Annotated in this window: 101 protein-coding genes and 1 pseudogene; 40 read left to right on the top strand and 62 right to left on the bottom strand. The window is 55.5% G+C overall.

Annotated features, from left to right (window positions below):
- Positions 1-449: 449 nt before the first annotated feature.
- From MWU60_RS17075 to MWU60_RS17055, 5 genes and pseudogenes are all read left to right on the top strand, one after another.
- A pseudogene (locus tag MWU60_RS17075) lies at positions 450-611 on the top strand (glutaredoxin); the annotation flags it as partial.
- Positions 612-684: 73 nt separating this feature from the next.
- Positions 685-1,119 (top strand): cytochrome c, encoded by a 435-nt coding sequence (locus tag MWU60_RS17070; protein ID WP_247228588.1) that lies wholly within the window; start codon positions 685-687, stop codon positions 1,117-1,119.
- 27 nt (positions 1,120-1,146) lie between these two features.
- Positions 1,147-1,488 (top strand): copper resistance CopC family protein, encoded by a 342-nt coding sequence (locus tag MWU60_RS17065; protein WP_247228587.1) that lies wholly within the window; start codon positions 1,147-1,149, stop codon positions 1,486-1,488.
- Between the two features lie 2 nt (positions 1,489-1,490).
- The gene (locus MWU60_RS17060; RefSeq protein ID WP_247228586.1) at positions 1,491-2,339 is read left to right on the top strand and encodes a CopD family protein; all 849 of its coding nucleotides are present in this window, start codon (positions 1,491-1,493) and stop codon (positions 2,337-2,339) included.
- A gap of 81 nt (positions 2,340-2,420) precedes the next feature.
- Entirely contained in the window at positions 2,421-2,846 is a 426-nt protein-coding gene (locus MWU60_RS17055; RefSeq protein ID WP_247228585.1) for a cytochrome c, read from the top strand.
- 27 nt (positions 2,847-2,873) lie between these two features.
- Here the strand turns inward: MWU60_RS17055 and MWU60_RS17050 are convergent, their stop codons facing one another.
- Positions 2,874-3,389 (bottom strand): Crp/Fnr family transcriptional regulator, encoded by a 516-nt coding sequence (locus tag MWU60_RS17050; RefSeq protein WP_247228584.1) that lies wholly within the window; start codon positions 3,387-3,389, stop codon positions 2,874-2,876.
- A 118-nt stretch (positions 3,390-3,507) separates the two neighbouring features.
- On the opposite strand from MWU60_RS17050, the gene MWU60_RS17045 reads away from it, so the two are divergent.
- Positions 3,508-4,029, top strand: a complete 522-nt coding sequence (locus MWU60_RS17045; protein WP_247228583.1) for a hypothetical protein — start codon at positions 3,508-3,510, stop codon at positions 4,027-4,029.
- Between the two features lie 350 nt (positions 4,030-4,379).
- Here MWU60_RS17045 and MWU60_RS17040 read toward each other — a convergent pair whose 3' ends face one another.
- On the bottom strand, positions 4,380-5,402 hold the full coding sequence (locus MWU60_RS17040; protein ID WP_247228582.1) for a permease: 1,023 nt from the start codon (positions 5,400-5,402) through the stop codon (positions 4,380-4,382).
- Positions 5,403-5,487: 85 nt separating this feature from the next.
- Here MWU60_RS17040 and MWU60_RS17035 point away from each other — a divergent pair, with 85 nt between their 5' ends.
- Both MWU60_RS17035 and MWU60_RS17030 read left to right on the top strand, forming a co-directional pair.
- Positions 5,488-6,345: a LysR substrate-binding domain-containing protein gene (locus MWU60_RS17035; protein ID WP_247228581.1), complete on the top strand. Its 858-nt coding sequence runs from the start codon at positions 5,488-5,490 to the stop codon at positions 6,343-6,345.
- A gap of 377 nt (positions 6,346-6,722) precedes the next feature.
- Positions 6,723-7,619, top strand: coding sequence for a helix-turn-helix domain-containing GNAT family N-acetyltransferase (locus tag MWU60_RS17030; protein ID WP_247228580.1), 897 nt, complete (start codon positions 6,723-6,725; stop codon positions 7,617-7,619).
- Positions 7,620-7,757: 138 nt separating this feature from the next.
- Here MWU60_RS17030 and MWU60_RS17025 read toward each other — a convergent pair whose 3' ends face one another.
- The 11 genes from MWU60_RS17025 to pip all read right to left on the bottom strand — a co-directional run bounded on the left by MWU60_RS17025 (position 7,758) and on the right by pip (position 21,651).
- Positions 7,758-8,519: a histidine phosphatase family protein gene (locus tag MWU60_RS17025; protein WP_247228579.1), complete on the bottom strand. Its 762-nt coding sequence runs from the start codon at positions 8,517-8,519 to the stop codon at positions 7,758-7,760.
- Between the two features lie 34 nt (positions 8,520-8,553).
- Positions 8,554-11,034, bottom strand: coding sequence for a translation initiation factor IF-2 (gene infB, locus MWU60_RS17020; RefSeq protein ID WP_247228578.1), 2,481 nt, complete (start codon positions 11,032-11,034; stop codon positions 8,554-8,556).
- A complete protein-coding gene (locus MWU60_RS17015; RefSeq protein WP_247228577.1) occupies positions 11,031-11,663 on the bottom strand; it encodes an RNA-binding protein in 633 nt (210 codons plus the stop codon). Before MWU60_RS17015 ends, infB begins: the two co-directional genes overlap by 4 nt.
- 25 nt (positions 11,664-11,688) lie before the next feature.
- Positions 11,689-13,305 (bottom strand): transcription termination factor NusA, encoded by a 1,617-nt coding sequence (gene nusA / locus MWU60_RS17010; protein WP_247228576.1) that lies wholly within the window; start codon positions 13,303-13,305, stop codon positions 11,689-11,691.
- A 1-nt stretch (position 13,306) separates the two neighbouring features.
- Complete coding sequence (gene rimP, locus MWU60_RS17005; protein ID WP_247228575.1) at positions 13,307-13,882, bottom strand: ribosome maturation factor RimP; 576 nt, start codon at positions 13,880-13,882, stop codon at positions 13,307-13,309.
- Positions 13,883-14,037: 155 nt separating this feature from the next.
- Complete coding sequence (locus MWU60_RS17000; RefSeq protein WP_247228574.1) at positions 14,038-15,009, bottom strand: glycosyltransferase family 8 protein; 972 nt, start codon at positions 15,007-15,009, stop codon at positions 14,038-14,040.
- Between the two features lie 115 nt (positions 15,010-15,124).
- Positions 15,125-16,675, bottom strand: coding sequence for an ABC transporter substrate-binding protein (locus MWU60_RS16995; RefSeq protein ID WP_247228573.1), 1,551 nt, complete (start codon positions 16,673-16,675; stop codon positions 15,125-15,127).
- 75 nt (positions 16,676-16,750) lie between these two features.
- Positions 16,751-18,400: an ABC transporter ATP-binding protein gene (locus MWU60_RS16990; RefSeq protein WP_247228572.1), complete on the bottom strand. Its 1,650-nt coding sequence runs from the start codon at positions 18,398-18,400 to the stop codon at positions 16,751-16,753.
- Positions 18,397-19,602, bottom strand: coding sequence for an ABC transporter permease (locus MWU60_RS16985; RefSeq protein ID WP_247228604.1), 1,206 nt, complete (start codon positions 19,600-19,602; stop codon positions 18,397-18,399). Before MWU60_RS16985 ends, MWU60_RS16990 begins: the two co-directional genes overlap by 4 nt.
- Positions 19,602-20,594: an ABC transporter permease gene (locus MWU60_RS16980; RefSeq protein WP_247228571.1), complete on the bottom strand. Its 993-nt coding sequence runs from the start codon at positions 20,592-20,594 to the stop codon at positions 19,602-19,604. Before MWU60_RS16980 ends, MWU60_RS16985 begins: the two co-directional genes overlap by 1 nt.
- A gap of 61 nt (positions 20,595-20,655) precedes the next feature.
- The gene (gene pip / locus MWU60_RS16975) at positions 20,656-21,651 is read right to left on the bottom strand and encodes a prolyl aminopeptidase (protein ID WP_247228570.1); all 996 of its coding nucleotides are present in this window, start codon (positions 21,649-21,651) and stop codon (positions 20,656-20,658) included.
- Positions 21,652-21,698: 47 nt separating this feature from the next.
- Between pip and ubiG the strand changes: the two genes are divergently transcribed.
- Positions 21,699-22,448 carry a bifunctional 2-polyprenyl-6-hydroxyphenol methylase/3-demethylubiquinol 3-O-methyltransferase UbiG gene (ubiG, locus tag MWU60_RS16970; RefSeq protein WP_247228569.1) on the top strand — a complete coding sequence of 250 codons (750 nt, stop codon included), beginning with the start codon at positions 21,699-21,701 and terminating at the stop codon, positions 22,446-22,448.
- On the opposite strand, the gene MWU60_RS16965 is transcribed toward ubiG, so the two are convergent.
- The 4 genes from MWU60_RS16965 to MWU60_RS16950 are packed head-to-tail and all read right to left on the bottom strand — an operon-like array spanning position 22,445 to position 24,728.
- The gene (locus MWU60_RS16965; protein ID WP_247228568.1) at positions 22,445-22,888 is read right to left on the bottom strand and encodes a MarR family transcriptional regulator; all 444 of its coding nucleotides are present in this window, start codon (positions 22,886-22,888) and stop codon (positions 22,445-22,447) included. The genes ubiG and MWU60_RS16965 overlap by 4 nt on opposite strands.
- Positions 22,888-23,718 (bottom strand): carbon-nitrogen hydrolase family protein, encoded by an 831-nt coding sequence (locus MWU60_RS16960; protein WP_247228567.1) that lies wholly within the window; start codon positions 23,716-23,718, stop codon positions 22,888-22,890. The genes MWU60_RS16965 and MWU60_RS16960 overlap by 1 nt, the downstream gene beginning before the upstream one ends.
- Complete coding sequence (gene grxC / locus MWU60_RS16955) at positions 23,715-23,972, bottom strand: glutaredoxin 3 (RefSeq protein WP_247228566.1); 258 nt, start codon at positions 23,970-23,972, stop codon at positions 23,715-23,717. The genes MWU60_RS16960 and grxC overlap by 4 nt, the downstream gene beginning before the upstream one ends.
- Positions 23,973-24,005: 33 nt before the next feature.
- Positions 24,006-24,728 (bottom strand): double zinc ribbon domain-containing protein, encoded by a 723-nt coding sequence (locus MWU60_RS16950; RefSeq protein ID WP_247228565.1) that lies wholly within the window; start codon positions 24,726-24,728, stop codon positions 24,006-24,008.
- A 23-nt stretch (positions 24,729-24,751) separates the two neighbouring features.
- On the opposite strand from MWU60_RS16950, the gene MWU60_RS16945 reads away from it, so the two are divergent.
- From MWU60_RS16945 to MWU60_RS16930, 4 genes are all read left to right on the top strand, one after another.
- On the top strand, positions 24,752-25,576 hold the full coding sequence (locus tag MWU60_RS16945) for a methyltransferase domain-containing protein (RefSeq protein ID WP_247228564.1): 825 nt from the start codon (positions 24,752-24,754) through the stop codon (positions 25,574-25,576).
- Positions 25,577-25,634: 58 nt separating this feature from the next.
- The gene (hemH, locus tag MWU60_RS16940) at positions 25,635-26,714 is read left to right on the top strand and encodes a ferrochelatase (RefSeq protein WP_247228563.1); all 1,080 of its coding nucleotides are present in this window, start codon (positions 25,635-25,637) and stop codon (positions 26,712-26,714) included.
- Between the two features lie 36 nt (positions 26,715-26,750).
- Complete coding sequence (locus MWU60_RS16935; protein WP_247228562.1) at positions 26,751-27,011, top strand: DUF6522 family protein; 261 nt, start codon at positions 26,751-26,753, stop codon at positions 27,009-27,011.
- 221 nt (positions 27,012-27,232) lie between these two features.
- Positions 27,233-28,504: a serine/threonine-protein kinase gene (locus MWU60_RS16930; protein ID WP_247228561.1), complete on the top strand. Its 1,272-nt coding sequence runs from the start codon at positions 27,233-27,235 to the stop codon at positions 28,502-28,504.
- Positions 28,505-28,580: 76 nt separating this feature from the next.
- Here the strand turns inward: MWU60_RS16930 and MWU60_RS16925 are convergent, their stop codons facing one another.
- Positions 28,581-29,162: a L,D-transpeptidase gene (locus tag MWU60_RS16925; protein ID WP_247228560.1), complete on the bottom strand. Its 582-nt coding sequence runs from the start codon at positions 29,160-29,162 to the stop codon at positions 28,581-28,583.
- A gap of 168 nt (positions 29,163-29,330) precedes the next feature.
- On the opposite strand from MWU60_RS16925, the gene MWU60_RS16920 reads away from it, so the two are divergent.
- A complete protein-coding gene (locus MWU60_RS16920; protein WP_247228559.1) occupies positions 29,331-29,882 on the top strand; it encodes a CAP domain-containing protein in 552 nt (183 codons plus the stop codon).
- Here the strand turns inward: MWU60_RS16920 and MWU60_RS16915 are convergent.
- From MWU60_RS16915 to MWU60_RS16885, 7 genes are all read right to left on the bottom strand, one after another.
- Complete coding sequence (locus MWU60_RS16915; RefSeq protein WP_247228558.1) at positions 29,879-30,352, bottom strand: L,D-transpeptidase family protein; 474 nt, start codon at positions 30,350-30,352, stop codon at positions 29,879-29,881. The genes MWU60_RS16920 and MWU60_RS16915 overlap by 4 nt on opposite strands.
- A 105-nt stretch (positions 30,353-30,457) precedes the next feature.
- Complete coding sequence (locus tag MWU60_RS16910; RefSeq protein WP_247228557.1) at positions 30,458-31,660, bottom strand: class I SAM-dependent RNA methyltransferase; 1,203 nt, start codon at positions 31,658-31,660, stop codon at positions 30,458-30,460.
- Positions 31,661-33,493: an ABC transporter ATP-binding protein gene (locus tag MWU60_RS16905; RefSeq protein ID WP_247228556.1), complete on the bottom strand. Its 1,833-nt coding sequence runs from the start codon at positions 33,491-33,493 to the stop codon at positions 31,661-31,663. It lies immediately after the preceding gene.
- Between the two features lie 102 nt (positions 33,494-33,595).
- Positions 33,596-34,177: a LysE family translocator gene (locus tag MWU60_RS16900; RefSeq protein ID WP_247228555.1), complete on the bottom strand. Its 582-nt coding sequence runs from the start codon at positions 34,175-34,177 to the stop codon at positions 33,596-33,598.
- Positions 34,170-35,306 carry a CCA tRNA nucleotidyltransferase gene (locus MWU60_RS16895; RefSeq protein WP_247228554.1) on the bottom strand — a complete coding sequence of 379 codons (1,137 nt, stop codon included), beginning with the start codon at positions 35,304-35,306 and terminating at the stop codon, positions 34,170-34,172. Before MWU60_RS16895 ends, MWU60_RS16900 begins: the two co-directional genes overlap by 8 nt.
- Complete coding sequence (locus tag MWU60_RS16890; RefSeq protein ID WP_247228553.1) at positions 35,303-35,887, bottom strand: CoA pyrophosphatase; 585 nt, start codon at positions 35,885-35,887, stop codon at positions 35,303-35,305. The genes MWU60_RS16895 and MWU60_RS16890 overlap by 4 nt, the downstream gene beginning before the upstream one ends.
- Complete coding sequence (locus MWU60_RS16885) at positions 35,880-36,872, bottom strand: Hsp33 family molecular chaperone HslO (RefSeq protein WP_247228552.1); 993 nt, start codon at positions 36,870-36,872, stop codon at positions 35,880-35,882. Before MWU60_RS16885 ends, MWU60_RS16890 begins: the two co-directional genes overlap by 8 nt.
- 77 nt (positions 36,873-36,949) lie before the next feature.
- Between MWU60_RS16885 and MWU60_RS16880 the strand changes: the two genes are divergently transcribed.
- The gene (locus MWU60_RS16880) at positions 36,950-37,387 is read left to right on the top strand and encodes an NUDIX hydrolase (RefSeq protein ID WP_247228551.1); all 438 of its coding nucleotides are present in this window, start codon (positions 36,950-36,952) and stop codon (positions 37,385-37,387) included.
- A gap of 47 nt (positions 37,388-37,434) precedes the next feature.
- Here MWU60_RS16880 and MWU60_RS16875 read toward each other — a convergent pair whose 3' ends face one another.
- A complete protein-coding gene (locus MWU60_RS16875) occupies positions 37,435-38,385 on the bottom strand; it encodes a hypothetical protein (RefSeq protein WP_247228550.1) in 951 nt (316 codons plus the stop codon).
- Positions 38,386-38,638: 253 nt separating this feature from the next.
- On the opposite strand from MWU60_RS16875, the gene MWU60_RS16870 reads away from it, so the two are divergent.
- Positions 38,639-39,874 (top strand): argininosuccinate synthase, encoded by a 1,236-nt coding sequence (locus tag MWU60_RS16870; protein ID WP_348644704.1) that lies wholly within the window; start codon positions 38,639-38,641, stop codon positions 39,872-39,874.
- On the opposite strand, the gene MWU60_RS16865 is transcribed toward MWU60_RS16870, so the two are convergent.
- Positions 39,871-40,569, bottom strand: a complete 699-nt coding sequence (locus MWU60_RS16865) for an HAD family hydrolase (RefSeq protein WP_247228548.1) — start codon at positions 40,567-40,569, stop codon at positions 39,871-39,873. The two genes, MWU60_RS16870 and MWU60_RS16865, sit on opposite strands and share 4 nt — an antisense overlap.
- A complete protein-coding gene (locus MWU60_RS16860) occupies positions 40,566-41,465 on the bottom strand; it encodes a D-amino acid aminotransferase (protein WP_247228547.1) in 900 nt (299 codons plus the stop codon). The genes MWU60_RS16865 and MWU60_RS16860 overlap by 4 nt, the downstream gene beginning before the upstream one ends.
- Positions 41,466-41,598: 133 nt before the next feature.
- Between MWU60_RS16860 and msrA the strand changes: the two genes are divergently transcribed.
- Entirely contained in the window at positions 41,599-42,231 is a 633-nt protein-coding gene (msrA, locus tag MWU60_RS16855; RefSeq protein ID WP_247228546.1) for a peptide-methionine (S)-S-oxide reductase MsrA, read from the top strand.
- On the opposite strand, the gene MWU60_RS16850 is transcribed toward msrA, so the two are convergent.
- On the bottom strand, positions 42,222-43,088 hold the full coding sequence (locus MWU60_RS16850; RefSeq protein ID WP_247228545.1) for a ribokinase: 867 nt from the start codon (positions 43,086-43,088) through the stop codon (positions 42,222-42,224). The two genes, msrA and MWU60_RS16850, sit on opposite strands and share 10 nt — an antisense overlap.
- The gene (locus MWU60_RS16845; protein ID WP_247228544.1) at positions 43,088-45,343 is read right to left on the bottom strand and encodes an NADP-dependent malic enzyme; all 2,256 of its coding nucleotides are present in this window, start codon (positions 45,341-45,343) and stop codon (positions 43,088-43,090) included. Before MWU60_RS16845 ends, MWU60_RS16850 begins: the two co-directional genes overlap by 1 nt.
- Positions 45,344-45,464: 121 nt before the next feature.
- Here MWU60_RS16845 and mutS point away from each other — a divergent pair, with 121 nt between their 5' ends.
- Positions 45,465-48,092, top strand: a complete 2,628-nt coding sequence (gene mutS / locus MWU60_RS16840) for a DNA mismatch repair protein MutS (protein WP_247228543.1) — start codon at positions 45,465-45,467, stop codon at positions 48,090-48,092.
- Position 48,093: 1 nt separating this feature from the next.
- Here mutS and MWU60_RS16835 read toward each other — a convergent pair whose 3' ends face one another.
- From MWU60_RS16835 to hrcA, 3 genes are read right to left on the bottom strand one after another with little or no spacing between them, the layout of a single operon-like run.
- Positions 48,094-49,146 (bottom strand): TPM domain-containing protein, encoded by a 1,053-nt coding sequence (locus MWU60_RS16835; protein ID WP_247228542.1) that lies wholly within the window; start codon positions 49,144-49,146, stop codon positions 48,094-48,096.
- A complete protein-coding gene (locus MWU60_RS16830; protein ID WP_247228541.1) occupies positions 49,143-49,700 on the bottom strand; it encodes a nucleotide exchange factor GrpE in 558 nt (185 codons plus the stop codon). Before MWU60_RS16830 ends, MWU60_RS16835 begins: the two co-directional genes overlap by 4 nt.
- A gap of 11 nt (positions 49,701-49,711) precedes the next feature.
- Positions 49,712-50,776 carry a heat-inducible transcriptional repressor HrcA gene (hrcA, locus tag MWU60_RS16825; RefSeq protein ID WP_247228540.1) on the bottom strand — a complete coding sequence of 355 codons (1,065 nt, stop codon included), beginning with the start codon at positions 50,774-50,776 and terminating at the stop codon, positions 49,712-49,714.
- 115 nt (positions 50,777-50,891) lie between these two features.
- On the opposite strand from hrcA, the gene rph reads away from it, so the two are divergent.
- From rph to hemW, 3 genes are read left to right on the top strand one after another with little or no spacing between them, the layout of a single operon-like run.
- Positions 50,892-51,599 (top strand): ribonuclease PH, encoded by a 708-nt coding sequence (gene rph, locus MWU60_RS16820; protein WP_247228539.1) that lies wholly within the window; start codon positions 50,892-50,894, stop codon positions 51,597-51,599.
- A complete protein-coding gene (gene rdgB, locus MWU60_RS16815; RefSeq protein ID WP_247228538.1) occupies positions 51,599-52,207 on the top strand; it encodes an RdgB/HAM1 family non-canonical purine NTP pyrophosphatase in 609 nt (202 codons plus the stop codon). Before rph ends, rdgB begins: the two co-directional genes overlap by 1 nt.
- A complete protein-coding gene (gene hemW / locus MWU60_RS16810) occupies positions 52,200-53,357 on the top strand; it encodes a radical SAM family heme chaperone HemW (RefSeq protein WP_247228603.1) in 1,158 nt (385 codons plus the stop codon). The genes rdgB and hemW overlap by 8 nt, the downstream gene beginning before the upstream one ends.
- On the opposite strand, the gene MWU60_RS16805 is transcribed toward hemW, so the two are convergent.
- The 7 genes from MWU60_RS16805 to hemJ form a co-directional block, all read right to left on the bottom strand.
- Positions 53,354-54,241, bottom strand: coding sequence for a ParB/RepB/Spo0J family partition protein (locus MWU60_RS16805; protein WP_247228537.1), 888 nt, complete (start codon positions 54,239-54,241; stop codon positions 53,354-53,356). The two genes, hemW and MWU60_RS16805, sit on opposite strands and share 4 nt — an antisense overlap.
- The gene (locus MWU60_RS16800) at positions 54,242-55,051 is read right to left on the bottom strand and encodes an AAA family ATPase (RefSeq protein ID WP_247228536.1); all 810 of its coding nucleotides are present in this window, start codon (positions 55,049-55,051) and stop codon (positions 54,242-54,244) included.
- Positions 55,041-55,661 carry a 16S rRNA (guanine(527)-N(7))-methyltransferase RsmG gene (gene rsmG / locus MWU60_RS16795; protein ID WP_247228535.1) on the bottom strand — a complete coding sequence of 207 codons (621 nt, stop codon included), beginning with the start codon at positions 55,659-55,661 and terminating at the stop codon, positions 55,041-55,043. The genes MWU60_RS16800 and rsmG overlap by 11 nt, the downstream gene beginning before the upstream one ends.
- A 4-nt stretch (positions 55,662-55,665) precedes the next feature.
- Positions 55,666-57,534, bottom strand: a complete 1,869-nt coding sequence (gene mnmG / locus MWU60_RS16790) for a tRNA uridine-5-carboxymethylaminomethyl(34) synthesis enzyme MnmG (RefSeq protein WP_247228534.1) — start codon at positions 57,532-57,534, stop codon at positions 55,666-55,668.
- 12 nt (positions 57,535-57,546) lie between these two features.
- On the bottom strand, positions 57,547-58,827 hold the full coding sequence (mnmE, locus tag MWU60_RS16785) for a tRNA uridine-5-carboxymethylaminomethyl(34) synthesis GTPase MnmE (protein ID WP_247228533.1): 1,281 nt from the start codon (positions 58,825-58,827) through the stop codon (positions 57,547-57,549).
- A gap of 29 nt (positions 58,828-58,856) precedes the next feature.
- Positions 58,857-60,128 carry a transcription termination factor Rho gene (gene rho, locus MWU60_RS16780; protein WP_247228532.1) on the bottom strand — a complete coding sequence of 424 codons (1,272 nt, stop codon included), beginning with the start codon at positions 60,126-60,128 and terminating at the stop codon, positions 58,857-58,859.
- A 120-nt stretch (positions 60,129-60,248) separates the two neighbouring features.
- Positions 60,249-60,698: a protoporphyrinogen oxidase HemJ gene (gene hemJ, locus MWU60_RS16775; RefSeq protein ID WP_247228531.1), complete on the bottom strand. Its 450-nt coding sequence runs from the start codon at positions 60,696-60,698 to the stop codon at positions 60,249-60,251.
- Between the two features lie 404 nt (positions 60,699-61,102).
- Between hemJ and MWU60_RS16770 the strand changes: the two genes are divergently transcribed.
- The 4 genes from MWU60_RS16770 to dnaQ are packed head-to-tail and all read left to right on the top strand — an operon-like array spanning position 61,103 to position 63,837.
- Positions 61,103-61,702: a Maf family nucleotide pyrophosphatase gene (locus MWU60_RS16770; RefSeq protein ID WP_247228530.1), complete on the top strand. Its 600-nt coding sequence runs from the start codon at positions 61,103-61,105 to the stop codon at positions 61,700-61,702.
- Positions 61,699-62,526: a shikimate dehydrogenase gene (locus MWU60_RS16765; protein ID WP_247228529.1), complete on the top strand. Its 828-nt coding sequence runs from the start codon at positions 61,699-61,701 to the stop codon at positions 62,524-62,526. Before MWU60_RS16770 ends, MWU60_RS16765 begins: the two co-directional genes overlap by 4 nt.
- A complete protein-coding gene (coaE, locus tag MWU60_RS16760; RefSeq protein WP_247228528.1) occupies positions 62,523-63,113 on the top strand; it encodes a dephospho-CoA kinase in 591 nt (196 codons plus the stop codon). Before MWU60_RS16765 ends, coaE begins: the two co-directional genes overlap by 4 nt.
- Positions 63,106-63,837, top strand: coding sequence for a DNA polymerase III subunit epsilon (dnaQ, locus tag MWU60_RS16755; RefSeq protein WP_247228527.1), 732 nt, complete (start codon positions 63,106-63,108; stop codon positions 63,835-63,837). The genes coaE and dnaQ overlap by 8 nt, the downstream gene beginning before the upstream one ends.
- Before the next feature lie 2 nt (positions 63,838-63,839).
- Here dnaQ and secB read toward each other — a convergent pair whose 3' ends face one another.
- The gene (gene secB, locus MWU60_RS16750; RefSeq protein WP_247228526.1) at positions 63,840-64,343 is read right to left on the bottom strand and encodes a protein-export chaperone SecB; all 504 of its coding nucleotides are present in this window, start codon (positions 64,341-64,343) and stop codon (positions 63,840-63,842) included.
- A gap of 58 nt (positions 64,344-64,401) precedes the next feature.
- Entirely contained in the window at positions 64,402-64,884 is a 483-nt protein-coding gene (locus tag MWU60_RS16745) for an FxsA family protein (RefSeq protein ID WP_247228525.1), read from the bottom strand.
- A 111-nt stretch (positions 64,885-64,995) separates the two neighbouring features.
- Between MWU60_RS16745 and MWU60_RS16740 the strand changes: the two genes are divergently transcribed.
- The 3 genes from MWU60_RS16740 to MWU60_RS16730 are packed head-to-tail and all read left to right on the top strand — an operon-like array spanning position 64,996 to position 67,276.
- A complete protein-coding gene (locus MWU60_RS16740; RefSeq protein ID WP_247228524.1) occupies positions 64,996-65,658 on the top strand; it encodes a Tim44/TimA family putative adaptor protein in 663 nt (220 codons plus the stop codon).
- Positions 65,659-65,711: 53 nt separating this feature from the next.
- Positions 65,712-66,686 carry an MltA domain-containing protein gene (locus MWU60_RS16735; protein ID WP_247228602.1) on the top strand — a complete coding sequence of 325 codons (975 nt, stop codon included), beginning with the start codon at positions 65,712-65,714 and terminating at the stop codon, positions 66,684-66,686.
- Positions 66,686-67,276: a Smr/MutS family protein gene (locus tag MWU60_RS16730; protein WP_247228523.1), complete on the top strand. Its 591-nt coding sequence runs from the start codon at positions 66,686-66,688 to the stop codon at positions 67,274-67,276. The genes MWU60_RS16735 and MWU60_RS16730 overlap by 1 nt, the downstream gene beginning before the upstream one ends.
- Here the strand turns inward: MWU60_RS16730 and MWU60_RS16725 are convergent.
- Genes MWU60_RS16725 through hslV form a run of 5 tightly spaced genes read right to left on the bottom strand, consistent with a single transcriptional unit; the run spans position 67,259 to position 71,745 of the window.
- Complete coding sequence (locus MWU60_RS16725; RefSeq protein WP_247228522.1) at positions 67,259-68,494, bottom strand: MFS transporter; 1,236 nt, start codon at positions 68,492-68,494, stop codon at positions 67,259-67,261. The two genes, MWU60_RS16730 and MWU60_RS16725, sit on opposite strands and share 18 nt — an antisense overlap.
- 43 nt (positions 68,495-68,537) lie before the next feature.
- Positions 68,538-68,813 (bottom strand): hypothetical protein, encoded by a 276-nt coding sequence (locus MWU60_RS16720; protein WP_247228521.1) that lies wholly within the window; start codon positions 68,811-68,813, stop codon positions 68,538-68,540.
- Positions 68,814-68,816: 3 nt separating this feature from the next.
- Positions 68,817-70,124, bottom strand: a complete 1,308-nt coding sequence (hslU, locus tag MWU60_RS16715; protein WP_247228520.1) for an ATP-dependent protease ATPase subunit HslU — start codon at positions 70,122-70,124, stop codon at positions 68,817-68,819.
- Positions 70,125-70,132: 8 nt separating this feature from the next.
- Positions 70,133-71,191, bottom strand: a complete 1,059-nt coding sequence (locus tag MWU60_RS16710) for a hypothetical protein (protein ID WP_247228519.1) — start codon at positions 71,189-71,191, stop codon at positions 70,133-70,135.
- Entirely contained in the window at positions 71,188-71,745 is a 558-nt protein-coding gene (hslV, locus tag MWU60_RS16705; protein WP_247228518.1) for an ATP-dependent protease subunit HslV, read from the bottom strand. Before hslV ends, MWU60_RS16710 begins: the two co-directional genes overlap by 4 nt.
- Positions 71,746-71,844: 99 nt before the next feature.
- Between hslV and MWU60_RS16700 the strand changes: the two genes are divergently transcribed.
- Positions 71,845-72,762: a hypothetical protein gene (locus MWU60_RS16700; RefSeq protein WP_247228517.1), complete on the top strand. Its 918-nt coding sequence runs from the start codon at positions 71,845-71,847 to the stop codon at positions 72,760-72,762.
- A gap of 50 nt (positions 72,763-72,812) precedes the next feature.
- Here the strand turns inward: MWU60_RS16700 and trxA are convergent, their stop codons facing one another.
- The 8 genes from trxA to MWU60_RS16660 form a co-directional block, all read right to left on the bottom strand.
- Positions 72,813-73,133 (bottom strand): thioredoxin, encoded by a 321-nt coding sequence (gene trxA / locus MWU60_RS16695; RefSeq protein ID WP_247228516.1) that lies wholly within the window; start codon positions 73,131-73,133, stop codon positions 72,813-72,815.
- A gap of 60 nt (positions 73,134-73,193) precedes the next feature.
- Positions 73,194-76,535 (bottom strand): double-strand break repair helicase AddA, encoded by a 3,342-nt coding sequence (addA, locus tag MWU60_RS16690; RefSeq protein WP_247228515.1) that lies wholly within the window; start codon positions 76,533-76,535, stop codon positions 73,194-73,196.
- Positions 76,532-79,459: a double-strand break repair protein AddB gene (gene addB / locus MWU60_RS16685; RefSeq protein ID WP_247228514.1), complete on the bottom strand. Its 2,928-nt coding sequence runs from the start codon at positions 79,457-79,459 to the stop codon at positions 76,532-76,534. The genes addA and addB overlap by 4 nt, the downstream gene beginning before the upstream one ends.
- Positions 79,452-80,123: a nucleotidyltransferase family protein gene (locus MWU60_RS16680; protein WP_247228513.1), complete on the bottom strand. Its 672-nt coding sequence runs from the start codon at positions 80,121-80,123 to the stop codon at positions 79,452-79,454. The genes addB and MWU60_RS16680 overlap by 8 nt, the downstream gene beginning before the upstream one ends.
- A complete protein-coding gene (locus MWU60_RS16675) occupies positions 80,120-81,091 on the bottom strand; it encodes a phosphotransferase (RefSeq protein ID WP_247228512.1) in 972 nt (323 codons plus the stop codon). Before MWU60_RS16675 ends, MWU60_RS16680 begins: the two co-directional genes overlap by 4 nt.
- Positions 81,084-81,548: a tRNA (adenosine(37)-N6)-threonylcarbamoyltransferase complex ATPase subunit type 1 TsaE gene (gene tsaE, locus MWU60_RS16670; RefSeq protein ID WP_247228511.1), complete on the bottom strand. Its 465-nt coding sequence runs from the start codon at positions 81,546-81,548 to the stop codon at positions 81,084-81,086. The genes MWU60_RS16675 and tsaE overlap by 8 nt, the downstream gene beginning before the upstream one ends.
- Positions 81,549-81,589: 41 nt before the next feature.
- A complete protein-coding gene (locus MWU60_RS16665; protein WP_247228510.1) occupies positions 81,590-83,152 on the bottom strand; it encodes a PAS-domain containing protein in 1,563 nt (520 codons plus the stop codon).
- A 78-nt stretch (positions 83,153-83,230) separates the two neighbouring features.
- On the bottom strand, positions 83,231-84,634 hold the full coding sequence (locus MWU60_RS16660) for a sensor histidine kinase RegB (RefSeq protein WP_247228509.1): 1,404 nt from the start codon (positions 84,632-84,634) through the stop codon (positions 83,231-83,233).
- A gap of 167 nt (positions 84,635-84,801) precedes the next feature.
- On the opposite strand from MWU60_RS16660, the gene MWU60_RS16655 reads away from it, so the two are divergent.
- A complete protein-coding gene (locus MWU60_RS16655) occupies positions 84,802-85,353 on the top strand; it encodes an ActR/PrrA/RegA family redox response regulator transcription factor (RefSeq protein ID WP_247228508.1) in 552 nt (183 codons plus the stop codon).
- On the opposite strand, the gene MWU60_RS16650 is transcribed toward MWU60_RS16655, so the two are convergent.
- The gene (locus MWU60_RS16650; protein ID WP_247228507.1) at positions 85,350-86,219 is read right to left on the bottom strand and encodes a LysR family transcriptional regulator; all 870 of its coding nucleotides are present in this window, start codon (positions 86,217-86,219) and stop codon (positions 85,350-85,352) included. The genes MWU60_RS16655 and MWU60_RS16650 overlap by 4 nt on opposite strands.
- Positions 86,220-86,315: 96 nt before the next feature.
- Here MWU60_RS16650 and MWU60_RS16645 point away from each other — a divergent pair, with 96 nt between their 5' ends.
- Entirely contained in the window at positions 86,316-86,480 is a 165-nt protein-coding gene (locus MWU60_RS16645) for a hypothetical protein (protein WP_247228506.1), read from the top strand.
- Here MWU60_RS16645 and MWU60_RS16640 read toward each other — a convergent pair whose 3' ends face one another.
- From MWU60_RS16640 to MWU60_RS16620, 5 genes are all read right to left on the bottom strand, one after another.
- Positions 86,481-86,948 carry a hypothetical protein gene (locus tag MWU60_RS16640; RefSeq protein ID WP_247228505.1) on the bottom strand — a complete coding sequence of 156 codons (468 nt, stop codon included), beginning with the start codon at positions 86,946-86,948 and terminating at the stop codon, positions 86,481-86,483.
- Between the two features lie 2 nt (positions 86,949-86,950).
- The gene (locus tag MWU60_RS16635) at positions 86,951-87,481 is read right to left on the bottom strand and encodes a GspMb/PilO family protein (protein ID WP_247228504.1); all 531 of its coding nucleotides are present in this window, start codon (positions 87,479-87,481) and stop codon (positions 86,951-86,953) included.
- The gene (locus tag MWU60_RS16630) at positions 87,481-88,446 is read right to left on the bottom strand and encodes a PilN domain-containing protein (protein WP_247228503.1); all 966 of its coding nucleotides are present in this window, start codon (positions 88,444-88,446) and stop codon (positions 87,481-87,483) included. The genes MWU60_RS16635 and MWU60_RS16630 overlap by 1 nt, the downstream gene beginning before the upstream one ends.
- Before the next feature lie 179 nt (positions 88,447-88,625).
- Positions 88,626-89,903: a DUF1501 domain-containing protein gene (locus MWU60_RS16625; RefSeq protein WP_247228502.1), complete on the bottom strand. Its 1,278-nt coding sequence runs from the start codon at positions 89,901-89,903 to the stop codon at positions 88,626-88,628.
- A gap of 72 nt (positions 89,904-89,975) precedes the next feature.
- Positions 89,976-92,576 (bottom strand): DUF1800 domain-containing protein, encoded by a 2,601-nt coding sequence (locus tag MWU60_RS16620; RefSeq protein WP_247228501.1) that lies wholly within the window; start codon positions 92,574-92,576, stop codon positions 89,976-89,978.
- Between the two features lie 413 nt (positions 92,577-92,989).
- Between MWU60_RS16620 and MWU60_RS16615 the strand changes: the two genes are divergently transcribed.
- From MWU60_RS16615 to gspD, 9 genes are all read left to right on the top strand, one after another.
- The gene (locus MWU60_RS16615) at positions 92,990-94,639 is read left to right on the top strand and encodes a GspE/PulE family protein (RefSeq protein ID WP_247228500.1); all 1,650 of its coding nucleotides are present in this window, start codon (positions 92,990-92,992) and stop codon (positions 94,637-94,639) included.
- A gap of 12 nt (positions 94,640-94,651) precedes the next feature.
- The gene (locus tag MWU60_RS16610; RefSeq protein ID WP_247228499.1) at positions 94,652-95,881 is read left to right on the top strand and encodes a type II secretion system F family protein; all 1,230 of its coding nucleotides are present in this window, start codon (positions 94,652-94,654) and stop codon (positions 95,879-95,881) included.
- The gene (gene gspG, locus MWU60_RS16605) at positions 95,865-96,302 is read left to right on the top strand and encodes a type II secretion system major pseudopilin GspG (protein WP_247228498.1); all 438 of its coding nucleotides are present in this window, start codon (positions 95,865-95,867) and stop codon (positions 96,300-96,302) included. The genes MWU60_RS16610 and gspG overlap by 17 nt, the downstream gene beginning before the upstream one ends.
- Before the next feature lie 37 nt (positions 96,303-96,339).
- Positions 96,340-96,708: a hypothetical protein gene (locus tag MWU60_RS16600; protein ID WP_247228497.1), complete on the top strand. Its 369-nt coding sequence runs from the start codon at positions 96,340-96,342 to the stop codon at positions 96,706-96,708.
- Positions 96,705-97,103 carry a prepilin-type N-terminal cleavage/methylation domain-containing protein gene (locus MWU60_RS16595; protein ID WP_247228496.1) on the top strand — a complete coding sequence of 133 codons (399 nt, stop codon included), beginning with the start codon at positions 96,705-96,707 and terminating at the stop codon, positions 97,101-97,103. Before MWU60_RS16600 ends, MWU60_RS16595 begins: the two co-directional genes overlap by 4 nt.
- Positions 97,100-97,768 carry a hypothetical protein gene (locus MWU60_RS16590; RefSeq protein ID WP_247228495.1) on the top strand — a complete coding sequence of 223 codons (669 nt, stop codon included), beginning with the start codon at positions 97,100-97,102 and terminating at the stop codon, positions 97,766-97,768. The genes MWU60_RS16595 and MWU60_RS16590 overlap by 4 nt, the downstream gene beginning before the upstream one ends.
- Positions 97,753-98,601, top strand: a complete 849-nt coding sequence (locus tag MWU60_RS16585; RefSeq protein WP_247228494.1) for a type II secretion system protein GspK — start codon at positions 97,753-97,755, stop codon at positions 98,599-98,601. Before MWU60_RS16590 ends, MWU60_RS16585 begins: the two co-directional genes overlap by 16 nt.
- On the top strand, positions 98,598-99,257 hold the full coding sequence (locus MWU60_RS16580; RefSeq protein WP_247228493.1) for an A24 family peptidase: 660 nt from the start codon (positions 98,598-98,600) through the stop codon (positions 99,255-99,257). Before MWU60_RS16585 ends, MWU60_RS16580 begins: the two co-directional genes overlap by 4 nt.
- 76 nt (positions 99,258-99,333) lie before the next feature.
- Positions 99,334-101,706, top strand: coding sequence for a type II secretion system secretin GspD (gspD, locus tag MWU60_RS16575; RefSeq protein WP_247228492.1), 2,373 nt, complete (start codon positions 99,334-99,336; stop codon positions 101,704-101,706).
- A gap of 89 nt (positions 101,707-101,795) precedes the next feature.
- Here the strand turns inward: gspD and MWU60_RS16570 are convergent, their stop codons facing one another.
- On the bottom strand, positions 101,796-102,779 hold the full coding sequence (locus tag MWU60_RS16570) for a class I SAM-dependent methyltransferase (RefSeq protein WP_247228491.1): 984 nt from the start codon (positions 102,777-102,779) through the stop codon (positions 101,796-101,798).
- Positions 102,780-102,826: the final 47 nt, after the last annotated feature.

The following is a 102,826-nucleotide window of genomic DNA, read 5'->3' as shown; positions in this document are numbered from 1 at the left end:
ATTGGTTCAACAACCGGCGCTTGCTGGAACCCATCGGGAATATCCCGCCTGCAGAAGCCGAGGCAAACTTCTACGCGGCTCTGGAAAGATCAGACATGGCCGCGTAACTAAGACAAATCAGCCTCCGGCAAACCCGGCGCGGTTCAAGGTAACAATTTCATTGGGTGCGCCGAAATGCGCACCTAAATTCTTAGAGATCTCGCTGTGAAGGGTGGAGTAGTATTGGGGTCAATTCCGGTAGGGGGCAGGATAGTATCTTAAGCAGCCATTGGCTGTGCACGCGGCGAAATCTTACTGCGAGCCCACACTCCCGTTTTTCTGTAGCGCAGCGAATGTCAGCTACGCAGAAATTTGAACTTCAAGCAAGATAATCGATGATCGGACAGTCAGGCATGTGGTCACCACGGCAAGATGTCACCAGATGCGCCAACTCATCATTTAGGAACTGAAGCATCGGCGCGATCAGTGTGTTCAAGGCGGTCTACATCGACATCCGGGAATTCAAATGCGCCTGTGTCGGCGGCGACAGCAAAGTCCCATTGGGGTTCGTGTCTCTTACCGAAAACCTGATGATGGTCGGCATGGCGATCTGGATGCTCTCAAAGCTGTGAAAACAAATCGTTTGACCCTCCACCAACAGGAAGGATTATCGGTGTTAGAAAGAAGTAAGGGTCAGTGCAGTTTATGAAATCGACTATCGCAATTGCCGCTATTCTGGTTGCGGGTGGCGTGGGCTACGCGATGTGGCCCGCACCACCACAGACAACCACGACTGACACCGCTATCAATACGGAGAACGGGGTCCTCGCCAATGTGCTATTGCCCGAAACGTTGTCGCAGAATGCCCAGATCGGGCAACTTGCATTTGAAGCCAAATGCGCGGCTTGCCACGGACTGAATGCGGCGGGCCAAGATGGTGTCGCACCGCCACTGGTCCACGTCATTTATGAACCGAGCCACCACGGTGACGAAGCGTTTCAACGGGCTGCTGCTATGGGCGTTCGGGGACATCACTGGCCGTTTGGTGATATGCCTCCCGTTGAGGGCATAACACGGGGCGATGTCACGATGATCATCGCCTACATTCGGGAACTGCAACGTGCCAACGGGATCAACTGATCCCCAACAACAATACTGGAAACAACAATGAAGACTTTTCTACTCGCAGGCATGATAGGAATTTGGGCAACAGGTGCGATGGCACACTCACCCCTAGACGCAACGACACCAGCCAATGAGGCGACAGTAGCTGAGATGCCGACCGAAGTTTTGATGGACTTCAAAGGTGACATTCGTCTGACGCGGGTCTCTATCACACATGCCGACACGCACAGCATGGACATGGACCTCGGCGAACAAACAGCATTCACGCAGGAGTTTGCATTGCCGATGCACGACATGGGTGCAGGTGTCTACGTGGTTGAATGGCGCGGACTTGGGGATGATGGCCATGCTCTGAACGGTACTTTTAGCTTCACCGTTGAATAACGATGCCTGATGCATTCGGTCTTGCTGCAATCATCACGAAATTTGCGCTTTATCTTGGTGTGATGTCTGCGGCTGGCACGGTCATGGCCACATGCATGTTTCGGCTGGATCGCACTCGTGGTTTGGCCGTGGCATTCGCAGTTTTGGGGTTGATGGCAACGATCCTCGCCTTTTCACTGCGCGGTGCCAATCTGACGGGCGATGTCAGCGGCATGACCGATCCTGAGATGCTGGGCCTGTTGTGGACCACACCTGTAGGCACGGCTTTGCTGTTACGTTTGGTGGGACTTGGACAGTTGATCGGTGGCCTGTTCATAGGCCGTGTTGGGATTTGGGTCTCGGTGGTGGGTGGTGTCATCGCGGTTTGGTCATTTGATCACGTCGGACATGTCTCTGGCCGTGAGACCACTCTGCTCGACATTGCTTTGGTGTTGCATTTGCTGGCCGTTGCCCTCTGGATCGGGGTTCTCATGCCATTGAAACGACTGGCATCATCGTCAGCCACCTATGCGTCGGCTGCGGAGATGGGGCATCGGTTTGGCGTTGTCGCTTCGGTCACTGTCCCTGTGTTGATCATCGCTGGTGGCTACATGGCTTATGAACTGGTGGGCTCGTTCTCTGCGCTCATTGGCACAAGATACGGGCAGGCATTGATCGTCAAAGTGCTGCTGGTTGGTTTGCTTTTGGGTCTGGCCGCTGCCAACAAACTTCGGTTCATACCTGCGCTACGTGCTGGCGATCCAGCCGCCGCAGGCCACCTCTCCAAATCCATATCAGTCGAATGGTTGGTCATCCTTGCCGTTCTGGGTACGACTGCTGTTTTGACAACAAATCTGACTTTACCGACATGAGGCACCACATGGACAAACGACACGTCTGGGCTGTCATCTCAGCCGCGCTGTTTGCGGGATGCGCACATGGGTAAATGTAGCATGAGGTGGTTCATCCCAATCCTGCTGTCGTTGGCCTCCACAGCCGCTGCTGATCACAACTGGGAACACCGCGACATCGTTGCGGGTCAAAGCCTGTATGCGGACAACTGCGCTTCGTGCCATGGAGCAAAACTTGAGGGACAGCCGAACTGGCAATCCCCTAATGCTGATGGTGTGCTACCAGCCCCGCCTCATGACGGGACGGGCCATACATGGCACCACTACGACGAACTGCTGTTCGAATATACTAGGCTCGGTGGCGCTGCTGCTTTGGAGGTCAGGGGAGTAACGGGGTTCAACAGCGGGATGCCAGCATTTAACGAAACACTCACCGATGAGGAGATTTGGGATATCCTCGCTTACATCAGGTCAACTTGGTCTGAGCGGGAACGCGAAGTCCAAGCAAGTAGGAACCCACCGCACTGAGCGCACAACTACACGATGAACATGTTGTCACCTTGGCAGCGCATATTTCCCACGACCAACGCGGACCATAAACTCATCATCACACAGCCCCCGAAGTGCGCGATAACAGGCTTCATGGCTTAGATTGATGCGGGTTGCCAATTCGGTCACAGTTGAATCGAGATAACCCGCTTGAACCGCAGCTAAGATGCGTTCCTTGGCTGATGGAATTGCCAGCAACTCGATATGTGCGCGGTACTGTTGGACCTGAACGGCAAGTAACCTTGTGAAGCCCTCAGAGAACGTTGGATTGGATTGCATCGTTGCAACGATATCTGCCTTTGCGATCTTGATGACGCTCCCAGCCTCGCTGCAAATCGCATCGCAGTGGTAGGTCGCTGAGAAGACTGATGCCTCGGCAAACAGCCCGCCTGACACTGCCCTGTGTAGGGTCAAGGTGTCACCATCCAGCCCAGTGCGTTGCAGCGTCACGCATCCAGAGTCGACACGGTAAAGCCCTGATGTCGTCTGGTCCTGGCGGAACAGTACGTCACCCTTTTGCATGTCTATTGTGCGACAAGCAGTAGCGGATAGATGGGAAAAAGGATCAAGAGGCATATGATCCAAATCATAAAGGATCAGAGCGAAGTTGGATAGGTTAATCAAGAAATAGGAGTGTTCAATGAAACTAGGTCTTTTATCCGCAGCGATGATGTTCGTCGCAACCAATGCGATGGCCCAACATATGCATACGTTGGGGTCACCAAGCGAAACGGGGCAATCCCAGTTCGCAGTGATTGCCGAGATCGTAACGCTGTTGCGTGACGATCCCGAAACGGATTGGGCGCAGGTCGATATCAAAGCCTTGCGTGATCACCTTGTGGATATGGACAACGTGACAACAAGGGCGTCGGTTGAGCGGACGGTCGATGAGACGAGTGTGACGTTCATGGTCACGGGCGATGATGTAGTTGGAGCTTCAATCAGACGCATGGTGTTGGCACACAGCCCGATGTTGCAGGGAACATCAGATTGGACCGTGACCGCTGCGCAAATAGAAGGCGGTGCATCGATGCTGGTTCAAGTCGGGTCAGACGAAGAGTTGAGCCAGGTGTTGGGATTAGGTTTCTTTGGGCTGATGACAATCGGTGCGCACCACCAACAGCACCATCTTATGATCGCGAAAGGGCGATCACCTCACTGAACGTCAGTCAAAAGCCGACCTCCAGAAATCAATGTGGAAAGGTCGCTTTGTCCCGCATCTTACCAGTTCGCGCGCCGCGCAGCGAACCGCGCTGTTTCTCGAACCGGTCACTCGTGTTTTGTGCGGCGAATGCTACTGAAGAGCCCATTGTGTGAATTCGGTTTTCCTGCTGCATGCGCTCGCAGCGTGGAAAATGCTGCGTCAGCGTAAAATTCGGTGCTGCCGCGCAGCGGGGAAACCAGCCATTCATGCAGAGCGCAGCAAAGATCAGAGGTCGAACTCACACTGTGCGGACATTTTTACCATTCGTTGCGAGTGCGGCAATAACCGCTCTTGGTAGGTACAGCTCTCTAAACCACCCACTCAAAAACATATCCCGCTGCCAGCGAGCCCAGAACAGCCAAGGCGAGATATAGCAAAAAAGGTTTCAGTTTCAGGACCGGGGCAATTGCCAAGGCTCCCCAGATGCTGACAACACCACCTGAGATCAAAAAGGCCATGGCAGCACCCTCTGACATGCCGTTTTCAATCAGACCGCGGGTCAAAGGAAGCGCGGCGTAGCCATCGATATAGGCCGGTGCTCCGACAAAGACGGCTGCAGGTATGGCCCACCACTGATCCTCCCCGACATATGCGGCGAGCGATCCCGGCGTTAGCGCGGCATTCAGCGCATACTCGGCTGTGAATGCAGGGATCAGGCAAATCAGGATGAGCCGCGTTGTTGCCCAAAATTGTGTGCTGAACGACCGCCGACGCGCCTCATTTCTCCAAACCCAAGGGTCGAAGGTCTGATCCGCTCCACAACGCGCAGCGCTCAGTTGGCGGGCCAACCCGTTGTCACGAAGCGCGTTCAACGCCCAACGTGTCTTGGCAAACAGTCCGGTGATCGCACCGCCAAAGATACCCAAACCAAAGGCTGCGAGCGTTTTGCCAATCGCAAAGCTCAGACCAAGGGTCGCGGCCGTCGTAGCAAGCATCGCTGGGTCTGTGATCGGGGATGACAACCAGAACGCCATAATTGGGGCCAGCGGAACACCCGCTGCCAACAGTCCAGCCATCAATGGCAATACCGTTACGCCACAGACTGGAGTAATCGCGCCAATCAAAGAGGCGGCCACCACCGTTCGCAGCGTCCTGCCCTCGAATGCGCCAGCAATGTGCGCATCTGCTCCGCTGGCGATGATCCACGCCGCAAGAAGAATGCCCGGAATGACGATAGGGGCAACGACAACCAAACCCCACAGGACGAACTTGGCAGCATTCCATGAGTGTTCCGGCCAAGCAAAACCTATACCTATCAACAGGAAAAGGCATATGCTCCACAGTATAGATTTCTTGTTGGATTGTCGGCGGGCAACTGTCTGATTGGACATTGGATACTCCTCTGACCTTGAAAACTAGCAGTCAGCATGGCATGTGTGAAACGAATAGTTTAAATTTCAGATATTGGAAAAACAGATGGATAATCTTGACAGCGATTTGCTGCGCACCTTCGTCGCCGTAACTGAAGCAGGCAGCGTTACGGATGGTGCTGCCCGCATCCATCGATCACAATCCGCCACCAGTCTTCAGATCAAGCGCCTCGAAGCTATCCTCGGGCAACCCGTCTTTGAACGGCATGGGCGCGGCGTTGTCCTAAGCGACACGGGCCGCCAGTTGCTGCCTGTGGCACTGGAAGTCACCGCACGCCTGGATACCGTGCTGCGGGACATCTCCCAAAATACTGTGACAGGCAAATTACGCGTGGGTATTCCTGATGATCACGGCCGGGCCAAGCTGGCGGAGATCATCGCGTCCTTTACCCGTCACAACCCCAAAGTCGAGTTGGATGTGACCTGCGCGTTGAGCACACATTTCCCTGATGCGCTGGACAAAGGAGCACTCGACCTTGCAATTTATGAGGTGGAATGTCCCAAAGAACATGAAGAAGTGCTGATGGAAGATCCGACGTGCTGGGTGTCGTCTGCGCATCGGGAATTCCCTGCTGATGATGACCTGCCAGTGGCCTTGTTCGATCACGCATGCTGGTGGCGCGACGCCGCAATCAATTCCCTGAAAGCCCGTGGAAAGCCATACCGCATCGTCTATTCCAGCCAAAGCGTCTCTGGCGTGATCGCAGCAGTTGAAGCCGGGATCGCAGTCGGCCTGCTGGGCCGCTCATCGTTGCACTCTGGCCTGTCAGTCAAGAGCAAAATTCTTGGCTTCGGAAATACGCCTGCCTCGAAGCTGGTGATGGCAGCAAACGGGTCACGGGAGGCCGGACCGCAGGATGCGATGAAAGCAGCTATCCGTGCCGCATATTTGACCACGGTCTAGACCAGCGGCCGTTCGTGCACCTTGCAGCATACGTTAAAATGGGCTCTTTGCGGTCATGCAGTGTCGCAGCGATACCTGATTTTTGGCCGTCCCGAGAACAACCATTGAGCCATGCAGGCGCGTCCTGCGCCAAGGCGTTCAAAATATTGGGGTTTCTAAGTTGATTCCTGCATTGCGCGTCATTCCCCCTCTGACAGCCGTCGTTCGGAATTTTCCGACGAGCGTCGGGTCCGAGCCCAAAGTTCTAGTTTGTCGCGTTGCGGCGAATGTCCAGTGTGTACTAGACAGGTTTAAGATATTAGTTGTAATATACAACCATGAATCAAACACTCACAACATCCCGTATCGACGAAATGCGCGCAGCTTCACGACATATCGTGCGCGAGCTTGGCTTTATGCAGAAGGGATTGGCTGGCACAGAGCTGTCTCCATCGGCCGTGCATACGATTATTGAGCTTGGATATGGCACAGTAGCCAATGCGAGTGACCTTGGCTCGCTTTTGCATCTGGAAAAGTCTAGTGTCAGCCGCCTTGTTCAAAAGCTGGAAAATGACGGTCTGATTGAGGTGAGGCCTGACCCAATTGATAAGCGCTCCCGCGTTCTTTCGTTGACGCAGAATGGGCAAAACCTACTCGACGAAGTCGAAGGGTTCGCGCGGCGGCAACTTCATTCCGCCTTGGATGTACTATCGGCAACCGACGTCTCTCAAATTGAATCGGGTCTCATCCTGTTTGCAAAGTCTCTGAGCACAAGAGGCGAGCGAGTGACGGACGCAGTGCCGGGCGTCGAGGTACAGGAAGGTTACCGTTCGGGCGTCATCGGTTCAGTCGCGCAGCTGCACGCCACCTTTTACTCAAAACACTACGAATTTGGCGCTATTTTCGAGCGTAAAGTTGCCTCTGAAATGTCGGAATTTATGGGTCGCATCGACAATCCTTTGAACACGACATTTTCTGCCTACGTCGGCGATGAGCTGCTGGGGTCTGTCTCTCTTGATGGCGAGGATTTGGGCGACCGCGTTAGCCATCTGCGGTGGTTCATTGTCAACCCAAGAGCGCAGGGTATGGGCATTGGAAACCTTCTGATCGACAAAGCTACCGCCTTTGCGGATGACAACGCTTTTGATAGCACGCGCCTGTGGACGTTCAAAGGGTTGGATGCCGCACGGCATCTATATGAGAAGCACAGCTTCACGCTGGCCAATGAGACACCTGGAATGCAGTGGGGAACAGAAGTGATCGAGCAGGAATTTGTGCGTCAACGCGGTGCCTAATGCGGCGTGTTCTTCCCTATGTTGCTGCATCCTTCACGGGCATACAGGTTGGCGTCTACCAAAAAAGTCAGATGACTGCATTGCGCCCAAAATACCGGTTGCTGCATTTTGCGCAAACGACCACCTTTTGCTGCGTCGTTATTCGACGAACACTTCGGTCCGGTTGCGCAGCTCGAAAAAACCATCTTGAGGCTCGTTCAGTTGGAATACCTGTTGCTGGGACAGGTCAGCATAAATGCCGCGAAAAACTCGGGAGGTCAGGCCGTGACAAACAACCAGGTTTGTTGCAGCCAGTGATACCTCTTCATACCATTTAGATACGCGCGCATTCACATCGGCGTACGACTCCCCCGACGGGGCTGGGACATTCCATTTGTCTTCCGAGCGCGCCTGCCATTCTTCGGGGTAACGCGCTTTAATCTCGGAGGTGGTCAATCCCTCCCATTTACCGAAGCTACATTCCATCAATCGAGGCTCATAGATTATCGCCTCCTCGGATAGCCCAAGCTCCTGGACCATTATCAAAGCTGTATGCCGTGCGCGCCCAAGTGGGCTAACGAAAACGGCAACTTCTCCGTCCAGAGAAAGATGAAGCCGCAGTCTACTTGCATTCTCTTCGGCCTGAAGCTGGCCTCGTTCGGTCAAGGGCGAGTCCAGGTGCCCCTGTCGCCTGCTTTGTGCGTTCCACTCGGTTTGGCCGTGGCGAAACAAGTAAATGTCGGCGTTCGCATTCATGTTTTGACAAACCTGTGTGTGTTTTGCCCAAACGCGGTGTTCTGGGGATAGAAGAATGTTATTCGTTTGCTTGCTCAATGCAAAGCTGCCGTTGGCGCATTCGCAGCGAAATGGCGCTTTGTCCGCAAAGCAGGCATTCCCAATTGATAAAAAAAGGCGGTCCAACAGGACCGCCTTTTTTTGACTTTCTAAAACCCAATCAAAGGTTCCGTTCGACCTCTTCGCGCTCGAAAATCTCGATCACGTCGTCGGGGCGGATGTCTTCGTAGTTTTCAAACGCCATGCCGCACTCCTGGCCGGATTGTACCTCTGGCACCTCGTCCTTGAAGCGTTTCAGCGTCTTCAGCGTGCCTTCGTGGATCACCACGTTGTCGCGCAGCAGACGGACGCCCGCGGAACGGCGCGCCACACCTTCGGTGACCAGACAACCGGCAACTTTACCCACGTTCGAGACCTTAAAGACCTCTTTAATGTTGGCATAACCGATGAATTTCTCGCGAATTTCAGCAGACAGAAGACCAGATGCCGCCGCCTTCACATCATCCACAAGGTCGTAGATGACCGAATAATAGCGGATCTCAACGCCCTTTTGGTTGGCCGTGTTCCGCGCGGATGCATTCGCACGCACGTTAAAGCCAAACACAGGCGCGCCGGATGCTTCGGCAAGACCGATATCCGTTTCAGTGATCGCACCCACACCGGAATGCAGTACGCGCACGCGCACCTCATCGTTGCCGATTTTCTCCATCGCCTGAACAATCGCTTCGGCAGAACCCTGCACGTCAGCTTTTACCAAGATTGGCAATTCGCTGACATTTTCGTCTGCCTTGGCATTCGCCATCAGCTGTTCGAGTGTTGTCGCAGCACCAGCAGCGGCGCGCTTTTCTTTGGCCGCGCTCTCGCGGTACGCAGCAATTTCACGGGCCTGCGCATCCGTTTCAACAACGTTCAACACATCGCCTGCCTCGGGTGTGCCGTTCAGGCCAAGCACCTCAACCGGCACCGCAGGACCCGCTTCTTGAACGCGCTCGCCTTTGTCGTTGATCAGCGCACGAACCTTACCGTACTGCTCGCCTACAACAAAGATGTCGCCTTGGCGCAGCGTACCGTTCTGGATCAGAACAGTCGCAACAGGACCACGGCCCACATCAAGTTGCGCCTCGATCACGGCACCTTCGGCGGCGCGATCAGGGTTGGCTTTCAGTTCAAGGATTTCGGCCTGCAACGCGATGGCTTCCAGCAGTGCATCAAGGCCCTGACCAGAGATCGCCGAAACCTCAACGTCCTGCACATCGCCAGACATCTTTTCAACGATCACTTCGTGTTGCAGCAGATCGGTACGGACCTTATCAGGGTTCGCTTCCGGCTTGTCGATCTTGTTGATCGCCACGATCATCGGCACTTGCGCCGCTTTCGCATGGTTGATCGCTTCAATCGTCTGCGGCATGACTGCGTCATCAGCAGCCACAACAAGTACTACGATATCAGTCACTTGCGCACCGCGTGATCGCATAGAAGTAAATGCAGCGTGACCCGGTGTATCAAGGAACGACAGCACAGCGCCGCTGTCGGTTGTCACCTGATAGGCACCAATGTGCTGTGTGATACCACCCGCTTCGCCAGCCACAACTTTCGCGTTGCGGATCGCGTCGAGCAGCGATGTTTTACCGTGGTCAACGTGGCCCATGATCGTAATGATCGGCGGACGACCTTGGAGGTCTTCGGCTTTATCTTCGATCGCTGTCAGCACGTCTTCGACATCGGCATCGGACACGCGGACAACAGTGTGGCCGAACTCTTCGATGATCAGTTCTGCGGTATCCGCATCAATCGTCTGGTTTTGTGTCGCCATGATCCCGTTGGTCATCAACGCCTTCACGACGTCAGCAACCCGTTCAGTCATACGGTTGGCCAATTCAGAAACAGTGATCGCCTCTGGCAAAGCCACTTCACGGAAAATCTTTTCACGCTCAGCCGACACACCCATTGCTTTCGCGCGGGCGCGGTCTTGCTTGCGTTTCATTGCAGCCATGGACCGCTGGCGGCCACCATGACGGCCGGCCATTGCATCGTTGACCGTCAGCTTACCTGAACGGCGGCCATCATCACTACGGCCCGGCTTTGCCTTGGTCTTGTTATCCCGGTTCTCTGCGGGACGATCCGTTTTGCGGGGGGCCGCAGATGGGCGCGAAATCTCGGTTTCGCCGGGAACAGCAGCCGCAGCAGGAGGAGCAGCAGCGACAGCGGCCGCTTTTGCAGCGTCAGCTTTCTTGCGCTCTTCTTCATCGGCCTTTGCTTTGGCACGTTCTTCGCGGGCTTTGTCTTCTGCTTCCTTTGCCTCGATCTCAGCGCGGCGCGCATCGCGTTCAGCGGCGCGGGCCTTTTCGTCGGCAGCACGCGCTTCAGCTTCTTCTGCTTCGCGGGCTTTCGCCAGCTTCAGCGCTTTCATGCGACGCTCAAGTTCCACATCAGAAATACCTGCGGGACGCTTGGAAGGATCACCACCAACCGGGCCGCCAGAGGCCGCAGGTTTGGCCGCACCGGGCTTGGGCACCACAACGCGTTTGCGTTTGGTTTCCACCACGACGTTTTTGGTCCGCCCATGGCTAAAGCTTTGCTTCACGTTTGAAGGACGTGAACCACCAAGGCCGAGTGTCTTTTTACCGTCGTTATCGCTCATTTAGCTTCTGTATCCTTCTCGGAGGCCGTATCGCCACCGTTCCCAATCCGCAGTCCGCGTAGCTTTGTGGCTTCCTCTACAACACGATTGCTGAGTCTGCCAGTCGCAAGCGCGCCATGTATCACACTTTGCCGCCCAAATGCCAAACCCAATTCGGTTGACGTCAAACAGCCAAAATATCGGGCACCTTCTGGCGTCCATAATTTCGTTTTGCCCCGCTCAGACCCATCGCTGGCCTGCATCAGAACACGGACCCGCTCGCCACCGGCAAGCCAACCCTTCACTTTCTCAAATCCGCAGACCGCGCGTCCCGATTTCCGGGTCAACGCGATCAGGTCAACGGTGCGGCGGGCCAATTGACGCTCCACCTCATCGACCAAACCATCCGGCACAGTCACCGCCTGCTTGGCAGAGCGTGAAAACTGACCCTTCTTCGCTTCTTCAAGCGCTTTGCGGTCGGCCGTCACATACATGCCCCGGCCCGGCAGTTTGCCCAGAACATCAGGCACAACCTGATTATCCGGCCCCACAACAAAGCGTATCAGCCCAGCCTTTGGCTGCACCTCACCAGTGACGATGCACTTTCGTTCGGCATCGTCCCGGTCTTTGTTATGGCCACCACGCGCCATTTGCGATCCTATCAGAGGCCTGAAATCAGGCCTCCTCCTCCGCGGCTTCCGCTTCTTCAGCGGCGGCTGCTTCGGCAGCAAGTTCATCCGGGTCAACCCAGCCCAGCATCACGCGGGCGGTCATAACCATATCTTGCGCTTCTTCCAGCGAAATCTCAAATGGCTCCAATACACCATCGTCTTTCACACGCTCGCCATCGACTGTTGTCCAGCCACCAGCCAATTCCCAGTCCGCGCAGGTCGCAAAGTCTTCGAGCGTTTTGACGCCATCTTTGCCCAGCGCCTCTAGCATAGCAGGTGTCAAACCTTCGAAATTGACAAGACTGTCTTCGACACCCAATGCGCGGGCTGCATCCATGGCTTCTTTGGCTTTCGCTTCAAGATAATCACGCGCGCGCGCCTGCAATTCGCCGGCAGTGTCTTCGTCAACGCCTTCGATCACCAGCAGTTCGTCAATTTCGACGTAGGCGACCTCTTCTAGGTTCGTGAACCCTTCTGATACAAGTAGTTGGGCAAAGAACTCGTCCAGATCAAGGGTATCCATGAACAATTTCGTGCGCAGTTCGAACTCGGCCTGACGGCGCTTGCTCTCTTCTTCCTCGGTCATGATGTCGATGTCCAGACCAGTCAGTTGCGACGCAAGGCGCACGTTCTGGCCGCGACGGCCAATGGCCAGCGACAACTGTTCCTCGGGAACGACAACTTCGATTTTGCCAGCTTCTTCGTCCAGAACAACTTTGGAAACCTCGGCTGGCTGCAACGCGTTCACAAGGAAGGTCGGCATATCTTCATTCCAAGGAATGATGTCGATCTTTTCACCCTGCAATTCGTTCACAACCGCCTGCACACGCGAACCGCGCATACCGACACAGGCACCAACCGGGTCGATAGAGTTGTCATACGAAATCACGGCAATCTTCGCACGCGAACCGGGGTCACGGGCGACCGCTTTGATCTCGATGATGCCTTCATAAATCTCAGGCACTTCCATCTTGAACAGCTCAGCCATGAACTCAGGCGCGGTGCGGCTTAGGAAAATCTGAGGGCCACGCTGTTCGCGGCGCACTTCTTTGATGAAACAACGGATGCGGTCATTGGGGCGATATGCCTCACGACCGATCTTTTCGTTGCGGCGCAGAACAGCTTCGCCAGCGCCCACATCGACGATGACATTGCCGTACTCTTCGCGCTTGACCAGTGCGTTGATGATCGTACCAGCGCGATCCTTGAATTCTTCGTACTGCTTGTCACGCTCGGCTTCGCGGACCTTTTGCAAGATCACCTGCTTGGCAGATTGCGCAGCAATCCGGCCCAGTTCAACCGGTGGCACTTCTTCGATGAACTGCTGGCCCACTTCGGGCGCGTCCATGTATTCTTTGGCCTGCTCGACGGTGAACTCAGCCTGATAATTCTCAAGCTCTTCTTCCTCAACCACAGTCCGCACGCGGGTGAACGTCGCTTTACCAGTCTTGCGGTCGATGGCGACACGAATGTCCATTTCCGCGCCGTAGCGGGACTTTGCCGCACGGGCGAGCGATTCTTCCATCGCTTCCACAACAAGCCCCGGCTCGATGTTCTTTTCGCGGGCCACGGCCTCGGCCGTTTGCAGCAATTCCAACTGGTTCGCGGAAGTATATGCCATCTTAAGTGTTCTCCTCGCCATCTATGATGGTTTCGATTTCATCAAATTGGGTCTCGTCGATTTGACCCGCATCTTTACGTCCGCGCAAAACATCGCGGATCAACTCATCTGTCAGAACCAGTTTGGCGTCTGACAGCCATTCAAATTTCAAACCGATGGTGCCTTCGGTGATGGTAATCAGCACCTCGTCACCCTCAGTACCGGCCAACACGCCTTTAAAGCGGCGGCGGCCATCAATCAGTTCGTCTGTCTCGATCTTGGCTTCAAAGCCTTCCCACTGGGCAAAATCCTTCATCCGCGTCAAAGGACGGTCGATGCCGGGGCTTGAGACTTCAAGGTTATAAACATCAAGAATCGGGTCTTCGACATCCAGCGTCGCACTTAGCGCCGTTGAAATCTGCCCACATTCATCAACTTCAATCTGGCCATCCGGGCGCTGCACCATAATCTGCAGGATGCTTTCCTTGCCGGTCATCAGACGGACGCGCACAACTTCGAACCCCATGTCCTCAACGACAGGAGTGATGATTTCAGCGATACGGCGGTCAATGGCCGCTTTGGCAATCAGATCGTTCATCATATTCTTCCGACTTATCATTCGGATAGCTATTGGGCACAAAAAAACGGGCGCGCGGCCCGTGAAGATTTCCGGTGGAGCCTTGGGGGTGGAAGCCAAGTCGCCGCTGTTGAACACGATATACGGAAGGTTTACCGCAACTGCAAGGGGCACCCTCAACTTCGCGGGTCAATGGCCACATAAGGATCATCAAATCGGCTGATGTAGCGGGCCAACCCGTTAAAATCCCACCATTGTTTCAGCAAGGATTTCTTGTGAAACTTCTGCGCTTCAAAGATCGACGCGGCAGGCGGCATCTTTTCTGCCTCCTCTGGATAGTGCTTGGCGAAAAACGCGCGATAGACCTCGGGGTACTTCGGCGGGAACTCTCCGTTCAAACGGTTCCACGGTTTGATGCGGCCCGCGAAATGCAGGATGAATGGATCACAGGATTCAAGCAGATAGCTGAAGCGGCCGGAATACATCCAGTTCCACGCGACCGACAATTCGGACCAGTTATCACGCAGCACGATATTGAGGACTGACTGGTCATGCATGTTCAGAACATCAGGCTGTGTCTTCATCAAGTCGAGCGCCTTTGGCAGGATATCAGAAGCATCCCAACGCGGCACGTCAATCAGCAAAATGCCTGCATTGAAGTAAGGCGCGGGCGGCTGGCCCAGCGCTTTAAACTCCGGCATCTGCTTGAGTTGGTTATCGCGCTGGTGGCTGGTGCGCACTGCGGCAACCGGATGATCGTCTCGCAATTCTGTGTCGAGCAGTTTGGAAAAATCGCCACCTCGCAGGAAGATATCACTGTCGAGGTAAAGGATACGGTCATAGTCAGTGGCAAAGGCTTGCGGCACAAAAAGACGCAAATAGCTGGACAGGTTGATCCGATAACTCTGCGGCGCATCTTCCAACACAGTAGGCAACGGAAGATGACAGAGACGAACAGGCAATTGTCCCAGCGTTTCAGGCAAGGCGAGCGTTTCATGACTACAGATGCAGACATCGAAGTCTGGATCGGGGTGCAACTCAAAGATTTGTGTCGCAACAAACGCAGCGAACTTTAGAAAACCCTGATCACAACACAGCACGATCGCCTTGCGATACTGTGCGGGTCTTGCTGCCTGATAGTCCGTCATTCACTCAGTTCCTTCAGCGGGTTCTTGCAATGCCACCTATATGCGGCACGTCCTACTGCCAAACAAAAAACGCCCCGCCTTTCGGCAGGGCGTTCTCATTCTAAAGCGGCTTAGCTTACGCCACAGACCAACGCTCGGCCATGCGTGCGTTGTCCATCTGCCAGAGGTTACCCACCGTGTCGGGCGACGAAATCCGGTTGTTCACGGCCTGCACGTAGTTTGCAAACATCGGCACCAAAACGCCGCCATCGTCACGCAGGATTTGCTGCATTTCGAAGTACTGTTCCTGACGTTTCGCGCTATCCAGCTCGGCACGCGCTGTGATCAGCAGCTCTTGGAAGCGGGCGCTGTCATTTTCGTCCCACTGGCTGTCGTTCCAAGGAACACCCGCCTCGTAAGCGGTTGAGAACATCCAGTCCTCGGTCGCGCGACCCGACCAGTACACAGCCGAGAACGGCTTTTTCAGCCAGACGTTCGACCAGTAACCATCGGCAGGTTCCTGCACGACGTTCAGGTTAATGCCACCAGCGGCAGCAGATGCTTGGAACAATTGGGCTGCATCAACGGCACCTTCAAAAGCAGCGTTTGATGCGCTGATGTCGATGTTCAAGCTATCAAGGCCAGCTTCCTGCAGATAAAACTTGGATTTGTCTGGATCATACTCCAGCTGTTCCATTTCAGCATGATAGTACTGGCTTGCGGGACCGATTGGCGTATCGTTACCAACCTGACCGTGACCCAGCAGGATCTTGTCGACCATTTCTTGACGGTTGATACCGTACTTGAGTGCGCGACGCACATTCACATCATCGAATGGCGCGTTGTCTGTCAGCATCGCGAAAGTGTAGTGCTGGTTGCCCGTCACTTCCTGAATGCGCAGCGCAGGGTTAGCGCGCAGCAAGGCTTCCGTCTTAAAGTCGATCCGGTTAATCGCATCAACCTGACCGGTCATCAGTGCGTTCATCCGGGCCGTGTTATCGTTGATCGCAATGTACTCAACCTCATCAAACAGGCCGACGGAATCGCCTTTGTAGTGATCGGGGAAACGTGTCGCGACCATGCGAACACCGGGGTCGAAGGACTGCACCTGATAAAGGCCCGTGCCAATCCCTTGGGCGATACCTTCTTCGATCTGGCCCGCTGGGAACATCAGCAGGTGATAGTCTGACATCAGATACGGGAAATCAGCGTTGCCATTTTCCAGTGTGAACTGAACTTGGAAATCGGTGACCTTCTTCATCTCGGAAATCGCGGCAACGATTGGCTGGGCTGCGGATTTCGCGCCTTCGGCCACGTGCATTTGCAGCGACTCGATCACATCGTCAGCACCAAAGGCTTTGCCGTTGTGGAACGTCACACCCTGACGCAGGTTGAAGGTCCAGGTTTTTGCGTCGGCTGAGGCTTCCCAGCTTTCAGCCAATTCGCCCTTAAGCGATCCGTCTGCCGCAACTTCTGTCAAACAGTCAAAGACCGTACCGTGCGCCGAAGCGATCATGAAAAGGTCAGAGTGCGTCCGGCCATCCCAGCTATCAGAGGTGTTCGCACCCGACAGGCCTGCTGTCAGTTTTCCGCCCCGCGTCTGCGCGCGCAGTGGCATACCTGTCAGGCCCAGCACACCTGCTGCAGCACCTGTTTTCAATAGACCGCGTCTACTAATTCCGTGCATATTTTCGTTCTCCCTAGTTGTTGGTTCAGGCGTCCATGCGCCCGATTGCGTCATCACTTGCGTGAATGATTCGTGTTACATCTTATCAACAGCGGCATCGCCGATGTTATCAACTCCGCGTTCCGTCAGTAGATTTGTCAGCCAATCCGGGTCCATTTCCGGGACTGAAGACAGCAAAAGGTCGGTGTAGGCGTGATGGGGCGGGGTAAACATTTCCTGTTTTGGTCCCTGTTCCACAACCCGTCCGTCCTTCATCACCACCACCTCATCTGCGATGGCTTTGACCGTCGCAAGATCGTGGGTAATGAACATATAGGTAAGCGACAGCTCGTCCTGCAAGCGCGCCAAAAGTCGCAGAATCCCTTCGGCCACCAATTGATCAAGAGCCGATGTGACCTCATCACAAATGATAAACTTTGGCTCCGCCGCCAAAGCGCGTGCTATACCAATGCGTTGCTTCTGCCCGCCTGACAACTCGGATGGCAGGCGATGATAATACTGCGATGGCTCAAGCTCGATCTGTTCAAGCAAGGCATCTACGCGTCTGCGCTTTTCAGCACCTTTCAGGCCCAGATAAAACTCAACCGGGCGCGCAATGATCTGACCGATCGACATACGCGGGTTCAGCGCGGTATCGGCCATCTGATAGATCATCTGCACCTGTCGCAGCTGGTCTTTGCTGCGTTTGCGATAGTCAGCAGGCAAAGCCTGGCCATCCAGCATGATTTGTCCTGCTTTGGGCGGCAACAAACCGGTAATGCAGCGCGCGGTCGTGGATTTGCCCGATCCGCTTTCGCCCACAACGGCGACGGTACGGCCGGCGTGAAGGTCAAAGCTGACGTCATACAAAACAGGCACCGTGCCGTAAGACGCATCAACATTCTGCACGCTAATCACCGGGGTCGAGCCGGTCTGCACTGCGGGTTTCAACGGTCGTTCAAAGCTGCGCACAGCCCAAAGCGATTTGGTATATTCCTGTGTCGGGGCGGACAGCATCGTGCGGGTATCGGCCGTTTCAACCTCATCCCCCTTCAGCAGCACTTTGATGCGGTCAGCCATCTGCGCCACAACGGCCAGATCATGCGTGATGTAAATCGCGGCCGTATTGAACTGTTCAACGATGTCACGGATTGAGGCGAGCACTTCGATCTGTGTGGTCACATCCAATGCAGTTGTGGGTTCGTCAAAGATAATCAGGTCAGGACGGCAGGACATCGCCATCGCGGTCATGCAACGTTGCAACTGACCACCAGAGACCTGATGCGGATACCGAAAACCGATCTCATCGGGATTAGGCAGGCGCAGCTTGCGATAAAGCTCCATCCCGTCTTCTTCGCTTTCACCACGCCCCATCACACCATGCTGCACCGGGCCTTCAACATGCTGATCCATCAACTGATGTGCAGGATTGAAACTGGCCGCCGCAGATTGCGCGACATAGGCGATCCGCTTGCCCAACAGCTCGCGCTTTACGGCTGCCGAAGCAGTCAGCAGGTCAATCCCGTCGAATTCAACGGACCCCTTGCTGATGCGCACACCATCACGGGTGTATCCCATCGCCGCCAGACCAAGTGTGGATTTGCCTGCGCCGGATTCACCAATCAGGCCAAGCACCTCACCTTTCGCCAATGTTAGATCAACACCATTGATAATCGGATTCCATGTCTCATCACTGCGGCCCTCAAGCCAGACATCACGCATTTTGACGAGTGGTTCTTCGCTCATTCTTTCAGCCCTGATGATTTTTGCAGCATCCAGTCGACGACGAAATTCACAGCGACAGTCAGCAATGCGATAGCGCCAGCAGCCAACAATGGTGCTGTCGCAGCCATCGGCGCAAATTGCGCAAAGTTTACAAAACCGCCAAGGTCGCGGACCATCGTACCCCAATCAGCCAAGGGCGGCTGGATACCCACGCCCAGGAACGACAAGGCTGCAATTGTCAGGAAGACAAAGCAAAAGCGCAGACCGAACTCGGCCAGCAAAGGCGCCGTCGCGTTGGGTAGGATTTCTTTGAAAACGAGGTAGCCAAGACCTTCACCGCGCAGCTTGGCTGCTTCGATGTAATCCATCACAACGATATTCTGACCGACGGCACGGGCCAGACGATAAACGCGTGTGCTGTCGATCACGGCGATGATCACGACCATGAAGACAGTCAGCGGAATACCAAGCTGCGGCGCCCAAACGCTTGCGATGGTCATCAAGAGCAACGCAAAAATAAGGGACGGAATGGCCATCAGCACATCAACGGCGCGCGACAACAACTGGTCCAGCCAACCACCCAATGTCGCAGCCAAGAAGCCAAATGTACCGCCCAACAGGAAGGCCAAGACAGTCGTCGCAAAAGCAATGCCCACAGTGTTCTGCGCACCGTAAATCAGGCGGCTCAGGATATCGCGACCGATCTGGTCGGTCCCAAGAGGAAAATCAGGGTTCCCGCCCAGCTCCGGGTCACCACCGGGAATAATGTTCGCCGCAACACCGGGGATAATAGACTCTTGCCCATAAGGAGCGATGGCACCCGCGAAAATCGCAAAGATCGCGTAGATCAGGATCGTCAGGATGCCAAATGATGCCGTCAGCGGCATGGAACGGAACAGTTTCTTGGTCCCTGCGGTGCCGACGTTTCGTCCAAACAGGCGAAACACCCACGCAGCTATGGCGAAGATGATGAAGCCCTCAATCGCGATGCGCAGAAAGAAGAACTTGTTGGCTGTCTCCTGATGAAGACTGTGACCTTGAAAGTAAGCCCAATAAAGCCACAAGAGTATTGCTAAGCCCAATACATACCCGAAAGCCACGCTATACGGCATATCGCGAAACTTATTGTTGAACTCCGACCAGTCCATTTGCTGACCCTTCCATCGGAAAAGCCATGCCAGCCCACACATTCCGACGAGAACAGCTAAGTACCAATACCACATCATTTCGGATGCCTCAGACGTGGGTTGGACAGGATCGACATGATGTCGGCTGTCAGGTTCAAAAGGATAAAGGCTGTCGCAAAGATCAGGCAGCAGGCCTGCACAACCGGGATGTCGCGGATCTTCACACTATCGACGAAGAGCTGACCAATGCCCGGGTAAACGAACACCACCTCAACCACGACAACGCCGGTGATCAGGTATGCTAGGTTCAATGCAATCACGTTGATGATCGGGGCCAGCGCGTTGGGCAGCGCATGCTTGACGATGACGCGCATGGGCGACAAACCCTTCAGGCGCGCCATCTCGATATAAGGTGAGGCCAGCAAGTTAATGATGGCGGCGCGGGTCATGCGCATCATATGGGCTGTCACGACCAAGGTCAGCGTCAGCGCAGGCAACATTGATTTCTCCACCCGTTCGCTGAAAGGCATCCCCTCAAAGATATTCGACAAGGACGGAAAGATCGGGTTCAGAACCGCAAGGAACAGGATCAGGATGTAGGCCAGAAAGAACTCTGGGCTGGAAATTGATGTCAGCGTGAAGATGTTCGTCGCACGGTCAAACACTGTATTGCGGTAAAGTGCGGCCAGAATGCCAAGGATGATTGAGAAGGGAACAGCGATCGCCGCGGTGATCATCGCCAGAAACATCGTGTTGCCAAATCGGGGTGCAATTTGTTCGGCAATGGTTGTGGCGCCGGATGTCGTCCCACTAAAGCTGGCAAAGTTGGCTTGGGCAAAGCTGGTGCCCAAGTCACCGCGCAAAACGCCCCCCAGCCATTGGAAATAGCGGGTGACCAGCGGCTGATCGAGGCCAAGGTCACGCTCAATAGATGCAATCGCGTCTGGAGTTGCGCCTTGACCCAAAATCGCTTCAGCAAAATTACCGGGTAACAGGTTGACCGCAACGAAGATTACAATCGACACAATCAGCAATGTCAGCAGGCCAAGCGCAAGGCGCTGTAGAATAATCGTTAGGACATTGCCCAAAACTTAGCTTTCCCCGGTAGCTATTGGCTGAAGCTTAACGGCTTAATTTCAGTAGTAAACCCTAAAGCCCCAAGGAATGCCGCTGCGCGCCCATCATGTCCATTGTGCGCACAAGTTCTGCACTGATACCGGGTTCAGACAGCGCATGACCAGCACGACCGATGAAAGTTAGCCTGGATTTTGGCCAGTTTTCTGACAGCCTGTGCGCCGAAACCGGCGGGCAAATCATGTCGTAGCGCCCTTGAACAATCACACCGGGTACATCAGCGATCTTTGCCATCTGATCGGGATGCAAAATCTGCTGATCCTCAGACAGAAAACCGGCGTTATAGAAATAGTGGTTCTCAAGCCGGGCAAACGCACGGGCATAATCGGCGGGGCTGTCCCCTGTCACACCGTCACTATCAATCGAGGCCAGCGCGTTTTCCCATGATGCCCAAGCGCGCGCGAACCGCACCTCTAGCGCACGATCGGCTGAAAACAGGCGGCGATGATAGGCGGCGATAAAGTCATCATGCTCATCCTCTGGGATCATATTGGCAAAACGGTCCCACAAATCAGGCCAGAACTTTCCCGCACCACCACCATAAAACCAATCTAGTTCCGGCTTGGTCATCAGGAATACACCGCGCAATGTCAGTGCAGCAGCCCGATCAGGATGGGCCTGTGCATAGATCAACGCCAGCGTCGCCCCCCATGACCCTCCAAAAACGATCCAACGGCCAATACCCAGCGTTTCACGGATCAGTTCAATATCCGCCACCAAATGCCATGTCGTATTCGCCTCGACACTGGCATGGGGGCGCGACCGGCCACAGCCGCGCTGATCAAACAGGATGATGCGAAAGACAGTGGGATCAAAGTAACGCCGCATCGCCGGGCTGCACCCGCCACCGGGACCACCATGCAGGACGATGACAGGAATCCCATCAGGGTTACCGCATTGCTCCATATAGATGCGATGCCCATCGCCCACCTCAAGCATGCGTTGATCATAGGGATCAACGGGCGGGTAAAGATGTGCACCTGGGCGCTTTTGTCCTACGACTTTGTCCATAACCATCCTATATCGCGTGTTGAACGCACTGACCATAATACGGAGCGATGAAAATGTCGGCAACGAACACAGTAGACCCAGGCGAAATCGCCAAGTTTGAGGCGATGGCAGCCGAGTGGTGGGACCTGAAAGGCAAGTTTAAACCGCTGCATATGATGAATCCGGTGCGTCTGGACTATATCACCAGCCAGATCGCCGCTGAGTTTGGACGCGACCTAGACCAGCCCGAGCCGTTCAAAGGGCTGCGTATCCTTGATATCGGCTGCGGGGGCGGGTTGCTGTGCGAACCCATGGCGCGGCTTGGGGCGACAGTCGTCGGTGCAGACGCGGCAGAGCGGAACATTCCGGTGGCCAAAATCCATGCGGAACAGTCCGGGCTGGAGATCGACTATCGCCACACCACAGCCGAAGCGATGGCCGAAGCAGGCGAACAGTTTGATGCGGTCCTCAACATGGAAGTGGTTGAACATGTGGCGGACCCGCAGGGGTATCTGACGGCATGTCAGCAATTGATGAAACCGGGTGCTATCCACATCTGCTCAACCATCAACCGCAATCCAAAATCCTTTGCGATGGCGATTGTCGGGGCGGAATACGTCATGCGCTGGCTGCCAAAGGGCACACATGAATGGAACAAGTTCATCACCCCGGATGAGCTGTTCGGATTAATCGAAAAGGCAGGCATGACGCCGGTGGATCGCAAAGGTTTCGTCTTCAACTTTGCGAAATTCACGTGGTCCATTTCAGATCGGGACCTGTCAGTGAACTATGTGACCGCAGCAACCAAGCCCGCTTAATCAATCTGACTCAGTTTCAGCCGCATCTCGCGCAGAACTGGCAGCACAGCCTTGGCCCGGTCCTCGCCCACTTTACGCACAACATCCGCAATCACGGGTGCAATTGCTGCAAGTGCGGCGTCGCGGGCTGACTGCCCAGATGGGCTGATCGCGACCATTTTGCGCCGGGCATCATCCCAGTCAGGGCGAACATGCACCCAACCGGCCCATTCGAGTTTATGTAGCGTGTTTGTCATTGCCCCACGGGTCAGGTGGAATGTCTTGGCCAATTGGGCAGGTGATCGTTCCACACCCGCATGTGCCAGATGATTCAACACCGAAAAATGCGACAGCTCCATGCCTTTGGGCAAAACGCGCGCCACGCTGGCCCGCGCCAGCTGGTCCACGGCAAGGATTTCGCTAAACAGCGATACGGCAAGATTATTGGCGGCTTCTGACATCAAGGGCCTTCAAAAGGACGATCATGGCTAAGTGCCGCGATACGTTTGCGGCTTTGTGCCACTTCCCCTAGGTCAAGATCAACCAGTGCAGTGCCTGGTTCGGTACCTAAATCCGCCAAAACCTCGCCCCACGGCGAAATCACCATACTATGCCCATATGTTTGGCGCGGTTTGCCTGCCTTTGTCGCATGTGTCCCGGTCTGGGCGGCGGCCAGCACGTATGATCCCGTTTCAATCGCGCGGGCCCGCAACAAGGGTTCCCAATGCGCAGCACCCGTCACGGGGGAAAAGGCAGATGGGATCACCAGAACCTCGGCCCCTGCTTGTGCAAGCGCGCGGTAAAGATAAGCGAATCTGACATCATAACAGATGCTTAGGCCAATTTTCGCAAAGGGCGTGTCCGCAACAACGGCCTGTTCACCGGGGCGATACCCAGCAGATTCGCGGTAGGTTTCAGTATCCGACACCGTGACATCAAACATATGGATCTTGTCATAGCGCGCCACGATCTGACCGGCCGGATCAATCAGGAACGAGCGATTGGCAAAGCGACCGTCAGGATCAGCCGTTTTCACCGCCAGCGACCCGATCGACAGCCAGATGCCATGCCGAATTGCGGCCTCTCGCAGCCCTTTTAGGGTCACATCGTCACCCTCATGCTGCAGCACCCGCGCCTGTTGTCCACGATCCTGCGACACACAGTTCGTCACTTCGGGTGTCAGGACAAACCCAGCACCCTTACCGGCCGCTTCAGCAATAAGATCAACGGTCCGGGGCAGGTTCGCCACCGGATCATCACCCGAATTAAGCTGAAGCAGCGCGGCCTTCATGCCGCAAGAAGCGCGTCCAATTTGCCGCCGCGCTCCAATGCCATCAGATCGTCACAGCCACCCACATGGGTGCCGTCAACGAAAATCTGCGGGACCGTACTGCCGCCATTGGCACGCTGAATCATCTCGGCGCGGCGCTCTGGCTGGGCAGAGATGTTGACCTCTGCAAAGCTGATACCTTTGGAGTTCAGCAAGCGCTTGGCCATGTGGCAAAACCCACAGGTCGGTTTCGTGTAAATCTCAACAGTTGCCATCGTTATGGTCCTTAGATCAGTTTCGCCTCTGATCTAGGTATCTTTGACCACTCTTGCCAGTGTAACAATCGACACGTTTGTGGCACCAGCAGCCTTGGCCGCCTCGGCGCTGGCGGCCAAGGTCGCGCCCGAGGTCATCACGTCGTCAACCAAAATCACAGATTTACCTGCCAGTTCAGTCGCACGTTTGGAGTTTGGCACGACGGCACCCGCAAGCTCTGCGAAACGGGCATTGCGATTGTGCCCTTCCAACGGATTCGTCTTTTTGGGACGCAGCAGCGCGTCAACACAGATCGGCAAATCCATGACTTTTGCAAGTTCTTGCGCCAGCAACGCCGACTGGTTGTAACGTCGTCGCACCAAGCGGACCCAATGCAGCGGGACAGGCACCAAAACAGTGTCTGTTCTTGCCCAATTTGCTATTTTCTGCGCCATCCATCGGGCCGCAGGCGGTGCCAGATCAGTGCGGTCACCATGTTTCAAACCCAAGACCAAACGTCGCCCGACCCCGGAATAGGCGAGCACTGCGCGCCCCTTTTCCCACGGCCTTGCGATGGTCATACAGTCATCGCATTGCACCACTTCGCCGTGATCCTCACCGGGCAAAGGTGTGCCGCAAGTGTCGCAGATCAGACCCCCGATAAACTGCGTTTCACGCCAGCATGCCGCGCAAAGCCCAAAGTCATCCTCGGTCTGGGCATCACAGGCCACGCATTGCGATGGATAAATTGCCCGAATGACGCTTTGCAACCGCATGAATGCACCCTAAATGACCCAGCATGGATATGCCCCAACTGACCGACCGCGCCGCATTGAGGCGCAATCGCGCCCGCGCCGAACCTGACGCATTGTTCTTGCACGAGCAGGCGGCCAATGAACTGCAAGAGAGACTGAACGAGGTTAACAGAAACTTTACGTCGATGGCGATTGTGACAGGGTTTCCCGCTTTTTGGGCCAAACGGTACCCAGAGGCCACAATCGTATCGGACGAAGAGACGCTTGATCTGAAACCGCAAGCGCACGACCTGGTCCTGCACATAATGTGCCTGCATTGGGCGAATGACCCTGTTGGCCAATTGGTCCAGACGCGCCACGCGCTGAAACCTGATGGCCTGTTACTGTGCACCTTCTTGGGCGGGCAAACGCTGCATGAATTGCGCGCGTCATTGGCAGAGGCCGAAGCGAATATCACGGGCGGTCTGTCGCCCCGCATCGCCCCGATGGGTGAAATCCGCGATCTGGGGGCGTTATTGCAACGGGCAGGCTTTGCATTACCCGTGGCGGACAGCACGCCGCTGACGGCCAGCTATGTCAACGCCTTCCACCTCATGCATGACCTGCGCAAGATGGGTGAAAACAATGCATTAACCGGTCGCATGAAACACGCAACGCGTCGAAACGTGCTGACCGAGGCGGCCTGTATCTATGCCGATAACTTCCGCAACACCGACAATCGCGTTGATGCGACTTTTGAGATCATAACGCTGACCGGATGGGCACCGGCGGAAAACCAACCGCAACCTTTGCGACCCGGAAGCGCAAAAACGCGGCTGGCTGACGCTTTGGGCACAATTGAAAGCCCTTTAGATAGGTCCAATGATTGACGTCGCGCGTATCCCATTTAACTACTGCAAAAATCGCGCTACCTAAGGGGCAATGAAAATGTTCGATGCACAAAGCCAAGGCGAAGCACGCCCAGCCACATGCCCGATGCATGCGCAACCCGATCACCCGGCAGTTAAACCTGCGCGGGTGGGTATTCTGGTTGCCAACCTTGGAACACCCGACGGCACCGATTACTGGTCCATGCGGCGGTATCTGAATGAATTTTTGTCGGACAAGCGGGTCGTCGATTACTCTGCTTGGATTTGGCAGCCCTTGTTGCAGCTGATCATCCTGACCAAACGGCCTTTTTCCTCTGGTGCAGCCTACAAGTCGATCTGGAACGAGGAAGACGACGAAAGCCCACTGCTGACCATCACCAAAAAGCAGACCGCCGCGATCAAAGCGCAGATGGTCGCGCGTTATGGCGATGATGTGCGCGTCGATTTCTGTATGCGCTATGGCAACCCATCCACGAAATCCAAAGTACGCGAAATGGTCGAAGACGGATGTACAAAAATCCTGTTTTTCCCACTTTATCCGCATTACGCCGGGGCCACATCGGCGACCGCAAATGACCAATTCTTCCGCGCGTTAATGAAAGAAAAATGGCAGCCAACAGCGCGTATCGTTGACCCATATTTCGAGGAACCAGCGTATATCGAAGCTTTGGCCCAATCTATCGAAAAGACCTATGCCGCAGCAGAGACCAAGCCGGAAAAACTCATTTGTTCGTACCACGGTGTGCCCGAACGGTATTTGCGCGAAGGTGACCCGTATCACTGCCAATGCCAGAAAACGACGCGTCTGCTAAAAGAGCGTTTGGGCTGGGACGACACACAGATCGTGACCACATTCCAATCATTGTTTGGGCCCGAAGAGTGGCTCAAACCCTACACAGTCGAAGAAGTTGCAAAGCTGGCAAAGGAAGAAGGCGTAAAAAACATCGCCATTTGCGCGCCTGCCTTTTCCGCTGACTGCATCGAAACGCTTGAAGAGATCAACGAAGAGATCAAGGAAAGCTTCGAAGAAGCAGGCGGAGAGCACTTTACATACATCCCATGCCTGAATGATGATCCGGCACATATTGATGCGCTGTCCGGGATTATCGACAAGAACCTCAAAGGCTGGCTCGACTAGGTCACCCGCCTCAGTGCGCATCATTGAAGGTGCATGATGAAAGTCACTTTGACGCCTGACGGTGCCACGATTGATGCGCATGATCTGGGCCCTCTGCTTGGCCTGGAACCCGCTGATGTCCCCCAAAAAATGCGCGCAGGTGAGATTACAAGCCAGTCCGAGCAGGGTCAGGATGAGGACGCAGGGCGCGTGCGGCTAACCTTTTGGTACAAGGACCAAAGAGTGCGTCTGATCTGCGACAGTGAAGGCAATGTGATCAAGACCACCCGCACATCCGCAACACCACGGCCGTCATGAACTGATTCTGTGGCAATCCCGCCAGGATTAACGGGACATGAATATCCCGAAGCGAATTGCACAGAAATGAGGCGAAACGTGTTTGGGTGTTGGTTAAATCACTGATTTTGGCACAACTTTCCCTTGCGCCGCCTCAAAGCAACCATATTTCTACGGCATCAAATAGTTGTTTTTGTTAATTGTATGGAGCGCGTCTTTTTGTGACGCGACGACGGTGAGCCATGACTGCGGCGACGGGCGCTGAAATCGAACAAGACATCAATCAAGGCAGCGAGGCGTTGCCTCATGGTACAGCTTTGCTTGAGGATCAGTTCACAATCGACCGACCTCTTGGGAATGGCGGGTTCGGCATCACGTATCTGGCGCGGGACAACTACCTCGACCGGAATGTTGTGATCAAGGAATGCTACCCCGAAGTCTTTTGCCTGCGCCAAAGCCGCAAGGTGTTGGTCCGCTCTACACAGCATCATGAAAAATATCGTACCATCGTTGAAATGTTCATGCGTGAGGCACGCAGCATTGCCAAGATGCGCCATCCGAACATTGTCGGTGTACACCGCATCTTTGAAGACAATGAAACCGCCTATATGGTCCTTGATCTGATCCAAGGTCGCGACCTGCTTGGCATCATCAACGACGAACGCGAAAAGCTTGCCCCTGATCAGGTGAAAGAGATCCTGATCAAGCTGCTGGATGCGGTTGATCTGGTTCACAAGCGCGACCTGCTGCACCGTGATATTTCGCCGGACAACATCCTGCTTGATAAATGGGGTAGCCCGGTTCTGATCGACTTTGGTGCCGCCCGCGAGGAAGCAAGCCGCGAAACACGTGCGATTTCGTCGGTGCTGGTGGTCAAAGACGGCTATTCCCCGCAGGAATTCTACTTCGCCGGCGGTAAGCAAGGGCCAAGCAGTGACCTTTATGCGCTGGGTGCAACGTTCTATCATCTGATTAGCGGTGTCGCCCCACCAAACAGCCAAACACGTATGGCCGAATTTGCAGCCAACAACCCTGACCCATGCGAACCCCTTGCTGGTCGCTTCCCGGAATATGACAACGACATTCTGGAATCCATCGACAAGGCAATGCAGGTCCTGCCAAAAGCACGCCTCCAATCCGCCCAGGAATGGATGAGCCTGATCAAAGCCGAAGAAAGGCGCATGAAGCCGGTACGCGTGATCAAGAATGATGATTTGGGAAAAACCCTGACCCGCCTGGTGTCAGAGACAAACGAATACGTCATGAACTCTGAGCCACGCGAGTCCCTTAAGACACCAGTCCGCCCAACGGAAAAATCAGAAGACAAAGTACAGTCAGCGCCTGCTTGGGTGGAAGAATTCAATCGCGAAACAACCGATGCGCCACCCCGAACCAAACGTGCAGCCCTTCAACATGAAGGCGTGACTGAGAAAGTAACGACCCGGCCCGGCATGCTGGCAGAACCCGCTAAGAAACGAAAGCGCGGACTTCTCAAATTCTTCAGCCGCCGTTAATTTACCTGCCCACTCAAACGCGAAAGGGCGCATCTGTCTGATGCGCCCTTTTGTATGTCTGCGGGAAAAACCGATCTTAGATCAACAACACCTGTGTGCCGACTTTGGTCAGATCATACAGCTCTGCAATCTGCTCATTATAAAGACCAATGCAGCCATTCGATGACCGGCGGCCAATCTTGCGCGTGTCGTGAGTGCCGTGAATGCGGTAATACTTCCACGTCAGGTGCAGCGCATGGGTGCCTAGCGGGTTGTCCGGGCCGGGGCCGACAAAATCAGGCCATTCCGGGTTACGCAGTTTCATCGCGGGCGTTGGTGCCCAGCTTGGTCCTTCGACCTTGCGCGTAATCGACGTGCGTCCGGTGCGTGTCAGATCCTCGGTCAAGGGGACACTTGTCGGGAACAGTTTATAGACCGACTGATCCTCGGACCAAAAGTGCAAAGCGCGCGATTGGATATCAACAAGAACGGCACCATTGTCGAGGTTGTTAAAATAGGGTTGCCAATCAAGGGACCGAAAGCTCGCGACATTTCGCTGCACGCCACTGGAAATATCGCTTTCAATTTCGGTGGTGCCTGCCGTTTGCGCAGCAGCCCCTGTACCAATCATTGCGGCTGAAGCGGCCAGAAATCCGCGACGTGATAGTTTATGTGACATAGCAGTTTCCCTTAAAGGAGCCGTTATTTTGAACGCTTATCTATTATGCCTTGTCCACTGCCGCAATTCAAACAAATGTCATCTGTAGCACTTGTTCGCGCATGTGGGTTTGAAGTGTCACTTCAATCCCGATAAAGAGTGACGACTGATATGAAGGCGAGTGATGTAATGCTGCGACGTGACGTGATTTTTGGGCTGGCTGCCGTGGGGCTGGCTGGCTGTGGTTCCGCAAGCACCAGACCCCTTGGTCCTGACGGACTTCCACTGCCATCAGCCTATGTTATTCGGCCCGGCGATGAAGCGACGATCCAGTTTCGCATGCTTGATAGCGTGAATGCGCTGCGTCAAACGGCGGGCGTGCCACCGGTCGCACTTGATGCGCGGTTGAATGCTGCCGCTGCGACCCATTCGCGGGATATGGCTGTGCAAAACCGCCCATGGCTTTTTGGATCTGACGGGTCCAGCCCGGTTGAACGCGCCCGCCGCGTCGGATTTGCGGGTCGGCTACTTGGTGAAAACATCTCAGAATCATTCGAATCCGAGTTGCAGACCCTGTCCGCATGGATGGCACAGCCTGATACGCGGGCAGTGATCCTGGACCCCAACGCACGCTTTATGGGCTTTTCCTGGTATCAGGAAGAATCAGCGAAACTGTGGTGGACATTGAACATGGGCAGTGACCCAACGGTCAGCCAGCCCATCCCCGGCGCTGCGTTCTAGGCATAGATGTAGATCAGCGTTCCGGTGTCCACCATCGCGTAAATCTCGTCCATCTCTTCGTTTTGAACGGCAATGCAGCCCCATGTCCAATCGGGGATGCCAGCCCAGCGCGACGGGGTGCCGTGAATAAAGATATCGCCACCCGGATCAATACCCTTGGCCTTCGCGTAGGCAATGTCGTTGGCATCGGGGTAGGAAATACCCAAGGACAGATGAAAGCGGCTATAGGGATTTCGCCGATCAATGCGATAGCCACCTTCCGGGGTGCGCCCATCACCTTCCTGCGTTTTGTGGCCAACAGGGGCAAATCCAAGATCAAATTTATAGGCCTTCAAAAGCGACGTGTTGTGCAACAACTGCATTTCGCGGCGTTCTTTGAAAACCTGAATGCGTGTCACATCTGGTCCGCGATACGTGGGTAGTGAACCACTGCACCCAGCAAGTCCCAGTGCGGCTGTGCCAGCCATCATGGATCGTCTTGAAATCATATCTCTGCCCATCGTTACGGTCTGCGCCGTTTTATTCCGATTACACTAATGACAGCTTTCTAGAAAGATAATGCGGCATGATTGCGGTCATTTCCGCGTGAATGGTGCAACAATCTCAACATGGGGTGACCAACGGAACTGATCGACGACCTGAACCCACGGCATTGCAAAGCCAGCTTCCACAAGCGTTTTGGCGTCGCGCGCAAAGGTCACCGGGTTGCAGGACACCATCGCGATGGTTTTGATATCAGATACGGCAAGCGTGTCGATCTGCGCCTCGGCCCCGGCACGCGGCGGGTCAATGACAGCGGCCTCAAAGTGGCGCAGCTCATCCGGTTCCAGCGGACGGCGGAACAGGTCGCGGGTTTCGGTCGTCACGCGCCGCAACTCATGGCCCTCGCGCCACCCACGATCCAGCGCGTCCAGCATTGCGGCTTCGCCTTCAACCGCGTGCACTTCTGCCCGACGAGCAAGCGGCAGGGTAAAGGTGCCGCATCCTGCAAACAGATCAATGATGCGGCCAGCGCCCGTCGTGATCTCTTCAACAGCCGACATCAGGGCAGCTTCACCATGCTTTGTGGCCTGCAAGAAAGCACCCGGCGGTGGCACGACGAAAGTACCCCCAAAATCCTGTGTAGGCGGGTTGATCGTCACAACTGGCTCATCATTCCAGACCAACCGCGACAGGCCATGCTGATTGGCAAGCGCCGCCAGTTCCACCCGCAGCGGTGGCGTCAGTTCTTTATCGGTAGCAATCAGGACATCAGCGCCCAGCGCCGCCTCTGTCACCGTCAGATCAATCTCGCCTTTGCGCGAACAGGCCAGAAGGGTCAGCGCCTCAAGCGCTGGAAAGCTGGCAATTAAGGCTGGTGTTAGCAGCTGGCAGTCCGGCACTTGCACCAATGTATCTGAGGCACGGGTGTGAAAGCCGACCATCGCACCCTTCTTGGTGCGCCTGCCCGAAAGCTTGGCGCGCCTGCGGGATTTGGGTGGTGAGGTCACGATGTTGCGAAACTCAGGCGAAATGCCCCGCGCCTGGACCGCCTTCACGACAATATCCTGCTTCCAATCAGCTACAAATGCATCGGTCGCATGCTGCATCGCGCACCCGCCGCAAGATTTGAAATGGCGGCAGGGTGCCGCGACCCGATCCACCGATGGCGTCACGATCCGCATGGTGCCGTCCTGCGCGACATCGACCTCTTCACCCGGCAAGACACGCGGCAAGAGCGACTGCCCGTCAGAGGCACGCCCCATCCCAAGATGGGTCAGACTTTCGATCGTCAGCATTTATTCCGCCGCATCTTTCACGTTGATGAACCCACCAGACTGCCGGTTCCAATAGCGCGCATAAAGCCCGCCTTGGGCCAGCAGCGCGTCATGGGTTCCTTCTTCGACAATGCGGCCTGCGTCAAGCACGACAATGCGATCCATGCGCGCCAAGGTAGACAGGCGGTGCGCAATGGCGATGACGGTTTTGCCGTCCATAACAGACTCTAATGCAGCTTGAATTGATGCTTCGACCTCGGAATCCAACGCGCTTGTTGCTTCGTCCAGAACCAAAATTGGGGCATCCTTAAGGATAGCGCGTGCAATGGCGATACGCTGGCGCTGGCCGCCAGACAGCTTGACCCCACGTTCGCCCAGATGCGCCTTATATCCCGACCGGTCTTTGTGATCCTTAAGCGTCTTGATGAACTCATGTGCCTCGGCCTGCTTGGCGGCGTCCTCAATCTCATCCTGTGTGGCGTCAGGCTTGCCATATTTGATATTGTCCCGCGCAGAGCGGTTGAACATCGCAGTTTCCTGCGTCACCATCGCGATCTGCTGACGCAGGCTTTCCTGTGTGACGTCACGCACATCGGTGCCGTCGATCAGGATCTTGCCTGCCTCGGTGTCGTAAAGCCGCAAAAGCAAAGCCACCAAAGTGGATTTACCCGCACCAGAGGCCCCGACCAGTCCAAGCTTTTCGCCGGGCCGCACAGTCAGGTTCACACCGTCCAGCCCACCAGGCCCACCACCATAGCTGAACGACACATTATCAAGCTTGATCGCACCGTCATGCGCCACAAGTTCGGCCGCATCAGGCGCATCGGTTAATGTATGGGCGGGGCTGAGGGTATGCATCGCATCCTCAATCTCGCCCACATTGGCGTACATGCCCATCAGGGTGAAACTGACCCATCCCGTCATCTGCGACAAGCGCAGTGATATCGCGCCGGCCGCAGCAATATCGCCAGCGGTGGCCGCCCCCGTTGTCCAGAAATAAAGCGTCATACCTACCAACAGCACCGGCAACAGCCCGCCCAGCGCCATCAGCCAGAACCGGAAAGACGCAGACAACCAGCCATAATGAACGGCAGTGCCCCAGTAGTTTTCCATCGCGTCAATCGCAGCGCGGTCTTCGTGGTCGTCATGGGCAAACAGCTTCACCGTTTTAATGTTTGTAATCGTATCAACCACTTGGCCCGTCACCATCGCCCGTGTCGCCGCCCGCGCTTTGGAGCGCGCGCGAATGCGGGGCATGAAAAAGCGGATCAGCGCGATGTAGGATACCGCCCAAAGCGCCAGCAACGCCGCAGACCGCGCATCAATCGTGAACAGCAGGATCACCGACCCAACCAAGGACGCCAAGGCAAAGGCAACCGTGTGGATCATATCTACGATTAAATCTGTGGCCGCCCGCGCCGCCTGCATCTGCTTTTGCGCAATGCGTCCGGCAAAATCATCATCAAAAAAGGTCACGGACTGGCCCAGTGAATGCCGATGTAAGCGCGACAGGATCAAGTTACCAAGCGAAGGACCCACGACAACGGCCTGCATCACACCGGAAACACCCAAGATAATCGGGCGTAGAATGACAAAAAACGCGGTGACGCCAAGCAGCAGCACAACATTGTCCGAGAAATACGTATCGCCGCTTGATGTCAGTGCTGCATCAATCACCCAGCCCAGCATCAATGCTGTCGCCACCTCTAGAGTTCCGGCCAAAGCAGACACTAATCCAGCCCAAAGCGTGACTTTTGTGCTACCCTTCAAGCACCACTTTAGAAACGCCATCAGCGTTTGCGGTGGCGGTCCTTGGGCAGGTTCAAAAGGGTCGATCCAGCGTTCTGGGGTCATTGGGGCCTTTCAGCGCGTCTAAAGGATACGTAGGGCGCACGGCGCATCGTCCAACGTCGAAAATAATGTATTGCGGGATTTGATTGATACGCGCCGTGATCGTCAGAGGAAAACCAAAACCGAAAAACCGCACAAAGCAAGCGCCATCACGCGCATGAACACGCGCCATGCGGTCGGGTTGGTTAGCAAATAGGATAACAGGCTGCCCGCAACCGCCCAAAACGTACAAACGCCAAGATTGATCGTTGAAAACGTGGCCGCAAGCGACGTGGCTTGTTGGAGCGGGGCAAGGGTGGCGACATAGGCAGTGGCGCTGAGCGCGACAGCCCAGACCTTGGGGTTCACCCATTGGAACAGGACCGCTTCAAGGAAGGTAAACGGCTTGTCAGTGTCCTTGTTCTGCGATGGATCTGCGCGCCATAGGTTGTAGGCCATCCACAAAATCCACAAAGACGCGATAATCTTCAGCACAATGCCCAGCGCGGGTTGTGCTGCGATCAGCGCCCCAACGCCGATACCCGTGACTGCCGCGATCACACCGACACCAAGTGCAACGCCGATAATATGCGGAATGGTGCGCTGAAAGCCGAAACGCGCGCCTGACGCCGTGATCAGGATCACGTTCGGACCGGGCGAAAACAGACCAAAGAAGACAAAGCCAATGAGGGGCAGAAATTCAGTCAAGCAATTCGGCTTTCGTTAAGGTGAAGCCAGAGGCGATCCAGCGCGCTTCGGCCTCTTTCAAGGCTTTACCAATTGCGGGGCCGCGTAAGGTTGGCATTAGGTCAGCAGCTTTGAGTGGGAAGGTTTGTTCAGCGGCAAATTGGGCCTTTTGGGCCATGTTCGTGTCTATTTCTCGGCCAAGCATTGCGCCTTCCACTGCCAAACGGTCCAACGCCAAATCAGCTCCGAAACGATACGCGACCTCAGCATGTGGCATGTCGGATTTCATCTGTTCCAACTGTTTGATCTGCGCATTGGACAGGCGCAGCCCAGCTTCTGGTTCACCGCCCATGGCGGCCAAACGCCGGATCGGGTCCGGCGCAAGCTGGGCTTTGTCCTCAACATGGATCAGCACCGCAAGAACCGCGTGGCTGGCACCTGGCAAGACCTGCGCCAAAGCACCTGTGGAAGCCATCGACGCCACTGCTGGCGCAGGATCGGGTGCGGAAAGCAATTTCAGCATTTCTGCTGTGACGCGTTCAACCGACAGCGATTGCAGCCCTTCGATGTTTTCGGCACAGGCGGCCAATCCATCGGCGTCGGGCCCTTCTTTGGTTTCCCCATACCATGCGTAAAACCGAAAAAACCGCAGGATACGAAGGTAGTCTTCTTTGATCCGTTGATCTGCGTCTTCGATAAACCGGACTCGGCGCGCTTGCAGGTCGGGCAAACCGCCCAAAGGATCTGTGATATGACCATCCGCATCCGCATAAAGCGCGTTCATCGTAAAATCGCGGCGGCGGGCGTCGTCTGTGATGTTGTCTGAGAACGCGACCGTTGCGCGCCTGCCGTCCGTTGCAACGTCGCGGCGGAATGTTGTGATCTCAAATGGGATGTCGTTTGCGACCAGCGTGACTGTGCCGTGATCAATGCCAGTCGGGATTGCTTTGATCTTTGCGGCCTGCGCCAATTGGATCACGACGTCAGGCAAAGCATCAGTCGAAAGATCAAGATCGGCGACCGGTTCACCCAGCAGTTCATTCCGCACACATCCACCGACGAACCATGCCTGGTGGCCCGCGTCAGTCAGCAGTTTGCACACCTTCTGTGAGGCATCGTCTTGCAACCAAGGCGCAGAAATGCGGGTCATGCCATACGCTCAGCAAAAGCGCGCAGGATACGGGCGGTCGCGCCCCAGATGTAATAAGGACCGAAAGGTACGGTGTAATAGTGTCTACGGCGGCCCTGCCAACGGCGGCCTTCGATGAGGTAATGTGCAGGCTCAAGCAGATGCGCCAATGGCACTTCAAAAATCTCACTCACCTCGCCCGCCTCGGCCACCGGATCATAGTGTCCACGGATCAGCGCCAGAACTGGCGTCACTTGGTAGCCCGTCACGGTCTGATGCGGAGGCAGCGTGCCGACAACATCAACGATGTCTGACGGCAGACCAATCTCTTCGCGTGCTTCGCGCAACGCGGCATCAACCAGCGTTGGGTCAGTCGCATCCTGCTTACCGCCTGGAAATGCAATCTGGCCGGGGTGATGCTTTAACCGGGCAGACCGTTTTGTAAGGATAACAGTCTCTAACTCAGCCCGAATGCCAATTAGTACGGCGGCTGGAGTCAAATCGCGCTCGGGCACCTTCACGTCAGCGTTCAGATCAAAATCAGAAGACGCGCCGCCCGGTCGGGCCAGCGCGTCTTCCAATCTTTTGCGTAAGTCAGGCACTGACATCCTTGGCCTCAAATCCCAGCGTTGTGGGATCAAAGGTGTAATGCGAGCCGCAGAATTGGCAATCTGCGGTGACGGTGCCCTCTTCGGTCGTCATCGTCGCGATGTCTTTTGCCGAATAAATCGACAGGCTTTGACGGACTTTGTCGTCAGAACAGCTGCACCCAAACTTGATCGGTTGGGCATCGTACACGCGTGGTTGCTCTTCATGGAACAGACGCACCAACAATTCCGTTGGCGCAACGGTTGGACCAATCAGTTCTATCTCATCTACTGTATCCAACAGCGCATTCGCACGGTTCCAGTTTTCACTTTCATCCGCATCAAGAATATCTGTCGCGTGAAGCAAACCTTCTTCGCCAGACCCACCTTCACCGGTCACATGCGGCGACGCCTTTGGCATGTGCTGCAAGATCACACCACCAGCGCGCCAATGTGTGTCTTCCCCCGGTAATTGTGACTGTCCATAGGTCAGTTGAAACCGAGTCGGAATCTGCTCGGATTGCGCAAAGTAAGTCTCTGCACAGGCGGAAAGTGACCCGCCCGCAATGGGTGTGATGCCCTGATAGGGGGTCATATCCTCGCCTTGGTCGATCAGAATGGCAAAGTAGCCGTTGCCGATCTGGCTAAACGGATCAGCGCTCTCATCCAGCGTTTCTGCATCATACGACGCATATGCGCGGATGCGCGCAGGCTCACCATCATCGGTCGGGCCATAGTAATCCGTTGCAATCAAACGGGCAGGACCGGAACCGCGGACCTGCAAAGACAGCTTCCAACGCAGTTTCATGGTTTGACCAATGAGCGCCGTCAGCAATGCCATTTCCGCAACCAGACCTTCGATCATGGGGGGATAGTTGTGCTGCTTGAGAACCTGTTCCAACACGCCATCCAAACGCGCCACCCGGCCACGGATGTCGGATGCGTCAAGTTGAAACGGCAGGACGGTATCGTCCCAGGCGATTTGGGTGCCTGTGGTCATAGTCTTTCCTAACAAGTCTAGGGATGGCATACCGCGCCTATATAGGCGGAGCAACCGCGCGTCCAAGGGGGTAAGCTATGATCAGACGGTATGGCGAGGTTCCGGTAGCAGGGCAGCGGTACAAGCATCGGGCAGGTGTTTATGCAATTTTGCCGTTGGATGGAAAACTGCTGCTGACGTATCAGGGCGATCCGCATTTTGAGATTCAACTGCCCGGAGGCGGGGTTGATCTCGGCGAGCATCCCTTGAATGCGCTGCACCGCGAAGTGTTTGAGGAAACAGGCTGGCGGATTGCGGCACCCCGCAAATTGGGTGCATTCCGACGGTTCGTGTTCATGCCAGAATACGACATGTGGGCCGAAAAGCTGTGCCATATCTATCTGGCACGGCCGGTGCGACCGCACGGACCACCGACAGAGCCGGGGCATCTTGCACTCTGGCTGGACCCGGCGGATGCTTTGGGTGAACTCTATAATGATGGGGACGCGGCGTTTGTGGCATCACTGCTCACATAACGACGCGAACCCCTTGTTTTTGGATGTTCTTTAGTCTGCCACAGCGACTAGTTCAGTGGGATCGTCAGGCCCGCAAAGATCGACGTTGCTGAAATATCGTCATTTTCATCACCTTCTGAGAAAGCGTCAATCTCCGCACCGCCATTCACGCCACCGTGTTCAACAACGTTCCTTGTGTCCACGACACCCGAGAACAGCTTGTAACTTACACCGAACTCCATCGTTGCATTTTGGCCGGCCCATTCCGCTGGCATCGAAATCGAAGGTGACAGTTCGAACGTCGTCACATCGGCAGTGTCTTCAAATTTGACCGTTTCAAACTGGCTTGGCGCACCCTGATCGGTTTCCTCATCGTCAATTTGCAGCGTCCGGTCACCGCGATACTGGGCAACAAACCCTTCGAGGTTGAAATTCATGCCATTCTGCAATGGGATCGTGTGGCGCGCACCAAGCTTCAGGCCGAACCCCGAAAACTCTGTATCCCGATCAACGAAGTTCTCAAAGCCTCCTGGAAACAGATATTCAGCGTCAACATCGTTGCGCATTTTCAGAAAAGACAGACCGCCCAGCAATTCGGTGTTGCCAGACCCAATTGTATAGGTCGCCAAGGCAGATACCTCTGCAAAGGCTGTCGTATTCTCGGTATCGGCGCGATCCTGGCAATCCTCGATCAGGCCAAGAAACGTCTCAATCCCGGCATCACAATCAGAGTTCAGTTCGCCGCCGGTGTCATCACTTCCGGTCAAAAGGCCCAGTTGGAGCCCCAGATCCAGCCCGACATCCCCGTAAAGTGAATCAATCTTGTAGTTCGCGGACCCAAGACCGCCAAACCCATAATCTGTATCAATGGTCTCGGCGGTCTGATCTTCGAGCGCATAAATGTAATCATTTGCAAACCCGCTGGCGAAGGAACCACGCAAGGTAAGTTCATCTGCCGCGGCGACTTGAGCAAAAAGTGAGGTGGACATGACAACGATGCCGATGTGAATATTTTTCATTTTTCCGTACTTTCCAAACTAAGATTGTTACTTGGTCCAAGTCGGTATCGGCGCATTTGCGATGCCAACTTCAAATTGGTTACGCATCGGCAACGCAGCTTATTCACACTATTTTAATAATTTCTTGTCTGGCTTTGCCGGGGCGACGCCTTCGCGCGCAAAAGTCGGACCTTCGTCATGGCCACGTTGACGATCAGACCCTCGCTATCCTTGCCCCTGCTGCGGAAACCCGGTATCGCGCAAAATCAGATATATTGACGCAAGGGCTTCGCACATGACCGCTCCGAAAAAAGTTGTTCTGGCCTATTCCGGTGGCCTTGATACCTCGATCATCCTGAAATGGTTGCAGACAGAATATGACTGCGAGGTTGTGACCTTCACCGCTGATCTGGGTCAGGGCGAAGAGCTTGAACCTGCCCGCAAAAAGGCCGAGATGATGGGTGCGTCCAACATCTATATCGAAGACCTGCGCGAAGAGTTTGTGCGCGACTTTGTGTTCCCGATGTTCCGAGCAAATGCGCTTTATGAGGGGCTTTATCTGCTGGGCACCTCCATTGCGCGCCCCCTGATTTCCAAGCGTCTGGTTGAAATTGCAGAGGCCGAGGGCGCTGACGCGATTTCCCACGGTGCAACGGGCAAAGGTAACGACCAAATCCGGTTTGAACTTGCCGCCTACGCGCTGAACCCCGAGATTAAGGTTGTCGCCCCGTGGCGCGAGTGGGACTTGGGCAGCCGGACCAAGCTGATTGAGTTCGCCGAAAAGCATCAGATCCCGATAGCGAAGGATAAACGCGGCGAAGCGCCCTTCAGCGTCGACGCAAATCTGCTGCACACATCATCCGAAGGTAAGGTTCTGGAAGACCCCGCCGAGGAAGCACCCGAATACGTCTATCAGCGGTCCGTTGCGCCTGAAGATGCGCCCGATACGCCGGAAATGGTTGAAATCACATTCGAACGTGGCGATGCCGTTGCGATCAATGGCGAGATGATGTCACCCGCGACGATCCTGACCAAGCTGAACGAATTGGGTGGCAAGCATGGTGTTGGTCGCCTTGATCTGGTGGAAAACCGGTTCATCGGTATGAAATCCCGTGGCGTCTATGAAACGCCGGGCGGCACCGTGTTGCTGGAAGCGCACCGCGGGATCGAGCAGATTACGCTGGATGCGGGCGCTGGGCACCTGAAAGACAGCATCATGCCGCAGTATGCAGAACTTATCTACAACGGTTTCTGGTTCTCGCCCGAGCGGGAAATGTTGCAAGCCCTGATCGACAAAAGCCAAGAGCATGTGTCGGGGACGGTCCGCGTGAAACTTTACAAAGGGTCGGCAACGACTGTGGCCCGCTGGTCCGATCAGACGCTCTATTCCGAAGAACATGTGACGTTCGAGGATGACATGGGTGCCTATGATCAGACAGACGCGCAGGGGTTCATTCAGTTGAATGCACTGCGGCTGAAACTGTTGTCTGCGCGTAATCGCAAGGGCTAGAGTTTTAATTTCGCCAGCTTTTCATAATGCGGCATTGCAAGGTGCCGCATTTTTTCTTGGGGCTGATCCAGTTCCGGCAATGGCCCCTCTGCCCCCGCAAACCCAGTGCTTTGATGGACCGCATTGTACCAATGTGAAGCCCAAACACCGTCGGCCTCTCTAGGTCCGGCGTGCCATTGCAACATAGTGCGATCAAACGGAAGCTCAATTGCAGCACAGAGTTTCTTCAGCATTCTTTCTGGGTCCGCACGAATGTCAGAACTGTCGATCACCAAGCCGCCGATCTTGTCATATAGTACCGCTTGCTGAGCGAACCCAATGTCCTCCAGCGTCATCTGATCCCGCTTTGCTCCATAGCTGGCAATCACTCGCGCAGGGTGCCGGATCAGGTGGATGTTGATGCAGTCCTTCGCCCAGTCCAGCGGGAAGCCTTCGATCATATGATGCGGCATATGTTTCATGTAGAAATGCGGCTTTTGCGCTGGAATAGTGTCTAAGCAGCGACGGGCGACGATGTTCGGATCGGTTTCATACGCCGCGATGATGTTATCCCGCATGGGGTGATCGGCCCCGGTCGCCTTAAGATACGGCGCATAGAACGGTTCGTCCCAAACGGCAAAATCGGCGCGATTGCTAAAGGCGTACATCATCGCCGTCGATAGGTTACGCGGGCCGGACCACATTGCGATCCTCATGATCGGTCGACCAAGTCTTTGTAGAGGCCGCGCAAGCGCTTGGTCATCGGACCAAGTTCACCGGTGCCAATCGTCCGTCCATCAATGCTGCTGACCGGTGTTTGCGCACCGAAGGTCCCGGTCAGGAACGCTTCATCGGCGGAATAGGTATCAACCAGGCTAAAATTCCGCTCAAACACCGGAATATCATTCGCACGGCACAGGTCGATGACCTTTTGCCGGGTGATGCCGTTCATGCAGTAGTCGCCTGTACTGGTCCAAACGGTACCATTCTTGACGATAAAGAAGTTACAGGCGTTCGTCGTGTTCACAAACCCATGCACGTCCAGCATCAGCGCTTCATCGGCACCCGCCTTTTGCGCAGCAATACACGCCAGGATGCAGTTGAGCTTGGAGTGGCTGTTCAGTTTGGGGTCCTGCGTCATCGGCAAGCCGCGTTGATGTGGGACAGTCGCCAATGTGATCGGGCGCGGGATTTTGGGCCGCGAATGCTCCATGATAATCACGAAGGTCGGCCCGGATTTTGACAGGCTGGGGTGTTGGAAGGGCCGCACTTTCACCCCACGTGTCACCATCAGACGGGCGTGGGCGTTTGTGGTCATACCATTCGCATTTTGCGTCTCTAACAAGGCGGAGACGACCTCTTTTCGGCCCATCCCGATATCCAGATCAATTGCTTTTGCCGCCTCAAGAAGCCGGTCAATATGCTCATCCATGAAGGCCCATTTACCATCATAAAGGCGCAGCCCTTCCCACACACCATCACCAAGCATGAAGCCGCTGTCATAAACGCTGACCATGGCCTGCGCCTTGGGGACGATGCGACCATCGACATAGATCAGGATATCCTCATTGCGCGCATCATCCTCGGCTTGGTGGGTCGTGACTTCTGTCATGGGCGTTCTCCTTCGCGCGAACGCTAGGGCAGCATTGCCCTTGTTCCAAGAGGTAAACAGCGCGTGAGAATTGGCTTCAACGATTGCTTGGCGTCCGTGGACATTGGAAAGGTAGCGTCAAAGGAGACATCTTATGTTGAAACGTATTGCCCTATCGCTGGCGCTGTTGCCGATCGCCCAAGCTACCGCTGCGGAAGACATTCAAACCGCTGTTCTGGCTGGGGGATGTTTTTGGTGCATCGAAAGTGACTTTGAAAAGGTTCAGGGCGTGCAAGAGGTCGTGTCAGGTTACACCGGCGGTACAACACAAAACCCGACCTACGAAACGCTCAAGGGATCAGGTCACTATGAAGCGGTCGAAATCATGTATGATGCTGATATCGTGACCTATTCTCAGCTGCTGCATGCCTTCTTCCGATCCGTGGATCCAACGGACGCTGGCGGGCAATTCTGTGATCGTGGGCCAAGCTATCGCACAGCAGTTTTTGTGTCTAACCCAGCGGAACTCGCTGCTGCGGAGGCCGCAAAAGCCAGTGCAGCGCGCGCATTAGGTCAGCGGATCGTGACGCCAATTCTGAATGCCGCCACCTTCTACGAGGCCGAGGCCTATCACCAAGATTACTACAAAGGCGAAAACCGGGTGATCACGCGGCGCGGTGTCAAAGTGCAGTCAGAGGCCTATGAATTCTACCGAAATGCCTGCGGACGCGATCAGCGCGTGTCAGAGCTTTGGGGCGACGCGGCACCATTCGTGCATCACAATTGAAACGCCTGAACTTCTGACAGATCAGGAATGACATCCGCCGTGCCGTGGCGCGTAACCATCAGCGCACCTGCCTTAGTGGCCTGTTTGATCGCCTGCGCCATCGGCATGCCCCTATCGAGGCCAGCAAGAACATAGCCCGTGAAGGTGTCACCCGCGCCAGTGGTATCAACGGGGTCCACTTTGATCGCCGGGAAATGCTCTTTTCCGCCTGTGCCATACCAATCAGCACCATCCGCGCCGCATGTGACGATGACATCGCGCACAGAAAGATCGTCTGGCGTTTGGCCGGTGGCGTTTTGCAATTGCTCTGCTTCGACTGCGTTCAGGATCAGAAAATCAAGGTAAGGCAACACGGCCTGCACCCGATCTGCATCAAAGGGTGCTGCGGCGTAGGCCACCTTCAGGCCCAGCTTTTTACCCATCTCGGCGGCAGTCCGTTGCAGGTTGGTTTCGTTCTGAATGACCAGCCAGTCGCCTGTTTCGGCCTCGGCCATTGCCGCCTGCAAAGTCACCTGCGGGATCTTTGCGTTTGCACCGGGGTGCAGGACGATTGCGTTCTCGCCTTTTGGGTCGACCATAATGATCGCTTGCGCCGTTTCAGTGTCTAACACAGCGATATTCCGTGTATCCACGCCATATTCAAGCAACCGGTCAACTGCCCAGCGCCCATCTTCGCCGACCGCACCGATGTGATATACGCGGGCCGCGGCGCGGGCAGAAGCAACGGACATATTGGTCCCTTTACCACCAAGAAAGACCTCGCGCTTGGTCGAGGATAGCGTCTCTCCCGGTGTTGGGAGGTGCGGCACGCGATAGACGAAATCCGCGTTGATTGAGCCAAGGTTCCAGATCGCCATCAATCAACCTTACAGGCAGCGATGACCGCCATGTTCACGATGTCATTGACCGTTGAAACGGTCGAACAAATCTGGATTGGCTTGCCGATACCCGACAGAATGGGGCCAATGACCGTCGCACCTGCCATTTCTTGCATCAGCTTGACCGAAATGGATGCAGAGTGACGTGCAGGAACAACCAAAACGTTGGCCGGCCCAGTGAGGCGCTGGAAAGGATAGTTTTCCTGAGCCTGCGCGTTCAACGCCACATCGACGGTCATTTCGCCTTCGTATTCAAAGTCTGCGTTGCGCGCATCAAGCACCTTGGGCGCTTGATGCATCTTTTCGGCACGCTCAGACACCGGATAACCGAAGGTTGAAAATGACAGGAAAGCGACCCGTGGCTCTAACCCCAGTTCACGCGCAACAAATGCGCCGCGTTCTGCGATATCGGCCAAGTCGTTTTCGTCCGGCCATTCGTGCACCAGCGTGTCGGTGATCAACACGATCCGCCCATTATGCAGGACCGCAGTGACGCCAACGGCCCCATCGTGAGGTTGGGCATCAAAGACATGGTTGATCAGTTCCAGAATATGCGCAGATTTGCGGGTCGCGCCCGTAACCATCCCGTCTGCATGTCCATGTGCCAGCATCAACGTCGCAAAAACGTGCCTGTCGCGGGCGGCAAGCCTGTGAACATCTTGGGCATCGAACCCTTTGCGCTGTAGGCGGTTGTAAAGAAAGTTCTTATAAGTATCGAGGTGAGGCGTCGTCGCCGCATTCACAATCTCAAGCTCATCCACGGCCTCGGCCAGGCCTTCGGCTGTCAGCTTTTCTTTCACATCGTCGTCGCGTCCGACGACCAGGGCTTTGCCCATACCAGAGCGTTGGTACATGACCGCGGCGCGCAACACGCGCGGGTCGTCGCCTTCGGCGAATACAACCGTGGATTGGTTCGCACGGGCGCGGGCGTTGAGACTGCGCAGGATAGATTGGGTCGGGTCCATGCGGGATTTCAGCGAAAGCTCGTAGGCGTCCATATCCACGATGGGGCGGCGGGCGACGCCCGTTTTCATGCCTGCCTGGGCCACAGCCGTCGGGATACGGTGGATGAGGCGGGGATCGAACGGCGTCGGGATGATGTAGTCGCGACCAAAAGTCAGTTTTTTCCCGTATGCCATGGCGACTTCGTCAGGCACATCTTCGCGCGCCAATGCGGCCAGCGCTTCGGCGCAGGCTATTTTCATTTCATCGTTGATCGCGCGGGCATGAATGTCGAGCGCGCCACGGAAGAGGTAGGGAAAACCAAGGACGTTGTTCACTTGGTTGGGATAATCACTGCGGCCTGTCGCGACGATTGCGTCTTCGCGGACGGCGTGCGCATCTTCTGGCGTAATCTCAGGGTCGGGGTTCGCCATGGCGAAAATAACGGGGTTTTCCGCCATGTTAGACACCATTTCTTGGGTCACGGCCCCTTTTGCGCTGACGCCAAGAAACACGTCGCAGCCTTTCATGGCATCATCAAGCGTGCGCGCCTTTGTATTTGCTGCATGGGCAGATTTCCATTGGTTCATCCCCTCGGTCCGGCCTTGGTAGATCACACCTTTGGTGTCGGCCATGATGCAATTGTCATGCTTGGCCCCCATCGCTTTGAGCAGTTCAAGACAGGCAATCCCAGCGGCGCCCGCACCATTCAGTACGATCTTCACATCTTCAATCTTCTTGCCCGACAAGTGCAACGCATTCAGAAGGCCGGCCGCACAGATCACGGCCGTGCCGTGTTGGTCGTCGTGAAAAACAGGGATATCCATCTGTTCTTTGAGCGTTTGTTCAATGATGAAACACTCAGGTGCTTTGATATCTTCCAGATTGATGCCGCCAAAAGTGGGGCCCATTAACCGGACGGCTTTAATGAATTCTTCGGGGTCTTCGGTGTCCAATTCGATGTCGATGGAATTCACATCAGCGAAACGCTTGAACAGAACAGACTTACCTTCCATCACCGGCTTACTGCCCAGCGCGCCAAGGTTGCCAAGGCCAAGAACGGCAGTACCGTTTGAAATCACCGCAACCAGATTGCCCTTGTTTGTATAATCATAGGCGGTTGCGGGGTCAGCTGCGATTTCTTCGCAGGGGATCGCCACACCGGGCGAATAAGCCAGCGACAGGTCGCGCTGCGTTGTCATCGGCACGGTGGCCTGAATTTCCCATTTACCGGGGGTGGGCTGCATGTGAAATTGCAGCGCATCTTCGCGTGTGAGTCTATTCTTTGGCATCTGGTCCCCCTCTAAGCCCACAAGACATAGCGGGTTCCGATACAAGGCTGCAACGGGTTCATTTCGGGGTTTCCCCGCAAACATGGGCTGTTAGTGTGCGCGGGATGATCCCGGGGGATGCATGAACAGCACCAAAAGCACCACGACGCCTATGATGGCGCAATATCTGGAGATTAAAGCAGAGCATCCTGATGCGATCCTGTTTTACCGGATGGGTGATTTCTATGAGATGTTCTTTGATGACGCGGTCGCCGCAGCAGAAGCTCTGGATATTGCGCTAACGAAACGTGGCAAACACGACGATCAGGACATTCCGATGTGCGGTGTCCCGCATCATGCGGCCGAAGGGTATTTTCTGACGTTGATCCGCAAAGGGTTTCGCGTTGCTGTTTGCGAACAGATGGAAAGCCCGGCTGAGGCAAAGAAACGTGGGTACAAGGCCGTTGTGAAGCGCGAGGTCGTGCGGCTGGTGACGCCGGGAACGCTGACCGAGGATTCCTTGCTGGATGCCCGCCGTCATAACTTCCTAGCGGCGTTTCATTTGGTACGAGATGAAGGCGCGTTGGCCTGGGTCGATATCTCAACCGGGGCGTTTCATGTGATGCTTTGCAGCGGGGCGAAATTGGGGCCCGAACTGGCGCGATTGACCCCGCGCGAAGTGATCGTTGCCGATGGAAATGAGGCTGATTGGGCTGGAATAGTGTCTGATTCAGGTGCAACGCTCACGACTTTGGGCGCAGCAGCTTTTGATAGTACGTCAGGCGAAAAGCGCCTTTGCAGTCTCTATAAAGTCGGATCGCTTGATGCTTTCGGCAGCTTCGGCAGGGTCGAGATTGGGGCTATGTCTGCCGTTGCGGAGTATCTGGATATTACCCAACGCGGTAATCTGCCTTTGCTCCGCCCACCTGTCCAGGAGGGGCAATCATCTGCGATGCAGATTGATGCCGCGACGCGCAAATCGCTTGAACTGACCCAATCAATGAGTGGCGGCAAGCAAGGCTCGCTTTTGCATTGCATTGATCGGACAGCAACCGCCGGAGGGGCGCGTTTGCTGGAACGGCGCTTGGCATCGCCCTCTTGTAGCGCCGAAGTAATCGCTTCGCGGCTGGATGCGGTTGCTTTTCTGACTGAAAACGCACGGTTGGTTGAAGATATCCGTGATGCACTGCGCAGTGTGCATGACGTCGATCGCGCCTTGTCGCGATTGGCGCTGGATCGCGGCGGTCCGCGCGATATGGCCGCCATTCGAAACACGATTGGGCAGGCGACGCAGCTTTCCCAGCGGCTGACAGCCGACTTGCCAGAAATTCTGGCGAGCGCTGCGCGTGATTTGACCGGACACGACGCATTGCTAGATCTGCTGGATCAGGCTTTGATCGCCGAACCGCCGCTTTTGTCCCGCGATGGCGGGTTCATTGCGCCGGGCTACGATGCTGAACTGGATGAAGTACGCAGGCTGCGCGATGAAGGTCGATCTGTGATTGCAGGGATGCAGGCAGAGTTCATTGAGGCGTCGGGCGTTTCTTCTCTGAAGATCAAGCACAATAACGTGCTGGGTTACTTCATCGAGACAACAGCGACACATGCCGACAAGATGATGGCCCCACCTTTGAATGAGACCTTCATTCATCGCCAGACGACGGCCAATCAAGTGCGATTTACGACTGTAGAATTGTCCGAGATCGAGACGCGTATTCTGAACGCGGGTGGACGTGCGTTAGAGATCGAAAAGAGGCTCTATTCCAGCCTAACTGAAGCAATTATTGCACAAGCCGGGCCATTGGGCGCACTCGCACGCGCTTTGTCCGAGATTGATCTGATGACCGCGCTTGCGCACCTTGCCATAACCGAAAACTGGATACGACCACGCGTGGACGATAGTCGTGCATTTGAGGTTTCGGGTGGGCGGCATCCGGTCGTTGAGGCTGCGCTGCAAAAGGACGGTGCGCCATTTATTGCGAATGACTGCGGGCTGACTGACGCGCCAATCTGGTTGCTGACCGGTCCAAACATGGCCGGTAAGTCGACTTTCCTGCGACAGAACGCGTTGTTGGCGATTTTAGCGCAAATGGGGAGTTTTGTGCCTGCGTCTGAAGCACATATCGGGATTGTCAGCCAGATTTTTAGCCGGGTTGGCGCATCTGACGATCTGGCGCGTGGGCGCTCGACCTTTATGGTCGAGATGGTTGAGACGGCTGCAATCCTGAATCAGGCCGATGACAGGGCATTGGTGATCCTGGATGAAATCGGACGCGGGACAGCAACCTATGACGGGTTGTCGATTGCCTGGGCCACTTTAGAGCATTTGCATGATGTGAACCGGTGTCGCGCACTTTTTGCCACTCATTATCACGAAATGTCGGCGCTTTCAGCGAAACTGGATGGCGTGGACAACGCCACTGTCACCGTCAAAGAATGGGAAGGCGATGTGATTTTCCTGCATGAGGTGAAACGCGGGACTGCAGATCGCAGTTATGGGGTGCAAGTGGCGCGTTTGGCCGGGCTGCCGCCTGTTGTGGTGGAGCGCGCCAAGGTCGTTCTGGAGGCATTGGAAAAGGGTGAACGTGAGGGCGGCAGTTCTCGTAAGGCCATCATTGATGATCTGCCTTTGTTTGCCGCGACGCCTGCGCCGAAGCCTGCACCAGCCAAAACATCTGCGGTGGAAGATCAGCTAAAGACGGTTTTGCCGGATGATTTGACGCCGAAAGAGGCGTTGGCATTGATCTATGAGTTAAAAAGCAAACTCTAGATTACCAACTCCCGCTCGCGCCACCGCCGCTGGAGCGCCCGCCGCCGCGACTGCTGCCGCCAGACGAAGAGCTTCGTTTCTTCCGCGGGATCGTTGTCGTGACCGTGTACCGCGCTTGGCAATGATGGCAGTTGTAATCTGTCTCTCGTAACCCGGTTGAGGAATAGGTCGCGGATTGCACCACGCGACTGTCCCCTTCGACCGTACGGAACTTGCATTCTCGGCAGGCTCCGTAGCGTGAAAACCATGCGCGATAGCCTTCGATTGTCACGTGATCACAGCTTTCACAGTACCAGACGTCGTAGTCGACGCTTTCAAGCCGCTCTTCCATCAGCTGACCGGGTGACAGGCTGTCGTCTTCGGTTTCTTCCAAATAGCGGCGCATGCGTGATCCGTCAGTTGGGCAAATCCGCAGGCGATTGCGGCGGATACGGCGGACAAAGCCAACAACAAAGGGGACAATCGCGGCGAAAGGTGCCAGCAGCCACAGACCAAGGTTTGTGATGAAGCGTTTAATGCTGATCCACCATTGCTGGAAAGGTGACGCATCATACGTCCCCGGCGTTGCACCTGCCACCTGATAGATCACCTCTTCCACGCCAGCGCGAATGCCATCTGCGTATTCATCTAGTCTGAAATTCGGCACGATCTTGGTATCAATGACACGTCCCATGGGATCATTCAGCGTCGTGCCGTAGCCTGCGCCGACTTCAATCCGCAATTCGCGATCCAGATGGGACACTAAGAGCAACAAACCATCGTTGCGTTCGGCGTCACCGATACCCCACGCGTTGAACACATCGGTGGCAAAGCTTTCGATGCTGCCCGTGTGCCCATAATCGGACATGCGGCTGATGGTCAGGACGGTGAACTCGATGCCGCGCTCTGTATATAGTTCGTCCAAAATAGCGCGCAAATCCTGCTCCTGACCATCGGTCAGCAGATCGGCATAGTCGTTGACGTAAAAATCAAGGTCTTCGGGAAAGCCTTGCGCGAAGGCGGCGCTGACCCAAAGAACAAAGCAAAGAGCCCCCGCGAAGAGGCTCTTGATCAAGATGCGGGCGTCGATGACACGCCAACCTGCGCAGGGCGCAGCAGACGATCGTGCAGCATGAAACCTTCGGCGGCGACCTGAATGATTTCACCTGCTTTGGTACCCGGCACCGGTGCTTCGAACATGGCCTGATGCATCTGCGGGTCGAATTTATCGCCGACTTCTGGAACGATTGGGTCAATGCCATGCTTTTTGAAGACGCTGATCAGCTCGCGCATTGTCAGTTCAACACCTTCAAGCAGCGCCTTGTTCACGTCCTGCTCGGCCTCATCTGAGGACTGCAAGGCGCGGCGCATATTGTCGTAGACCGGCAGCATATCGCGGGCGAGCTTGGAGCCGCCATAGTTTTCGGCCTCGCGCCGGTCGCGGTCCGCGCGTTTGCGTGTATTTTCTGTATCCGCCAGGGCGCGCATGAATTTGTCGCGGAAATCGTCGCGTTCAGCGCGCAGCGCTTCAATTTCATCAAAGCTGGCTTCGGCCGCGTCGAAGTCCAATTCATCGCCTTCCGCGGCGAGTTCATCAAGGCTTTGCAATTCTTCGTCTTTCTCAGACATCAGTTTTCCCTTTAAGAGCGGTCAGCGATCATTTTGCCAACCAGCTTTGCGGTATAATTCACAATCGGCACGATGCGCCCATAATTGAGCCGTGTTGGCCCGATCACGCCGACCGCGCCAATAATCTTTCGGTCGGCGTTCATATAAGGGGAAACGACGAGAGATGAACCCGATAAAGAGAACAATTTGTTCTCAGAGCCAATAAAAATGCGCACGCCCTCACCTTCTTCGGCCAGATCAAGGAATTGGGCGATATCACGCTTGCGTTCAAGGTCGTCAAAGAGGGTCCTGATCCGTTCAAGATCAGCTTCGTTTTCGCCCTCACCCAGCAGGTTGCCACGTCCGCGCACGATCAGCCGTTCGGTCGCTTCGCCTTCGTTTTCCCAAAGGGCAAAACCATCAGAGATCAGTTCTGCCGCGAGCGTGTCGATCTCTTGGCGGCGTGCGGCGATCTCTCGGGCAATGACGGCACCCAGTTCGGACAAAGTGTGACCGGCAGCTATGGCGTTGAGGAAATTCGCCGCCTCGCGCATCGAAGACGGCGTTTGGCCGGGAGGCGGAGTGAAAACACGGTTCTCGACATGCCCATCGCCAAAGACCAGGACCACAAGAGCGCGGTCTTGAGAGAGTGAAACGAATTCAATGTGTTTGATGGGCGCTTCGTGTTTTGGCGTCAACACGAGGCTTGCCCCATGCGTCACCCCGGATAGCGCGGTGCCGACCTGATCAAGCACGGAAGTGACGTCTTGGTCATTGGTTGTGAGCGTGCGGTCTATGGTTTCGCGGTCTTTTCCATCAAGATCGCCAACCTCAAGCAACCCATCAACAAACATACGCAGGCCAAGTTGTGTTGGGATACGCCCAGCGCTGACATGCGGACTGCCGACAAGCCCAAGGAATTCGAGGTCTTGCATCACATTGCGGATCGTCGCAGCGCTGATCTTTTCCGAGAAGTCGCGCGTCAGGGTCCGGGACCCGACAGGTGTGCCGCTTTCCAGATACCCTTCTACAACGCGCCGAAAGACTTCGCGCGAGCGGTCATTCATTTCGTCGATATTTGGCGGTTGTTGGGTCATCACATCCTCAGGCAAGGGCGGCGCAATTAAAACGAAGATCGCGCCCGCGTCAATCGGGGTTGGATTTCATATGTGGGCAGCGTATCCCCGCAGTGCAACCGATAGGAGAGACCCCATGCGTCCATCAGGCCGTCAGACGAACGAAATGCGCGAAGTTTCCATTGAAACGGGCGTAACGATGCATGCTGAGGGCTCTTGCCTGATTAAATGCGGGAATACGCATGTTTTGTGCACTGCGACAATTGATGAACGGGTACCGCCATTCCTGAAGAATTCAGGATTGGGCTGGGTCACGGCAGAATACGGAATGCTGCCACGTGCGACGAACACACGCATGCGTCGCGAGGCCAAGAATGGGCAATCAGGGCGCACGCAGGAAATTCAGCGCCTGATTGGGCGGTCTTTGCGCGCCGGTGTTGACCGTGTGGCACTGGGCGAGCGGCAGATCGTTGTGGATTGCGACGTGATTCAGGCTGATGGCGGGACGCGCTGTGCGTCTATCACGGGTGGTTGGGTTGCTTTGAAGCTGGCCGTGCAGAAATTGATAAAGGCAGGTGATGTGATTAGCGATCCGTTGATTGATCCGGTCGCAGCGATATCCTGCGGGATCTATGCGGGACAAGAGGTGCTGGATTTGGACTACCCTGAGGATAGCGAAGCGGGCGTTGATGGGAATTTCGTCATGACTGGCGGGAAGTTGATTGAAATTCAGATGTCCGCTGAGGGGTCTACCTTTACCCGTGCGCAGATGGACGGGTTGGTTGATCTGGCCGAAAAAGGTGTGTCTGAGCTGACTGCTATCCAATTGGCTGCTGTCAGCTGATGCGGCGTTTTGACGGCAAGGAACTGGTCATTGCGACCCATAACCAAGGGAAGCTGGAGGAGATCGCTGATCTTCTGAAGCCCTATGGGGTATCATTGACGTCAAACGCGGATCATGGGCTGCCAGAGCCTGAAGAGACCGAAACCACCTTTGCCGGGAACGCACGTATCAAGGCGCATGCTGCGGCGAAGGCAACCGGTTTGCCAGCGTTGTCGGATGATAGTGGGATTGAGATTGACGGACTTGGTGGTGCGCCCGGGGTCTATACCGCTGATTGGGCTGAAACACCCAATGGTCGTGACTTTAAGATGGCGATGGAGCGCAGTTGGGCAGAGTTAGAGTCTGTTTCTGCACCTTTTCCGCGGACCGCTCGGTTTTGCTGTACGTTGGTTCTGGCTTGGCCAGATGGCCATGATGAAGTGTTTCCGGGAGTCATGCCAGGCCAGATTGTCTGGCCAATGCGCGGCGATCAAGGGCATGGGTATGATCCAATTTTCCAGCCAAATGGGTATGACATCACCTTTGGTGAGATGGACCGTTGGGAAAAGAACAACATCAGCCACCGGGCGGATGCTTTTGCCAAATTGATTGCGGGTTGCTTTGCCTGAGGATTGGGAAAACGGGGGCTTTGGCCTTTATATCCATTGGCCGTTTTGTCAGGCAAAGTGCCCCTATTGTGATTTCAACAGCCATGTTGTGGCACAGATTGATCAAAGGGCATGGGCCGATGCCTATGTCAGTGAAATAGCACGCATCGGTGCCGAGACAGAAGGACGCGTGCTGCGGTCTGTCTTTTTTGGAGGTGGTACGCCCAGTTTGATGGATCCTGATGTTGTTGATGCGATCTTAACAAAGATACGCGCAACATGGCCTATCGCGAACGATATTGAGGTGACGCTGGAGGCAAATCCAACTTCAGTGGAAGCGGGCCGGTTCGCAGGATATCGCGATGCTGGCGTGAACCGGGTGTCGATGGGCGTTCAGGCGTTAAACGATGCGGATTTGAAAGCCTTGGGCCGTTTGCATAGTGCGTCAGAAGCAATGCAGGCCTTTGACATTGCGCGCAGTGTTTTTGATCGCGTAAGTTTTGACCTGATTTATGCGCGGCAGGGTCAAACGCTGAAAGACTGGGAGGCCGAATTGCGGCAAGCCCTTGGGTTGGCGGTTGACCACCTGTCGCTTTACCAATTGACGATCGAGGATGGGACCGCATTCGGTGATCGCTATGCGGCGGGCAAATTGCGGGGATTGCCAGACGACGATGTTGCCGCTGATATGTATGCATTGACGCAGGGCGTCTGCGAGGACACGGGTTTTGCGGGATATGAAGTGTCCAATCATGCACGCCCGGGATGTGAGAGCACCCACAACAAAATCTATTGGAAGTATGGGGACTACGCCGGGATCGGACCCGGTGCGCATGGTCGGTTAACGCTGGGCGGGACACGTTTTGCGACCGAAGCGCCCCGCGCACCAGCCGCTTGGCTGTCCCAGGTCCGCCAAACCGGAAATGGAGATTTGTGCCGAGATGTGCTGAGCTTGGATGATCAGTTTGCTGAGTTCTTACTGATGGGAATGCGATTGCGCGACGGGGTAAGCGTTGCCCGGTTTTCGCAGCTATCTGATAACATATTAATTAACAAAATCAACGGTTTAGTCGAAATCGGCATGTTGGAATACAATACAGAAACGTTGCGTCTGTCACAGCAAGGATACCCTGTTCTGAATGCTGTTTTGCGAAAGCTGTTAGAGGACTAACCGCCGGACAAGGCACGTAAAAGATCGTCAAGTTGTTCCAGCGATTTGTAGCCAATCACCATTTTGCCTCCGTCAGAGCCAGCCGGGTGGTCTATCGTGACTTTCATGCCGAGCGTTGCTGAAAGCTCATTCTCGATTTGAACGGTATCTGCATCTTTGGGAACCGGTGCACCGGGCACGGATCGCTTTTTGATGGCTGGCCCTTTTTTGGCAAGTTGTTCTGTTTCACGGACCGAGAGTTTTCTTTGGATCACTTCGCGTGCAAGCTCAACCGCTTGATCGTGACCGACGAGCGCGCGGGCATGACCTGCGGAGATCTGACCGGTGACCAGATAGCGCTGCACCTCTTCCGGCAGATTTAAGAGACGCAAAAGATTTGCGATATGACTGCGGCTTTTGCCAAGCGCCGACGCGAGCTTATCTTGTGTGTGGCCAAATCTGTCCATCAACTGCTTGTAGCCCGCAGCCTCATCCATCGGGTTCAAATCAGCCCTTTGGATGTTTTCGATAATCGCGATTTCAAGGACTTCGGTATCGTCATAATCGCGCAGCAGCACAGGGATTTCGTGCAACTTGGCCATTTGCGCCGCACGCCAGCGACGTTCACCGGCAACGATTTCATAAGTCGCCACTGCGGTGGGTGACTGCCGTACAATGAGCGGCTGGATAACACCCTTTTCTGCAATGGACGCAGAGAGTTCATTCAACGCATCATCATCGAAAGTGCGGCGCGGCTGGTCCGGATTGGGCTGAACCTGTTCGATGGGGACAACCAGATCCGGGCGTTTGGGCTGTGCCTGCGGTGTGTCATCGGCGGCCACATCAGACATGAGGGCCGAGAGACCGCGCCCTAAACCACGGGACCTTTTTGTGTTACGTGCCATCTATGCAGCCCTTTTATTCTTGGTGCGCGCGTTCAGTTCCTTAGCCAACGCGCGATAGGCCGAGCTGCCTTTGGACCCACTATCGTAGGTTAGGACCGGCACTGCAAAAGACGGGGCTTCACTCAGGCGGACATTACGCGGGATGACCGTGGTGAAAACCATATCACCCATGTTTTCGCGGGCATCATCTTCGACCTGAAGCGACAAGTTGTTGCGCCTGTCGTACATGGTCAGGACGATCCCTTCGATCCGCAGATCGGGATTTGCGGTTTGCCGAACATCGCGAACGGTGAGGATCAGTTGCGACAGACCTTCCAAGGCAAAAAACTCGCTTTGGAGCGGGACAAGCAGGGAATGCGCTGCCACCATCGCGTTCACAGTCAATATATTGAGCGATGGTGGACAATCAATCAATATGTAGTCGAACCCTAGGGTGGACACATCATCATCGCGCAAGACATCACGCAGCAGAAAGCTTCGTTTGGTGTTGTCGATCAATTCGAGATCGGCAGAGCTTAGATCTGTCGTCGCAGGAACAATGCTGAGGTTGTTGACGGAAGTCTGCTGTATTGCTTGTTTGAGTGTGACATCGCCTGCAATAAGGTCATATGTCGTGGCCTTTCGCATTTCTTGATCAATACCAAGGCCAGTTGATGCATTGCCCTGCGGATCAAGGTCGATCAATAGCACTCGGCTGCCTTTCTCCGCCAAAGCGGCGCCTAGGTTTATTGTTGTTGTTGTTTTACCTACCCCACCCTTTTGGTTGGCGATTGCGATGATGGCAGGATCCGTCTTTGCATTATTTGACAATGGATTCGATCCTTCGAAGGGCGATTATTCGAGCCTCAGGATCAGTGAAACTGGGATAATCTTCAAGGTCAAACGACCAGTTCTTTTGTGCTTCGGCAACTTCTTGTTGGGACTGCCGCCCTTTGTGCAGAAGCGCGACGCCGTTGGGGCTTAGGTGCCGCTTTGTTAGTGGAATTAGGCCAGATAGTGCGGTTAACGCTCGTGCGGACACTACATCTGCGGTCTGAGGAGGTACATTCTCGATTCGGTCTGCAATCACTTCGACAGAGAGGCTTAGTTCTCTGGTTACTGTTCGTAGAAATGTCGCCTTGCGCTGATCACTTTCTATCAGGACAAACTGCGCATCAGGCTGCGTTGTCTTGGCAATGATCGCCATGACGATTCCCGGAAACCCTCCACCGCTGCCGATATCCGTCCATTTTTGATAGCTTTGAGGAACATGCCTATAAAGTTGCGCCGAGTCGGTGATGTGCCGATCCCAAAGATCAGCAACACTGCCGCGTGCAATGAGATTGATTGTAGGCGTCCATTTTGTGACGAGTGCAGCGTATGTCTCTAAATCTGCCATTGTTTCACGTGAAACATCCAGACCAGCAATAGTTGGTGCCATAAATCTAGGTCCCGGTCGCAATTTGCCGTTTTTTCAACGTCGCAACAATAAGCATCAACGCGGCAGGCGTCATACCTTCAATCCGCCCAGCATGAGCAATTGTGGACGGACGTGTTGTATTGAGCTTTGACACAAGCTCATTCGATAGCCCTGAAATTGCGGAATAGTCAATTTCATCAGGGATGATGTGCTTTTCATCCCGCTCCATCGCAGCGATGTCTCGCTCTTGTCTGGCAATGTAGTGCGCGTAGAGCGCGTCTTTCTTCACCTGATCTTGTACTGCAGATGGGATATCATCAATATCTTGATCCAACTGCATCAAATGCGCGAAACTGAAATCACTCAGTTCGAGCGCTTGAAGCGCGGTGCGGCGTGGGCCATCCGCGTTTAGCTTGACCCCAACGGCAGCAATATCCCGCGACGACAGGTTAATCGTTGAAAGCCGTGACCTCGCTTTCTCAATCTGCTCAATCTTACTGGTGTAATGCTGCCACCGCCGGTCACCCACACAGCCAATCTGGCGCCCCCGTTCTGTCAGCCGTTGGTCCGCATTGTCAGCGCGCAGCGACAGCCGGAACTCAGCCCGAGAGGTAAACATACGGTAAGGTTCGGACACACCACGCGTGATCAAGTCATCAATCATGACACCAATGTAGGATTCGCGGCGGCTGAAGATAACGTCATCTTCTCCCTTTGCTTGCGCCGCAGCGTTCAAACCCGCCACCAAACCTTGTGCCGCGGCCTCTTCGTATCCTGTTGTTCCATTGATTTGACCCGCCAGAAATAACCCAGGAACATCCCTCAGTTCCAGCGTAGCACGCAGCGCGCGCGGATCGACGTAATCATACTCAATCGCATACCCAGGCTGAATAATCTTTGCTTTTTCAAGGCCATAGATGGAATTCACATAGTCAGCCTGCACATCCTCTGGCAGCGACGTCGATATACCGTTGGGGTAAACGGTATGGTCGTTCACCCCCTCGGGCTCCAAGAATATCTGGTGCGAGGTCTTTTCAGCAAACCGGACAATCTTGTCTTCGATCGAAGGGCAATACCGTGGGCCCACCCCATCAATCTGGCCACCATACATGGCTGAACGCCCAAGATTGGACCGAATGATATCATGGGTTCTTTCGTTCGTATGCGTGATCCCACAGTCGATTTGCGGTGCATAAACGCCCTTGGACAGGAAGGAAAACATCACAGGGTCGTCGTCACTGGGCTGAGCTTCCAACTGATCCCAGGCGATCGTACGCCCATCCAACCGTGGCGGTGTGCCCGTTTTCAGGCGGCCAAGTGGCAATGAAAAGCTATCCAACCGTTCTGCCATGCGAACCGACGGATCCTCGCCCATACGACCGCCAGGCCTTGATACATCACCAATATGGATGACGCCCCGTAGAAATGTCCCGGTCGTCAGGATCACGCTGTTCGCGGCAATCTCACTTCCATCACGGGTCTTCAGCCCAGTCACCCGGTCGCCGTCCATCAGTAGATCAATGGCTTCGTCCTCAAGAATGTCCAGATTTTCAAGCGCGTTGAGCTCTGCTTGCATCGCTGTGCGGTAAATCTCACGATCTGATTGCGCGCGGGGGCCCTGAACAGCTGGACCTTTCTTACGGTTTAACAGGCGAAATTGGATACCGGCCTTATCGGCAACGCGCGCCATGACGCCGTCAAGCGCGTCAATCTCTCGCACAAGGTGCCCTTTACCCAAGCCACCAATTGCCGGGTTGCAGGACATCACACCAATAGAAGCCTTGGTCAGTGTCAAAAGCGCGGTCCTGACGCCCATGCGCGCAGCAGCATGCGCGGCCTCTGCACCAGCATGCCCGCCACCAATAACAATAACGTCGTAGTCGCGATGTTTCACGTGAAACACTCCCTACTTGCCGATACAAAAACTGCTAAAGATCTCATCCAGCACATGTTCTACATCAACACGGCCAACGATGCTATCCACTGCGCGGATTGCAGATCGCAAGTCTTCTGCAACTAAGTCAGTCATCGCACCTGAACTTTCCAAAGCACCAGCAGCGTCATCCAGATAACTGATCGCGCGCAACATCGCCACCCGATGCCGTTCACGCATCGCGATGCCTATCTGGCCCACCTTTTGCTGCAAACGCTGGCTGACGTGATCAATCAGATGATCAATACCTTCCCCCGTCTTGCCAGAAATCGCCAGGATGTCACCACCATATATATCCGCCTTAGCTTGAACCAACACATCATCTGGTCCTAAATCATCGGATACCTCTGAACCATCAATGAACAGGTGAATACGGTAATCCGCACGCCCAGCCCGTTCTTTCGCACGCGCAACGCCCAGCCCTTCAACAATATCATCCGTATCTCGCACCCCAGCCGTATCCAGCAAAGTCACAGGCAAACCATCCAAATCCATACGCACTTCGATGACATCACGCGTTGTTCCCGCAACCTCTGAGGTAATCGCCACATCGCGACCAGCAAGGCGGTTCAACAAGGTGGATTTCCCTACATTAGGTGCACCGATAATCGCCACCTCAAAGCCGTCGCGAACCCGTTCAGCAACGCGCACCCCGTCTGCTTCTCGCGCCATCTCGGACCGAACCCCTGACAGCAACGTCTTCACCTCAGGGCTCACATCCACCGGCACTTCCTCATCCGCGAAATCTATCGTGGCTTCCAGCAATGCCGCCGCCCGGATCAGACGCGTGCGCCAACTTTCAGCCAATGCGCCCAGCGCACCCGAAAACACCCGCACAGCCTGCTTGCGTTGGCTTTCTGTCTCAGCATCTATCAGATCAGCAAGACCCTCGACCTCCGCCAAATTCAGGCGTCCGTTTTCAAGCGCCCTTCGGGTAAACTCACCAGCATCTGCATGCCTTAGCTCAGGCATGTCTCCAAGACAGCGCAGCACAGCATTCACAACAGCTGGGCTGCCATGCAGTTGCAGCTCAACCACGTCTTCGCCAGTAAAGCTTTGCCCGATTTCAAATCGCAGGATAAGCGCTTCATCCAGCAGCTCGCCAGCAGGATCATAAAGCTTCCGTAAACCCCGATACCTTGGCACATCACCACATAGCGTCCCCGCCGCTAAAACAGCGTCAGGCCCCGATATCCGCACAATGGCTACACCGGAACGGCCTTGGGCCGTGGCTAAGGCAAAAATGGTATCCATATATTAACCCATTGTTTTAGAACAATAAGTTACGTGTTCATTGAATCAAAGAAGTCTGAGTTCGTCTTGGTCTGCTTCAGCTTGCCAATCAAGAATTCGATTGCATCGGTCGTGCCCATCGGGTTCAGGATTCGGCGCAATACATAGGTCTTCGCCAAATCACCCTTGTCGACAAGCAACTCTTCTTTCCGTGTCCCGGATTTCAGAATATCCATCGCAGGGAACACGCGCTTGTCGGCAACCTTACGGTCCAGAACAATTTCGCTGTTACCTGTCCCTTTGAATTCCTCAAAGATCACCTCATCCATGCGCGATCCAGTATCAATCAGAGCCGTCGCAATAATCGTCAAAGACCCACCCTCTTCGATATTCCGAGCCGCACCAAAGAACCGCTTTGGCCGTTGCAGCGCGTTCGCATCCACACCACCGGTCAGCACCTTACCGGATGACGGCACGGTCGTGTTAAACGCACGGCCCAGACGCGTGATCGAATCAAGCAAGATCACAACATCCCGCTTATGCTCAACCAAACGTTTCGCCTTCTCGATCACCATCTCAGACACCGCAACGTGACGCGTTGCAGGTTCGTCAAAGGTCGACGAAACAACCTCACCTTTCACAGACCGCTGCATGTCCGTCACTTCTTCAGGACGTTCATCAATCAGCAACACAATCAGATAACATTCAGGATGGTTCTGCTCGATCGAATTCGCGATGTTCTGCAAAAGAACGGTTTTACCCGTCCGCGGCGGGGCCACAATCAAGGATCGCTGGCCCTTACCAATCGGTGCGACCAAATCAATAATCCGCGCCGACCGATCTTTGAGCGTCGGATCCTCGATCTCCAACTTAAACCGCTCTTCGGGATAAAGCGGTGTCAGGTTGTCAAAGGCAACCTTGTGCTTGGCTTTCTCTGGGTCTTCAAAGTTGATTTTTTCCACTGACATCAACGCAAAATATCGCTCTGTGTCATTGGGCTCTTTCATCACACCCTCAACCGTATCCCCGGTCCGCAATGAATGCAGTCGGATCATATCCGGCGATACATAAATGTCGTCCGGACCCGGGAGATAATTCGCTTCGGGCGAACGCAAAAAACCAAACCCGTCCTGCAAGACCTCAAGCACACCATCGCCGCCGATGATCCACTCTTCATCTGCCCGCTCTTTAAGGATAGCGAACATCATATCGCCCTTACGCATGGTCGAAGCGTTCTCAATCTCAAGCTCTTCAGCCAAAGACAAAAGATCCTTCGGGCTTTGCGCTTTCAGATCGGCAAGGTTCAGACGGTGCTGTGACATAGATAAATCCTTGTGCCAGCATTGGGGCCAGCATTTCTTCTATTCGGAATGGAAAATCACTTTCCCGGACGGGAAGCGAGGTCAGACATAGGCAAGACTGTCGCCAGAGTCAATCGACCCTCAGAATGGCCGCACCACAACCGCGATAACAATGAGTAACATCAGAACCGTCGGTACTTCATTGAACAACCGATAGGTCCGCCCAGTCCGCGTATTCTGACCTGCCGCAAATTCTTTGCGTCGCGCACTCATCCAACCATGCGCCCCAGTCATCGCAATCACTGACACGATCTTGATCCAGGACCACGCAGCACTCCAATCAAAGGCACCCAATCCAATCATGATCAGGCCAGCCACCCAAGCCACGATCATCGCCGGGTTCATGATCACCCTCAACAATCTTTCTTCCATGACCTGAAAAGTCTGATCCAACTCAGACCCAACTTTGGCCCGCTCGGCATGGTAGACAAACAGCCGTGGCAAATAGAACAGGCCAGCCATCCATGCAATCACTGCCATGATATGTATCGCTTTGATCCATGGATAAAAACTATCTAGAAAACCGATCATGCTGTCCTGCTCTCTTGGCTTCTTACTTCCTTAATAAATATAGAAGGAAAGAAAAGATGTTGTTGTTGTTTGTCATGCGATTTTCTGTGGGTTGTTTATTGATCCTCAGACTTATCCCCCGGCGCTCTTTTTGGCTATGCACATCTGGTAGTCGTCGAAATAGAATTTATCATTATAAAGCAAAGTTTTAAACGTATCCATTTAGTATGACTTTCTGCCTGTCGGTCTCTTGACTCGTCACATCACTCGATTCCTCCACAGTGGCAACTTATCCATACCCACCGTGGAAAATTCCAGCTGACGACCCCTGAGAGATCAAAGTTCTCCTCCATCTTCCCGACCGTGCTAGATATGCCCAAAAATGCCCGCCCTGCGACACAGGGTTTGTCCAAAAGGTTATCCACATGCGCGAACAGATCATCCTCGCTTCCGGGTCCCAGATACGGGCCCAACTCTTGCAAAATGCAGGCGTGCACTTCAATGTCTCGGTGGCCCGCGTTGATGAAGATGCCGTGCGTGCCTCGCTTCAGGCCGAACAAGCGTCGCCGCGTGATATTGCCGACACGCTTGCAGAATTGAAAGCCCAGCGTGCGGCCGCCCGACATCCAGAAGCATTGGTTATCGGTTGCGATCAAGTTCTGGCGCTTGGTTCGGACATTTTCACTAAACCGAATTCACCAGAACATGCCTTGTCGCAACTCAAGGCTCTACGCGGTCAAAAGCACCAACTACTGTCCGCAACAGTGATCTACGGCGAAGGCAAACCGCTCTGGCGTCATGTGGGGATTGTGCATCTTGCAATGCGCGACGCATCGGACAGCTATCTGATGGATTATGTCGATCGCAACTGGGATAGCATTCAGCATTCTGTCGGCGCCTATAAGCTCGAGGAAGAAGGAGTGCGACTTTTTACACGCATTGAGGGAGATTATTTCAACGTTCTGGGCTTGCCGCTCTTGGAACTCTTGTCATACCTCACGCTTCGCGGAACATTGCCTGCATGACAAGTCTGCCCCGCGCCGGTGTGATCGGAAACCCGATCAGCCATTCCCTATCGCCGAAACTTCACAGCTATTGGCTGAACCGCTACGGCATAGAGGGCGAATACACGGCTCTCAAAGTGACAGAAGACGCGCTTGAAAAAACGCTCCGGGATTTACCCAAGAAGGGGTTCATCGGGTTGAATGTGACCCTGCCGCATAAAATCAGTGTTATGCAGTTTGCTGATCAGATTACTGATCGCGCAACACTGATTGGGGCCGCGAATACTTTGATATTCAAGGATGATGGCCGTATTTTTGCTGATAACACAGACGGTTACGGTTTCATGGCTAATCTGCGCCAAGGGGCGCCAGATTGGGATCCGAAGGCCGGCCCTGCGGCCATTTTTGGTGCAGGCGGTGCGGCACGCGCGATTATCGTGGCCCTCGCTGACGCCGGTGTTCCTGAAATCATCATATCAAACCGAACCCGCCCCAAAGCCGAAGCGCTCCGCGCTGATTTTGGCGCGCGGGTCCGCGTGGTAGACTGGGTGCAGGCAGATCAGATGCTGGAAGATGCAAACACGGTCATCAATACGACATCCCTTGGCATGGTAGGTGCGCAGGAATTCAAAGTGCCGCTTGATGCATTGCGGCCAGAGGCGGTTGTAACTGATATCGTTTACAACCCACTTCGCACCCCATTTTTGGACGCTGCTGCCGGCAAAGGTTGCATAACCGTCGATGGTCTTGGCATGCTTTTGCATCAGGGTGTTCCAGGGTTCGAGCGTTGGTTCGGTCAACGACCCGATGTCGATGACGCCACACGGGCAGCCGTGCTCGCATGACGCATTTGTTGGGATTGACCGGGTCCATCGGGATGGGAAAATCTACAACTGCCCAAATGTTTCGCGATGAGGGTATCCCGGTTTGGGACGCGGATGCAGCTGTTCACGCGCTCTATGCGAAAGGCGGCGCTGCTGTCCCCAAAATCCAGGCGGTTTTACCCGACGCGGTTATTGATGGGCAAGTCAGCCGTGATATTCTCAAGAAAATGATCTCTGAAGACCTCAGCGTCATGAGTAAACTGGAAGAGATCGTGCATCCCCTTGTCGCACAGCACCGTGCAGCTTTCATCGCCACGCATAACGATCCTCTTGTCGTTTTCGATATCCCCCTTTTGTTTGAAACCAGCGCGCAAGACTGGCTTTCATCTGTTTTGGTCGTGACCGTTCCTGCTGAAGTACAAAAGGCGCGGGTCATGGCACGACCCGGCATGACTACCGATCAATTTGAACGCATTCTTGCCCGTCAAATGCCAGACGCTGAAAAACGCGCTGCGGCGGATCATATCATCGAAACGCTGACCCTAGACGATACCCGAGCCGCTGTGCGAAAACTGATCGCAGAACTTAAAGGGCAAACAGATGCGTGAAATCGTACTTGATACGGAAACCACAGGTTTTGAGCCAAGCGAAGGCGACCGCATTGTCGAAATCGGTGCGGTTGAACTGATGGGGCATGTGCCGACTGGACGCACATATCACCAGTACATTAACCCACAAAGGTCCATGCCTGCTGAGGCCTTTGGCGTGCACGGCATAGGCCCCGATTTGCTTGAGCCCCCGCAACAACCAAAACCGGGTCAGGAAACGCTGCGCGACAAACCCTTGTTCAAAGATATCGCACAGGACTTCGTGGATTTCATTGGTGATGCCAAGCTGGTGATCCACAACGCGGCCTTTGATATGAAGTTTTTGAACGCTGAGCTTGGCTGGCTGAACCGCCCATTGCTGCCGATGGATCAGGCTCTTGATACCTTGGCGATCGCGCGCCGCAAATTCCCGGGTTCGCCTGCGTCCCTTGATGCGCTCTGCCGCCGCTTTGCGATCGACAACAGCTCGCGCACTTTGCACGGGGCCTTGTTGGATAGTGAAATTCTGGCGGAAGTGTATCTGGAACTGATTGGCGGGCGTCAGCCGGATTTTGCTTTGGCTGCGGATACGCGAAACCAGTCTGCAGGCGGTCAATCCGATGAGTGGCGACCAACGGCGCGGCCTCAGCCGCTTGCACCCAAGCTTACAAAAGAAGAAGCCGCCGCCCATGCTGCCTTTGTGGAACAGTTGGGCGACGGCGGACTTTGGAAAAACGGGGCTTAGGCCTAGTTCGCTTTTTCCTTGGCTTTCTCGGCTTCTGTACGTCGCGCCAGTTCAGAGCGATAAAGTGCAAGGAAATCAATAGTTTCAAGGTTCAGCGGCGGGAAGCCACCGTCGCGTGTTACGTCACTGACGATACGGCGCAGGAACGGGAATGTAATGCGCGGGCATTCGATCAACAGGTAAGGGTGCATCTGATCTTCCGGCACACCTTCAACGTGGAACACGCCGGCATATTCGATCTCAAGCACGAAAAGCGGGTCACCCTTTTCTTTGGTTTTGCTTGTAATGTTCAGCTTGGTGATGACTTCGTATTGGTTTTCCGTCTGACGCTTGCGTGCATCAAGGTTTACCTGCACCTGAATTTCTGGTTGCGCATCACCTGTCACACCCTTCTGCGCGAGGATGTTTTCAAAAGACATATCGCGGATGTATTGCGCCAAGACGCGGCTGGTAATCTGGGGGGCGGCCGCTGGGGCTGCGGCACCGTTTTCAGGTGTATCGGTCATTGGAATGGGCTCCAGTTAAATAAGGTTCGCGCGTTCCTAGCAGTCTAGATGCGCAGGCTCAATCCCGGGTCCACTCGGATGGCCCCTCGGGGCGGTTTTTCCGTGGTGTCACATCTTCAAAATCGCCATCAATCACCCGGTCGCCTGTTTGCTGTGGGCGTTGGGCGGGCCCTTCGCCCATCTCGAAGCGTTGCACCTTGACCTTTGATTTGGCCCAGACAAAAGCCGCGCGCCGAATACCCGGCACCAAAAGCGACAGACCGACAATATCTGTGAAAAACCCCGGCGTGAGCAAAAGCGCGCCCGCGAACAGGATCATTGCACCATGCGCCAAGGGTTCGGTCGGGTCCTGAAGCTCTGAGAAAGACCGCTGTAGGTTACTGATCTCGCGCAAACCCTGATTACGTACCAGATAGGACCCGGTGATCGCCGTCAGTAGAACGATCAGCAAGGTCCACCAGATCCCAATGAATCCACCAACCTGGATAAACAAGGCAATTTCGATCATTGGAACCGCGATAAACGCGAAGAGCAGCCACATAAGCTGTGCCTTTCATAACAGTTTCGGGGGCAAGGTGGACTTGGCCCTACCCCTGACCTACATAAGGTGCGAAAGGGCATGTTTCCATGCCCTCCCCGATACGAGGTCACAATGAATTCTTCGCTTATTCAGCTTTTGGTGCTCGCTGGCATCGCTGTGTTCTTGATTTTGCGTTTGCGCGGCGTCCTTGGCACGCGCGAAGGCTTTGAAAAACCGCAGGTGGCTCGTCCAGAACCATCCAGCCGTGTTGGAAAGCCTGATTTTGATGTGATCGAGGGCGGTCCCGATCTGGATATCACGGATCATGTCGCCGAAGATTCTGACTCAGCCAAAGCATTGGCTGCGATGAAGCGGCTTGATCCGTCTTTCAATGTCAGTGAATTCTTGGGCGGCGCGCGCGGCGCCTATGAGATGATTTTGATGGCATTCGAGAACGGTGAACTCGATAGCATTGTGCCATTCATTTCCGAAGATGTGTATGAGGCTTTTGCGGGCGTGGTTGACGAACGCCAGCGTCAGGGTCTGACGATCGAAGCTAAATTCATCGGGATCAGTGATATGACACTGACAGAGGCCGTTCTTGATGAAGCTTCAAAAGAAGGCGAAATATCGGTCCGCTTTAAGAGCGAAATGACATCAATCGTTCGCGACAATGCTGGCGATGTCATCGAGGGTAGCGACACAGAGATCAAGCGCCAGAAGGACACATGGACGTTTGCCCGCAAGATGGACGCAGGCGATCCAAACTGGCGGCTTGTTGCCACTGGCGAATGATCACAGACTGGGTTTGGCGGCTTGGCATTTCACTGACACTCGCAGGTGGCGCGATGGCCGAACCCACATATACCCAACTGACGTTCGATGAATTGCGCGGGTGGCAGGATGATGATCATCGAGCCGCCTTCGACGTTTTCACCAATACCTGCCGCGATCTGGACGACCGGCAATGGGCGGTTCTGTGTGAGTTTGCAAAAACCAACCCCGAACCGCGCGGTTTCTTCGAAAAGTTCTTTCGCCCTGTCTTGATCGAAGACGGCGAGCCGATGTTATTCACCGGCTATTTCGAACCGCAACTGCCCGGTTCGCGTGAACGCGGGGATGCGTATCAATATCCTATCTATGGCGTCCCTGATGATCTTGTGCGTGGCGAGCCGTATTTTACCCGTCGCGAAATTGATGAAGATCGGCCTTTAGTGGGGCGCGGGCTTGAACTGGCCTGGCTGACTGATCCCGTTGATCTGTTCTTTTTGCAGGTTCAGGGTTCCGGTCGGATCAGCCTGCCTGATGGCAGCATGATGCGTGTCGGATATGGCGGCAAGAATGGCCGCAATTATTCGTCCGTTGGGATGGCACTGGTGGATCGCGGGGTTTTTGAACCTCATCAGGTCTCTGCCGCCGTGATCCGCAATTGGGTACGCAAAAACCGCAAGCAAGGCCGTGAACTTTTGTGGGAAAACGAAAGCTATGTTTTCTTTCGCGAAGTCAGCGAAGTTCCCGCAGACCGCGGCCCGCTTGGTGCGATGAACCGTTCGATCACGCAAGGGCGCACGGTTGCGGTTGATCCTGAATATGTCACGCTTGGTGCGCCGGTCTGGATTGAAAAAGACGGTGCCACCCCAATGAACCGCTTAATGGTCGCGCAAGATACCGGATCTGCGATCAAAGGCGCGCAGCGTGCAGATATCTTCTTTGGCACCGGGGCCGAGGCAGGTCTGGAGGCCGGAAAAATCAAGGATGGCGGGCGTATGGTTGTTTTGATGCCGGCGACGATGGCCCATCGCGTTGTGATCGCAAACCGCTGATGCGTAAGCCGCGTCACCTGTCCGCCGACGAACGTGCCTTGTGGGATCGGGTTGCTGAACGGGCAACGCCTTTGCATCCCACGCGCGAAGCATCCGCACCTAATGTGACACCAGCCCCCAAACCGAAAAAGCCGATGATGCCTCGGGAATCAGTTCCTGACTTTCGTGTTGGTCAAAAGGCAAATACCGGGCGCGGCCACGATGTCATGCGTCCGCTTGTGGATCGGCTGGCGGCAGCCCCGGTGAACATGGACAGCAAGTCCTTTGGCAAAATGAAGCGTGGGAAGCTCAAACCTGAGGCCCGGATTGATTTGCATGGGATGACTGTGGCGCAAGCGCACCCTGAACTGGTGTCCTTTATCCTTGGGTCGCAATCCATGGGTCGCCGTCTTGTGCTGGTGATCACTGGCAAAGGCAAAGATCGTGATAATGGCGGACCGATCCCGACGCGATATGGGGTTCTGCGTCATCAAGTGCCACAGTGGTTGGCCTTGCCGCCGTTATCCCACGTCATTTTGCAGGTCACACCAGCACATTTGAAGCACGGCGGACATGGCGCGTATTACATTTACCTACGCCGAAGCCGATAGCACGTTTCGTGCATTCCGTGTGGGGATAATCAGGATCAAGGCTGCGAAAGCGAACACCGCTGCATAGCCCAACTGTTGCACTTCGAAACCCACGCCAATGTCGATCAACCACCCGCTTAGCCCCGGTCCAATGGCAGAGCCCAGCACCATCAACGCCGCCGCCGCTGATTTGATCGCACCAATATGCTTGGTTCCGTAAAATTCTGCCCAGCAGGCATTCAGCAGCGTGGCTTGCCCGCCGCCCGCCGTGCCCATCAGAACGACAGCCAATGCGGTCCACCATAACGACGGTGCGTACCAATGCAGGATAAATGCCGCGATCAAAGGGATCAGGTAGACCGGTAGCAGTCGCGCAGCCCCGAACCGGTCAATCGCCCAACCGTACGCGATGACGGACAGCGACAAGGCTAAGGTGCCAAGCGGGAACACCGACACCAGCGCCAAATGCGACCAGCCTTTGATTTCGGCAAAATGCACCTGATGAAACCAGAACGCCGTGCCAAACCCAGAAAAAGACATCACCGCAGGGATCATCGCCCAGAACAGCGGGTGTCGCAGCGCATCGCCCCGTGTCCAATGCTTGCCACCCATGCCAGTTGATTGCGTGGTGTCCGCCATTGACTGCGGTGTGCGTTCCAAGCGCAAAAGACGATACAGGACAAAGCACGCCACGACGCAAAACACTGCAAAGCAAACCCATAGGGTGCGCCAATCAATCATGGATTTCAGCCAGACCATTGTGAGCGGTAGTGTCGCTTCGCCCAACATGAACCCAAACGATGCGACGGCCAATGCCCGCCCCCGCGTTGCGATGAACCACCGCGCCATGGCGACTGTCGCAACGTGGCTTGTCATACCCTGACCGGTGAAACGCAGTGCGAAGATTACGAAGGGTAGCAAAGCCGCCACTGCGTTGAACGCCATGAACAGGCAGGCCGAGGCCAGCATCAAAATCACGACGATCCCAAGGGTGCGGACCCGAAACCGGTCTGCCAATCCACCTGCGAAAACCATCAAAACCGCAGAGGCCCCGGTGCCGATCATGTAGATCAGCCCCCAATCGCCGTTGGACAGCCCGTAAGCTTCGCGGATTTCACCGCCGAAGATGGAAATGAAAAAGGTTTGCCCGAAGCTGGACAAAAACGACAGCAGCGCGCCCGTTGCAAGGAACGGGATATTCTCGCGGATGAAGCGTAGGTATCCGGGCGGTTTGCTCATCCCGCTTTGATGATCTGGGACTGTCGTAGTTGAAAGCCCTAAATCACTTGCCTTGCCAGTTGTGATATCGGTTGACCAACTCGCTCTCGCAGATTTTGAAACCGATATAGCTGGCCATCGCAATGGTCGCAGAGACGATGATCTTGAGAAGCTGGATCAGCCCGCCTTCCATTATGGCGGTCCAGCCGAACTCTCGCAGGAACCGGATGTTCGCCATGGACATCTGAAACAAGTTGAGCGTGGCGTAGGCAAAGATGACGGTGAATATGCCCGCAATCAGCAGAACGAAGAGCGCTGGATATTTCTTTAGCTTGAGCACCGCTTAAAGCACATAGCGGCTGAGATCTGTGGATCGCGACAGCTCGCCCAAGTGTTCTTCGACGAAAGTTGCATCAATCGCGATGTCGTCGCCTGCCCGGTCGGGCGCATTAAACGACAGATCTTCAAAGACCCGTTCGATCACGGTGTAAAGGCGGCGTGCGCCGATATTCTCCACGGCCTCGTTCACTTCCGCCGCGATTTTAGCCAGCGCTTTGATGCCGTCTTCGGTGAAACTCACGGTGACTTCCTCGGTTTTCATCAAGGCCGAGTATTGCAAGGTCAGCGCATTGTCCGTTTCGGTCAGGATGCGCACAAAGTCGTCTTCGGTCAGTGCGCACAATTCAACGCGGATCGGCAGGCGGCCTTGCAGTTCTGGCAGCAAGTCAGATGGTTTCGCCACATGGAACGCGCCTGATGCGATGAACAGGATATGGTCGGTTTTGATCGGCCCGTGTTTTGTGGAGACGGTTGTGCCTTCGATCAGTGGCAGCAGGTCGCGCTGGACGCCTTCGCGTGACACATCGGCACCACGCGCATCAGCACGGGCGCAGACTTTGTCGATTTCATCAAGGAAGACGATGCCGTTCTGCTCAACCGCTTCAAGGGCCGCTTTCGTGACGGTTTCGTCGTCCAGCAGTTTGTCGGCTTCATCAGCCACCAACGCTTCGTAACTGTCCGCAACCGTCATTTGCTTCTTAACTGTGCGCCCACCCATCGCCTTACCGAACAGATCGCCAAGGTTCATCATGCCGCCCATACCACCGGGTTGGCCAGGGATTTCGAAACCGCCCATGGGGTTGGAATTGTCAGCCAATTCAAGTTCGATGATCGTGTCGTCCAGCTCGCCCGACTTTAGTTTTCTGCGGAACATGTCGCGGGTGCCATCGCGGGCATCGGTGCCAGCAACGGCCGTGATAACGCGCTCTTCAGCAGCTTCGCGCGCCTTGGCTTTGACATCTTCACGCATATGTTCGCGGGTGTCCAAAATCGCAGTATCGACAAGATCGCGGATGATTTGTTCTACGTCGCGACCGACATAGCCGACCTCTGTGAACTTCGTTGCCTCAACCTTCAAAAACGGCGCGCGCGCCAGTTTTGCCAGGCGGCGCGAGATTTCGGTTTTGCCGACGCCAGTGGGTCCGATCATCAGGATGTTCTTTGGATAGACCTCATCCCGCAGATCATCGCCCAATTGCTTGCGCCGCCAACGGTTGCGCAATGCCACGGCCACGGCGCGCTTGGCGTCCTTTTGGCCGATGATGAACCGGTCGAGTTCCGAGACGATTTCGCGAGGGGTGAGGTCTGTCATATCAGTCCTTAAATCTGTGAAGGCGGAAGGCGGTGCAATGGAATAAAGCCGGGCATCAAACGCAGAACGCGTGCCCGGATACGTTCCCAAAACGCGCCAAGAAGAAGAAGGACGATGCCAAGGACAAGCACGGTGAGTGCGGCCCCGTCGCCGTCGAAAACAGTTGCGGCCAGCGCCACGATATAGCCGATTGCCGCGATCAGGAACGACCGCCGGTCAATCACGATGGCGACGATGGCGAACAGCAGCAGCACCGCGAGTAGGATTAGGTTGCTGTCTTGGTCCAACAACGATAGCGCCATTGTGTTCACCAACGCCGGCGCTGCGACAACATGCAGCCAGAACCCGTTGGCGGACCTGCGGGTCACACGGTGCGGATCGCTCATGTCGAACATCATCGCGACGGCAAACACCAGAATGCCCAGCGCAAGAGTAATCCATGCAAAAGGGCCGCCCGCAGAGAGCAGGAAGAATTCGCTGAGGTCAGCAACCCGGCCCTCGCGGCTGGCTGCATAGACGACGGCGACCGCGAACAGCCCCACCGCAATTATCGCCATCGCAAAGGGCACGCGGAAGCGCCACCAGTAGATCGCAAGCGCAAATGTCGAGAGCAGCAAAGGAAGTGGGACACTGGAATAGTCGTTTTGCGCGATCATGAAGGGTTCGGACATGTATGTGATCAGGCCGAAGGCCGCATTGCTTGCAAACATGATTGCAAGCGCGATGGCAGGGGCAATCATGCGGCGTTTGCGGATGAAATACTCTGACAAAAGCCAGATCGGAATGGCGCTGGAAAGGCATGCGATTGCCATGTCGGTTTGCAGGCCGCCCAAACGTGTTGACAGGATCAGTGCAATTACGCCCCACCAGCCGATCGACAGGATCAAAAGGCCGATCACGATGAAGATCTCGTTGAACCCTTTAAACAGTTCAAACGGCTCATCGCCGGGGTTCAGGTTTTCGCGCGCACCGCGGCGGCTGTCGGACAGGCTGATCAGGCCCGCCGCCTGCTTTTCACTGATCAAGCCACTGCCAACGGCAGCTTTGAGATCATCGCGCTCGATCATGCTTTGATCGCCTCAACCGTCAGGTTACCATTGGTGTAGACGCAGATGTCGGCTGCAATCGCCATCGCTTCGCGGGCAATTGTTTCTGCATCTTTTTTGGTATCCATCAGCGCGCGACCAGCGGCCAGCGCATAGTTTCCGCCTGATCCAATGGCGGCAATATCATGCTCTGGTTCCAGCACATCGCCTGCCCCTGTGATCACCAGCAGTTCTGACCCGTCGCTGACGATCAGCATCGCTTCCAGCTTTTGCAGGTATTTGTCGGTGCGCCAGTCCTTGGCCAACTCAACAGAGGCGCGCGCCAATTGGCCGGGCGTCGCCTCAAGTTTTTTTTCCAAACGCTCAAGCAACGTGAATGCATCCGCCGTTGATCCGGCAAAGCCGCAGATCACGTCCTGCCCACCGGGGGACAAACGCCGTACTTTGCGTGCGGTCCCTTTGATGACGGTCTGCCCAAGGCTGACTTGCCCGTCGCCGGCGATCACGACCTGCCCGCCTTTGCGCACCCCGATGATCGTTGTGCCGTGCCAGCCGGGAAATTCTTCACTTGCCATCATCTGCTCCTTGTCGCTCGTGCATATATGGCGGGGCGATGGGGGGCAAACAACCCCGGATGGGTTGTTCATGGCGCGGGGTGCGGCTAGCGTTCGGCGATGAGCGCCCGTGATACCGTTACATTTTACCTCCCGTCCCAAATGCGCAAACAGGCAGAGCGCGGGAATCACAATTTCATCAAGAAAGTGAGTGAGGTTTTGATTGGCGCTGGGCTGACTGTCGCCTTTGACGACGATAACGATCTGGCGCGATTGCGGGCGATGACGCGGCCCGGGCGCGGGATTTACCTGATGGATCCGCCAGTGAATACGCGTGGGCTGACCTTTCGCAAGACCTATATCTATCCGTTCTGGCACATCGAAAAAGAAGCCGAGCGTTGGGACTGGCCGGTCGCGCAGGACGCCTTTGACTCAAGGGCCGTTGATACGCGCAAGGCCGCGAATTTCTATCGGTTTTGGCGCAGCCGCTTGTTTGACGATGCCCCGCAATTCGCGCGCGCGGATGGATTTGTCTATGTCCCGCTACAAGGGCAGCTTTTGCGGCAACGGTCGTTTCAAACATGCAGCCCGATTGACATGGTCAGGACCGTTCTGGACCACGATGTGCATCGGCAGGTTGTTGTCACTCTGCACCCTTCGGAAACCTACACGGCAGAAGAACGTTCCGCGCTTGAGGCGTTAATGGCAGAAGACGACCGCCTGATGGTCAAGGAAGGCGGAACCCCCCGTTTTCTGCGCAATTGTGATTACATCGTCACCCAGAATTCTGCTGTGGGGTTTGAAGGGTATTTCTTCGGCAAGCCATTGATCTTGTTTGCCAAGTCAGACTTTCACCATATCGCGCTGAATGTTGCCAAACTGGGCGAAGCGACGGCGTTTAGTAAGGTGCGGCATCATGTGCCGGACTACGCGGCCTATCTGTATTGGTTCCTACAGGTCCGGTCGATCAATGCCGGTCGGCCAGAGGCGAAAAAGCGGATCACGACCGTTTTGCGCAATCATGGCTGGCCTGTCTGAACGAAAAAGGGCGCCCGGTCGGACGCCCTTATCGTCATCAGTCCGTTAGCTTAGATCGACTCTTCGATCCAACCTTGCAGTGCTGCCTTTGGGGCTGCACCAGCTTTGTTCGACACCACTTCACCGTTCTTGAAAACGAACAGCGCAGGAATACCGCGCACGCCCATTTGGGCGGGTGAATTCGGGTTCTCGTCGACGTTCACTTTGACGATCTTGACCTTGCCTTCCATCTCGGCGGACAGCTCTTCCAAAGCGGGGCCGATCTGTTTGCAGGGGCCACACCACTCTGCCCAGAAATCCACGACAACGGGGATGTCGGACTGGCGTACTTCGGCGTCAAAAGTTGCGTCTGTTACTGCTACGGTTGCCATTGGGGTGCTCCTTGGCGAAAAATCATTGGAGACCGAAACTAGGAACACCCGCCCCGATGGTCAAGATGTAGCGAGCGTGTTCAGTGCATCGTGAAGATGTTGTTGCGATAAAACGGTCAAAGTACCGGTGTGTGTCCACAGGATTGCAGTGGTGATCTGGTGATCAGGGTAGATATCGCGCAAGGCCAGATCATAAGCGGCCAGCTGGCGCTGCAGACCGATGGGTGTATCTTCGGGTCTTTCAGGAACAAGCTGGTTGGATTTGTAATCAATCGCGGTGATCGTATCGGGTCCGATGATCAGACGGTCTATGGCGCCATGAATACGGCCAAGACCGGGAATGTCGGCGGTGACAACGACCTCTGTCAGGGCATCGGCATCCCAAAGCCATTTCAGGTCAGGTTTTTCGATCAGGGCGATCACCTCATCGACCAGTGTCGCATCATCGGATTGCAGAAGTTGCAGCCCAAGTTTGTGCCGCTGATCCGCCGCAGCCAACGGCAAGTGTTCGAGAAGCAGGTGAATTTGCGTGCCCCGCTCTTTTGCATCGTCGATATCGGTACCCGCTGGATCACCCTGCATGATCTTTGCGCCCGGCAATTCTGAAGGTGCGATGGTCTTACCGGTTTGCGGGATCGGCAACTCACCAAACTGCGGTGGAGAAACTGACGGCTTTTGCCCCACGTCTTTCGTCACCAGTTTGGGCGCATCCCAGTCCAGTTCCGATACCCGGCGTAACGGCATGTCACCCAGCATCGCATCATAGGCCCCGCGCCGCTCCATCCCATCCGCGACGATATTGTACCAACTGGCATCACCTTCGCCGACGTCACCGGCGGCTCCGACGATCAGCCATTTTTCAGCGCGGGTCATCGCCACGTAAAGCAGTCTCATCCGTTCACGTGCCTGTTTGGCGATAACCGTGTCACGCAATGCAGTCACCGATGGGGCGGACGTCTTGGCAGGGGTTTTCCAGATCAGGTGATCGGCAGCAGGCAATAGTTCCTGGTTCACCCTCACATCCCGTTTGGCGGTATCGGGCAGAATGACGACCGGTGCTTCCAGCCCTTTGGCACCATGCACGGTCATCACCCGAATGCGGTCGCCTTGGCTTTCCATCTGGCGTTTGACCTCCAGATCGTCGGTTTCCATCCATGTCAGAAAGCCCGTCAGGCTAGGCACACCCGTGCTTTCATAGGCGAGCGCCTGGGACAGCAAAGCATCAATGCCATCCTCGGCCTCTGGTCCAAGGCGGGCGAGCAGTTTGCGCCGCCCATCATGGCGGGTCAGGATGCGTTCAATCAGGTCATAAGGGCGCAGAAAGTCGGATTTGCTGCGCAGATCGTTGAGGATGGCAAGGGTTTCGGCGTGATCCGCGTTGCGCAGCGCCTCCCACAGAAAGCTATTCTCAGGGCGATGGTGCGCGAGCGTAAACAGGTCCTGTTCAGTCCAGTCAAACAGCGGCGAACGCAGTGCGGCGGCAAGCGATAGGTCATCCTCTGGCAAGGCCAGAAAACTCAGCACAGCGGCAAGGTCTTTGACGGCCAGTTCTGCCCCGACACGCAGACGATCTGCGCCTGCGATTTTCAAGTCAGCGGCCTTACACGCGCGAATGATCTCGGCAAAAAGCTCGGATCGACGTTGGACAAGGATCAGAAAATCGCCCTCTGTGATCGGGCGACGGTTGTAGTGACCCGTATTCCCAATCTCATCTGGGATCGTCTCATGCGTGATCATGTGTTTGATCTGTTCGGCTACGCGCTGGGCCATCAGAACGGTGTGATCGGTGGCGCTGGGCTCATCGACGGGTTTGTACCATTCGCGATTGTCTTCGACCGTTGACCGTTCAATCACAGGCCAAAGGTCCACACGCCCCGGCATGTTTTCCTTGAACGCGATATGGGTCAGCGTGTCATCCATGCCTTCCGCGCGATCACCGATAAAGGTCTGGTCCACGACCGAAAGGATTGCTTGCGAGGACCGGAAAGAATGGTCGAGCGATGTGACCTCAAAGGGTTTGCTGATCGCCTGATGCGCACCCCGGAAATGCGCTTTCATCTGATCAAAGGCGGCGGGGTCCGCGCCTTGAAACGAATAGATTGATTGTTTTTTATCGCCCACGACAAACACGGTGCGTTCGCGGTCCATCCGGGCGCCCTCACCAGTGGCGAATTCTTGGGTCAGCTGTTCAATGACAGCCCATTGTGTCGGACTGGTGTCCTGCGCTTCATCCACCAGGATATGGTCGATCCCACCATCAAGGCGGAACAACACCCATTGCGCAACATCGCGGTCGGTCAGCAGCGCCTTGGCCTTGCGGATCAGATCATCGAAATCAAGCGCACCCATGGCCAGTTTGCGGTCCTCATAGGCCGGAACAAAGATGTGTGCGAAGTGATAGAGTGCCATGGTTCGTTCAAATGCATCCATCGCCCAGAGATGCGCTTTGGCAGCCGCGACACGATCCATCCAGTCGTGCACCGTTTCAGCGACTGGCGCCATCGCCGCAACTGCTTTGGTATGGTTACTCTGAGGATAGTTGACCGACTTTGAATTGCAGGTACCAGCATAGAGGAAAAGGCGGAAAAGCGTGTCTAACGCTGCCCAATCTGGTGTCTTCAGATCAAGCGCGGCCAACTCGGCGGCGAATTTCTTATAGGTCGCAGATTGATCCTGAAACGCCACCTGAAGGTCGGCGACAATTGATGTCTCGTGCCCCTGGAAGGCGATAGACAATGCATCATCACGCTCGGCATTAGCTGGCAGATCAAGTGCCGCTTTCACATCAGCAGCGGTGCTTGGCCTCGCAAATGCATCGCGTTTTCCCGCGATATCTGCCGTGAATTTCGCAAGGTCATCCCCGGTAAAATGCATCAGCAGCTGACGCACGACGCCAGCCTGCGGCCCCATGATCATGTCATCCACCACCTCGGCGCGCAGGATTTGGGCCGCGCGGTCTTCCATTTCGCGGAATTGCGGGCTGACTTGCGCTTCAAGTGGGAAACGTCGCAAGACTCCTGCGCAGAACGAGTGAATGGTCTGGATTTTCAAACCACCTGGCGTTTCGATCGCGCGGGCAAACAGCGTGCGGGCTTGCGAAAGTTGTGGCCCGTCGATCTGGCGATCAACGCCCAAGCCAAGAAGTTCCGCACGCAAATCATCATCCGCCATCATCGCCCATGCACCAAGGCGCTGGAAAAGACGGTTCTGCATCTCGGCGGCGGCGGCCTTAGTGTAGGTCAGACAAAGGATGTTTTGCGGTGACACATCTTCCAACAACAAACGCGCCACGCGGTCGGTCAAAACGCGGGTCTTGCCGGACCCCGCATTGGCCGACAGCCATGTCGATGTGCGTGGATCGGCGGCGTCGACCTGCCGTTGGGTGGCGGCGTCGCGGATCATGTCAGCACCTGCGGGGTGGGATCATCACTGGTATCCCATTCGCCATAACGTGACAGGTGGTCATAGTCGCTTTGATCGGTTTTTGAGAAGAGGGCAAGGCGGGCAGTGTAGCCACGCATGGGGTCGTGCCAATTGGCAAAAAGCGTCTCTAACTCGCCCCAAACCTGATCTGGTGGCTGTTGGTCCAGCGGCGCAGGGACGTTCTTCATCGCCGCATTCACGCCGATGAAGGCGGCCCCACCAACGGACATCTGCCCAAGGTCTTCAAACGCGCCAAGTTCCACCATCGCCGCCTCAAGCAGCAGTTGCTTGTCAAAGGTCAGTTGCTGGTTCTTGGTGGGTACCGCACCGGTCTTATAATCATAAATCAGCGCTGATCCTGTTTCTGTCAGGTCGATCCGGTCCGCTTTGCAGGTCAGTAAAACGCCGGAAGGGGCAACAAAAATCTCGCCATAAGCTTCGATCTTGTGGTCTGTGGCAAGGGCTTGGCGTTCGGCTTCGTCCGCGAGGAACTGATCGGCGCTGCGCTCCATTCGTGCCATCCACTGCGCGCGGATTGTGGGCCATGGGCAATGTGCTGCGAATTCCGTTGCGGCAATCTGCATCAGTGCGTTTCGGTCACTGGGACCGTGACCCGCGCGGATGAATTTTTCGAGGATGCCATGCACGATGATGCCGCGTAGCGGGGCATCGGCGGTGGGCGAAAGCGGATCAAGCGGGTTCAGACGCAGCGTCTTGCGCGCATAAATCGCGAACGGATCGCGGATCAGCGTTTTGATCTGTGTGACCGACAGTTTGTCGGGTCGGGCCGCGACGGGTGGACAAGGCGAAGGGCGCGGCGCGGAGGGAACCCGCGCCTCTGGCGAAGACAGTGCAGCAGCCATTGCGCACCACGCATCACCTTTTGCTTTCATCGCGGCCAGCGCATCGGGGCCGTTCTGCTTTGGCAAACCTGTCAGCAGATTGGTCAGCCGGTTCACCCAGCGCGATGGCACGGTTTCCGCATCGGCGGACCGTTTCGCCCGCGTGATCCAGACCTCGCGCCCCGCAATGGCCTGTTGATAATCATGTGCCGATAGGCCGATCCGCCGCTCAGGCAGTAACAACCCTGCTTTTGCACGCATCACCCTGTTCAGCCACGGGTCAGGCGGCGGTGCTTCTGGCCAAACCCCATCGTTCATGCCGCCAAGGATGGTCAGGTCGACGCCTTGCACCCGCGCTTCAAGCGTACCCCAGATCAGGATGCCGGGGTGGCCCGCATCGCGGTCGCGCACGACGCCTTCGGCGATGATCGCGCCAAAAAGGGCCGCGTAATCACGAGCGTTCATCGTCCCGCCGGCACTGGCCACTTGTGTCAGATCGTTGCAGACCTTGCGCGCCTCGCGCCCTGCGGCTTCGTCCCAAAGACCGCCAGAGCCAGTGGCATCCGGCCCGGCGCAGAGCTGTTCAGATAGGGTGATGTGCCGTTCCAGATGAACAGAAAGTGCCGGCGATCCTGTGTTTTCAAGACCTGTGATCAGCCCCGCAAGCCACATAGCCCAGCTTTTGCGGTCTTGCCCTTTCTTGGCCCACGTCAGTAAATCATCCGCTTTTGGAAATGGTGGCCCGAAGCGGCGCAAATGCAGTTCCAAATCGCGCGTGTGGCGCAGATGGTCACCCCGATCATCCCGTTCGGAATGACAAAGGGGATGTTTGAGCACTGTTAAAAGCGCTTCGCCCGTTAGCGGTTTGCCAAAGACATCGGCGACATGGCGTAGGAACCGTCCGGGCGGCGACAACGCCAAAGGGGTTCCTGCACTGTCATCAGGTTTGATATTCCAGCGGTCCAAAGCAGCAGTGACTTGCCTTGTCAGCATACGGTCGGGTGAGATAAGCGCAGCCGTGATCCCATCTTCGGCGGCTTGGCGCAGGCGTAGTGCTATGGTTTCGGCTTCGGCACGGGGCGACGCTGCTTCAACCAACGTCAGCCCGTCGGTTGCCGTATGTAGATCGCCTAAGTTCGGCCCGTCAGAGAGCCATTGATCTGTCACCGGCGCTGGGCGCAGTGAAAGGGATATCAGTGCGTTGCGTTGCGGATGAACAGGGGGTTCGGCGGACCAGTTCGTGACATCGCCCTGCTGAAATCCGATCAGCTCCATCAGGCGACGAAAGCGGAACTGCGGATGATCCTCGGCTGTCATGTCGTCATCCATCGTGTCCCAGACTTGATCTGGCAGATCAAAATCAAAGCCGGGCAGGATGATCGCGCCTTGCGGCAGCTTCGCGACGGCTTGCATGAACAGCGCCGTTGCTCCGCGTGATCCGGTGGAGCCTGCGATGATGATCGGATGGGTGGGCGGCGCGGTTTCCCAGCGCTTGGCCAGTGCTTCAATCACCATACGTTGCCGCGCCTCTTTATCCGGTGGTTCATCCTGTCCATTAAAGAAAGGGGTGATGATCTTGAGGAACGCCAGCGCGCGTTCCCAATGCCCTGATTGATCGGTGATATCGAGGGCGGCAATCGTATCAGGGTGCACGCCTTCGCCCTGCATTTCGTCCATCAGTCTGGCAAGACTGTCGGACAGGTCATAAAGGGCGGCGCGGGGCGCCAGGTCCGGCTCTTTTTCCAACAGTTTTGCCACGAACTGCGACAGCTCTAACCGTCGCCGCAAAGGGGAAACAGCGGGCGGCAGGGCAAGTGAGACCGGATCGTTGGCGAGGTCTGTGATCAAGCGGATGCGCGGCAGCAGACGCGCTGGGCCTGCGTCAAACACCGCTCTGATCCGGCGCTGCATGCGCGTCGTGTTAACGTAGATTTCCACGCGCGCCAGATCTGTCGGGGTCATATCGGCTATGCGCCCGACAAGCCCGTCAACCAGCCCTTGCGCAAAATCAACGCCCGGCGGGCTGGCAAAGATCCGTGGTGTTGTGCTACGCTCAAACATCCAGCATCGCCTCGGCCAATGGCAGGCTGGAGGGTTGCCCGACATCGCACCATTGCCCGTCGTAGACGGTGCCAAACAACCCGCCGCGTGCGTTGATGATGTTCCAAGCGACATTCATCGAAAAAGCAGCTTCATTGATCTCGGCCAACACATCCGTGCGGATGATTTGCAGGCCAGTGTAAATCGTCTGTGGTCCGCGATGCAGCTTTCCTTCGGCATCAACCGTAAAATCACCTTTCCCGAGGTGACCCGATACGTTGTGTTTCTCAACCACGAGCAGCAGCGCTTCCATCTTGGGTCGCCAAGCGTTCAGGATGCGCTGCACTGGGTTGGGGCCCTGCCAGACGGCATCTGTGTTCATCGTCAGCACTGGATTGCTGTCCAGAAGCGGCAGTGCCCGCCGCAGCCCGCCGCCAGTTTCCAGCAGCACATCGCTTTCGTCTGAAAAGATGATGTGGCGATCTGCAAGGTGTTGCCGGATCATATCGCCGCGATAGTGCAGGTTGACGACTTTTTTTCCAACATCGGCATCGCCTGCAAAATCGAGAGCATGATCAATCAGCGTCTTGCCCCCAACCCTAATCAGCGGTTTGGGCATATCTTTGGTAAGCATGCCCATGCGGGTGCCCAGACCGGCAGCAAAGAACATGATGGGCATCGTCATGGCTTCAGCCTTTGCAGATGGTCTGCTGTCGGTGCTGGCACTGTGTCCAGCACCGCTTGTTTCAGTGTTGCGAGTGCGGGGTTTTGCAGGTCTTGCAGGATATGGCCCCAAACGCGCGGCATGAATTGCAGGTATCGCGGTTTACCGATGACGCTCACCAGACGGGCGAAAACGCCAAGGATGCGAAGATTGCGCTGTACCCCTAGGCAGGCGAGTGACGCGCGAAAGTTGCCCTCTGCTTTGGTGCGTGCCGCGAAATAGTCGATTATGTCATTCGCGACCGCCGTACTGATATCCCGTCGTGCATCCCGCAACAGCGAAGCCAGATCGTACCCAGCAGGTGCCGTGAAAGCGTCTTGAAAATCAAGCAGGCCGACCTGATCCAAGTCGTCCTTGTCGGGCCGCCAAATCAGGTTTTCCGCATGATAGTCCCGTAGGGCGAGCGTTGATGCGTTGGGCGCGAAGTTCGTCATCGCTTTGCGTAATTCCTGTTGCAGGTCTGTGGTGTTGGATTTGCTGTAGTGGGTTCCAACGATCGCCACCATGTCTGCGCCGACGTCCGGTGTCATGCGGCCAAGGTGTGCGGGTGGCGGAATAGTTTCAAGCCGAAGCAGCACATCTGCGGCCGCCTTGTATAGCATCGCTTCGTCGCCCGGATTCTTTGCCAGCCAGCGCACATAGTCGCTTGCCCCAAGGTCGCTGAGCATAACAAGGCCTTTGTCAGGATCATGGGCAAGGATGTGGGGTGCGGCAAAGCCGTGCGTTGTCAGCAGCTGTGCAATCTCAACAAATGGGGTCGTGTCCTCATCGTTTGTTGGTGGCGCATCCATCAGGATTGCGGTGTTTGGACCTTTGCTTAGCCGCAGGTATCGGCGGGCAGAGGCGTCGCCCGCAAGCGCCGTGCGTGTCCAGTCTGACCATTCGGTCTGATCCAGAAACGCATCAATGGCGGACCCGCGATCAGACATGCAACCCGCTCAGCCGTTCTGGCCATTCGTATGCGCCAGAAATGATGACATCGTGATGCGTGTCCTGTGCAGAGAATGCGAGGTTCAACGCGTCTTGCGGGGCGATATCCCCAAGCCTGTCGGGCCATTCGATCAGGCAAATAGCGGTTTCAAACGCCTCGTCGAGCCCAAGCTCCAATGCCTCATCCGGATGCGTCAGTCGATAGAGGTCGCAGTGCCAGATGTCCCCGGCATCATCTTCATAGGTCTGCACAAGTGTGAATGTGGGTGACGGTACGTCCTCCATCCGCCCAAGTTTGGCACGGATCAGGGCGCGGGCAAAGGCGGATTTGCCTGCACCAATCTGCCCTTCCAGCAATAGCGTATCACCCGGTTTTAGACGCTTTGCGATCTGCGCAGCCAAGGCGGACGTCGCATTTTCATCAGCAAGTGAGAACTCAAAAAGGGTGTGGTGCATGCGCCGACATTATGGCGTTGCGGCGGTGCTGCAAGCGGAAATCAGCGTTTGCTGGCCTGGATCGCAGGATCGGGCAACGTGATCTTATGAAATTCCGGGCGTTTGGGTGGTGCGATGACAAAACGTACCATCGTCATGCCGCCAGCAATCGGGTTTGCCTTGCAAGCAAGGTGCCGTCCATCTTCCAGCAGCACGTGGTCTGACCAAGGCTTGCGTGCCCCAAGTTGCTGGATGAACGTGCGCATATCGTCCCACATGGCAGATGGGATACACTGATCTTGCCACGTTTTCATCTCGGACTGCAAAACGCGGTGTTCCAGCATTGAGCTGCTGTTGTTCGCCCAAAGGTTTCCATAGGCGCTGTTCGACATCACCATGGTACCGGTTGATGAAAAGACCGCGATGGCGTCGGTCAGGGTATCAAGAACCGCCTGCCCGGTTTCGATATCCAGACGGAAACGGCGCGTCAGAGACATCTCTGCGCTGATATCTTCAAACATCAGCGCAAAGGCGCCGTCGGGATGGGGCGTGCCTTTGACGCGGTAGACCTGGCCTTCGGGCAAGGTCCAGTTTTTGCTGTAAGTGCCGTCTTTTGCGGCCATTTCGACCGCAATAAATTGTTCGCGCCATGTCGTATAGTTCTTCGGCTCTGGCATCATCCGAAGCTCGCGCAGCCGGTCCAGAAATGTGTCGATTGTCGGCTCCGTGCTGAGAAACTCAATTGGCAGTTTTGTCATCTCAAAGAGCGCCGGATTGAACACCGCCAAACGCCGATTTTTATCAAAGACCGCAAGCCCGATGGATAAATCCCCAAATGTCTTACCCAATGTTTGGATGAACTCGGTCTTGGTTTTTAGGGCTTGAACGAGCTCAGTTGCTTCATCTGCAAAGTAAAGCGCGCCGTCCGGCCGTGCTATTTTTGTGATATCAAACCAGACAATATCTTCACCATCGGTCGATTTGACGGAAACCCTTTGGACAGTTGGGCCCTTAGGATCGACCTGCGCATCAGCCATGGCGTGAAACGCTTCCAAATCATATTTTGCGCGAGCGGCGGTATACGCATCATTCGCCCATAGCAGGGTGCCCGCAGTATCTTCGTGCCAGATCAACTGAGGCGAATTGGCAGAGATATCTTTCATGAGGGACGATTGGGCGTCAATGGATGCCTGTGACAGCCGTTTTGCCGCGTTTTCATAGGCTTCTTCTTCGCCGCCAATGGCGATTCTAAGCTTAGGGCCTTGCCGCTGCACATCAACATAGACCGATGGATCGCTTGCGCTGCGAATACGAATATCTGATGTCGCGGGATCGTCCAGCGTTGCCTTTAGGCTGGGAAACTCGGCGGTGATGGCGGTGAGGACGGCGTCATAGTCCGTCAGGCTTTTGCTACGATGGTTAATTAATGCCCAAGCATTCTTGGTCGCATCTACCAGAACATTGTCCTGAAACAGAAAGACAGTCCCACAATCTGCCGGCGTTTTTGCGTCATGGGTATGCTGATGCTGCCCTATCTGACGCGATTGTAGAAACGACATAATCATGAAAGCACCCACAATGGCCGCACCCACAATGGCGCAAAGCTCCACCACGTATATCCACATATTCTGTCCAGTCCTGTCGTCTGCCCTGTTAAAGCATCGGTCAGGAAAGTTAATGCGGCCTTAATCTCAGTGGCAAAGCTATGGCCAAATTGGGATTGGTTGGTTTTGGCCAAGTGCGGTCCCGGTTGCTTGGGTGCTGTCTTGCAAAACTTCGCGGGGCCATGTTGCCTCAATCACGGCACCGCCAGTCGCATGGCCGGTCCAGCTGGCATGCCCATGTCGGCGACTGTTTGAAAACGTCAGCTTTGCGCCAGATCTTTCCAGCAAGGTCTTGGCGATAAAAAGCCCAAGCCCCATTCCTTCATACCCCGGTCGCCGCGCGCCATCCTCCGATAACCTGCGCCGCCTCACATAAGGATCGCCGATGCGACCGATAACCGACTGCGGAAAACCCGGCCCGTCATCAGAGATTTTGATATTGATTGCATCATTTGACCAAGTGACATCGACCGTGACGATGGATTTTGAAAAATCGACGGCATTCTGGATGAGGTTGCGCAGGCCATGAATAACCTCGGGTCGTCTTTGGACAATCGGCTGGGTCAGGTTTGCGTCGTCTTGCGGTGCAACATCGAAGTGCACGGATTTGCCGCGTCCCAGATGAGGTTCCGCGGCCTCGCGGACGAGGGTCTCGATGGGAGCCTGTCGCAGGTGCAGATCATCCTTACCAGCGCGCCCCATGGAATGCAGAATATCGCGACAACGGTCCGCCTGATCGCGGATCAGTTCGGCGTCTTCCAAAAGCTCCGGATGATCCTGAAGCTCTTCTTTCAGCTCGCTGCTGACCAGCTTGATGGTCGCCAGCGGCGTTCCAAGTTCATGGGCCGCAGCGGCGACGACGCCACCCAAATCGGTGAGTTTCTGTTCACGTGACAGAGCAAGCTGGGTTGCAACAAGTGCCTCGCCCATCGCATGCATTTCGGTTGTGACCTGACGGGCGTAGAGTGCCAGAAACACCAGACTGATAAGCAAGGCGATCCAAAACCCAAACTGGAACAACAGCGGCAAGGTCAGCGCAACGCCGTCCGCGTTGACCAGCGGCAGGTTATAGGTGCTGATGATCGTTATCAGCACCATCGCGGTCAGACCCAGAAAGATGGTGTTTCTCAGGTGCAGGACGGTTGCGGCGATCGTCACCGGTGCCAGCACCAGCATTGCAAAGGGGTTGTTCAAACCGCCGGTCAAATACAACAGAATGCTAAGTTGGACGATATCAAAGACCAGCCAAAGCGTGGCCTGGTTTTCAGACAAACGTTTGTTCTCAGGATAAACATAATAGGAGACCAGGTTCGCAACGACCGCTGTCGTGATTGCGAGCGCTGCCAACCCGACCGCAATCTCGATGTCATAAAACCGTACTGCGACGAAAATCGCGGCAGATTGCCCCGCAATCGCGAACCACCGCAGGACCATGAGGGTCCGCAGCCGCACCCAATTGCTGCGCTCATGCTCTTGGAAAAACTTGAAACCGGTGTGCGGCATGATCTGTGATCCAATGCGTTTGTTGACCCAAAGGATAAACCGAAACGGTCAAGGATCAATGCGACTTGATAGACGCGGCACGGTCTTGAAACATGCGGTATCCGATGCTGAGTTGACGCGGCCCGCAACAATCCTACCTCTGTAGAGTAATATCAGTAGGGCAGAACATGAATATCGAGGCGCTGGACCTGGGCGAAGACAAAAGCCTCCTCCTTGTAGATGATGATGAAGCATTTTTGCGTCGCCTTGCAAAGGCGATGGAAAAGCGTGGCTTTGATGTTGAAATGGCAGGGTCCGTGGCGGCCGGCAAGGCCGTGTCGACAGCGCGACCGCCCGCCTATGCGGTTGTGGATCTGCGGCTTGAAGACGGCAATGGTTTGGATGTGGTTGAAACGCTGCGTGCCCGTCGTCCCGAAGCACGGATCGTTGTGCTGACGGGATATGGCGCGATTGCGACGGCTGTTGCGGCAGTCAAAATCGGCGCGACCGACTATCTGGCCAAACCTGCGGATGCAACTGACGTGACGAATGCCCTATTGGCCCGCACAGATGGTCTGCCACCTCCGCCCGAAAACCCGATGAGCGCGGATCGCGTGCGTTGGGAACATATTCAGCGGGTGTATGAACTGTGTGATCGCAACGTGTCTGAAACGGCGCGGCGTTTGTCGATGCATCGTCGAACCTTGCAGCGTATTCTGGCAAAGCGCAGCCCGCGTTAGACCGCACTCAACAACCACGACTTCACCGTTTTGGCGCGGGGCGACAGAACACCCTTGGGATAAACTATGTAGTATCCCACATCTTTCAGGTTCTTCTTAATCAAGGGAACCAGAAGACCTGTTTTGATATCATCGGCGACCATAGTGCTTGATGCGACAGTCAGGTATTTGCCTGACCGAACAGCAGACATGACCATGCCAATTGTGGGCACCACATTGATCAGGTTTGAGTTCAGATCGACCCCCGAAAGCGATACCCAGCGCCGCGCTTCGCGGTGCACGTTTTCAAATATCCACGGCAGGCCTTCGAGGTCGGCAAAGCCGCTTACATCACGCCCGGCGATCAGCGAAGGTGCCCCGACCACGGTAAAATCAGCTTTGACCAGTGGTATCACATCCATCCCTGGCCATTCGCCCTTGCCATAACGCACCGCCATGTCGATGCCTTCGCGGCGCAGATCAAGCACTTGCATGCTGGGCATGATCGACAGTCCGACATCGGGGTGCTTTGCCCAAAAATCTGCATAGCGCGGCATGAGCCAGTTTTCTGCAAAACTGGGGGTGACAGACAGCGCGACGGGCCGCGCTTCCGCATCGGCAGTAATCGCGTTCACACCGTTGATGATTTGCGAGAAACCGCCACTGAGGGCTGCGGCGAGTGCAGTACCCGCATCGGTCAATGCCATGCCGCGCCCTTCGCGGACAAGCAGCGAGGTCTTGAGGTCTGCTTCGATGGCACGCACGTGCTGCGCAATTGCGGCATGGGTGACGTTCAGTTCGCGTGCCGCAGCCGAGAATGACCCGGCACGTGCCACAGCCTCAAACGCGCGGAGCGCTGCAAGAGATGGAATGTCACGCCAGTCCATATGATAGCCCCCCTTACATATGGAAAATCATACTGAGTCGCTTGAAGTCCGTAAAGCCAATAAGAATTAGGTATCTTCAAAACGAAAGGAAAAGCCATGCTTTCAGTACTTGCAGACGCCCTACTCACCTCTACGCGCCAGCAACGGTGGGACGCACCTGATCATTTCAAGACGCAGCGCGGTCCACGCAGCAATGCCGACATCGAAAAAGAGATTGCGGAACGGCGTTTGATTGCAATGCGCAGCGTTGGGATGTGGTGATCAGTTACCCTGCGTGAGGGAAAGGACTTCGCGTTTTCCGTCCGGGGTGATCACAGTAACAGAGGTTTGGGTGATGTCTTCGATCTCCCAATTGCCGACTTTTTCGCCGATCTGGACACGGAACATCTCAGCCTGGTTCGACAAACGCATCAAGGCAACCTGAACGTCGTCGCTTTCGACAATGCCGGTGAGGCTAATCGTGACAGCGACAGGCACAGGTGTGGCCACGGTTGCCTCGGCAGGTGGCCGCCGGGTCATGTGAAAAAGAGGCCTTGCCAGAAGCATCTCGGCCCCTTCTGCGATCACGGCCTGCGGGTCTGGTCCGGCGGGGGCTGCTGCCTGTTCCGGGGCAAGGTCGGATGCATCGGGGCTTTGCCCCAGTGGCATCCAGATGACACCCGCAAGCACAACACACAAAAGGCCAGCGGCCAGTGGTATCGTTCTCTGAAGATGAGGCGATAACAACATATCTACCTTGTAAACCCGCTTAGTTTCAGTTGGATCGCAAGCGGGCGATCATCAGAGCTTCGGTTGGTGCTGCGCGCGCGGCGGAGCGAGATGGTTTCAACCACAATGCGCGGTTCGTGTGCGGCAAGGCTTTCCAAAAAGCCGCCAAGCTGGCTTTCAGGAAGCGCGCCGTTCAGCGTCAGCGCCATCCGCAGCGCCCCGTTTAACTGTTCGATCTGATCGGCGCGGATAACCTCAAGCCGGACCTGATTTTGCTCGGCCAGTGCCTGCATGTCTGTTTGCATCTGCGACTGAGACAGCTGTGGGGTTTCATTGTCATAGAAATTCGACAGAACTTGCGGGGCGGCCTGCTGTGATGCGGCGCGTTCTGCCCGCAGGATCATATCCTGCTGGTTGGTGATGTCGCTGTAATTGCCACGTGCGATGTTGGCCAAAAGCACCGTCAGCAAGACCATCACGACAGAGGTACCAACAACCAAAAGCGTGCCAATGCGCCGTACCAATGTGGGGTTGTAGAACGAGAAACTATTCATCACAGCACCCCGGTTAGCTTGGCGTTGATCCGAAACCGTTCGAGGTTTTGGGTGTTGTCGCGGGTGACCGGGGACCCGAACTCAATGTCAGTGATCGCAGGCAGTGTTGACAAAAGCCGCGTCACTTCTGCAGCAGAGGGCGCAAAGCCAATCAGCGTCAGCTCATCATCGTCGACGATCATCTGTTCGAGCCATATGCCGTCCGGTAACGCGGCCGCAAGTTTGCCAATAACCGCGATGCGTGCCTCACCCATCGTTTGCCTGTCGCCAAGGCTTTGTGTGACGGCTTGCGCGGCGGCCAGTTGGCGCAGGTCTGCACTGGCGCGATCAGCCTCAGCGGCGACAGCGTTGTAGCGCACGGATTGCGCGGCATAGAGCGCCAAAACTGACAGTGTGAACAGTGCGAAGGCTGCGATCGGCATGCGTAGGGCGGGCGGAATATGCGCCAAACGCGCGAAAGGACCGCTGGCTTTGGACAGGATCGAGGTTTTCTTAAGCCAATCCGGCTCAACCCCTACCCGCAGCGCGCCGTCACTGCGATGACGCCGGGCAAGGTTGATAGATTTGCCGGTGCTTTTGAGCGCCTCAAGGACCCAGTCAATGTTGCTTTTCAGAACAATCGCACCCTCAACCAACCAATCGCCGTTTTTGGTTTCCTGCGCTGACCAGAACCAGACGCATTGGTCGCGTTGGATCGGCGAACGAAACTCCAACTCGGTTTCGATCATGGCTTGCAGGTCGTTAAACGGGCCATTGGGGATCTGAAAACTCAGGTCCAGTGCGGTGCGTCCAGCGAAAACAAGATCAATTTCGCGTTCGGGTAACTCTTGTAGGCGTTGGACCAATTCGGCCTGATCGGCGAAGGCCATCACGTCTTCGTCCAGCCGTAAGGAATAGGACTTATCGCCGAGATAAAGCTCTGGCGGGGGCGCTTTTCGCGGAACGCGCAGTGGTTCGTTGAGCATTGTCACACTTGCCGAAGCCAAATTCATGAACTTCGTCAGTGTGTTGACAGACTTTTGGGCCGTCGAAGCATTGGATGACTGATCGGGAGATGACGTCATTCCGGAACATGGCCTTTAAACGAATTGCGCTGAGAGGCAGTTTGCCCCTCAGCGCGGTAAGTTTCAACTGGCAGATTTTGTTACGCTACACTGCGGTTAAACAAGCCATGGTTCGTAAAGTTGTGACCAGGCAGCACGGTTGAGACAAGCGCCGTTGGCATGCTCATGTGGTTGACCATGATTTCCGCAACAAGGTCACGATATTCAGTCCGTGTTGGAACAAAGCGGCTCTGGAACAACTGGTCGCGGGCAAGTGATGTGATATCTGGTGCAATACCACCGGCTGTTGGGCCACCAAAGGCGAACCAGCTACTGCCCTTACCGTGGTCAGTGCCGCGTGTTCCGTTCTCAATCACCGTCCGGCCAAATTCGGTACCAACCAGAACAACGACGTTATCCAAGTTGCTTGCCATATCGCGATAGAAAGTCAGGAAGTCTGTTGCACCTTCACGGATCCGTCTGTGGTACCCATGGTCTTGGCTTGCAAACTGTCCATCCAAGTTGCTGGGAAGCTGGTTGGAGTGTGTGTCCCAACCAATGTTCCAGTCAAGCGCTGCAACCTCCAGCGGAACGCCTGCTTTCAGCAATTGTGCACACAGACGCAGACCACGGCCCAATGAACTGTTTGAATAGTTAAGACCGTTTGCTTCAACCGTGTAATTTACACCGGATGCCTGCACTTCTGCAATCGAGTCGAGCATGATCAACTGGTTGTCACGTACTTCTGCTTCCAGCCCAGGCTGATCAATCTCATGCGAGGCGATCTCGCGCATCATATCGGTCAATTGGTTATCGGCGCAGCCGGCACCGGAACAGAAGTTGCGGTTCTCAAGGTCAAAGTTACCACTGTTCTGCACGGCGGGCACCGGAATTGCGCCTTTAATGTCCGTGCTGATGGATGTCTTGCCCAGCACGGCACCCCGTAGCGGGTGATCCACGCCTGCATTTTCTTGCATATAGCGGTTCAGGTAGCCGTCGATGGCGTTGTTACGCGCGCCCTTACCGATCCAGCGCTGGTTGTCAAAGTGTGACCGACCGCCGTCATCCATCGCCGTGGATGGTGCGATCATCAGACGCCCGGCGTCAAAGATTTCCATCAACGGTTCAAGGTTGGGGTTCATCGCACGGTAAGTGTCGCCAAGATCAAGTGCGGAGTTGGCGTCAGTGTCACTTGGCGTGCCAATCGCCAGATTTGGGCGATGGTTATAATACTCAATGTCACCAACCGCCGGGAAGAGGTGAAGGCCATCCGCGCCACCGCGCATGAAGACCTTGATGAAAGTTTTACCACCGGCCGACTGGCCAAAGGAAAACTGTGGTGCGCCAGCGATACCCGCCATACTTGCAGCGGCTACCATTGCTGAGGACTTTAGAAATTCTCTACGGTTTTTCAATTTAGAAACCTTTCTTGTTCGGTTTGGAGCCGTTGCTTATTGCAATTGGAAGCTGGGAAGGACGATGAGAAGACCAGCGGCGCGGTTAAACGCATCTGTCTCGTTCCGCGTGAGCGGTTCAAAAATACCGTCCGCACCTTTCAGCACCGCGACCATGTTCTCATATTCGTCAAGGGCAAAGCGGTCTGCTGTCGCGACTGATAGCAGGTAGCCAGCAACCTCTTCAGCAGTTTCAAGACCAGCCTCACGGATTTTCGTTGATAGATCCAGGTTGTAGGTGCCAGGACGTTCAACCACATCGGTGATGGCGTTGTATTTGCCGATCATCGCAGCCGAGCTTGTCCAGGCGGAACCCACTTCTGCCATGCCGGTTGGGACAAGGAATTCAAGTGGGTCATAGCCTGCAGAGCGTGTGGCAGTGCGGAACCTGTCAAAGAAGTCACCATCAGCATCAGTCGCGTTAGGGCGCATGCCCAGCGCACGGATTGCCGATACGGCATATTCGTAAGGTGTCTTGCCTTTGGTCCGCTGCAGTTCAACCGCTGTGATGAACTCAGGCGCGGTCAGGATCGCGCGGACAACTTCGCCCATATCACCGTCGGTTGCCTGCCATGCAGCCACACAAGTCTGCACGAAGTTTGCAGGTGGCACATCGGCAACAAGACGCTGCACGATCTTGCCGCAAACATAGTTATGCGTGCGTGGATCGTCGGCCAGAATAGCAATCAGCTCTTCGCCTTCCTGCACACCGTCCGGGCCGGAGCGGCCAGCAATGGTTGTGTTCAGGAACGGGATGACCTTGTCAGCTGTGTCATGGTCACGCTCGCGGAATTCAAACTCATACGTCCGCGCCTGATTGGCAACGCCTTCGTTGGTCTGACGATAGTTCCAGCCTGTGAACACAAGCGACACCTGAATCACGTCTTCTGCCGAATACCCGCCGTCCACACCAACAGTGTGAAGTTCAAGGATTTCGCGGCCATAGTTTTCATTCAGACGTGCAGTGCGATCGTTGGGATCGTTGCTGCCACGGCTACGGTCATTGTCGAGGAACTGTGACATCAACGGGCTACGCGCAGAGTAAAGCAGCATGTCTTCGAAGCTGCCGAACGCGTTTTCGCGAAAGAACTCACGGTCGTCGATGTTCTGAACAATCACGCGACCGTTCTTTGTGGCGGCGTGGAAGTGGTTGTTCCAGAAATCACCCATCACGTCCTGCAGCTGCTTTTCGGTAAAGGCAGAATGCGCAAGGTTGTGGCGGAACAGGCGGTTCAGAATGTTACCTTGGCCGGTGTCATCACGGCGCAGCATCCGGTCAAAGTTCATCGCTTCAAATGCAGCATCGTTGATTGCAGCCGGGTTCAGCTGCTCATTGACGTAGTTCTCAAAGCCAATCTGACGCACGCGTGCATAAAGATCAGCGGTAGGGCCGTTTGTCATGCGTGACAGGGCCTGCGTGATACCATCAGCCGGGAGGCCAGCCTGGAATGTATAGTCAACCGGCACCGAAGTCACGGTTGGGCTTGAGCTGGATGCGCCGGTGATTGTGACCGTTGCTTCGCCTGTCGTCAGGTCTTCTGGGAACAGACGAACGGCAAACTGACCGGTGGTCGCACCTACATCAACGGTTGTTTCACGGCCCGACGGCATCACAACTGCATTGATGATGTCGAATGTTGCGGGGTCCATGACCTGGCCAAACAATGTCTGGCCGCTGTTGGCGACAACGTTCGCTTCAGACGCCCCACCCGTGATTTGCACGGCCTGTGTCAGGGTCACGTTTGCAGGTGGTGTCAGTGGGCTGGTCCGCGCCATATCTGCAGGGATCTCTACAGGTGGCGGCGGGGGCGGCGGTGGTGTACCACCGCCACCACCAGCGGGCGGCGGTGTGCCGCCACCGCCACCGGTAGGCGGCGTGGGTGACCCGCCACCGCCGCCACCCGCTCTAGAACTGGGTGTGCCACCAGATGATCCACTGGTCTCGCGGCGATCGCGGGCCGCGCTGGGTGTGCTGGGCGACATTGATGTTGGCGTCGCCGACCGTGTGTTTGTCGCGCCACTCGATTTTGCATCATTCGGGGTAGAACCGCTTACCGCGGAAGTTGCCGTCGCTTGTTCGGATGAACCGCCACCAATCAGGAAGGGTTGCCGGTCTGTCGCCACAGACGCCATCTGCGTTTCCATCGGGGCCAGATCGCTTGCGGGGGCTGCACTATTCGCCGTGTTCGCGGCAAGAGCAGTTGCTTCATCCTGCGTCAAAGCTGCTGCTGTGTTAGCCAGGCTCATGGGCTGGCTGCCCAATTCATACATTGAAATAAGCGCGATTTGTTCAACCGTCAGGCCTACGCCTTCTAACTGGATCAGGTGATCGCCAGCAGTCAATGTGGTGATTGCGCGGAACGGCTGCGCATTCTCTGCCACCAAATCAGGAACAGTCAAAATCACTTCGCCGTCCAAAGACAACTTCAATGGGCTGTCGGCGGGCGAGGTAAAGACGTAGGTACCGTCTGCAGGAACGCTGACTTTCAGGGGAAAGACAACGGTATCGGTCTGGACAGACGCGACTGTTGCGTTCGCCTCGATAATAACGGCCGGACTTGCGATGGCCGCCTCTTGCGCGATTGCGCTTGTGGCCATGGCAGTAAGAAAGAGGGGGGCGACTGCGAACAATCGAATTGGGTGGGATTTCATTTGGAAGCTCTCTGATTAGGAGTGTTTCAACAAGAACAAGGTGTTACACGAACATGAATTTAGGATGAACGTAATTGAGCCACAAACGGCCTTCAAAGCAACCGACACTATCACAAACTGGTTAATCGGCATGAAAACGCTTACAATCGTTGCCAAAAGGTGAACACTCGTGTGAATCTCGGCCTTATATACACGTAGACGTGCTAAATGCCGCAAAGCTGCCATAATGCTGAACGTGAATTTACCGTTTTGTGCAAAATAGTATTGATATTTGAAACAATGGAATCACCAGCGGGTGATCATGGCGATAGAATCAGGGGCCGAACCAATTGCTAGTTGATGTAGAAATGCGAGGCAGGTTGCCAGCGATCTTCCTTGAAAATGGAACGCTGTCTGACGCTGATCTGGCCAAAGTGAACGATGCGGCGGCGGCTACCGGGCAGCCAGTGCGCGCCGTTCTGGACCGCTTGGGCCTGATATCACAGAAAGAATGGGCACGGGCCTGTGCAGAACATCTGAATTATCCGCTGCTGACAGCGGATGATTTGCCGACCCGATTGCCACAAGATGCCCGTTTGTCTGCGGATTACCTGCGTCGGTCCGTGATTGCGCCGATCGAAATCACGGATGATCGCGCTTACTTTGCTGTCGCTGATCCGTTTGATGAACAGGCGCTTGCTGCGCTTGATATGATTTTCGGTGCAACGCTGGAGCTTTGTGTTGCAACGGACCGTGACATTGAAACAGCAATGGCCCGCAGTACAGCCGCGATTGAGGCTGAGGCGCCAAGCGCTGATATGGTGGTTTCACCCACGGATGGCATTTCGCTTGATACTGATAAGCTGACAGAGTTAGCCAATAACGCGCCCACTGTCCGCTATTTGGAAACACTCTTTGATGCCGCACTTGAGATGCGGGCGACCGACATTCACCTGGAGCCCAATCAAAAGTCCGCACGCGTGCGTCTGCGCGTCGATGGTGAGCTGGTTGAGGTCCAAAGCCCCGACACCGGTATATATGAAGGTGTCGTATCGCGCCTGAAAATCCTTGCAGGCATGGACATCAGCGAACGTCGCCTGCCGCAGGACGGCCGCATCCGGCAGCGTATTGCGGGCCGCGAGATTGATATGCGTGTTGCCAGCGCCCCTATGATCCATGGTGAGACGATTGTTCTGCGTTTGCTGGATAATCACGAAGGGTTGTCGAAACTCGCGGACCTCAAACTGCCTGCGCATGTGTCCAAACGGCTTGGGTCGGCGATCAAGCAGCCCAACGGGCTTATCCTTGTCACCGGCCCGACGGGTAGCGGTAAAACGACCACCCTGCATGCCGCGATGAACGAACTGAACGATACGCGCCGCAAGATCGTCACCATTGAAAACCCTGTTGAAATTCAAACGCCAGGCCTGCAACAGATTGAGGTGAACCCGGAACTGGGTTGGACATTTGCCGCCGCCTTACGCACCGTTCTGCGCCATGACCCTGACGTGATTATGGTCGGCGAAATTCGTGACAGCGAAACGGCTGAACTGGCCGTGCGGGCAGCGATGACAGGTCACCTCGTGTTCTCAACCCTCCACACGAATACCGCCCAAGATGCAGCAACACGTCTGATTGATCTGGGTGTGCCAGAATATCTGATGAAATCGGTCGTCCGTCTGGTGGCCGCCCAACGTCTTGTGCGCCGGGTTTGCACCGCTTGTGCAGAGCCGATTGATCTGGATCGTAAGCCCAAGACACGCGATGTTTTTGCCAAGATCGACCAACGCACCGGAAATCTGACGGACCCTAGCAAATGGAACCTGATGCGGTCTGTTGGCTGTGATGCCTGCAATCAAACCGGTTTTCGGGGTCGTTTGGCCTTGTTTGAAGCGATGGAACCCGAGGAACTGGCCGCAAAAGACAAGCGCGGTCAACGCACCATGGGATCAGAGGGCGTGCGTATGATCGCCGAAGGGCATACAACGCTGGAAGAAGTCATGCGCGTGCTTGGCGTGAAATCCTTTTAAGGACTGCTTAGGGTGGACGAGGCACAAAAGACATTTCTCTACGTCGCCCGCGATGCAACAGGTGCAAAGCAATCGGGCGAGGTTCTGGGTATCAACCAAACCGAGGCAACGCGCGTCTTGCGTGCACAGGGCCTGTTTCCGATCAGCCTGAACCTTGATGACGGGTCTGAAGGTGCCGCACCGACCCGGCATATCAGGCGCGGAAAGAATGCGCTGACGCCCCGCCAAACAACTGATTTTCTTGTAAGATTAGCCAAACTGTCTGGTCGTCAAATCCAGTCAGAGCGTGCCTTGGCGATCATCGGCGACGGTGGGAACGACCCCATTTCGAAAGCAGCATTGCGCGTGCGCGACAGCCTGCGCGAGGGTGATGCTTTGTCACGTGCGCTACAGGAAAAGGCGGGCATTAACGATCCTGTCACTTTGTCGCTGATTGGCGGTGCCGAAGTATCCGGTGACATGGCCAGCGCGCTGTCGACCGCCGCAGATATCATGCAAAACCGGCTGGATGTGCGCCGTCGCATCGTGACCGGCCTGACCTATCCTGGCATCCTGCTTTTCGTGGCGATTCTATCGGTTGGCTTAATCATGATCGCGATTATTCCGCAGTTTGTGCCCCTTGTCGAAGATCGGATGGATTTGGTGCCGACGATGGGGCGCGTCGTTTTTGGCATCTCCAGCTTTCTTGCAGCGCTGTGGCCGATCATCGTTTTGGCTTTGATCCTTTTGGGGGCAGCAACCTATGTTGCCGCGCGCCGAGGTTTGTTGACGGGGATTTTGGTGCGTGTCGGTAACCGTATCCCGCCTATCCGCAACCTCTTGCTGCGCAACCAGATGATGCTGCTTTTGCATGTGCTTGGCGCACTTCTTAGCCGTGAGATCACGTTGAGCGGTGCCTTGCGTGTCGTGTCCAAATCTGCACCCGATGGCCCTGTCCGCAAAGGCATGTCCGATGTCACCAAAGAGGTTGAAAGCGGTGCGGCGCTGTCGACCGCGCTGCGTAGCTCACAGCTTTTGCCGCGTGAGGCCATTGAGATGATCCGCATTGGCGAAGAAGCCGGTGATCTTGGTGGTATGATCAGCCGCACGTCTGGTGATATGCGCGATGCCGCTGATCGTGATCTTGAACGTTTCCTGCTACTATTCCAGCCAGCCCTGATTGTGGCTGTCGGCCTGATGATCGGAGTAAGTCTCTATGCCCTGTTTTCCGCAATTGTATCTGTCAATGCGATTTCATTTTAAGCCGCGCCGCACCCGGCGTCGCCCCGGCACCGCCGGTTTTTCACTGGTTGAGATGCTGGTTGTCGTAGCCATTGTCGGCCTGCTGATCGGTTTGGTTGGCACCGGTGCGATCCGCCAGCTGCAAAACTCGCGGGTCAGTGCCGCTGAGGCACAGATCGCACAGTTGCGCAGCGCACTTGATATTTTCCTTATTGAAACCGGGCGTTACCCGACTGAGCAGGAAGGATTGCAAGCCCTGATCGAAAACAACGGTCAAATCCCCGGTTGGGCCGGACCCTATTTGCGGGACGGCAATTTGCCTACGGACCCTTGGGGCGGTCCTTTTAGCTATACGCTTGATCAGGGTCAGGTGCGTGTTGGCTCGCTTGGCGCGGATCAACGCCCCGGTGGCACAGGCGTGGACGCCGATGTGGAAGGCTAGACCCCTTCGCAGAAATCGCGGATTTGCCGCAGTTGAGATGCTTGTGACAGTGGCGATTGTCGTGCTGATCGGCACGGTGGCGATCTTTATGCTGGGCCGGTCGGATCGGGCGCAACTGCAAAATGATGCATCTGAGATCGCGCTGATCCTGCAACAGGCGCGCTTGCAAGCTGCCGAAACGGGTCGCCCGGTTGAAGTAACGTATTCCCAAGACGACCGAACCATCGCGACACCCACAGCCGTGCACGAATTTGGGCGTGGTGTAACGAGTAGTACGGATTCGGCGCGTATCCTGATCCGTCCATCCGGTGAAAACGAAGGGTTGGATCTGGTCCTTCTGGCCGGTGATCTAAGCCGGACCGTACGCCTTGATTGGCTGACCGGGCAAATCAGGGTCGCACCATGAGGCGGCGGCGGGGCCAACGTGGCTTTACCCTTGTCGAAACGCTGGTGTCCTTGGCGATTGCGACGCTGGCAGTCAGCGGGTTTTATCAGGCGCTGTCGCAGGGTCTGTTTATGGAGCAACGCGCGGATCAGCAGGCGCAACAGATGCTGGTGGCCACGCAAATTCTGGACCGGATCGGCGTTGATATCCCCGTTCGCCCCGGACAACAGGATAACGGCACCACGCAGGGGCTGGAATGGTCCTATGCTGTGTCCAATCGCGGCACACCAGACATGGACCTTGGCCCGCTGCGTCCCGATGAGCTGCTGTATATCTATGTCACCGTGAATTCCGCGCGCCCCGATGGCAGCTCCATCGTGTTGCGCGGCATCCGCTATGTTGAGACGCCGTTATGACGCGGCGCTGGTGCAGACGTCGCCGCCATGTGGCACGTGGTTTTGTCCTGACAGAGGCCTTGGTCGCGCTGACCGTCGCCGCCCTGACGCTTGCCTTGTTGACGAGCGCCACTTTCGGCTTGCGACAAACGGCGATGCAGCCGTCCGCTTTGCAGCAGGACGCAACCGATTGGCTGACGGCACGCCGCGTTTTGCAGGCTTGGGCCGGATCAGCGACCACTGACGGGGTCGGTCGCGAGTTGAACCGGTTTTCAGGAACACCCGACCAGATGCGTCTTGTCATTGATGACGGCACCAGCCGCAGCAATCGCCCGGTTATGATTGGTTTGAACATCACGGAAGAGGATGGGGTGTTCACACTGACTGCGGCGCGGTTCTTTGATGTCCGCGATGTCCGCTTGGGTGATGAACAGGCACAGGCCAGTACCGTTCTGGTTACTGATCAGCCGCTAAGTCTGGTCTATCTGGTAACGGAAAGCCCAAGTTCCAACCAGCGGGTCTGGAGCTATGAACCCCAGCCGGAACAGGGCTTGCCTGCGGCAGTTGCGATTGAACAAGGGGCCGAACGGGTGCTTGTGGCGCGTATGCCGGCCACGCGCAGTGCGTCTTGTGTGGCGCGACTGGGTATCTTGGGATTGGAGGAGCAGGATTGCGAGCTTCGTTGATCACTTCTCGCCGTCGTTTTCGCGGCTTCATCCTGCTGACCGTCCTTTGGATGTCGTTGGGTCTGTTGCTGGCGGCATCCAGCTATCTGGCCACCCAGCGCCAAGCGGCGCTGTCCACGCGCGCCGAAGTTGAAACAAGTCGCGCTGTTGAGCTGGCGCGCAGTGCGTTGAACGTGGCTTTGGCCGATCTGGGCCGGATCAGTGAAGATGTGCAAACCAGCCTGCGCGATGGCACGCCGACGACCATCACAATGGCCGAAGGTCAGGCGACATATCGGATTTGGGATGAAGGCGGCAAGCTTGATATCAACCACGCTCCGGTCGAATTGCTGGGGCCAACGTTGCAAAGTCTGGGCGATGGTCAGGGTATTGATGCCTTTGATGCGGTGACAATCGCGCAGGTCATCGTCACCCAACGCGGTGAGGCCGGGGCCAGTGGTGAGTTTCGGTCAATGGCGATCTTGCTGTCGCAACTTGGGTTTCCGCAAGAGGCCAGCTTGAACGCGCGCCGTGTCCTGACGACATTCAATGGCAACGCCCAGATCAACCCACGCACGGCACCCGAAGTGTTGCTGGCGGCAGTTCCGGGGATGGGCCCCAGCGATGTGGCGCAGGTCATTGAGCAGCGCAGCGTAGGCGGACCGATCCCACGGCTGGGCACCGCGTCGGTTTGGTTAAGCGGCACGGAAGGGCCTGTTTACACCGTCGAAGCCGAAGGTGTTTTGACCAGCGGTGTGCGTGTGCGGATCATCGCAACAGTTGCCGAGCAGGGGGTAAGCTTTCGGCGCGGGCGCACGCGGTTTGATGTTTTGGGTATGGAAATACTGCGGTGAGCGCGCTTTCAGCCGCACCGCTCAATTGGCTTTTGCCACTATTGATACTTGTTGCAGCGCTTATTCTTGGTCCGCTTCCGATTGTCACCCGCGGGCTGCTGCGCGGCTTCATGGGCCCGCAGCAAGTACGAAATCTCTATAAATCTGCGATGTTTGGGCTGGGTATCGGATTGGTGGGTACTGTCGCTTTGATTGCATTTCTCGACAGCAATCTGGCCTTAAACGCGAGTTTGCTTTGCGTGCTCTTCCTGCTGGCATGCATCGACTGGCAATGGCGTTGGCTTCCTTTTGAGTGGACGGTTCCGGTTATCGTATTGGGGGGCATCTATGCGTTTCAGTCTGCCGATCCTGTGCAGGTTTTCATTCAAATGGCAGTGCCGGCAGGTGCATTATTGCTGTCGCGTCAGATGGTACTTTGGACCATAAAAAAAGAGGCTTTGGGCCTTGGCGATCTGTGGTTGGTTGCAGGGTTGGGTGCCTTCTTGGTCCCTTTTGCCAGCTTCCTTCTGATTGGTTTTGCGGCATTTTCCGGCTTGTTGGAAGTTGGGCTGCGCAAGCTGCTGGGCCAGGCAAACGCCATGAAACATGCCGTGTCATACGGGACACACTTATGTATCATTTTCGTCATTATTCGTAATTTCACATCACTCGCCTGAATCCCTGTTGTTACTGTAGGTAAATATAAAGCGCACCTGGACATCAGATCTGGGGCGCGGCTGATTGAGGCAGAGCATGAAAAAGATTATGGCATTCGCGGCTGTTGCCGCGTTCCTGGGTGCGTGTGAGCAACTTCCACAAGCAGACCGGACAGGAAGCGACAATAACCTTCGCGGTTGGCAGCTTGCCAACATTTTTGGCACAAACAGTGACACCGCATCGCTCAACCGCCAACAGGGCCGCGTCACGGGTGGGCAACGGGTTGAAGCGGGCCAAGGCACGATATTCCCCGGCCGTCAGCCACTGTTGATCGACAGCGATTTCGTCAATGAAAGCGGTGAGCGTACCGTGTCGCTGAACCTCGTGAACGTCGACATTGAATCGGCCGCTGCTGCCATTCTGGGTGAATTGCTTCAGGTCAACTACATCATTGATCCCGGTGTGCAGGGCACTGTGAACATCCGGTCCTCGCAGCCCGTGACACGTACAACAGCCATCGAAGTGTTCGAACTCGCACTTGAACAGAACAACGCAGTTCTGGTCCGTCGGGGCGATATCTTTGCGATTGCACCTTTGTCTGCCGATCTGTCGATTGCGCCGTCTACTGCGCGTGATGTGCTGCCTGGCTACACACTTCGTGTGATCCCGCTGCGCAACATCGGGGCACAGGAAATGGCCGCGATCCTGCAACCGTTTGCGGGTTCCGGCATCGTTGGCATTGACGCCCAGCGCAACATTCTGGTTCTGGCCGGTACATCCGTTGATCAACAATCCTGGCAGGATACGATCAACAGCTTTGACGTTGATTGGCTGGCAAACCGCTCTGTCGGTATCTTCCCGGTCAATGGCCGTTCGGCACAGTCTATCGTGAACGGGCTTGAGCGTGTTGTCGAAACCGACGAAAGCTTTGAGCCGCTTGTTGTGTTTGAGGTGATCCCCGAAAACAATTCTATCCTTGCCGTCGCAAAGACACCGCGCGCGCTGGAAAACGTTTCGGTCTGGATCAACCGTCTGACACGCGATGGATCAAACGATGCGCAGGTCTATTCGTATGATATGAAATATGCCCGTGCCGCTGATATCGCGCCAACAATGTCGCAGATCCTTGGCATTTCTGTCGAAACCACAAGCGAGGATGCAGAGGTTATTCAAGCCAGTGGTGATTTCTTTAACCCGCAGGGTACGTTGAACGCCACTCGTGTAGTGGCCAGTGCACCCACGAATACGTTGCTGATCCACTCAACACCGGATGAATACCAGCGTATCTTGGGCATTTTGCACCGTCTGGACGTGCCACAGCGGCAGGTTCTTGTTGAAGCCACCATCGTCGAAGTCTCTTTGAACGATGATCTGCGCTATGGTGTCCAATACTTCCTTGAAGATGGCGGCGGTCGCGCAGCACTGACAAGCGGCGAAAGCTTTGATATCGCACCCAACCTGCCGGGCTTTGGTCTGACACTGGGTGGCACACCTGCCAACGCCGTTGTCGACGCGCTGGATACTGTAACAACGATCAATGTGATCTCTTCGCCGAACCTGATGATCCTGAACAACGAATCCGCGCGATTGGTTGTCGGTGATCAGGTGCCAACCTCCATTCGGACCGCGCAGGATGCAAACGCCGGTGATGAGGTTTTCGTATCAACGGTCGAGTATCGCGACACCGGTGTGATCTTTGAAGTGACACCGCGTATCAACTCTTCTGGCTCTGTGATCCTGAACATCGGACAAGAGGTTAGCCTTGTTGGTGAAACGGATCCGGCAACGGGCAACCCGATTATTTCGCAGCGCCTGATCAACAGCTCCGTGTCTGTGGACAGTGGTGAGACAATCGTTCTGGGCGGTCTGTTCTCGGATCGGTCAACCAACAGCAACGGCGGTATTCCGATCCTCAAGGACCTGCCTATCGCTGGTGCGCTCTTTGGAAATTCATCAAATGGTCGCGCCCAGACCGAGCTTTTGGTGCTGATCACGCCACGGATTGTGAACAATCGCATGGATGCGCGTCGTGTCACACAACAGCTGCGGTCACGCGTCGACTCGCTTCAGATGATGAGTGGTCCTTCGCTGAGCACGCAAATGGATATCCCTAGTATGCGGACACAAAACTCTGCCATCATCGAGGATGCCAGCGTGATGCGGCAGCAAGCGGCAACAGCTGCGGTCGTCACCCCAGCCGTTGTAGCGGCGCCGACGCCAACCCCGGTTGCCGCACCAGCACCGGCTGGGCGTCACATTGCGGTGCTTGGTTCGTTCAGCTCTGGCGATAATGCGCAACAACACTGGACCAACCTTGTCAGCCAAAATGCTGCAACTCTGGGTCAGATGACACCAAGCTTCCGCCAGGCGGGTGGTTTGACCATGGTGACTGTTGGTCCGATGTCGCGTGATGCAGCAAGCAAGGTCTGCATTGATGTGAAAACGGATTGCTTTACTGCGACGCAATAAAGCCGGACAAAAGAATGACCAAGGCCCGCTTCCTGCAATGGAAGCGGGCCTTTTACTGCTTAGGTCATACAGCCATTCTAAAACTGACCCTAGGCCGTCAGTTCAGGCTTCTTCCAAAGAGAAATCAGCACATCGGACAGCAGCTCTTCTTCGGTGTAGGCCGACTTGACGCTGGCTGGCAACTGATCAAGCAACCGCCTTTTCAAGACTGCATGGCCGCCCGTTAACTTATGCGAACAGCCCGGCCAATTTGCTGCAAAAATCTCGCGGTAGTCTGCGATCCGCAGCTTGTTCAGATAGGAATTCGAATTCACCTTATGCTTTTCGCGAGGATTGAGATGGGCCCAGGGCGGCAAAGCTTCAAAGTCGACAAAGACACGCGGATCATGTGCGCCGGTCAATGAAGTATAAAGATGGGTCACCGTAAGAACGGTGCCGCCCGGTTTAAGAATGCGACTGACCTGCCGCATCACGGCTGCGGGATCGGGCAGATGTTCAAACACTGATGTCGATACAACATGGTCAAAGCTCTCGAGCTCAAAAACCGGCGCTGACGCGTCGCCTTGCACAAACCGGCCTCTTGGTGTTCCGCCGAATTCCTTCGACAACGCACGTTCCAGTGCGGCGTCTATACCAAGCACATGGCGCCCGAGGGATTTCACAAACCGCAAGACTCCATTCTCTTTGAAAATTCGAACAAACTCTGCCAGCGACGACCGTGCCGGGGGTATTTCGAGGTCAATCGCGATATATTCATTTGTGCGGCCCAAGGCATATAGGAACGGTTTGGTTTGGCCCGGTCCGATTTCGAGAACCTTTGTCCCTTGGATCTTTCGTTGGCTAAACTCTTCCAGCATCGCGACACTTGTGCGCGTAGAACTGGCGATATCATTGGCACGTCTCTCCAGGTTTCGGCTGGAGAACACGTAAAGTGCGTAAAGCTCCCTCATTGATTTCAATGGAGAAACCGCACTCTTTAGGTAGGTCTGTTTCATTGTAAGGCCTCTAATGGAGGCGGCAAAACGGTCGTCTAGAAATAAGAATGCCGCGCCAAACGTAAAATAAAGTCGCAACGAAGATCGGCTAATAAAAAGTAAAGTCGTCCAAAAACACCTATAAA

This window comes from Yoonia sp. F2084L, from assembly GCF_023015625.1.
Taxonomy (GTDB): domain Bacteria; phylum Pseudomonadota; class Alphaproteobacteria; order Rhodobacterales; family Rhodobacteraceae; genus Yoonia.
The sequence above is the reverse complement of the archived record's forward strand: the minus strand, read 5'-3'. Positions and strand labels throughout refer to the sequence as shown.

Coding starts and splice junctions, on each gene's coding strand:
- MWU60_RS17070 (WP_247228588.1), top strand. CDS start 685: ATGAAATCGACTATCGCAATTGCCGCTATTCTGGTTGCGGGTGGCGTG.
- MWU60_RS17065 (WP_247228587.1), top strand. CDS start 1,147: ATGAAGACTTTTCTACTCGCAGGCATGATAGGAATTTGGGCAACAGGT.
- MWU60_RS17060 (WP_247228586.1), top strand. CDS start 1,491: ATGCCTGATGCATTCGGTCTTGCTGCAATCATCACGAAATTTGCGCTT.
- MWU60_RS17055 (WP_247228585.1), top strand. CDS start 2,421: ATGAGGTGGTTCATCCCAATCCTGCTGTCGTTGGCCTCCACAGCCGCT.
- MWU60_RS17050 (WP_247228584.1), bottom strand. CDS start 3,389: ATGCAAAAGGGTGACGTACTGTTCCGCCAGGACCAGACGACATCAGGG.
- MWU60_RS17045 (WP_247228583.1), top strand. CDS start 3,508: ATGAAACTAGGTCTTTTATCCGCAGCGATGATGTTCGTCGCAACCAAT.
- MWU60_RS17040 (WP_247228582.1), bottom strand. CDS start 5,402: ATGTCCAATCAGACAGTTGCCCGCCGACAATCCAACAAGAAATCTATA.
- MWU60_RS17035 (WP_247228581.1), top strand. CDS start 5,488: ATGGATAATCTTGACAGCGATTTGCTGCGCACCTTCGTCGCCGTAACT.
- infB (WP_247228578.1), bottom strand. CDS start 11,034: ATGAGCGATAACGACGGTAAAAAGACACTCGGCCTTGGTGGTTCACGT.
- MWU60_RS17015 (WP_247228577.1), bottom strand. CDS start 11,663: ATGGCGCGTGGTGGCCATAACAAAGACCGGGACGATGCCGAACGAAAG.
- nusA (WP_247228576.1), bottom strand. CDS start 13,305: ATGGCATATACTTCCGCGAACCAGTTGGAATTGCTGCAAACGGCCGAG.
- rimP (WP_247228575.1), bottom strand. CDS start 13,882: ATGAACGATCTGATTGCCAAAGCGGCCATTGACCGCCGTATCGCTGAA.
- MWU60_RS17000 (WP_247228574.1), bottom strand. CDS start 15,009: ATGACGGACTATCAGGCAGCAAGACCCGCACAGTATCGCAAGGCGATC.
- MWU60_RS16995 (WP_247228573.1), bottom strand. CDS start 16,675: ATGCACGGAATTAGTAGACGCGGTCTATTGAAAACAGGTGCTGCAGCA.
- MWU60_RS16990 (WP_247228572.1), bottom strand. CDS start 18,400: ATGAGCGAAGAACCACTCGTCAAAATGCGTGATGTCTGGCTTGAGGGC.
- MWU60_RS16985 (WP_247228604.1), bottom strand. CDS start 19,602: ATGTGGTATTGGTACTTAGCTGTTCTCGTCGGAATGTGTGGGCTGGCA.
- pip (WP_247228570.1), bottom strand. CDS start 21,651: ATGGACAAAGTCGTAGGACAAAAGCGCCCAGGTGCACATCTTTACCCG.
- ubiG (WP_247228569.1), top strand. CDS start 21,699: ATGAAAATGTCGGCAACGAACACAGTAGACCCAGGCGAAATCGCCAAG.
- MWU60_RS16965 (WP_247228568.1), bottom strand. CDS start 22,888: ATGTCAGAAGCCGCCAATAATCTTGCCGTATCGCTGTTTAGCGAAATC.
- MWU60_RS16960 (WP_247228567.1), bottom strand. CDS start 23,718: ATGAAGGCCGCGCTGCTTCAGCTTAATTCGGGTGATGATCCGGTGGCG.
- grxC (WP_247228566.1), bottom strand. CDS start 23,972: ATGGCAACTGTTGAGATTTACACGAAACCGACCTGTGGGTTTTGCCAC.
- MWU60_RS16950 (WP_247228565.1), bottom strand. CDS start 24,728: ATGCGGTTGCAAAGCGTCATTCGGGCAATTTATCCATCGCAATGCGTG.
- MWU60_RS16945 (WP_247228564.1), top strand. CDS start 24,752: ATGGATATGCCCCAACTGACCGACCGCGCCGCATTGAGGCGCAATCGC.
- hemH (WP_247228563.1), top strand. CDS start 25,635: ATGTTCGATGCACAAAGCCAAGGCGAAGCACGCCCAGCCACATGCCCG.
- MWU60_RS16935 (WP_247228562.1), top strand. CDS start 26,751: ATGAAAGTCACTTTGACGCCTGACGGTGCCACGATTGATGCGCATGAT.
- MWU60_RS16930 (WP_247228561.1), top strand. CDS start 27,233: ATGACTGCGGCGACGGGCGCTGAAATCGAACAAGACATCAATCAAGGC.
- MWU60_RS16925 (WP_247228560.1), bottom strand. CDS start 29,162: ATGTCACATAAACTATCACGTCGCGGATTTCTGGCCGCTTCAGCCGCA.
- MWU60_RS16920 (WP_247228559.1), top strand. CDS start 29,331: ATGCTGCGACGTGACGTGATTTTTGGGCTGGCTGCCGTGGGGCTGGCT.
- MWU60_RS16915 (WP_247228558.1), bottom strand. CDS start 30,352: ATGATGGCTGGCACAGCCGCACTGGGACTTGCTGGGTGCAGTGGTTCA.
- MWU60_RS16910 (WP_247228557.1), bottom strand. CDS start 31,660: ATGCTGACGATCGAAAGTCTGACCCATCTTGGGATGGGGCGTGCCTCT.
- MWU60_RS16905 (WP_247228556.1), bottom strand. CDS start 33,493: ATGACCCCAGAACGCTGGATCGACCCTTTTGAACCTGCCCAAGGACCG.
- MWU60_RS16895 (WP_247228554.1), bottom strand. CDS start 35,306: ATGACCCGCATTTCTGCGCCTTGGTTGCAAGACGATGCCTCACAGAAG.
- MWU60_RS16885 (WP_247228552.1), bottom strand. CDS start 36,872: ATGACCACAGGCACCCAAATCGCCTGGGACGATACCGTCCTGCCGTTT.
- MWU60_RS16880 (WP_247228551.1), top strand. CDS start 36,950: ATGATCAGACGGTATGGCGAGGTTCCGGTAGCAGGGCAGCGGTACAAG.
- MWU60_RS16875 (WP_247228550.1), bottom strand. CDS start 38,385: ATGAAAAATATTCACATCGGCATCGTTGTCATGTCCACCTCACTTTTT.
- MWU60_RS16865 (WP_247228548.1), bottom strand. CDS start 40,569: ATGAGGATCGCAATGTGGTCCGGCCCGCGTAACCTATCGACGGCGATG.
- MWU60_RS16860 (WP_247228547.1), bottom strand. CDS start 41,465: ATGACAGAAGTCACGACCCACCAAGCCGAGGATGATGCGCGCAATGAG.
- msrA (WP_247228546.1), top strand. CDS start 41,599: ATGTTGAAACGTATTGCCCTATCGCTGGCGCTGTTGCCGATCGCCCAA.
- MWU60_RS16850 (WP_247228545.1), bottom strand. CDS start 43,088: ATGGCGATCTGGAACCTTGGCTCAATCAACGCGGATTTCGTCTATCGC.
- MWU60_RS16845 (WP_247228544.1), bottom strand. CDS start 45,343: ATGCCAAAGAATAGACTCACACGCGAAGATGCGCTGCAATTTCACATG.
- mutS (WP_247228543.1), top strand. CDS start 45,465: ATGAACAGCACCAAAAGCACCACGACGCCTATGATGGCGCAATATCTG.
- MWU60_RS16830 (WP_247228541.1), bottom strand. CDS start 49,700: ATGTCTGAGAAAGACGAAGAATTGCAAAGCCTTGATGAACTCGCCGCG.
- hrcA (WP_247228540.1), bottom strand. CDS start 50,776: ATGACCCAACAACCGCCAAATATCGACGAAATGAATGACCGCTCGCGC.
- rph (WP_247228539.1), top strand. CDS start 50,892: ATGCGTCCATCAGGCCGTCAGACGAACGAAATGCGCGAAGTTTCCATT.
- rdgB (WP_247228538.1), top strand. CDS start 51,599: ATGCGGCGTTTTGACGGCAAGGAACTGGTCATTGCGACCCATAACCAA.
- MWU60_RS16805 (WP_247228537.1), bottom strand. CDS start 54,241: ATGGCACGTAACACAAAAAGGTCCCGTGGTTTAGGGCGCGGTCTCTCG.
- rsmG (WP_247228535.1), bottom strand. CDS start 55,661: ATGGCACCAACTATTGCTGGTCTGGATGTTTCACGTGAAACAATGGCA.
- mnmE (WP_247228533.1), bottom strand. CDS start 58,827: ATGGATACCATTTTTGCCTTAGCCACGGCCCAAGGCCGTTCCGGTGTA.
- rho (WP_247228532.1), bottom strand. CDS start 60,128: ATGTCACAGCACCGTCTGAACCTTGCCGATCTGAAAGCGCAAAGCCCG.
- hemJ (WP_247228531.1), bottom strand. CDS start 60,698: ATGATCGGTTTTCTAGATAGTTTTTATCCATGGATCAAAGCGATACAT.
- MWU60_RS16770 (WP_247228530.1), top strand. CDS start 61,103: ATGCGCGAACAGATCATCCTCGCTTCCGGGTCCCAGATACGGGCCCAA.
- MWU60_RS16765 (WP_247228529.1), top strand. CDS start 61,699: ATGACAAGTCTGCCCCGCGCCGGTGTGATCGGAAACCCGATCAGCCAT.
- coaE (WP_247228528.1), top strand. CDS start 62,523: ATGACGCATTTGTTGGGATTGACCGGGTCCATCGGGATGGGAAAATCT.
- dnaQ (WP_247228527.1), top strand. CDS start 63,106: ATGCGTGAAATCGTACTTGATACGGAAACCACAGGTTTTGAGCCAAGC.
- secB (WP_247228526.1), bottom strand. CDS start 64,343: ATGACCGATACACCTGAAAACGGTGCCGCAGCCCCAGCGGCCGCCCCC.
- MWU60_RS16745 (WP_247228525.1), bottom strand. CDS start 64,884: ATGTGGCTGCTCTTCGCGTTTATCGCGGTTCCAATGATCGAAATTGCC.
- MWU60_RS16740 (WP_247228524.1), top strand. CDS start 64,996: ATGAATTCTTCGCTTATTCAGCTTTTGGTGCTCGCTGGCATCGCTGTG.
- MWU60_RS16735 (WP_247228602.1), top strand. CDS start 65,712: ATGGCCGAACCCACATATACCCAACTGACGTTCGATGAATTGCGCGGG.
- MWU60_RS16730 (WP_247228523.1), top strand. CDS start 66,686: ATGCGTAAGCCGCGTCACCTGTCCGCCGACGAACGTGCCTTGTGGGAT.
- MWU60_RS16725 (WP_247228522.1), bottom strand. CDS start 68,494: ATGAGCAAACCGCCCGGATACCTACGCTTCATCCGCGAGAATATCCCG.
- hslU (WP_247228520.1), bottom strand. CDS start 70,124: ATGACAGACCTCACCCCTCGCGAAATCGTCTCGGAACTCGACCGGTTC.
- MWU60_RS16710 (WP_247228519.1), bottom strand. CDS start 71,191: ATGATCGAGCGCGATGATCTCAAAGCTGCCGTTGGCAGTGGCTTGATC.
- hslV (WP_247228518.1), bottom strand. CDS start 71,745: ATGGCAAGTGAAGAATTTCCCGGCTGGCACGGCACAACGATCATCGGG.
- MWU60_RS16700 (WP_247228517.1), top strand. CDS start 71,845: ATGAGCGCCCGTGATACCGTTACATTTTACCTCCCGTCCCAAATGCGC.
- trxA (WP_247228516.1), bottom strand. CDS start 73,133: ATGGCAACCGTAGCAGTAACAGACGCAACTTTTGACGCCGAAGTACGC.
- addA (WP_247228515.1), bottom strand. CDS start 76,535: ATGATCCGCGACGCCGCCACCCAACGGCAGGTCGACGCCGCCGATCCA.
- addB (WP_247228514.1), bottom strand. CDS start 79,459: ATGTTTGAGCGTAGCACAACACCACGGATCTTTGCCAGCCCGCCGGGC.
- MWU60_RS16680 (WP_247228513.1), bottom strand. CDS start 80,123: ATGACGATGCCCATCATGTTCTTTGCTGCCGGTCTGGGCACCCGCATG.
- MWU60_RS16675 (WP_247228512.1), bottom strand. CDS start 81,091: ATGTCTGATCGCGGGTCCGCCATTGATGCGTTTCTGGATCAGACCGAA.
- tsaE (WP_247228511.1), bottom strand. CDS start 81,548: ATGCACCACACCCTTTTTGAGTTCTCACTTGCTGATGAAAATGCGACG.
- MWU60_RS16665 (WP_247228510.1), bottom strand. CDS start 83,152: ATGTGGATATACGTGGTGGAGCTTTGCGCCATTGTGGGTGCGGCCATT.
- MWU60_RS16660 (WP_247228509.1), bottom strand. CDS start 84,634: ATGCCGCACACCGGTTTCAAGTTTTTCCAAGAGCATGAGCGCAGCAAT.
- MWU60_RS16655 (WP_247228508.1), top strand. CDS start 84,802: ATGAATATCGAGGCGCTGGACCTGGGCGAAGACAAAAGCCTCCTCCTT.
- MWU60_RS16650 (WP_247228507.1), bottom strand. CDS start 86,219: ATGGACTGGCGTGACATTCCATCTCTTGCAGCGCTCCGCGCGTTTGAG.
- MWU60_RS16645 (WP_247228506.1), top strand. CDS start 86,316: ATGCTTTCAGTACTTGCAGACGCCCTACTCACCTCTACGCGCCAGCAA.
- MWU60_RS16640 (WP_247228505.1), bottom strand. CDS start 86,948: ATGTTGTTATCGCCTCATCTTCAGAGAACGATACCACTGGCCGCTGGC.
- MWU60_RS16635 (WP_247228504.1), bottom strand. CDS start 87,481: ATGAATAGTTTCTCGTTCTACAACCCCACATTGGTACGGCGCATTGGC.
- MWU60_RS16630 (WP_247228503.1), bottom strand. CDS start 88,446: ATGCTCAACGAACCACTGCGCGTTCCGCGAAAAGCGCCCCCGCCAGAG.
- MWU60_RS16625 (WP_247228502.1), bottom strand. CDS start 89,903: ATGGTAGCCGCTGCAAGTATGGCGGGTATCGCTGGCGCACCACAGTTT.
- MWU60_RS16620 (WP_247228501.1), bottom strand. CDS start 92,576: ATGGCCACAAGCGCAATCGCGCAAGAGGCGGCCATCGCAAGTCCGGCC.
- gspG (WP_247228498.1), top strand. CDS start 95,865: ATGCGATTTCATTTTAAGCCGCGCCGCACCCGGCGTCGCCCCGGCACC.
- MWU60_RS16600 (WP_247228497.1), top strand. CDS start 96,340: ATGCTTGTGACAGTGGCGATTGTCGTGCTGATCGGCACGGTGGCGATC.
- MWU60_RS16595 (WP_247228496.1), top strand. CDS start 96,705: ATGAGGCGGCGGCGGGGCCAACGTGGCTTTACCCTTGTCGAAACGCTG.
- MWU60_RS16590 (WP_247228495.1), top strand. CDS start 97,100: ATGACGCGGCGCTGGTGCAGACGTCGCCGCCATGTGGCACGTGGTTTT.
- gspD (WP_247228492.1), top strand. CDS start 99,334: ATGAAAAAGATTATGGCATTCGCGGCTGTTGCCGCGTTCCTGGGTGCG.